Annotated in this window: 75 protein-coding genes, 2 tRNA genes and 1 rRNA gene (1 of these 78 running past the window's edge); 43 read left to right on the top strand and 35 right to left on the bottom strand. The window is 39.9% G+C overall.

Annotated features, from left to right (window positions below; all coding sequences use genetic code 11):
* The first annotated feature begins 12 nt into the window (after positions 1–12).
* Positions 13–124 (top strand): 5S ribosomal RNA (rrf, locus tag ACULLG_RS16900).
* A gap of 127 nt (positions 125–251) precedes the next feature.
* On the opposite strand, the gene ACULLG_RS16895 is transcribed toward rrf, so the two are convergent.
* The 3 genes from ACULLG_RS16895 to ACULLG_RS16885 form a co-directional block, all read right to left on the bottom strand.
* Complete coding sequence (locus tag ACULLG_RS16895; protein WP_452127958.1) at positions 252–1,718, bottom strand: glutamate synthase subunit beta; 1,467 nt, start codon at positions 1,716–1,718, stop codon at positions 252–254.
* An 8-nt stretch (positions 1,719–1,726) separates the two neighbouring features.
* Entirely contained in the window at positions 1,727–6,232 is a 4,506-nt protein-coding gene (gene gltB / locus ACULLG_RS16890; protein ID WP_452127988.1) for a glutamate synthase large subunit, read from the bottom strand.
* A 316-nt stretch (positions 6,233–6,548) separates the two neighbouring features.
* Positions 6,549–7,691: an acyl-CoA dehydrogenase gene (locus ACULLG_RS16885; protein WP_452127957.1), complete on the bottom strand. Its 1,143-nt coding sequence runs from the start codon at positions 7,689–7,691 to the stop codon at positions 6,549–6,551.
* 230 nt (positions 7,692–7,921) lie between these two features.
* On the opposite strand from ACULLG_RS16885, the gene nhaD reads away from it, so the two are divergent.
* The 8 genes from nhaD (at position 7,922) to ACULLG_RS16845 (ending at position 18,351) form a co-directional block, all read left to right on the top strand.
* Complete coding sequence (gene nhaD, locus ACULLG_RS16880; RefSeq protein ID WP_452127956.1) at positions 7,922–9,307, top strand: sodium:proton antiporter NhaD; 1,386 nt, start codon at positions 7,922–7,924, stop codon at positions 9,305–9,307.
* 57 nt (positions 9,308–9,364) lie between these two features.
* On the top strand, positions 9,365–10,057 hold the full coding sequence (locus ACULLG_RS16875; RefSeq protein WP_452127955.1) for a MotA/TolQ/ExbB proton channel family protein: 693 nt from the start codon (positions 9,365–9,367) through the stop codon (positions 10,055–10,057).
* A gap of 9 nt (positions 10,058–10,066) precedes the next feature.
* Positions 10,067–10,453, top strand: a complete 387-nt coding sequence (locus tag ACULLG_RS16870) for an ExbD/TolR family protein (protein WP_190809701.1) — start codon at positions 10,067–10,069, stop codon at positions 10,451–10,453.
* A complete protein-coding gene (locus ACULLG_RS16865) occupies positions 10,453–11,331 on the top strand; it encodes an energy transducer TonB (RefSeq protein WP_452127954.1) in 879 nt (292 codons plus the stop codon). The genes ACULLG_RS16870 and ACULLG_RS16865 overlap by 1 nt, the downstream gene beginning before the upstream one ends.
* Before the next feature lie 4 nt (positions 11,332–11,335).
* The gene (locus ACULLG_RS16860) at positions 11,336–12,547 is read left to right on the top strand and encodes a bifunctional folylpolyglutamate synthase/dihydrofolate synthase (RefSeq protein ID WP_452127953.1); all 1,212 of its coding nucleotides are present in this window, start codon (positions 11,336–11,338) and stop codon (positions 12,545–12,547) included.
* 74 nt (positions 12,548–12,621) lie between these two features.
* Positions 12,622–12,696, top strand: a tRNA-Val gene (locus ACULLG_RS16855).
* 142 nt (positions 12,697–12,838) lie between these two features.
* Entirely contained in the window at positions 12,839–17,647 is a 4,809-nt protein-coding gene (locus ACULLG_RS16850; protein ID WP_452127952.1) for a BspA family leucine-rich repeat surface protein, read from the top strand.
* Complete coding sequence (locus tag ACULLG_RS16845; protein WP_452127951.1) at positions 17,644–18,351, top strand: hypothetical protein; 708 nt, start codon at positions 17,644–17,646, stop codon at positions 18,349–18,351. The genes ACULLG_RS16850 and ACULLG_RS16845 overlap by 4 nt, the downstream gene beginning before the upstream one ends.
* Positions 18,352–18,395: 44 nt before the next feature.
* On the opposite strand, the gene ACULLG_RS16840 is transcribed toward ACULLG_RS16845, so the two are convergent.
* On the bottom strand, positions 18,396–19,784 hold the full coding sequence (locus tag ACULLG_RS16840; RefSeq protein ID WP_452127950.1) for an amidohydrolase family protein: 1,389 nt from the start codon (positions 19,782–19,784) through the stop codon (positions 18,396–18,398).
* A gap of 323 nt (positions 19,785–20,107) precedes the next feature.
* Between ACULLG_RS16840 and ACULLG_RS16835 the strand changes: the two genes are divergently transcribed.
* The 6 genes from ACULLG_RS16835 to ACULLG_RS16810 all read left to right on the top strand — a co-directional run bounded on the left by ACULLG_RS16835 (position 20,108) and on the right by ACULLG_RS16810 (position 27,677).
* Complete coding sequence (locus tag ACULLG_RS16835; RefSeq protein WP_452127949.1) at positions 20,108–20,563, top strand: helix-turn-helix domain-containing protein; 456 nt, start codon at positions 20,108–20,110, stop codon at positions 20,561–20,563.
* Between the two features lie 532 nt (positions 20,564–21,095).
* Entirely contained in the window at positions 21,096–24,329 is a 3,234-nt protein-coding gene (locus tag ACULLG_RS16830) for a SusC/RagA family TonB-linked outer membrane protein (protein WP_452127948.1), read from the top strand.
* Positions 24,330–24,356: 27 nt separating this feature from the next.
* On the top strand, positions 24,357–25,970 hold the full coding sequence (locus ACULLG_RS16825; protein WP_452127947.1) for a SusD/RagB family nutrient-binding outer membrane lipoprotein: 1,614 nt from the start codon (positions 24,357–24,359) through the stop codon (positions 25,968–25,970).
* A 17-nt stretch (positions 25,971–25,987) separates the two neighbouring features.
* The gene (locus tag ACULLG_RS16820) at positions 25,988–27,022 is read left to right on the top strand and encodes a hypothetical protein (RefSeq protein ID WP_452127946.1); all 1,035 of its coding nucleotides are present in this window, start codon (positions 25,988–25,990) and stop codon (positions 27,020–27,022) included.
* 145 nt (positions 27,023–27,167) lie between these two features.
* Positions 27,168–27,572: a 6-pyruvoyl trahydropterin synthase family protein gene (locus ACULLG_RS16815; RefSeq protein WP_452127945.1), complete on the top strand. Its 405-nt coding sequence runs from the start codon at positions 27,168–27,170 to the stop codon at positions 27,570–27,572.
* A 30-nt stretch (positions 27,573–27,602) separates the two neighbouring features.
* Positions 27,603–27,677 (top strand) — tRNA-Val (locus tag ACULLG_RS16810).
* Between the two features lie 7 nt (positions 27,678–27,684).
* Here ACULLG_RS16810 and ACULLG_RS16805 read toward each other — a convergent pair.
* The 3 genes from ACULLG_RS16805 to gldJ all read right to left on the bottom strand — a co-directional run bounded on the left by ACULLG_RS16805 (position 27,685) and on the right by gldJ (position 31,138).
* Positions 27,685–28,056 carry a thiol-disulfide oxidoreductase DCC family protein gene (locus ACULLG_RS16805; protein ID WP_452127944.1) on the bottom strand — a complete coding sequence of 124 codons (372 nt, stop codon included), beginning with the start codon at positions 28,054–28,056 and terminating at the stop codon, positions 27,685–27,687.
* Between the two features lie 82 nt (positions 28,057–28,138).
* A complete protein-coding gene (locus ACULLG_RS16800; RefSeq protein WP_452127943.1) occupies positions 28,139–29,413 on the bottom strand; it encodes a UDP-N-acetylmuramoyl-tripeptide--D-alanyl-D-alanine ligase in 1,275 nt (424 codons plus the stop codon).
* A gap of 63 nt (positions 29,414–29,476) precedes the next feature.
* Entirely contained in the window at positions 29,477–31,138 is a 1,662-nt protein-coding gene (gldJ, locus tag ACULLG_RS16795; protein ID WP_452127942.1) for a gliding motility lipoprotein GldJ, read from the bottom strand.
* Positions 31,139–31,514: 376 nt separating this feature from the next.
* Here gldJ and porV point away from each other — a divergent pair, with 376 nt between their 5' ends.
* From porV to ACULLG_RS16750, 9 genes are all read left to right on the top strand, one after another.
* Positions 31,515–32,663 carry a type IX secretion system outer membrane channel protein PorV gene (gene porV / locus ACULLG_RS16790; protein ID WP_452127941.1) on the top strand — a complete coding sequence of 383 codons (1,149 nt, stop codon included), beginning with the start codon at positions 31,515–31,517 and terminating at the stop codon, positions 32,661–32,663.
* 79 nt (positions 32,664–32,742) lie between these two features.
* The gene (locus ACULLG_RS16785) at positions 32,743–33,234 is read left to right on the top strand and encodes a cytidine deaminase (RefSeq protein ID WP_452127940.1); all 492 of its coding nucleotides are present in this window, start codon (positions 32,743–32,745) and stop codon (positions 33,232–33,234) included.
* 81 nt (positions 33,235–33,315) lie between these two features.
* The gene (pdhA, locus tag ACULLG_RS16780) at positions 33,316–34,314 is read left to right on the top strand and encodes a pyruvate dehydrogenase (acetyl-transferring) E1 component subunit alpha (RefSeq protein WP_452127939.1); all 999 of its coding nucleotides are present in this window, start codon (positions 33,316–33,318) and stop codon (positions 34,312–34,314) included.
* A 4-nt stretch (positions 34,315–34,318) separates the two neighbouring features.
* Positions 34,319–35,947: a 2-oxo acid dehydrogenase subunit E2 gene (locus ACULLG_RS16775; protein ID WP_452127938.1), complete on the top strand. Its 1,629-nt coding sequence runs from the start codon at positions 34,319–34,321 to the stop codon at positions 35,945–35,947.
* A gap of 120 nt (positions 35,948–36,067) precedes the next feature.
* Positions 36,068–37,102 (top strand): M28 family metallopeptidase, encoded by a 1,035-nt coding sequence (locus ACULLG_RS16770; RefSeq protein ID WP_452127937.1) that lies wholly within the window; start codon positions 36,068–36,070, stop codon positions 37,100–37,102.
* Positions 37,103–37,268: 166 nt separating this feature from the next.
* Positions 37,269–37,946: an SDR family NAD(P)-dependent oxidoreductase gene (locus ACULLG_RS16765; protein ID WP_452127936.1), complete on the top strand. Its 678-nt coding sequence runs from the start codon at positions 37,269–37,271 to the stop codon at positions 37,944–37,946.
* Positions 37,947–38,002: 56 nt separating this feature from the next.
* Positions 38,003–38,602, top strand: a complete 600-nt coding sequence (locus ACULLG_RS16760; protein WP_452127935.1) for a SprT-like domain-containing protein — start codon at positions 38,003–38,005, stop codon at positions 38,600–38,602.
* 96 nt (positions 38,603–38,698) lie between these two features.
* Positions 38,699–39,778 (top strand): mannose-1-phosphate guanylyltransferase, encoded by a 1,080-nt coding sequence (locus tag ACULLG_RS16755; RefSeq protein ID WP_452127934.1) that lies wholly within the window; start codon positions 38,699–38,701, stop codon positions 39,776–39,778.
* A gap of 3 nt (positions 39,779–39,781) precedes the next feature.
* The gene (locus tag ACULLG_RS16750; RefSeq protein WP_452127933.1) at positions 39,782–41,239 is read left to right on the top strand and encodes a DUF389 domain-containing protein; all 1,458 of its coding nucleotides are present in this window, start codon (positions 39,782–39,784) and stop codon (positions 41,237–41,239) included.
* A gap of 14 nt (positions 41,240–41,253) precedes the next feature.
* Here the strand turns inward: ACULLG_RS16750 and ACULLG_RS16745 are convergent, their stop codons facing one another.
* Together ACULLG_RS16745 and ACULLG_RS16740 are read right to left on the bottom strand one after the other, a co-directional pair.
* Positions 41,254–42,021 carry an ABC transporter ATP-binding protein gene (locus tag ACULLG_RS16745; RefSeq protein ID WP_452127932.1) on the bottom strand — a complete coding sequence of 256 codons (768 nt, stop codon included), beginning with the start codon at positions 42,019–42,021 and terminating at the stop codon, positions 41,254–41,256.
* Positions 42,021–42,758, bottom strand: a complete 738-nt coding sequence (locus ACULLG_RS16740) for an MlaE family ABC transporter permease (protein ID WP_452127931.1) — start codon at positions 42,756–42,758, stop codon at positions 42,021–42,023. The genes ACULLG_RS16745 and ACULLG_RS16740 overlap by 1 nt, the downstream gene beginning before the upstream one ends.
* A 119-nt stretch (positions 42,759–42,877) precedes the next feature.
* On the opposite strand from ACULLG_RS16740, the gene pafA reads away from it, so the two are divergent.
* Positions 42,878–44,554: an alkaline phosphatase PafA gene (pafA, locus tag ACULLG_RS16735; protein ID WP_452127930.1), complete on the top strand. Its 1,677-nt coding sequence runs from the start codon at positions 42,878–42,880 to the stop codon at positions 44,552–44,554.
* Positions 44,555–44,564: 10 nt separating this feature from the next.
* Here pafA and ACULLG_RS16730 read toward each other — a convergent pair whose 3' ends face one another.
* The 6 genes from ACULLG_RS16730 to gcvP form a co-directional block, all read right to left on the bottom strand.
* Positions 44,565–45,020 carry a DUF6252 family protein gene (locus ACULLG_RS16730; RefSeq protein WP_452127929.1) on the bottom strand — a complete coding sequence of 152 codons (456 nt, stop codon included), beginning with the start codon at positions 45,018–45,020 and terminating at the stop codon, positions 44,565–44,567.
* A gap of 203 nt (positions 45,021–45,223) precedes the next feature.
* On the bottom strand, positions 45,224–46,207 hold the full coding sequence (locus ACULLG_RS16725) for a 2-hydroxyacid dehydrogenase (RefSeq protein ID WP_452127928.1): 984 nt from the start codon (positions 46,205–46,207) through the stop codon (positions 45,224–45,226).
* 38 nt (positions 46,208–46,245) lie between these two features.
* Positions 46,246–47,088 carry a glycosyltransferase gene (locus tag ACULLG_RS16720; RefSeq protein WP_452127927.1) on the bottom strand — a complete coding sequence of 281 codons (843 nt, stop codon included), beginning with the start codon at positions 47,086–47,088 and terminating at the stop codon, positions 46,246–46,248.
* A gap of 67 nt (positions 47,089–47,155) precedes the next feature.
* Positions 47,156–47,686, bottom strand: a complete 531-nt coding sequence (locus ACULLG_RS16715; RefSeq protein ID WP_452127926.1) for a methyltransferase — start codon at positions 47,684–47,686, stop codon at positions 47,156–47,158.
* 77 nt (positions 47,687–47,763) lie between these two features.
* The gene (locus ACULLG_RS16710) at positions 47,764–48,822 is read right to left on the bottom strand and encodes a 3-oxoacyl-ACP synthase III family protein (RefSeq protein WP_452127925.1); all 1,059 of its coding nucleotides are present in this window, start codon (positions 48,820–48,822) and stop codon (positions 47,764–47,766) included.
* A 164-nt stretch (positions 48,823–48,986) separates the two neighbouring features.
* Positions 48,987–51,839 carry an aminomethyl-transferring glycine dehydrogenase gene (gcvP, locus tag ACULLG_RS16705; RefSeq protein ID WP_452127924.1) on the bottom strand — a complete coding sequence of 951 codons (2,853 nt, stop codon included), beginning with the start codon at positions 51,837–51,839 and terminating at the stop codon, positions 48,987–48,989.
* 126 nt (positions 51,840–51,965) lie between these two features.
* Between gcvP and ACULLG_RS16700 the strand changes: the two genes are divergently transcribed.
* Positions 51,966–52,790: a hypothetical protein gene (locus ACULLG_RS16700; protein ID WP_452127923.1), complete on the top strand. Its 825-nt coding sequence runs from the start codon at positions 51,966–51,968 to the stop codon at positions 52,788–52,790.
* On the opposite strand, the gene ACULLG_RS16695 is transcribed toward ACULLG_RS16700, so the two are convergent.
* From ACULLG_RS16695 to ACULLG_RS16670, 6 genes are all read right to left on the bottom strand, one after another.
* Entirely contained in the window at positions 52,787–53,017 is a 231-nt protein-coding gene (locus tag ACULLG_RS16695) for a hypothetical protein (protein ID WP_452127922.1), read from the bottom strand. The genes ACULLG_RS16700 and ACULLG_RS16695 overlap by 4 nt on opposite strands.
* 2 nt (positions 53,018–53,019) lie before the next feature.
* Positions 53,020–53,574: a sigma-70 family RNA polymerase sigma factor gene (locus tag ACULLG_RS16690; protein WP_452127987.1), complete on the bottom strand. Its 555-nt coding sequence runs from the start codon at positions 53,572–53,574 to the stop codon at positions 53,020–53,022.
* Between the two features lie 154 nt (positions 53,575–53,728).
* Positions 53,729–54,577, bottom strand: a complete 849-nt coding sequence (locus tag ACULLG_RS16685; RefSeq protein WP_452127921.1) for a hypothetical protein — start codon at positions 54,575–54,577, stop codon at positions 53,729–53,731.
* Positions 54,578–54,589: 12 nt separating this feature from the next.
* Entirely contained in the window at positions 54,590–56,635 is a 2,046-nt protein-coding gene (locus tag ACULLG_RS16680) for a M3 family metallopeptidase (protein WP_452127920.1), read from the bottom strand.
* Positions 56,636–56,735: 100 nt separating this feature from the next.
* Entirely contained in the window at positions 56,736–57,227 is a 492-nt protein-coding gene (gene purE, locus ACULLG_RS16675; RefSeq protein WP_452127919.1) for a 5-(carboxyamino)imidazole ribonucleotide mutase, read from the bottom strand.
* On the bottom strand, positions 57,224–58,384 hold the full coding sequence (locus ACULLG_RS16670) for a 5-(carboxyamino)imidazole ribonucleotide synthase (RefSeq protein WP_452127918.1): 1,161 nt from the start codon (positions 58,382–58,384) through the stop codon (positions 57,224–57,226). Before ACULLG_RS16670 ends, purE begins: the two co-directional genes overlap by 4 nt.
* Before the next feature lie 118 nt (positions 58,385–58,502).
* On the opposite strand from ACULLG_RS16670, the gene ACULLG_RS16665 reads away from it, so the two are divergent.
* From ACULLG_RS16665 to ACULLG_RS16630, 8 genes are all read left to right on the top strand, one after another.
* The gene (locus ACULLG_RS16665; RefSeq protein ID WP_452127986.1) at positions 58,503–59,618 is read left to right on the top strand and encodes an adenylate kinase; all 1,116 of its coding nucleotides are present in this window, start codon (positions 58,503–58,505) and stop codon (positions 59,616–59,618) included.
* Positions 59,619–59,633: 15 nt separating this feature from the next.
* The gene (locus ACULLG_RS16660; RefSeq protein WP_452127917.1) at positions 59,634–60,161 is read left to right on the top strand and encodes a GNAT family N-acetyltransferase; all 528 of its coding nucleotides are present in this window, start codon (positions 59,634–59,636) and stop codon (positions 60,159–60,161) included.
* Between the two features lie 5 nt (positions 60,162–60,166).
* Entirely contained in the window at positions 60,167–61,168 is a 1,002-nt protein-coding gene (obgE, locus tag ACULLG_RS16655) for a GTPase ObgE (protein ID WP_452127916.1), read from the top strand.
* A 62-nt stretch (positions 61,169–61,230) separates the two neighbouring features.
* Positions 61,231–61,755 carry a DUF4136 domain-containing protein gene (locus ACULLG_RS16650; RefSeq protein ID WP_452127915.1) on the top strand — a complete coding sequence of 175 codons (525 nt, stop codon included), beginning with the start codon at positions 61,231–61,233 and terminating at the stop codon, positions 61,753–61,755.
* A gap of 165 nt (positions 61,756–61,920) precedes the next feature.
* The gene (locus ACULLG_RS16645; RefSeq protein ID WP_452127914.1) at positions 61,921–63,978 is read left to right on the top strand and encodes a S9 family peptidase; all 2,058 of its coding nucleotides are present in this window, start codon (positions 61,921–61,923) and stop codon (positions 63,976–63,978) included.
* Between the two features lie 236 nt (positions 63,979–64,214).
* A complete protein-coding gene (locus tag ACULLG_RS16640; RefSeq protein ID WP_452127913.1) occupies positions 64,215–64,424 on the top strand; it encodes a hypothetical protein in 210 nt (69 codons plus the stop codon).
* Between the two features lie 142 nt (positions 64,425–64,566).
* Entirely contained in the window at positions 64,567–65,535 is a 969-nt protein-coding gene (locus tag ACULLG_RS16635; protein WP_452127912.1) for a sensor histidine kinase, read from the top strand.
* Positions 65,532–66,257 (top strand): LytR/AlgR family response regulator transcription factor, encoded by a 726-nt coding sequence (locus tag ACULLG_RS16630; RefSeq protein ID WP_452127911.1) that lies wholly within the window; start codon positions 65,532–65,534, stop codon positions 66,255–66,257. The genes ACULLG_RS16635 and ACULLG_RS16630 overlap by 4 nt, the downstream gene beginning before the upstream one ends.
* 68 nt (positions 66,258–66,325) lie before the next feature.
* Here the strand turns inward: ACULLG_RS16630 and ACULLG_RS16625 are convergent, their stop codons facing one another.
* From ACULLG_RS16625 to ACULLG_RS16610, 4 genes are all read right to left on the bottom strand, one after another.
* Positions 66,326–66,700 carry a DoxX family membrane protein gene (locus ACULLG_RS16625; protein WP_452127910.1) on the bottom strand — a complete coding sequence of 125 codons (375 nt, stop codon included), beginning with the start codon at positions 66,698–66,700 and terminating at the stop codon, positions 66,326–66,328.
* Between the two features lie 92 nt (positions 66,701–66,792).
* Complete coding sequence (locus tag ACULLG_RS16620) at positions 66,793–67,578, bottom strand: SDR family oxidoreductase (RefSeq protein WP_452127909.1); 786 nt, start codon at positions 67,576–67,578, stop codon at positions 66,793–66,795.
* 1 nt (position 67,579) lies between these two features.
* Positions 67,580–67,891 (bottom strand): cupin domain-containing protein, encoded by a 312-nt coding sequence (locus ACULLG_RS16615; protein ID WP_452127908.1) that lies wholly within the window; start codon positions 67,889–67,891, stop codon positions 67,580–67,582.
* 21 nt (positions 67,892–67,912) lie between these two features.
* Entirely contained in the window at positions 67,913–68,386 is a 474-nt protein-coding gene (locus tag ACULLG_RS16610) for a cupin domain-containing protein (protein ID WP_452127907.1), read from the bottom strand.
* Between the two features lie 96 nt (positions 68,387–68,482).
* Here ACULLG_RS16610 and ACULLG_RS16605 point away from each other — a divergent pair, with 96 nt between their 5' ends.
* The gene (locus tag ACULLG_RS16605) at positions 68,483–69,838 is read left to right on the top strand and encodes a UDP-N-acetylmuramate--L-alanine ligase (RefSeq protein WP_452127906.1); all 1,356 of its coding nucleotides are present in this window, start codon (positions 68,483–68,485) and stop codon (positions 69,836–69,838) included.
* A gap of 78 nt (positions 69,839–69,916) precedes the next feature.
* On the top strand, positions 69,917–70,081 hold the full coding sequence (locus tag ACULLG_RS16600) for a hypothetical protein (RefSeq protein ID WP_452127905.1): 165 nt from the start codon (positions 69,917–69,919) through the stop codon (positions 70,079–70,081).
* 22 nt (positions 70,082–70,103) lie between these two features.
* Here the strand turns inward: ACULLG_RS16600 and ACULLG_RS16595 are convergent, their stop codons facing one another.
* From ACULLG_RS16595 to ACULLG_RS16580, 4 genes are all read right to left on the bottom strand, one after another.
* Positions 70,104–70,997, bottom strand: a complete 894-nt coding sequence (locus tag ACULLG_RS16595; protein WP_452127904.1) for a tetratricopeptide repeat protein — start codon at positions 70,995–70,997, stop codon at positions 70,104–70,106.
* A gap of 42 nt (positions 70,998–71,039) precedes the next feature.
* Entirely contained in the window at positions 71,040–71,879 is an 840-nt protein-coding gene (locus tag ACULLG_RS16590) for an SMI1/KNR4 family protein (RefSeq protein ID WP_452127903.1), read from the bottom strand.
* Positions 71,880–71,895: 16 nt separating this feature from the next.
* Positions 71,896–72,735: a hypothetical protein gene (locus ACULLG_RS16585; protein ID WP_452127902.1), complete on the bottom strand. Its 840-nt coding sequence runs from the start codon at positions 72,733–72,735 to the stop codon at positions 71,896–71,898.
* 166 nt (positions 72,736–72,901) lie between these two features.
* Positions 72,902–73,351: a DUF1569 domain-containing protein gene (locus ACULLG_RS16580; protein WP_452127901.1), complete on the bottom strand. Its 450-nt coding sequence runs from the start codon at positions 73,349–73,351 to the stop codon at positions 72,902–72,904.
* A 54-nt stretch (positions 73,352–73,405) separates the two neighbouring features.
* On the opposite strand from ACULLG_RS16580, the gene radC reads away from it, so the two are divergent.
* From radC to ACULLG_RS16550, 6 genes are read left to right on the top strand one after another with little or no spacing between them, the layout of a single operon-like run.
* Complete coding sequence (gene radC, locus ACULLG_RS16575) at positions 73,406–74,104, top strand: RadC family protein (RefSeq protein ID WP_452127900.1); 699 nt, start codon at positions 73,406–73,408, stop codon at positions 74,102–74,104.
* Positions 74,105–74,109: 5 nt separating this feature from the next.
* Positions 74,110–75,405 (top strand): polysaccharide deacetylase family protein, encoded by a 1,296-nt coding sequence (locus ACULLG_RS16570; RefSeq protein ID WP_452127899.1) that lies wholly within the window; start codon positions 74,110–74,112, stop codon positions 75,403–75,405.
* Positions 75,398–76,084 carry a YjjG family noncanonical pyrimidine nucleotidase gene (locus tag ACULLG_RS16565; protein ID WP_452127898.1) on the top strand — a complete coding sequence of 229 codons (687 nt, stop codon included), beginning with the start codon at positions 75,398–75,400 and terminating at the stop codon, positions 76,082–76,084. The genes ACULLG_RS16570 and ACULLG_RS16565 overlap by 8 nt, the downstream gene beginning before the upstream one ends.
* 57 nt (positions 76,085–76,141) lie before the next feature.
* Positions 76,142–76,693 carry a hypothetical protein gene (locus ACULLG_RS16560; RefSeq protein ID WP_452127897.1) on the top strand — a complete coding sequence of 184 codons (552 nt, stop codon included), beginning with the start codon at positions 76,142–76,144 and terminating at the stop codon, positions 76,691–76,693.
* The gene (locus ACULLG_RS16555; protein ID WP_452127896.1) at positions 76,690–78,144 is read left to right on the top strand and encodes a DUF5723 family protein; all 1,455 of its coding nucleotides are present in this window, start codon (positions 76,690–76,692) and stop codon (positions 78,142–78,144) included. The genes ACULLG_RS16560 and ACULLG_RS16555 overlap by 4 nt, the downstream gene beginning before the upstream one ends.
* A 13-nt stretch (positions 78,145–78,157) precedes the next feature.
* Positions 78,158–79,003 (top strand): hypothetical protein, encoded by an 846-nt coding sequence (locus ACULLG_RS16550; protein ID WP_452127895.1) that lies wholly within the window; start codon positions 78,158–78,160, stop codon positions 79,001–79,003.
* Here ACULLG_RS16550 and ACULLG_RS16545 read toward each other — a convergent pair.
* On the bottom strand, positions 79,000–80,277 hold the full coding sequence (locus tag ACULLG_RS16545) for a replication-associated recombination protein A (RefSeq protein ID WP_452127894.1): 1,278 nt from the start codon (positions 80,275–80,277) through the stop codon (positions 79,000–79,002). The genes ACULLG_RS16550 and ACULLG_RS16545 overlap by 4 nt on opposite strands.
* A gap of 119 nt (positions 80,278–80,396) precedes the next feature.
* Here ACULLG_RS16545 and ACULLG_RS16540 point away from each other — a divergent pair, with 119 nt between their 5' ends.
* Positions 80,397–81,122 (top strand): rhomboid family intramembrane serine protease, encoded by a 726-nt coding sequence (locus tag ACULLG_RS16540; RefSeq protein WP_452127893.1) that lies wholly within the window; start codon positions 80,397–80,399, stop codon positions 81,120–81,122.
* Between the two features lie 4 nt (positions 81,123–81,126).
* On the opposite strand, the gene rlmB is transcribed toward ACULLG_RS16540, so the two are convergent.
* The 5 genes from rlmB to ACULLG_RS16515 all read right to left on the bottom strand — a co-directional run.
* The gene (gene rlmB / locus ACULLG_RS16535) at positions 81,127–81,858 is read right to left on the bottom strand and encodes a 23S rRNA (guanosine(2251)-2'-O)-methyltransferase RlmB (protein ID WP_452127892.1); all 732 of its coding nucleotides are present in this window, start codon (positions 81,856–81,858) and stop codon (positions 81,127–81,129) included.
* Between the two features lie 42 nt (positions 81,859–81,900).
* Entirely contained in the window at positions 81,901–85,257 is a 3,357-nt protein-coding gene (locus tag ACULLG_RS16530) for a VCBS repeat-containing protein (RefSeq protein ID WP_452127891.1), read from the bottom strand.
* A gap of 79 nt (positions 85,258–85,336) precedes the next feature.
* Complete coding sequence (locus tag ACULLG_RS16525) at positions 85,337–86,659, bottom strand: aryl-sulfate sulfotransferase (RefSeq protein WP_452127890.1); 1,323 nt, start codon at positions 86,657–86,659, stop codon at positions 85,337–85,339.
* Positions 86,660–86,833: 174 nt separating this feature from the next.
* Positions 86,834–87,706, bottom strand: coding sequence for a hypothetical protein (locus ACULLG_RS16520; RefSeq protein ID WP_452127889.1), 873 nt, complete (start codon positions 87,704–87,706; stop codon positions 86,834–86,836).
* A 32-nt stretch (positions 87,707–87,738) separates the two neighbouring features.
* Positions 87,739–89,011, bottom strand: partial view of a SusD/RagB family nutrient-binding outer membrane lipoprotein gene (locus ACULLG_RS16515; protein WP_452127888.1) — the 3' portion only. It continues 437 nt past the right edge of the window; 1,273 of the gene's 1,710 nt are visible here — the last part of the coding sequence; its start codon lies off the right edge, out of view; its stop codon occupies positions 87,739–87,741.

Raw genomic sequence — 89,011 nt, 5'->3', positions numbered from 1 at the left:
AATATTGAAGATCTAGGTGGCCATGGCGACGGGGCCCACCCCTTTCCATTCCGAACAGGGAAGTTAAGCCCGTTTGCGCCGATGGTACTGCTATACCAAGTGGGAGAGTAGGTCGCCGCCTTCTTTGACCCTCCTTAGTCATCAGACTTTGGAGGGTTTTTTTGTACCTAATACTTACTTAAAACATAAAAAAACTCCCAAAAGAAAAGTTTCTCAAGGGAGTCATTATTGGTAGGTTGGTTGTTGCAAAATTATACTCTAGGTAGATCTCCTTCCCCTTTTAATGGTAAATCTGATTTTCCCATTAAAAAATCATCAACGTGGTGAGCGGCTTGCCGTCCTTCAGAAATTGCCCAAACAATTAGGGATTGCCCTCTTCTCTGGTCTCCAGCTACAAAGACACCTGGAACATTGGTTTTGTAATCTGAAGCTGATGCTTTGATATTGGTCCGTGGATCCATTTCCAGTCCCAATTGGTCAGCGATTGTAGTTTCTGAACCCGTGAACCCTAAGGCTAACAATGCTAAATCGCATTCCCACTCTTTTTCTGTTCCCTCAACTTCCTTTAAAATTGGTCGTTGTCCGGGTACTTTTTCCCAAACAACCTCTGACGTGACCAGGCCTTTCAGATTACCATTGTCATCTCCCACAAATTTTTTGGTGGCGATGCTAAACACACGTTCAGCACCTTCCTTATGAGATGTGCTAGTACGCAATCGCATGGGCCAAAAGGGCCAAGGTTGGTCTTTGGGTCGGTTAGGGGTTGCTTTTGGCATGATTTCAAAATTCGTTACCGAAACGGCACCGTGTCTTATTGAGGTGCCAATACAATCCGAACCTGTATCTCCTCCACCGATAACAATCACGTTTTTGTCTTTTGCGGTCAGTTCCTCCCCTTGGTAAGGCAAACCATCTACTTTTCTGTTGTTTTGTGGAAGGAAGTCCATAGCTTGAACCACGCCATTTAAGTCGGCCCCAGGTATTGGAAGTTGCCTTTTTACCGTTGCTCCTCCGCAAAGCACAATGGCATCATATTCTTCCTGAAGCTTATCCGCTTTTATGTCTACACCCGCATGAATTCCGGTTTTGAAAATAATTCCTTCGCGCTCCATAATGTCCAGGCGTCTGTCAATAATGTGTTTTTCCATTTTAAAATCTGGAATTCCATATCGTAACAGTCCGCCTATTTTCTCATCACGCTCTAAAACAGTAACGGTATGACCGGCTCTATTCAACTGTTGTGCAGCTGCTAGGCCTGCAGGTCCAGAGCCTATAACGGCAACTTTTTTTTCTGTTCTCTTTAAAGGAGGTTCTGGTTGTATCCAATCATTTTTAAAAGCAGTTTCAACAATATTCTTTTCAATGTTTTCTATGGAAACAGGGTCTTCGTTGATGCCAAGAACGCATGCTTCTTCACAAGGAGCAGGGCATAATCTTCCCGTAAACTCCGGAAAATTATTGGTAGAATGCAATATTTTAGTTGCTTTCTCCCATTTACCTTGATACACAGCATCATTGAAATCAGGAATTAAATTCCCCAAAGGACAGCCACTATGGCAAAACGGAATGCCGCAATCCATGCAACGCGCGCCCTGATTCTTCAATTCATTTTCCTTTAAAGGAAGTGTAAATTCTTTATAGTTTTTGATTCGTTCCTTAACAGGTGCATAGGCTTCATCCTTCCTGTCAAATTCCATAAATCCAGTCGTCTTTCCCATGGCTCAGATTATAAGGTTTGTAATTTTTCTTTTTCTAATCGAATCAATGCTTGTCTATATTCTTCAGGGAAAACTTTGATAAATTGTGGTAAACATGCTTCCCAATTTTCTAAAATTTCCTGTGCCAACGGACTTAATGTGGCATTGTAATGGTTTTCAACAAGTTCTTTGAGTTGGGCAATATCATTATCTTCTTCTACTGCCAACAGATTTAAGGTTTCACCATTACATCTTTTCTCGAAGGTTTTATCCTTGTCATATACATAGGCAATTCCACCGCTCATGCCAGCTCCAAAATTTCTGCCAACAGACCCCAAGATTACGGCAACTCCTCCTGTCATGTATTCGCATCCGTGATCTCCGATACCTTCCACAACGGCGTGTGCACCAGAATTTCGAACACAAAACCGTTCTCCTGCTTTACCGTTGATATATGCCTCACCCGAGGTAGCTCCATAAAGGGTTACATTTCCTGTGATGATGTTTTCTTCTGGTTTAATGGTAGACCTGTCTGGTACTTTTATGATTAATTTGGCGCCTGAAAGACCTTTGCCCAGATAATCATTGGTGTTACCATTGACTACCATTGTAAGTCCTTTGGTGGCAAAAGCCCCAAAACTTTGACCTGCCGACCCTGTAAAGTTCAATTTAAGTGTGTTTTCGGGAAGGCCATCCGCTCCATAGATTTTCGAGATTTCATTGCTGATAATGGCTCCCACAGCTCTGTCCGTGTTATAAATTGGGAAATCCAAAGAGGTCTTTTCCTTTCGAAAAAGGGCAGGATGCGCCTTGGCAATAATATCGAACTCGATAGAGTCTTCAATATGATGCTTTTGTTCTTCGGTATTGTAGAACTTGGTTCCTTTGGGAACATCCACCTGATGAAGAATCGGGCTTAGGTCTATTCCGGCAGCTTTATAATGTTCAATGGCCTTTTTTCTATCCAATTTTTGAACTTGCCCAACCATTTCATTGACGGTTCTAAAACCCAATTTGGCCATGATTTCTCTTAGTTCCTGAGCTACGAAATACATATAATTGACCACATGTTCGGGTTTTCCCTTAAATTTCTTGCGAAGTTCTGGGTTTTGCGTTGCTATGCCCACTGGACAGGTGTTCAAGTGGCAAACACGCATCATAATGCACCCCGATGCTACCAACGGTGCTGTGGCAAAGCCAAACTCCTCAGCTCCCAAAAGACAAGCAATGGCAACATCGCGCCCTGTTTTTAGTTGGCCATCACATTCTAGTGTGATTCTATTTCTTAAATCGTTTAGCACCAAGGTTTGCTGTGCTTCTGCTATTCCAAGTTCCCAGGGAAGACCAGCATGTTTTAAAGACGTTAAAGGTGAGGCTCCTGTACCTCCGTCGAATCCTGATATAAGGATTACATCTGCTTTGGCTTTTGAAACACCAGCAGCAACCGTTCCCACTCCAACTTCTGAGACGAGTTTTACATTTATCCTTGCTTCTCTATTGGCTGATTTTAAATCGTAAATCAACTGCGATAAATCCTCGATAGAATAGATATCATGATGTGGAGGAGGAGAAATCAATCCAACATAAGGCGTTGAGTTTCTAGTTTTTGCAATGGCGGGATTGACCTTCGGTCCTGGAAGTTGTCCTCCTTCACCAGGTTTGGCCCCTTGAGCCATTTTAATCTGAATTTCCTGTGCATTGGTAAGATAGTTTGAAGTAACTCCAAACCTACCCGAGGCGACTTGCTTGATGGCACTGTTTTTCCAGTCACCAGTTTGATTTTTATAGAAACGAGCCGAATCCTCACCACCTTCTCCCGAATTGCTTTTTCCTCCGATTCGGTTCATGGCAATCGCTAGATTTTCATGGGCTTCCTTACTGATGCTTCCGTAAGACATGGCTCCTGTTTTGAATCGTTTTACGATTTCAGTCCAAGGTTCCACTTCCTCAATCGGAATAGGGTCATAGTTCGAAAACTCAAACAATCCCCTAATGGTCATTAAGTTTTTGGATTGCTTATTTACCAAATCGGAATACTCTTTATAAGTATCCGGCTCGTTATTGCGTACCGATTTTTGAAGCTTGGCAATGGTCAATGGATTGAACATATGTTTTTCTCCATCTCTTCGCCAACGGTACTCTCCGCCAATCTCAATATCGAGGTTGGCTGCTAATTCCTGGGCTTTAAATGCTTTCTTGTGGCGTTTTGCTACTTCTTTTTCAATCTCATACAAACCTATTCCTTGAATACGTGTTGGTGTATTCGGGAAATATTTGTCTACCACTTTGGTATTAATACCAATGCATTCGAATAATTGGGAACCTCTGTAAGAATTCAAGGTAGAGATTCCAATTTTGTTCATCACCTTTAAAATGCCTTTACCAATGGCTTTGTTGTAGTTTTTGATGGCTTCATCAAAGGTGTATTCTGTAATATCGTTTTCTTCAATCTGTTCTCCAATAATCTCGTTTACGAGATATGGGTTGATGGCACTTGCTCCAAAACCGAACAAAAGTGCAAAATGATGTACTTCTCGTGGTTCTGCGGATTCAACAATGATGCTCAACTTTGAGCGTTTTCCCATTTTTCGGAGTCCACTGTTGACAAAGGAACAGGCCAATAGTGCTGGAATAGCTGCCATTTCGGTGCTCACCATTCTGTCTGAAAGAATAATGATATTGGCGCCTTCGTCAATAGCGTCTGAAGCTTGTTGTAAAATGGAATCAAGCGCTTCTTCCAGTCCATTGTGTCCTTTTCCGATTTCATACAAAATTGAAATGGAAACGACCTTATAGTCGGGACTGGCATCGTGATTTTTAATTTTGTCCAAATCCTCTTTAGATATGACAGGATTTTGGATTTTTAGCTTTCTACAATGTTGTTCTGTAGTTTCAAATAGGTTTTGGTCACTGCCCAACGTTAGGCTAATATCTGTAATCAATTCCTCTCTGATCCCATCCAATGGTGGATTGGTAACCTGTGCAAACAATTGTTTAAAGTAATTGTAGATCAGTTGTGGCCTTTCAGATAAAACAGCAATTGGTGTATCCGATCCCATTGACCCAATGGGTTCTTTGCCATTTTTGGCCATAGGCAAGATAATGGTATTGATATCCTCCAGAGTGTAACCGAATGCTGAACGCCTAGTTTCTAGGGGGAATTCGCCATAAAAAACGGGACAATCGTTATAAGGAATGTCCTTAAGATGAACCAAATTGTTCTTTAACCACTTTTTATAGGGATGTTTTTTAGCAATGGATTCCTTGATTTCCTCGTCATTTACAATGCGACCTTCTTCCATATTTACCAAAAACATCTTTCCTGGCTCTAAACGACCATGGAATTCTATGTCTTCAGGTTCTAAATCCACTACTCCGGTTTCGGAGGACATGATCACGTATCCTTTTTTGGTAACTGAGTATCGGGATGGCCTAAGACCATTCCTGTCCAATACAGCCCCAATATAGTTTCCGTCGGTAAACGGAATTGAAGCAGGTCCGTCCCAAGGCTCCATGACGCAGGAATTGTACTCGTAAAACGCTCTTTTTGCTTCGGACATTTCAGTGTTTTTTTCCCAAGCTTCGGGCACGAGCATCATCATGACTTCAGGGAGCGAACGTCCGGTCATTAACAAGAGTTCCACGACCATATCCATGCTTGCCGAATCTGATTTTCCGGGCAAAACTACAGGTAAGATTTCTTTTATTTCCTCTCCAAACCAATCACTTTCCAAAAGCTCTTCTCTAGACCTCATTCTGGAAACATTTCCTCTGAGTGTATTGATTTCACCGTTATGGCACATATGTCTAAATGGTTGTGCCAAATCCCATGTGGGAAACGTGTTGGTTGAGAATCTTTGGTGCACTAAAGACAAACGTGTGACCACCCGCGGATCCAATAGATCTTGATAATATCTACTTATATCCTGTGGAACCAATAGGCCTTTAAAGATTATAATTTTGGTTGATAGGCTTGGTAAATAGAAGAATTGACTTTGGGAAAGCTTACTTTTTATAATGGCGTGCTCAGTGATTTTTCGAGCAATAAATAATTTTAAATTAAATTGAAAATCATCTAGTTTGTCAGTTTTTCCAACAAAAATCTGTTTTACAAAAGGTTCGGTTTCAGCCGCAATTCTTCCAGGTACAGATCTATTTACAGGGACATCACGCCAGCCTAATAGCGCTAACCCCTGGTTTTTTATATTTTCTTCGAGTTTTGCAATGCAAAACTCCCGCTGATTTTCTTTTTGTGGCAAAAACACATTGCTAACGGCATATTCTCCGGCTTCAGGTAAATCAAATTCACATACATCGGTGAAGAAATCATGGGGTATATCAATCAATATTCCAGCACCATCTCCAGTTTTCCCATCGGCACTGACAGCTCCCCTGTGTTCCAACTTGTCAAGGATTTCAAGGGCTTTATGAATTATATCATTGGATTTGATTCCTTTTAGGCTACAAATAAAGCCCGCACCACAGTTGTCATGTTCAAATTCGGGTAGGTATAAACCTTGTTTTTCTAGCTTCATCATTGTGATATTTACTCAAAAATATCGTTTTAAATGAACTAATTTCAAGGTTTTCAATCAATTGCAATTAATTCATCAACGTTTTGGTTGAAAGGTTAAAAAATATGCAAAATGAAAATTTGAATGACTCTTAATTGTCATAATCTCAAAATCTGGCAGTTCATGTCATGAATTTAGACCAACTTACAGGGGGCTGCTCTATTTTTGGTAAAATAAGCTACTTACGAATCAAATGGAAGGGGGTGTGCTGGGTAAAAATTGAAATTTTGAGCAAATACCCCTTAAATTATGGGGGTGATTTTGATATAACCAAAAACTAATCTTTTAGAATACTTCTTGAGATTACAATTCTTTGAATTTCCGAAGTACCCTCATAGATCTGTGTGATTTTGGCGTCACGCATAAATCGCTCCACATGATAGTCTTTTACGAAACCGTTACCGCCGTGAATTTGTACTGCTTCTACAGCAGTTTCCATAGCAACTTCAGAAGCATATAATTTGGCCATTGCTCCCGATAGGGTATAATCTTCACCGGCATCTTTGTCGCAAGCAGCTTTATAAACTAAATGCCGAGCGGCTTGAATTTTGGTGTGCATATCAGCCAATTTAAAGGCAATGGCTTGATGATTTCCAATTTCTGTTCCGAAAGCCTTACGTTCTTTGGAGTATTTTTTTGAGAGCTCATAGGCTCCTGCAGCAATCCCTAAAGCTTGGGCCGCGATTCCTATTCGACCTCCAGCCAAAGTTTTCATTGCAAATTTGAATCCAAACCCATCTTCGCCAATGCGGTTTTCTTTAGGAACTTTTACATCGGTAAACATCAAAGAGTGGGTATCACTTCCCCGAATACCCAGCTTGTTCTCTTTCGGTCCAATTTCGAAACCGTCCATGTCTTTTTCCACAATTAGAGCATTAATGCCTCTATGACCTTTTTCCACATCAGTTTGGGCAATGACCAGATATACCTCTGCAATTCCTCCATTGGTGATCCAATTTTTGGTGCCATTTAAAAGATAATGGTCGCCTTTGTCGATTGCGGTTGTTTTTTGAGAGGTTGCATCACTTCCGGCTTCCGGTTCCGATAGACAGAAAGCTCCGATGATTTCCCCGGAAGCCAATGGGGTCAAATACTTTTTCTTTTGCTCTTCGTTTCCAAAAGTTTCTAGCCCCCAACAAACCAAAGAATTATTCACGGACACCATTACAGAGGCAGAAGCATCTACTTTGGATAGTTCTTCCATGGCCAAAACATAGGCAAGGGTACCCAATCCGCTACCGCCATATTTTTCATTGACCATCATACCCATAAAGCCAAGTTCCCCCATTTTTTTCCGCAACTCTTCTGGGAATTTTTGGGCATCGTCCCGCTCAATGACTCCGGGTAAAAGTTCGTTTTGAGCAAAATCTTTCGCTGATTCTTGAATCAATAATTGTTCTTCGGTAAGTGTAAAGTCCATATAACTGAGAAATAGATAAAAATGGAGTACAAATATAGCCTTATGATACGATATTTTTAAAGAATATAAACAAAAAATGAGAATGACTTAATATTGATTGGGCTAAGTATAATCATATAAACGATTTTAGTTTTTTTGAAAAAGAAGATTATGTTTAAAAACTCATTTTGAATATCTTTAGCACAGACTGCTACTGAACAAAATATTTTTCAACTAAATAACCAACTACCATGGAAACTCTCCTCATTGCCATTTTTGTAATTGGATACCTTGCGATTACCTTAGAGCATAACCTGAAAATTGATAAGCTTATCCCAGCCCTGGCCATGATGGCCGTACTTTGGGCATTGATGGCTTTTGGTATTGATGGTTTCACCACCTGGTTTGATTCTGGAAAGCATGCATTGATGGAAGGTTTTGGTGCATTGGGGCATGAGGACAAAATGCATATGTTAGAAGAAACCTTGTTGCACCATTTGGGTAAGACATCCGAGATTCTGGTTTTCTTGTTGGGTGCGATGACCATTGTTGAAATCATTGATTATTTTGATGGCTTTGCCACCATCAAGACTTTTGTTAAGACTAAAAGCAAAAAGAAAATACTATGGATTTTTGCCTTTCTGGCTTTCATTCTTTCAGCTATTATAGACAACCTTACCGCAACGATTGTGTTAATATCAATCTTACAAAAAATTGTAAAGGAGAGAAATGTAAGAATCTGGTATGCCGGTCTTATAATTGTTGCTGCGAATGCCGGTGGAGCTTGGTCTCCAATTGGTGATGTAACCACCACAATGTTATGGATCGGAAACAAGGTAACCACGGCAAAACTTATTGGATATTTACTTGTTCCATCCTTGGTGTGTATGCTAGTGCCCACTTTTATAGCTTCGTTTTTACCTGCTTTTAGGGGAGAAATTGAAACTAGTGATGATGGTGGCTCAAAGTCTAAGTTCGGAGCCAGAATGCTCTATTTAGGGCTGAGTGCCATTGTATTTGTACCCATTTTTAAAACAGTTACCCATTTACCTCCCTATGTAGGAATGATGTTATCCTTGGCGGTAGTGGCCACTTTCGCTGAGATATATAGTAGTTCAAAAATCGCAATTTCTTCGGTAGATCCTGAAAGCGATGCTGAATCACACCACAGTCCAGTGCACAGTGCATTAACAAAGATCGAATTGCCCAGTATCTTATTTTTCTTGGGTATTTTGATGGCCGTAGCGGCTCTAGAATCCCTTGGATTACTATTCAATTTTGCAGAGGGATTGAAACAAGGTACACCACTAATTGGCACCGAGATCGAGGGCACCCAAATTTCTGATTTGGTGGTGATACTGCTTGGTGTAGGATCAGCCATAATCGACAATGTTCCCTTGGTTGCAGCTAGTTTGGGAATGTTCTCAGAACCCATTGACAACCCATTATGGCATTTTATTGCATATTCTGCAGGAACAGGTGGCAGTATGCTAATTATCGGCTCAGCTGCAGGTGTGGTGGCCATGGGCATGGAAAAAATTGACTTTTTCTGGTATCTCAGAAAAATAGCATGGTTGGCATTCCTAGGGTTTATTACAGGAGCCATTTGCTTTGTCCTTATGCGATATTTCTTCTAAAAAATACTTTAGCTCAAAAATCTCCGTTATTATTGCAACTTAAATTGGGGATTTTATATGACTATTTTTCAAGATTTAGAAGAAGGGGCTGAATTGGGTGCATCCATTTCAGAAGAAAAAACCCTTTCGGTTGTTGATTTAATTGTAAACGGGGGTACCGGTAGTGTTGTAATCATTACGGTGCTTTTTGTACTTCTTTTTGTTGCACTTTATATCTACTTTGAACGCATTTTTGCGATTAAAGCTGCATCAAAAATTGACAAGAACTTCATGAACCAAATTCGTGATCATGTCATGAACGGTAAGTTGGATGCGGCTAAAATACTTTGTGCCCAGACTGACTCTCCGGTCGCACGTTTAACCGAAAAAGGAGTCTCAAGAATTGGAAAACCTTTAGATGACATCAACACAGCAATTGAGAATGCCGGTACACTTGAAGTTTATAAATTAGAAAAGAATGTGAGTGTTTTGGCAACAGTTGCGGGGGCGGCACCCATGATTGGGTTCTTAGGAACCGTAATTGGTATGATTTTGGCGTTCCATGAAATGGCCAGTAGTGGAGGTCAAGCCGAAATGGGGTCATTGGCATCAGGAATATATACTGCAATGACAACAACGGTGGCAGGATTGGTTGTGGGAATTATCGCTTACATCGGGTATAATCATTTAGTGAACAGAACCGACAAAGTGGTGCATAAAATGGAAGCCAATGCCGTGGAATTTTTGGATTTGTTGAATGAGCCTATTTAGAATTTCCATATGAAATTGAAAGGAAGAAATAAGGTAAGTCCTGAGTTTAGCATGTCATCCATGACAGACATTGTGTTCTTGTTGTTGGTGTTTTTTATGCTTACTTCGAATGCTCCAAATGCCTTGGATTTGCTATTGCCAAAGGCAAAAGGGAAATCGACCAATACACAAAACGTTTCAGTGACCATTAATAAGGACTTGAAGTATTTTGTGAACAACGAACAAATAAGTAAGGAATACATTGAAATTGAATTAAAAAAGGCACTTGAAGGACAAGAAAAGCCTACAATAATCCTTAGGGCGGAGGAAAATGTGGCCATAAAAGAAGCGGTCAATGTGATGGACATCGCCAATAGGAACAGTTATAAGGTTATCTTGGCCGTGCGGCCAAAATAATGTCATTTTTAGATACGAGACACAAGAAAAAATCTTTCACGCTTACTACACTTCTTTTAAGCGCGATTCTTCTATTGCTTTTTTATATTGGACTGACCTATTTGGATCCTCCAATAGAAAATGGAATAGCCATTAACTTTGGAACCATGGATTTCGGAAGTGGAAAGGTACAACCAAAGGAAAAAGTACGTTCCGAGCCCAAAGAAGTTGAACCTAAACCGGTAGAGCAGGTTCAAGAAAAGGTGGTGCCCAAGCAAACCGCTCCAGAAGAACCTGTGGAAAAAGTTTTGACTTCAGACAACGAGGAGACTATCAAAATCAACCAACAAAAGGAGGCAAAACGAAAAGCCGATGAAGCTGAGAAAAAGGCCAAAGCCGAAGCGGAGCGCATAGCTAGAGAAAAAAGAGAGGTTGAAGAACGAAAAAGACAGGAACAAGAGTCGAAAAAGAAGAGTTTGGATGCTTTAATAGGTGGAATTGGAAAATCTGACGGCACAACAACTGGTAGTGAGGGTGATGACAATAGGGCAGGCGACAAAGGAAACCCAGATGGTGACCCCTATGCGACCAGTTATTATGGAAGCCCTGGAAGTGGTAGCGGAACTGGCGGATATGGACTTAATGGACGCTCTTTGGTCAGTAAAGGAAAGGTGCAGCAAGAATGTAATGAGGATGGACGTGTTGTGGTGCGAATTGTTGTGGATAGAAATGGAAGGGTGATTCAGGCGACACCAGGTGTTAAGGGAACAACCAACACTGCTCCTTGTCTTCTGGAGCCGGCTAGAAAAACGGCTTTTTTACATAAGTGGAACCTTGATTCCAAAGCACCGTCCCAACAAATTGGCTTTGTGGTTGTCAACTTTAAGCTAGGCCAGTAATCAGATGACTTATCAAGAAACTTTAGATTGGATGTTTCAGCAACTTCCAATGTATCAGCAAAAAGGAATTGATGCCCTTGAAAACAAGCTGGACAATATTCTGGCCTTTTCAGAACATTTGGGCAATCCCCATAAAAAATTCAAAAGCATTCATGTAGCAGGAACCAATGGAAAAGGTTCTAGCAGTCATATGTTGGCTTCAATTCTTCAAGAAGCTGGTTATAAGGTAGGGCTTTACACCTCCCCACACCTTAAAGATTTTAGGGAGCGCATAAAAATAAACGGCATTCCGGTGTCTGAGACATTTGTAACAAAGTTTATCAAGACCCATAAGATTTTTTTGGAATGGAATGCACTTTCCTTTTTTGAAATGACAGTGGGAATGGCTTTTTCCTATTTCGCTGAGGAGAGTGTAGATATCGCTATCATTGAGGTGGGTTTGGGCGGAAGATTGGATTCTACCAACATTATTGCACCCGAAGTTTCACTTATTACCAATATTGGACTAGATCATACCCAAATTTTAGGGGATACGCTGGAAAAAATAGCTTTGGAAAAAGCTGGAATCATCAAAAAAGGAATTCCTGTCGTTGTTAGTGAAACACAACCAGAAACCGAAGGAATCTTTAAGATTATAGCCGCTCAAAAAGGCAGTAAAATTGTTTTTGCAGACCAATTACCCCACAAAGACTATGAAACCGACTTACTGGGGTCTTATCAGAAAAAAAACATGAGGGGGGTGGTTGCTACAATTGATGAACTGAAGAATTTTGAGGTAAGCGAGGATGCCATGGTCCAGGGGCTTCGAAATTGTGTAAAAAACACTGGAATTTTAGGTAGATACCAGATTCTGGGCGAAACCCCAAAAATTGTTTGTGATACCGCACACAATAAGGAAGGATTGCAAATTGTATTGAAACAGATAGCTGACCTCAAGCCTAAAAAAGTACATTTCGTAATTGGTTTTGTAAATGATAAGAATTTAGACGAAGTTTTGGGTCTTTTTCCAAAACAAGCAGAGTATTACTTTGTAAAACCAAACATACCAAGAGGTTTGGAGGCAGAAGAATTGTGGAACAAAGCTTTAAAGTTTGGACTAAATGGAGAGGTTTTTAATTCGGTAATGAACGGTTACAAAGCAGCTTTGGCGCAGGCGGCCTCTGAAGATGTTATTTATGTTGGCGGAAGCACTTTTGTAGTGGCCGAAGTAGTTTAGATATTTTGTGTTTTTTCTTTTTGGTAAACAAAAAATGATGCTATATTTGCACTCCCATTTAGCAAAGTGGAATGGGGCGCGTAGCTCAGTTGGTTCAGAGCACCTGGTTTACACCCAGGGGGTCAGGGGTTCGAATCCCTTCGCGCCCACAGAAAAAACCTCAGCAGTTGCTGAGGTTTTTTGTTTGGGAATTTTCCACTAAGATTTTATAGGAAAAATTAAACAAAACATCGAGATTTTCTTTGAAAATCTGCCGTTTAGTTGTAGGTTGCTTTCAATATATCGACCTACATGAAAAAAATCTACCTCTCGGCCCTATTGGGCTTCATTCATTTCTTCTTATCAGCTCAAACAGAATTTATAACTACATGGAAAACGGATAATTCCGGTACTTCAGCAGATAATCAAATTACCATTCCAACTTTTCCAGGGGAAGTTTATGATTATTTTGTTGATTGGGGAGATGGTTCTTCGGACAGCAATGTGACAGGAGATATTACGCACACCTATGCAGGTCCAGGAACATATACGGTTTCGATAACCGGTGATTTTCCACGGATATATTTTAATTATGATGGTTTTCCGGAGAACATAAAAGATAAGGATAAAATTTTATTGGTCAATCAGTGGGGAACTGGTCAATGGAATTCTATGGAAAATGCCTTTAACGGATGTACAAATATTGATGTTGTAGCTACAGATACACCCAATTTATCTAATGTGACTTCAGTGGCTGGAATGTTTTATTTATGCTCCTCTTTAGTTGGGAATGCACAATTTAATAATTGGAATACGGAGAATGTCAGCAACTTTTTAGCCATGTTCAGAGGTGCTTCCCAATTTAATCAATTTATTGGTAGTTGGAACATGTCAAGCGCTCAAACGCTGGTTTCCATGTTTCAAGAGGCAATTGTTTTCAATCAAGATATCGGTGCGTGGAATATTGGTAAAGTGTCAAATTTAGGAGCTATGTTCCAAGAGGCCCATGCGTTTAACCAAAATATTAATGGGTGGAATACTGCGAATGTAACCAATATGTCTGTTCTTTTCAATGGCGCTTTAAGTTTTAATCAGCCTTTAAATAATTGGGATGTTGGCAAGGTTCTCAATATGCAGGGAATGTTTGCCAATTCTTCATTCAACCAGGATATCGGAAGTTGGAATGTTGGCAACGTTACCAACATGTCCGAAATGTTCGCAAACATCTTTGCTTTTAACCAAGATATTAGTGGATGGGATGTTTCCAACGTTACTGAAATGTTCTCTATGTTTGAGGGTGTAATGGATTTTGATCAAAATTTGGGTGGTTGGGACGTATCCAAAGTAACCAATATGGAAAGGATGTTCGCTGGTGGGGCGATTTCACCCGATAATTATGATAGTACTTTGATTGGATGGTACCAGTTACCAGGATTACAAGAAAATGTGGTTTTTGATGGTGGAGAAAGCCATTATTGTAATAGTGTTGTTGAAAGATTAAAGTTGATGTATGAAAAAAATTGGACAATCACCGATCAGGGGAGATCTTCAAGTTTTTGTACGGACAGACCTTTCATTACTACTTGGAAAACGGACAACCCGGGACTATCGGAAGATAATGCCATCACAATCCCTATTTCTGGTGGGCCGTATACTATTGATTGGGGTGATGGAAACATAGAAACCGATATGTTTGGCTCCATTTCACATACGTATTCAGCATCTGGTGAGTATATGGTGTCAATTGCCGCAGATGCTATTTCTGTCCAATTCAATAGTTACCCAGGAAATGAGGCAAATAGTGACGCATCCAAGCTTTTGGAGATAAATCAATGGGGAGATGTTCGGTGGACCAATATGGGGTCGGCATACGCAGGATGTGTTAATATGGATGTGGTGGCAGAGGATGTCCCCCATCTGTCAGGGGTTACTTCACTTTTTTCAATGTTCGTTTTCTGTAGTGGCCTCAAAGGGAATCAAGCTTTTAATGCTTGGGATGTTAGCGGTTTCGACAACTTGACCCAGGTGTTTTCTGGATGCACTCAATTCAAAGCCGATGTATCGAAATGGGATGTGGTCAATGTAACTGAGATGTCCAATCTTTTTAATAATTGCATAAACTTTAATCAAGATATTTCAGCATGGAACGTTGGTAATGTTACCAACATGGCCGGTATTTTTAGTGGGGCCACAAATTTTAATCAAGATATTGGAGGTTGGGATGTTTCTAGTGTGACCAACATGTCGATTATGTTTCAATCTTCAGGTTTTAACAGGGATATTTCCAACTGGAATGTTGGTAACGTGACAAATATGAGGTTCATGTTCAACCAAGCTCCAAACTTTAATCAAAATATAGGAGGATGGAACGTTTCCAAGGTTACTGATATGACCAACATGCTGTCAGGTACAGGTGCATTTGATCAGGATATCGGAAATTGGGATGTTTCCAGTGTGGTGACCATGAAAAGAATGTTTACTGGGGCGATGACATTTAATCAAGATATTTCTGGTTGGAACGTTTCTAACGTCACTGAAATGGACTTGATATTCAGTTATACCAATCTTTTTAATCAAAACCTTAGCACTTGGGATGTTACAAAAGTAACCAATATGGCAGGCATGTTTGAAAAGGCCAATGCATTTAATGGGAATATTTCCAATTGGAATGTTTTGAACGTGGAAAACATGGAAAATATGTTTAACGGGGCATCTTCCTTTGATCAAGATTTGGGTGATTGGAATGTTTCCAATGTAAGGGATATGGCTAATATGTTTTTTGATGCAGGATTGTCGATTGCTAATTACGATAGCCTTTTAAAAGGATGGAGCAATTTGCCAAGTCTTCAGAACAATGTGGTTTTTGATGCAGGAAATAGTGAATATTGTGCTTCTGGGGTAGAACGTCAATCCATTATAGATACTTATGGGTGGACAATTACCGATGCTGGACCAAATACGAGTTGTCATTTCATTACCACCTGGAAAACTGACAATCTAGGTATTACCGAAGACAATCAAATTAGTATCCCGACCTACCCTGGGCTGGTCTATGATTATGAAGTTATTTGGGGAGATGGGACATCAGATTCAAATGTAACTGGAGACATAACACATACATATCCTGAAAAAGGAACGTATCAAGTTTCAATAGTAGGAGAGTTCCCTAGGATTTATTTTAATGCCCAATATTCCAGCACAGATAATGATAGCGATAAAATAATTATGGTTAATCAATGGGGAGATATTCGATGGAAGGATTTTTCCAGGGCATTTAAGGGATGTGAAGAATTGGATGTAATAGCCCTTGATTCGCCTAATATGGAGGATGTTTCCAGAGCTGAGGAAATGTTTGCTTTTTGTTCTAATATGGTTGGCAATACAAGTTTTGGAAATTGGGACGTTTCTGGTCTAATTTATGCGACATCCATGTTCTCGGGGTGTCTTTTATTTAATCAAGACATTGGAGAATGGAATGTTTCAAACATGCTTAGAATGAATAACTTTTTCTCTTCTGCAGAAACTTTTAACCAAGATATAAGTGGTTGGGATTTAAGCAATGTTGAGAGTTTACAAGGGATGTTTAATGGCGCTAGGGCTTTTAATCAAGACCTAAGTGGATGGGATTTCCCGAAGGTTACCAATCTTAGTACTATGTTCCAACAAGCATCTGCCTTCAATAAAGATATCTCTGGATGGGACGTCTCAAGAATAACGGACTTCACAGCAATGTTTAATGGAGCAGAAAGTTTTAACCAACCTATAGGTGTTTGGGATATGTCCAGCGCAGTTGAATTGGCTGCAATGTTTCAAGGCGCAAATTCATTTACTTATGATATTACTGCCTGGAACCTGTCCAATGCAAAAAATATGGCGATAATGTTTGCGTATAACAATATGTTTAATCAAAATATAAGTAACTGGAATGTTAGCAATGTAACTAATATGGGAGGCTTGTTTTGGAACAACACAGTTTTTAATAGAGATTTAAGTGGTTGGAACACTTCGAATGTTATGACCATGGAGAGAATGTTCGAAGGAGCTATATCATTTGATATGAATCTTGGAGGTTGGGATGTTAGCAAGGTGGAGAGCATGACAAATATGTTTGAAAACTCAGGAATGTCTACTGAGAATTATGATAAAACATTAATTGGATGGAACAGTTTGTCAAGCCTACAAAACAATGTTGATTTTGAAGCCGGGAGCAGCCAATACTGCGAATCCGCTGAAGCCCGGCAATTAATTATCGATACGTACGGTTGGATTATTACCGATGCCGGTGAACATCCATTATGCAATCAAGATAATGATGCCGACGGTGTTCCAGATCATGAGGATAATTGTTTAGAAAGTCAACCTGGTGTAGAGGTTGACGCCAATGGATGTGATATCATACCCAATGATGCTATAAAAGTGTTCGTTTTGACGCCTAGCTGTATCGGAAGTTCGGATGGAGCAATAGAAATCAGTATGAATCTGTCAGGGTATTTACTGGACATTTCAATTTCAGGCGAAGGATTGTCCAATCAATTTGATGACATTTCATCTGAAATTGGTTTGAAAATTAATGACTTATCCGCGGGAAATTATACTATTACGGTGTCAATACCTGAAATCTTCTTTGAACAAACGTACGGTGTCACTGTCAACGAACTAGATTCGGTAACTGGGAAGAGAACCGTGCTCAATGCTTCGGAAGGTACAGTTACATATACAGTGGAAGGCAGCAAGCTTTATGAGGTTTTGGTAAATGGTAAAATAAGAAGCTATACGTTCGAAGATTCCGGCCCGCAAACAATCTCGATTAATAACCTGAAAGGTCAAACCGAAGTCTCAATTTCTGGAGAAAGTGATTGCCAAGGAAAAATATCGGACAACTTTTTTATCGGAAATGGGATTCAAGTATACCCTACCATAACTACTTCACAAGTTGGATTTTTTACCGAAGATACTCAGTTGAAAGTTAAGGTTTTCAGTCTTGATGGAAGGTTGGTCAAGGAACTAAATTATAATCAATATGAGAAGAATATGGATGTGTCGTATTTAGAATCAGGCATATATGTTCTTCAAATGGAGAGAGGTGTACATACAGAAACCATAAAGATTATTAAAAAATGAAAGAGTGGAAATCAATAATGTTTAAGTCGATAATTGGAATTTTCACAATTGCCCTGTTTTCTTGTGGAGGAGGAGATGGAGGTGGTGAAGAGCCGCCAGAAGAGCAAAAAAACCCACCAGCAAAGGCAGTTGGCACTTTACCTGTTAACGGAGAACCTTGCTCTGATTATGAGGAAGTGTCAAATGATGACTCCAAGGTTTTGGTGGCATTTAAATGGAATGCCGCCCAGCTAGCGCAAAACTATGTTCTAAGAATAGTGGAAGGCTCTACCGAAGTTTTTAGAAATTCTCTCAGCGTTCTGGAGACCAAGGTTGAATTGGAAAGAGGTAAGACATATTCTTGGTCATTGACATCTGCGAACAGCGATGGAGAAACTGTCGGTGACACCTATTCGTTTACAACTCCTGGGATTCCACAAGGTAATTTTGCACCTTATGCGGCTGGTATTTCAATCGAGTTCAATACCCAAAACACTGAGCTTTCAATTTCTTGGGTTGGAAGCGATGAAGATGGCGACCAGTTGACTTATGATGTATCTGTTTGGGAAAATGATATAATCCTTGTTGAAGAAAATGATTATGATCAAATAACAATTGCCCCAATTATCTATCAAAGTGGGGAGGATTACTCTGTCGAAGTTGTTTCAAAAGATACCTCTGGTAATTTTTCAATTTCCAAGGTAACGGATACGGCGCCAAATTAATTATCCTCCATTGGTATAATAATCGTAAAGTGACCTAAAAAGTATCAATACTCGTTTTTTATCAGCTCAAGAACTCTTGTTATTTCACTTGCAGAAATATCTTTTCCCTTTATAAAAACATAATCAATCAATTCCAGGTTTTTTAGACTCAATAAAGGATTTTTTTGCAGAAGTATTAAATCGGCCCTATTTCCTTCTTTGATTGTTCCGTATGAGCTATCCTTTAGATATTCGCCAACGTTAAGGGTGGTGGTCTTTAAAACCTGTGGTATGGACATTCCACTTTTGGACAGATGAATCAACTCTTCATGTAATGATACGCCAGGGATAACGTATCGAATTCCGGTGTCGGTACCCGATAGAATTTTTAAACCTCGACTTTGAAAGTCTTCGGTAACCTGTAATGTAGATTGATAATAATTATTATTTGAAGGAATTGATGCCTCTGTTTGATCAAAAAAATTGATGGCTTGTGGGGATAAATAGCTGATCCATGGATGGTTTTTAAATAGATCAAGGTTGGACGTGCTTCGATACAAAACGGATAGCGTAGGGCAATTAAATGTACTATTGTTTTGAACTGCACTGAAAATTTCTTCTTGTGAATGGCTGGAAGAACTAAATCGCGACATGTGTTCGATGGAGTATTGCCCATTGGACACGGCATCAAAATAATCAACAGTAGACGGAACATGGCCGACAACCTTGATTTTTTTAAGTTGGGAATACTCTAGCAATTTCAAATATTGACTATTTGGAAGACCATTGTATACTTTGATGTAATCAAAACCTTCGGCTTTAAATGCATCCACAAAGGTTTCAATATCTTCATTGGTGCTGGTATTTATGGCACCGGGCCAAGTAGAATTGGACCCATCAAACCCGGCACTTGCAACATATAAGTTTGGCCCCAATGTTTTATTTGTATTGATGGAGTTCCTCATGTCCACATGTGATTTGAAACCCCACATAATTCTGACATTGGTAACCCCCTTGGCGAGAAATAGGAACAAATCGTATTTCAAATTTGAACTGGTCACTAAATGGGTGTGCATATCCGATAAACCTGGCATGAGGAACTTGTCGGTGCCCGTAATTTCTTTAAATCCCGTTCTGTCCGAAGGCGAAGAGCTTATTTTGTAAATTTTCTGATCTTGTAAAAACACATCATAGGTTGAAGGTAGTATTATGCCATTTTCTACATCCAATACATTTACATCCGTAATAACAATTTTGTCGGTAACAGGGTTCAATAAAAAATCATCCAAGGTGTCTGTTGTTGGATTTGGGTTTTCGATGGTATCGTCGACATCGGATTGGTCTGTGTTTCCATTTTTGGGAATGTCTACCTCACCGGTATTCGAGCTCTTGCTGCATCCATTTACACCAAGGAACAACACTAACATTATACTTATAAAGATGTTTTTTTTCATACCGAAATTTTACTCCACCAAAGACTTGTAGTGCCAATTTTGATTTTAAATGGTAAGCTCCGTGCGCCCATCTTTTAAACTCAAAATAAGCACTGACAATTTCTTAATCATTTACTATATAACTATTAGACCTTATAAAGGTTTATTGATTTAAACCCTATGTGTAGCAGGTTTTGGTATTGGATTACATTATACAAGCTATAAATCAGCGATTTAAGCTGTAAGGTAAACTTGCCCGATAATAGTTTACGTTAATCCTTATCGGCTAGAACCAGACTTTACAGCTTTTGGATTAACTATGGTAGTGATTAAACATAGCTGCTATGAAAAGACTTATTCAATATCTTTTTTCTTCTGGACATGTTTCTGTAGACCATAATAGTTATGATAGTGCGAGTCCTGTCAAATATGAAAAATCTGGATTAACACTTCAAGAAGCCGTGGAAATTACCAACGAGATCAAAATCGCCTTTGAACAGGAGAAGCTGTATAAGAATAATGCGGTTGGATTGGCTGATCTTTCAAAATGCATTGGCAGGGATAGGTATAAGGTTTCCCAAGTGCTTAATGAGTATATGTCCTGTAATTTTTATGCCTTGCTAAATCAGTATAGGATTGGGGAGGCAAAAGATTTGTTGTTGTCACAACCATTTTTAAGTGTTAAGGCCATCATGTACGAAGTGGGCTTTAACAGCAAAACCAGTTTCTATAGTGCATTTAAAAAAGAAACAGGTTTAAGTCCAAATGATTATAGAGGCTTTGCTTTGCACGCTTCTTAAGGCAGTTCCTTTTTTACCCCAATTAATAAATTACAAGTACCTCCTTTTTCTTCTTTAGCCCCAGCATTTACCCACAAATTCGTATTTCGGGGTTTAAGATTGGTCAAATTGGAAATTCAATCTGTGATTTCCATCTTTCTTGGCTGCTATTTAATTGACAATAGCAAAATGTGCTAATCGGGAGTTGACCTCATTTTTCTGATAATCAAATGTTAAAATTTAAGAAACCTTTTAAGTGGTCGTGCCTTGCTAAGAAAAAGTTAAAAAGGGTTCGTCCCGTTTGGGATTATTGTTTTTGGGGTGCTTCCCGTTTTAAAAGTACCTGTAGTAGGTAAACATGCAATTCTTTTGTTCTTGCAATTGTAAAGGTAAGGCGGTGAGAGGCCTTACTACCTTAAATAAATAGAGACTTTCCATTAAGTTTTGTTTTCGTACTAGGGAGTATTATTTGAATTAGCTATCAAAACAACTTCTCCCGTCTGCCTTTCTCAGTTGCGCTAACTCTTTAATTACTAACAAAACTTTTAATTCTATGAAAGTATTGAAACTGTTTGGGATTCTTGCCCTACTGTTGTGTACAACAACGGTACTGTCCCAAGAAAAAACAATTACGGGTACGGTTATTGACCATACGGGTGTACCATTGCCCGGGGTCAACATTATTGTTGAGGGCACGTCTAACGGAACCCAAACCGATTTTGATGGAAATTATTCCATTTCAGCAAGTGAAGGACAAGCATTACTCTACACCTACATCGGCCAAAGAACGGCAAGAAGGGTAGTTGGTGCTGTAAATGTCATCAATGTTCAAATGGAGGAAGACACGCAAGCTCTTGAGGAGGTTGTAGTAACTGCCCAAGGCATCCGAAGGGAAAAGAAAGCATTGGGTTATGCGGTGACCAACTTGGGTTCCGACAAAGTTGAAAACCGGCCAGAAGCCGATATCGCCAGGGTATTGAGTGGTAAGGCAGCAGGTGTTAACGTTGTAGGGACAGGAGGTTTGGCCGGTAGTGGTACCAACATCAGGATTCGTGGTAATGTTTCCATTACAGGTAACAACCAACCTTTGTTCGTTGTAAACGGCGTTCCGTTTAATACGGACACAAATGCTGAAAGTAACGTAACCACAGGAAATGGTTCTGTATCTGCTTCAAGTAGATTCTTGGACCTTGACCCAAACAACATTGAGGATATAAGTATTCTTAAAGGTTTGAGTGCAACTGTACTTTACGGTAACCAAGGTAGAAACGGGGTTATTTTAATAACCACCAAAACAGGAACTTCTGAATTGGTCGACAAAGGTTTCGAAGTTAGTGTCAATCAATCCGTGTTTGTTAACGAAATTGCCAGTTTGCCGGATTACCAGAATATCTACGGTCAAGGAGGTGATAACTCCATAAATGTTGGATTCGTAGGTAACTGGGGAGGAAGATTTGATAGTGGGGCGACAGTAAGACACCATTACAACCAAGCTCAGTTCGCAGAACCTTTCCCCGAATTCCAAGGCGTCAATGTGCCGTATAGAGCATTTAAAAACAATGTGCGCAACTTTTTTAGAAAAGGGTTGGGTAGAACAACTTCTATTAATGCATCCAAAAGCTCTGAAGATATAGCGTATAACGTGAACTTTGGACATACTGATGAAGATGGATTTGTTGTTGGTAACAACATTAATAGAACCAACTTTGGATTAGGTGGTTCTGTAAAACTCAGCAATAAGTTCAGGATTAATGGATCATTCAATTACTCCACCAGCAACTTTACAACACCTCCAGTTTCTGCCAGTAATGGTACAGGGAATTTTTCAATTTTCTTTAGAACAATGTTTATCCCGAGAAACTTGGATTTAAATGGACTTCCATTTCAAAATCCGATTGATGGATCTAATGTATACTATCGTGCGGATCAAGAAAACCCAAGATGGTTGGCTGCCAACTCGCAAGAGCAGATCAAGACCAATCGTTTTTATAATTCCATAAGTTCAAGTTATGACTTCAGCGACAAGGTTGCCCTTACGTATAGGGTAGGTTTGGATACGTTCACTGAAAATCAGCAATTTTATGTGAACAAAGGTGGTGTTTCAAGTTTATTGTCTCAACAAGGTTTCTTAAAAACAACCTCCGGTGTCAATACCATCTGGGATCATAGTTTGATTTTGAACATTAATAGTGTTCAGCTAACCGAAAAACTTGGATTTACCGGAACAGTTGGTTTTAATTCCAACTCTGAAACTTTTGAAAAGTTCGGTCAGGTTAGTACAGGTCAAGTAGTATTTGACTTTATTGATCATACCAACTTTGCTACACAAAGTAATGCTGATCCTTTAGGTTCAAACCTTGACTTTAAGCAAACGGTTAATACACTCGGTCTATATGGATCCATAGGTTTTGACTATTCTAACTTTGTTTATCTTACTCTGGCAGGAAGAAACGACTGGTCTTCTACTGTTGAACGAGAAAATAGATCGTTGTTCTATCCTAGTGCCTCGGTATCTTTGGTACCAACTTCTGCAATTCCTGAGTTAAAGGGTAATTTCTTGAACTTCCTTAAATTCAGATTTGGATACGGAACTTCCGCTGGTTTCCCTGGACCGTATAACACTAGGCCAACATTGGCTTTAGGTACGGCGCAGTTCACCACACGAACGGGAACTTTGATCAATGTAAACTCAAGCGGTGGTTTGGGTACTGGCTTGGATGTATTTCCAAATCCAGATTTGAAGCCTGAATTACACCGGGAGTTTGAAGCAGGTGTTGAAGCAAACCTTTGGGATAGCAGAATTAATCTGGAAGTCAGTGTATATAAAAGGGATTCCAAAGATCAAATTCTTGGAAAAATCTTAGATCCGTCAACTGGATTTGATAGAACTACAATTAATGCCGGTCAAATTGATACCAAAGGTATTGAGGTGGATTTAGGCTTCAACCCATTCAAAAATAGTGATGGGTTCCAATGGAGCTCCAATATAAACTTTACAGCGGATCAGAATGAGGTTATAGATTTACCTGGTGGAGATGATGTGTTTATTGCTGGATTCTCGAATCTGGGGAACTATGCCATAGAGGGCCAGCCACTGGGTGTTATCCGCGGTAGCTTTGCCGTTAGGGATGACCAAGGTAATTTATTGATAAACCCACAAGATGGTAATATCATTGATAGTGATGCCCTAGGTTTGGATAATGAAGTTATCGGCGACCCTAATCCAGATTGGAGACTGGTGACGAGCAACACATTCTCATATAAAGGATTGAGCCTGTCTGCTCAGGTAGAATATACTCATGGAGGAGACTTCAGTTCCAACACCATCGGAAACCTTATACGTAGAGGTGTAACTACAGATACCCAGGATAGGGAAGGTTCTATTATAATTCCTGGTGTTCTTGCTGATCCAAATACTGGCCAGGTATTACTTGATGGTTCTGGAAACCCGATTCCGAATACCATTCAGCAAGGTGCCAACGAAATCTACTTCCTGAATTTTGTTGATCCCAGCGGACAGGGTATCTACGATGGATCTGTGGTAAGACTAAGAGAAGTATCATTGAGCTATGCTTTACCTAGAAAATTATTGGAAAAAACGCCATTTGGCTCACTTTCTTTCACTTTACTGGGCCAGAATATGTGGTACTGGGCTCCTAATGTACCTTCAGGAACCAATTTTGACCCTGAAGTAATTAGTACAGGTGTTGGTAATGGTTTGGGACTTGATCTTCAGACAACCCCTACATCCAAGAAATATGGATTTAGCATCAAAGCAACATTCTAATAAATGGAAAAGAAAAAATATAGGACAATGAAAAACTATCATAAAATAAGTATCATTGGCATATTAGTGCTGATGCTCGGTATAAGCTGTGAAACGGTAGATTTGAATCAGCTTAATGACCCAAGTGAATTAACACCTTCCAGTGCTGACCCGGAGTTGTTATTGAACAATGTGCAGTTACGATTTGTAAATGCGATTGCGTACAATGAGGACAACGAGGATGGGATTAACGTTCGAGCCGCTGAGTTTGTAAGAATGCAGCACTTATTTGGAGCCTATGTAGGCCCATTTTCTCTGAGCTCTGGTAATCTTGACGATCTTTGGACTGACTTGTACAGAGAATCATTACAAGACATCAACGTTCTTATTCCGTTGGCTGAAGAAAGAGATTTGGAAGGATTTATAGGTGTGGCCAAATTGATTCAGGCATACATTTATGTAACCTTAGTAGATGTATTTGGAGATGTTCCTTTTACCGAAGCTCTGCAAGGAAATGAAAATCCTAATCCAAATGTTGATGATGGACAGTCTATTTACAACGCAATGTTTGCTGTTATCGATGAAGGAATTGCGGCAATTAACGCTCCAGGATCTGTAATGCCAAATGATCTCTTTTACGGTGGAAATAAGGCACAATGGACTAGGTTGGCGAATACCCTAAAGTTTAAGATGTATTTGCAAATGCGTTTGGTGGGAGACTTTAGCAGTGAGATGAATAGTTTGATTAATGCTGGATTGATTACCTCCGCTGCTGATGATTTTGAGTTTCAATACTCCACAACTGCTAGTACAACAGGTGAAAGTAGACATCCTTATTATGCACTTATTTATGATGCTGATGGTGCCGACGATTACTTGGTTAGCTACTATGTGAACTTGCTTAAAGCTGATAAAGGCTTTGAAGATCCAAGGTTAAGATACTATTTCTATAGACAGGTGGCAGAAACACCTTCAGGGGACGATTTACCATGTGAGGATAACACCGTTGTAAATTTCTGTCATTTAGGTGATTTCTATTGGACCCGTGATCATGGCGATGATGATGGTGTTCCGCCAGACGGATTAAAAAGATCAACCTACGGTTTGTATCCCATTGGAGGAGCTTTTGATGCTGATAACTTTGCCTCGGTAGCTGTTAATGCTGGAGGAGGAGGAGCAGGTATTTTTCCTTTCTTGCTTTCCTCTTATGTTAAATTTATGCAAGCAGAATCCGCCTTAATGTCGGGTACTACCGGAAACCCAAGAACTTTGTTGGAAGAAGGTATTCGGGAATCCATGGACAAAGTATTGAACTTTATCCCAGGACAGGTTGCGCCGGCATTTGCTGCAACAAGTACAGATGTAGATGACTATGTCACATTTGTATTAGGACAATATGATGCTGCTGCAGATGACACGGCAAGGTTGGACGTTATAATGAAAGAATATTACATCGCTCTTTGGGGTAATGGTCTTGAAGCATATAATAACTACCGAAGAACTGGATTGCCAAGTGACCTTTCCGACCATGTTGGGACACCAGGGGCGTTTCCTAGAACATTCCTTTATCCAGCTACTGTGGTGAATACCAACTCCAGCATTGATCAAAAGGAGATTTCAGTTAAAACATTCTGGGATACAAATCCTGCAGTATTGGATTAATTCTAAAAGCAATTAAAATGAAAATATACAATAATATCTTTTCGAAAATAAATGTCGGCTTAATAGCTGTGCTGCTTATAACGGGAGCTACCTTTACATCATGTGAGGATGACGACAAGAACCAACTTAATGATTTTCTTGTGACAGGTGGCTTTGTAAGGTTTGCGGGCCAAAATCCCCCAGGAGCAGTTGGTGTCAACGCAATTAGTGAACTATCATACTCTTTTTCAGTTGAAGATGCAAATAACACCGCTGCTATGTATGATCTTAGGTTATATGCTGATTTGGGTGGAGTTAGGACTGATACAGTTCAAGTAGAGCAAGTTACCAGCTTTCCAGCAAGCTTCTCTTTTAATGCTGAGGAAATTGCAAGCTTGCTCGGTGTTACCGTCGCTGATATCGGTTTTGGAGATAATTTCTTCTTCACGGCAACTGTTACTACTACTGATGGAACGGTTTACGGAGGAGCTGATAGGCTAAACGGAGTACAAGTTTTCCCCCAGCCTGATGGGACTTTCTTAGATGAAGATGATGATCCAGTAACTGTAGGTCCAAATGATGTTGTTTACACAAGTTCTGATGGAAGTTCTTTCCTTGTCAGCGGGCAAGGGTCAACAGATGATCTACTTGATGAGGCAGGATACAGACAAGCATTTGAGTTTAGTTTTGTAATACTTTGCCCTAGTGTTGATTTCAGTGCCCTTCCTGGAACTTATGACGTTACCAATCTTGGATTCGCTGGTTTCTTTGGAGAAACCGATTTCGTTAGAGAAGTAGTAGCTGGTCCAGGTGCCAATCAAATCACAATTATTGGTGGGGAATGGCCTTCTGCGGGCTCACGTGATCTGGTTTTGGACATTAATCCAACAACTGGAGCAGTTTCGCTTGGGGAAGTCGCAATAGCTTTTGATGCTGCTTTCGGAGCTTTTGCAACGGACAATTGGGGATCCGCAACTGGATTTGTATTCACCTGTACAGGCAATATAGTGCTCGTAATGGATTTTGATACGTTTTCCGGAAACGCACACCCTTTTGAACTTTCTAAACAATAACCGTCAAGTTCAAAAAGTGAGGTCTTTATGACCAGAAAGCCATCCTTTTAGGATGGCTTTTTTTATGAAGTTTTATCCAGAGATATCCACCTATGTTTTGGAAAGATTCTTGCTTAAGAAGTATCTTTGCACAAATTAGTGCTCAATGATAGCCACAATTTGTCGAAAAGCCCATTTTAACGCCGCGCACCGTCTGCATAATCCCAATTGGAGCAATGAGAAGAATATTGAAACCTTTGGTAAGTGTAACAATGTGCACGGACATAACTTTGATTTGGAAGTAAGGGTAAGGGGCGAGGTAGATCCAGATACTGGATTTGTAATGGATTTGGCAGTTTTGGGAAATCTTGTAAAAGATGAGGTTGAAGAACGGTTTGACCACAAAAACCTGAACATGGACTGTCCCGAATTTGAAGACTTATATCCAACAACTGAGTATTTTGTAAAGATTATTTACGATATTTTGAAGCCACACCTCAAAAAAGGCCATCTACTGCATATAACACTTCACGAAACACAAAAGAACGCCGCAGAATATGGAGATTGGTAACAATTTTACGATATTGCACTTCATTTTTATGGGATATTAGCTCAGTTGGTTTAGAGCGCTGCCTTGACAGGGCAGAGGTCACTGGTTCGAATCCAGTATATCCCACTTTCTTTTAGAAATTTACCGCACAAGTTTGGGATTTTCCAAACCATCTTACCCGATTTTTTGCAGCTAATGTATATATCTTGTCCCGTATGATTTTAGGTATATATGACAGAATGGACCCTAATAATTGCCATTTGGGTACTTTAGAAAGAATACGAAGGAATCCATCAGAGTGCATATGTTTGCCCGTTTCATCAAATAAAATAACAGATTCCAATTGCTTTATGGAAAGGTTATTTTCCTTTAAAAGCTCTTGTCCTATAGGAGACTGAAAAGCCACCATCTGAAATAATCCTTTTGGGGCAAACCTGATCAACTGGCCTATTACTCCGTTGCATAAGTTACAATTTCCATCAAAGACAATTATATTTTTTTTCATGGCTAGAAATAGTTTTGTCCATTTTGTCGGACAAAACCATCTCCCATTTAGACATTATACTTTCTTTAAGAGTATAACTAAATTACAGAAGTTCCAAAACCCTTTCCAAGGCCATTCCCCTAGAGCCTTTAATGAGAAGTGAACCACCATTAAGGGGATTTGTGTTAAGGTATTCCTGGAAATCGGTAAAATTTTTGAACTTTTCGAAATCGGTTTGGGTTTGAAAAAAGTTTTCTCCTACCAGAAACACTTTTGAGAAACCGTGGTCACGAGCTAAATCTACTATAAACTGGTGTTCGGTAGCCGCTTCCGGCCCCATTTCAAACATATCGCCCAAAATCAAGGTCTTGACATCCTCTTGAAGATTTTTGAAATTATCCAAAGCAGCTTTCATACTCGATGGATTGGCATTATAGGCATCGAGAATAATACTGAATCCGTTTTTTTTAATGATTTGAGAACGATTGTTCACAGGTACGTACAATTCAAGTGCAATTTTGATGTCTTCCATGGGAACATTGAAGTATTTGCCAATGGTGATGGCAGCGCAACAATTTGGAAAATTGTAACCACCAATGAGCTGTGTGGTAATTTTAGCGCTTTCCACATTTATAACCACAAAAGGGTTGGTTTCAACCAGCGTAATGTTGAAGAATTCATGGTTGTAGGAACTAAAACCAATTTTTTTGATATACGAAGCCAATTTTTCAAGCTGAACAGGATCATCGGCATTTAAAAAAATTGATTTGTTGTTCGAAGCAAGATATTTATACAGCTCACTTTTCCCTTCAATAACGCCTTCTATCCCACCAAAACCCTCTAAATGTGCTTTGCCAAAGTTGGTGATATATCCAAAATCAGGTTGGGCAATGTCGCACAAAAATTCAATTTCACCCTTGTGATTGGCTCCCATTTCAACAATGGCAAGCTCCGTATCAGGCTCAATCGACAATAAAGTGAGGGGAACCCCAATATGGTTATTTAGATTACCGATGGTGGCCACTGTTTTGTACTTTTTGGAAAGGACCGCATTGATTAACTCTTTCGTTGTGGTTTTGCCGTTACTTCCGGTTAGTGAAATGACTCTGGCATTGCTATAATTTCGGTGGAAAGTTGCCAGTTTTTGAAGCGTTTCCAAAACATCGTCCACAAGCAAACAATTATCGGATATTTTGTGCGAAGCTTCATCAATAATGGCATAAGCGGCTCCTTTCTCCAAGGCTTGTTGTGCAAACTCATTTCCATTAAAATTAGGTCCTTTTAAAGCAAAGAAAATACAATCTTTGGTAATTTTTCGGGTATCTGTGCAAGCAGTGGGATGTGCTAAAAAAATCCCATGAAGTTCTTCCAATGTCATAAATCGAAGATATAAAAAAGCCCCGATGTTGGTCGGAGCTTTTTTTAAATAAAAAGGTATTTCTTATTTGGCTTTTTTATGCCGTATGGTTTTGTTCTTCGATTTGGACTTAGATCCAACCCTAGACATTGCACATCGGAATCCGATATCATCAGTAGCCATATATTGCGGCTGGTACCTACGCTGTGCGGGATCTAACCAAAATGCTCTGTCTCTCCAAGAACCACCTTTATATACTCTAACTTCATCGTTTATAAGTGAAGTACGGTAGTTGGATGTGTCATACTGTCTAATAAGTTTGCCTGTAGAATCACGTTCCACATTATGTTTCGGTGAATCGTACATTAATCTGTTATTGGACTCATCGCTAAATCTTTCAAAGAATCTTGATGAACCTGGATCTCCATCGCGATAACCTCGGTTATCACTGGAATCAAAATTGGTTCTTAAATAAGTCTCTTCATCAGTTACCGCAACCATTTCAATTTCACCAGGTAAATTCATGGCTACAATTTTTCCATTCGGTAAGGTATCATAGACTATCTCTTGTTCACCTAAAACTTTTACTTTGCCATCATCACCAATGGCTTTTTTCAAGAAGATATTTCCTCTATAGTAATTAAAGTCACTGATTTCATCATCAACAATAGGACGATATACATCTGCAACCCATTCAGAAACGTTACCAGCCATATCATAAAGACCAAAATCGTTTGGTTTGTATGATTTTACCTCGGCGGTAATATCAGCACCATCATCGGACCATCCTGCAATTCCACCGTAGTCACCTTTGGCTTGCTTAAAGTTGGCCAATTGATCTCCACGACCAACACGTTGTCCGTTTCGGGTGTAATCACCTTCCCATGGATATTTCTTTCTACCTCGGTAGTTGTTATATTCTCTGGAACCAATCAAAGCCTGGGCCGCGTATTCCCACTCGGTTTCAGTGGGGAGACGGTATTCAGGCATGATAACGCCACTACTTCTTTTTGCAAAGGTGTTGATAGAGTCTCTTTTCTGCTTTCCTTGTAGGGAATCTATTTGACCGCCATAAACGGATTCTGGATTGTTCAAATAGGCTTCGGTACTAAAAGTCCCGCTCATGTCACCGTTCAATACTTTGTATTTTGCATCCTGAGCTATATAGCCTTCCCTTTCCAACATGGCTTCATTCACCCTATCAGTTCTCCATTCGGCATACTGTGTAGCCTGTACCCAGTTTACACCTACAACGGGATATTCTGCATATGCTGGATGTCTTAGGTAATTATTGGTCATGGTCTCATTGAAGCCCAATCGGTTTCTCCATACCAGTGTATCAGGTAGCGCACCATTATAAATGTTCGTATAGTTTGGATTCTCTGGAGGGTAAACTGACTTTAAATAATCCAGATACTCCAAGTACATTACATTGGTTACCTCAGTTTCATCCATATAAAATGATTGTACGTGCTGTTGCGTTGGAGTGTTGTTCCAATCATGCATGATATCATCTTGAACTTTACCTTTTGTAAAGGTTCCACCCTCAATAAACACGGTTCCCGGAGGAGTTTCTTGCTCTTTAAAATCAGAATTGTGTTGAAAGCCTCCTTCCTTGGCATTGATTTTCCAACCTGTGGCTCTGGAAACATTCTTTGACGAAGAGGATGAGGAATTTTTACAGCTTGAAAAACTTCCTACCACGATAGCGCAAGAAAGTACAACTTTGATAAAGTGTTTTTTCATAATTTGGGCTTGAGTACTTTATAACTAAGGGTTTTCCTTAGCAACTTTAACTTGATTTGATTTTACTTAAAAATCCATTGATGGCATTAAAACGATGTTTTGGCCATTATATTTTGCGCCTGAAAAATTAATATACAGGCTTGATCTTCTTTTTAAACGATAATGAACTGAAAATAGTATGAAACGCAGAAGTTTTAACGGTTTTAATTTGTGGCTGGGTTAAGGGTAATCGGAGCATTACTTCTTTTTTCTAAAATTTTGGTTAAAAAAACACGTACTGATTATAAGAATTAATGGAAAAGTTCGTTTACATGTAATACGTCATATTTATATGCTATACCATGGACGTTATTTAACTAAACGCTAAACGCTTAAAATGAAAAAGTTACTAGTACTGGTAGTGCTGCTTGTTCTTGCCCCAAAGATGAGCGCACAGCAAGAAAGAGTAATTACAACAGCAGTTCCATTTTTGACCATTGCTTCCGACGCCAGGGCTTCGGGAATGGGAGATATGGGGGTGGCAACATCTTTTGATGCTTACTCGCAGCAATGGAACCCTGCTAAATTTGCCTTTGCAAACCAGAAATCTGGAATTGGGGTCAGTTATACACCCTATTTGGAGAGCATTGTTAACGATGTTTCCCTTTTAAACGCTAATTACTATAACAAAATAAATGACCGAAGTGCTTTTGCCTTTAGCTTAAGATATTTCGGATTGGGTGAGATAGAGCTGCGCCAGACGTTCGACCAATTGGATCCCACTTTGGTAAAACCCAATGAGTTTGCCATTGACGGTTCTTATTCACTAAAACTCAGCCAAACATTTTCCATGGCTGTTGGAGGAAGATTTATAAGTTCAAATCTTAGATTTCAGGAAGGTTCACAAGACTCACAGGCCGCCAATGCATTTGCCGTTGACATTGCTGGTTTTTTCCGTTCCAGGGAAATAGCCTATAACAGTTTTGATGGTAGATGGAGGGCAGGATTCAACATTTCCAACCTCGGAGGTAAGATTCAATATGACGCAGGTGGTCAGGAAAACTTTTTGCCAACCAATTTAAAGTTTGGAGCAGGTTTTGATTTCATTTTTGACCAAGACAATGTATTAGGGCTTCATTCTGAATTCAATAAATTATTGGTGCCCACTCCAAGGGATTTTACGGGAGATGGTCAGATTACCGCCGAAGACAATGATGAATACCAACAAATTGGATTTTTCAGCGGTGCTTTTGAATCACTGGGAGATGCTCCCGATGGTTTTGGAGAAGAATTAAAAGAAGTTACTTGGGCTCTGGGTGCCGAATATAAATATATGGACGCCTTTATGCTGAGAACAGGATATTTTAATGAAAGCGAAGACAAAGGTTCAAGAAAATTCTTCACTTTGGGAGCTGGATTTCAATTTAAATCAGCACAAATAGATCTTTCATATCTGTTCTCTACCTCGCAAGTGAGAAACCCATTGGAAAATACACTGCGTTTTTCCCTTACCTTTAATTTTGGGGAGGAATTTGTGAACGATTAGTCCAAAAAACAATAAAGAATAATGGAAAACCTGTCGATTGGCAGGTTTTCTTATTTTTGGACAATACCTAAAAGATATCATGCAGAAAAAACAAGTTGGTTTTGAACTTACCATTTATGATGATGCCCATGAGCTTTCACAAACAGAACAAAAATTGTTAAGTGAGGCTGAACAAGCCAGGGAAAATGCATATTCCCCATATTCCAACTTTAAAGTAGGTGCAGCCGTTTTACTCGCAAATGGAGAGGTTGTGATTGGTAATAATCAGGAGAATTCGTCATACCCTTCCGGACTTTGTGCGGAGCGTGTAGCGGTTTTTCAGGCAGGGGCAAAATATCCGGGAGTAGCCATCAAATCAATAGCTATCAGTGCAACTTCCAATGGTTATGTGGTGGATAAGCCGGCCGGTCCATGCGGCAATTGCCGACAATCGATCATTGAATACGAACAGAAACAGAAATCTCCCATTTCAGTATTGCTAAGAGGCGAGGTAGGCCCTATATTCAAATGTGATTCTATAAACGATATATTGCCCTTGGCATTTAGCAGCTCATTTTTAGGTGATTCTTAAACCAAATCTTTTCCCAAAAGAGATATATATGTATTTTTGCTTTTCTCTAAAGTTGGGGAATTTCAAATAATACAATCGTTGATGAAAAAAATCACCAAAGAAGTTTACCTGAAATGGTATGAGGATATGTTGTTCTGGAGGAAATTCGAGGACAAGCTTGCGGCAGTCTATATTCAACAAAAAGTAAGAGGATTTCTTCATTTATATAATGGTCAAGAAGCTGTTTTGGCAGGTTCATTGCATGCAATGGATTTGACCAAGGACAGAATGATAACAGCCTATCGTAACCACGTTCAGCCCATTGGAATGGGTGTTGACCCCAGAAAGGTTATGGCAGAACTTTTTGGTAAGGTGACAGGTACTTCCAAAGGAAACGGAGGTTCCATGCACATCTTCTCAAAAGAGCACCGTTTTTATGGTGGGCATGGTATTGTTGGAGGACAAATCCCATTAGGTGCTGGATTGGCCTTTGCCGATAAATATTTTAAAAGAGACGCTGTTACCCTTTGCTATATGGGTGATGGTGCAGTTCGTCAAGGATCTTTGCACGAAGCGTTCAATTTGGCAATGCTTTGGCAATTACCTGTAGTGTTCATTTGTGAGAATAATGGTTACGCCATGGGAACATCGGTTGCCCGAACAGCTTATACTACGGAAATATGGAAATTGGGATTAGGTTATGAAATGCCTTGTACCGATGTTGATGGTATGGATCCTGCAACTGTTGCCAAAGAAGTGGACAAAGCTATCGAACGTGCCCGTACTGGAGGTGGACCAACTTTCTTGGAAATGAAAACCTACCGTTATAGAGGTCATTCCATGTCAGATGCACAGCACTATAGAACCAAGGAAGAAGTAGAAGAATACAAAAAGATAGATCCAATCACCCAAGTGAAAGACATCATCTTTGAAAAAGGATGGGCCACTGAGGATCAAATCAAGGAGATTGATAAAGGTGTAAAGGAATTGGTGGCTGAATGTGAGAAATTTGCGGAGGAATCTGATTTTCCACCATTGGAACAGATGTACGATACCGTATACGAACAAGAGGACTATCCATTTTTACAACATAAACTATAAGTAGATGGCAGAAGTAATCAACATGCCTAGGTTGAGTGATACCATGGAAGAAGGAACCGTGGCAAAATGGCTCAAAAAAGTAGGGGATAAAGTAGAGGAAGGCGATATTTTGGCCGAAATCGAAACGGATAAGGCCACTATGGAATTCGAATCCTTTCATGAAGGTACATTGCTCCATATTGGCATAGATGAAGGAGATGGTGCACCAGTTGATTCACTTTTGGCCATTATTGGTGAAGAGGGTGAGGATATTTCTGCTCTATTGAATGGAGGTGGTGTAGCACCTGCTGCTGAGGCTCCGGTTCAAGAAGAGAGCGAGCCTGAAACTCCGGCTGCCCCAGTTACAGCAAGTGCCGAAATTCCTGAAGGAGTGGAGGTTATTAAAATGCCAAGATTAAGTGATACCATGGAAGAAGGTACCGTTGCCTCTTGGTTAAAAAAAGTAGGAGATGAAGTAGAAGAAGGTGATATTCTGGCCGAGATTGAAACGGACAAAGCCACCATGGAATTTGAGTCATTTTACTCAGGTACACTTTTGCATATTGGAATTCAAGAAGGCGAATCAGCACCTGTTGATGATGTGTTGGCCGTTATTGGCCCAGCTGGAACTGATGTTAGTGCGGTTTTAACTGCTCCAGCCACTTCTGTTGCTGAAAGCGCACCAAAAGCCGAAGCGGCTGCAGAAGCTCCTAAAGTGAATGAAGCAGCTTCTGAAGTTGTTGTTTCGCAAAACGGACAACGTATTTTGGCTTCTCCATTAGCAAAAAAGATTGCTGGGGACAAAGGAATCAACTTGGCTGATGTACAAGGCTCTGGAGATCATGGTAGAATTGTTAAAAGAGATGTAGAAAACTTCCAGCCAGCACAAGCACCGGCTTCAACACCAGCTGCTACTCCTGTGGAGACTGCTGCCCCTGTTGCTGCCACCCCTATAAACTTGCCAGTAGGCGAAGAAGGAATGGAAGAAGTGAAAAACTCCACCATGCGTAAGGTGATTGCCAAACGTTTGGGTGAATCTAAATTTTCTGCGCCTCATTACTATTTGACCATTGAGGTGGATATGGACAATGCCAAGGCATCCCGTGCACAGATCAATAGCTTACCTGATACTAAAGTATCATTTAATGATATGGTGTTAAAAGCCTGTGCCATGGCTTTGAAAAAGCATCCGCAAGTTAACACTACTTGGAGTGCGGATACCACCATTTACAAACATCATGTACATATGGGCGTTGCTGTAGCTGTTGATGAAGGTCTTGTTGTTCCGGTAATCAAATTTGCAGATCAGTTGAGTTTGACTCAACTTGGAGCTTCTGTAAAAGATTTGGCCGGTAGAGCCCGCACCAAAAAGATAAAACCGGACGAAATGGAAGGGAGCACCTTTACCGTTTCCAATTTGGGAATGTTCGGAATTTTGGAATTTACTTCCATTATCAATCAACCCAACTCTGCCATTTTATCCGTAGGAGCCATTGTGGAAAAACCTGTGGTTAAAAATGGCGAAATAGTTGCAGGGAGCACTATGAAGGTAACTTTAGCTTGTGATCATAGAACGGTTGACGGGGCCACCGGAGCGCAGTTCTTACAAACCTTAAGAGCCTATTTGGAAAATCCTGTCACGATGTTGGCATAACTGAATTGTCCCCTTGAGGGGACTTTAGGGGTGTTTTTGACCAGCGATAACACTATAAAATTTAAGAGCATCCTTTTAGGATGCTTTTTTTATCTTTAAAAAATTCAAAAAACGAATACAATGAGAAAATTATATTATGCATTAGGTACGGTTTTGTTGCTAAGCTGTGGTTCAACACAAATGGTGGAGACAAATACAGCTCCTGCAGCAGGTCCGGAAGGTGTAAAAGGTAGTGTTGTTGAAGTTGCTCCAGAGGTCAAAACCTCAAATGCCGCCAAAAAAGGGTTCACCGATGCCGAACGAGTGGGGGACATCATGAATTATTTGGCTTCCGATGATCTCAAAGGACGTGATTCAGGTAGCGAAGGAATAGAAATGGCAGCGAAATACATCGAAAACTACTTCAAGAGCTACCATGTGAAGCCTTATTTTGAATCGTACCGAGACACCCTTACCAATTTTAAGGATACTTCGTATAATATCGTTGGAATTGTCGAAGGCACTGATTCAAATTTGAAAAATGAATATATTCTGGTAGGCGCACATTATGACCATATTGGCACAATTGCTCCAGAAAATGGAGATTATATTGCCAATGGAGCCAACGACAATGCGTCAGGGACCACCACGGTAATGGAACTGGCCCGCTATTTTGGAACAAAAAAGAACAATAAACGCAGTTTAATTTTTGCCCTGTTCAGCGCGGAGGAAAAAGGACTGCTGGGGTCGGAGCATTTGGCAAAAAAGATGAAGAGCCAAGACCTGAATTTGTATGCCATGCTCAATTTTGAAATGACCGGGGTTCCATTGCAAGGGAAAGATTATTTTGTGTATATCACAGGTTACGACAACTCCAATTTGGCCGAAGTAAGCAACACCTACGCAAAGGAGAATATGGTGGGCTTTCTGCCTACTGCAAAAGAGTATAACTTGTTCCAGCGCTCGGATAATTATCCCTTCCATAAAGAATTTGGTGTTCCTTCACATACCTATTGCACTTTCGATTTTACCAATTTTGGGCACTACCACAAAGTGGGCGATGAAAACGAGTTGATGGATTTTCCCCATATGGCCACCTTTGTGAATAAAATGATTCCGGTTGTGGAAGGAATTGCAAATGCAGCAACGCAAGAAATTAAAATAACAACGAAATAAAATGCCCCTCAAACTGTCACACTGAGCTTGTCGAAGTGGGGCTTTAAGGGTGGATTAGATTAATTAAACTAAATGTCACCTCGAGCTATTACCCTGAGCGCAGTCGAAGGGGCAGTCGAGAGGTCTTGGATTCCCATTTTCATGGGAATGACAAATAGGAATACTTATGGCAAACATCATCATTACCGGTACAAGTAGAGGAATTGGCTATGAATTGGTTCAACTTTTTGCAAAAGAAGGGCACCAAGTTTTAGCACTCTCCAGAAACGAAAGACCCATAGCCGATTTAGACTTGCCCAATGTTGATACTTTTCCTTTCGATTTGGCAAATGCACAAGATTTTGGAATAGTAACCGACTTCCTAAAACAATGGGAAGGGGTTGATGTGTTGATAAACAATGCAGGAAATCTATTGAACAAACCTTTTTTAGAAACTTCCCAAGATGAATTTGAGACCGTTTACAAAGTAAACGTATTTGGAGTTGCTGAATTGACAAGAACAGTTTTGCCCAAAATGGGAAAGGATGGACATGTAATAACCATCAGTTCTATGGGGGGAGTGCAGGGGAGTGTGAAATTTCCAGGACTTTCTGCCTATAGTTCCAGTAAAGGAGCGGTGATTACCTTGACTGAACTTTGGGCTGAAGAATTTAAGGAAACCGGGCCCAGCTTTAATGTTTTGGCATTAGGTGCCGTGCAAACCGAAATGTTGGCAGAGGCCTTTCCAGGATATCAAGCACCGGTAACTGCAATTGAAATGGCTGCTTATATAAAGGATTTTGCCTTGGCTGGGCAAAAACTTTATAATGGAAAGTTATTGCAGGTAAGTAATAGTACACCTTAATGGTACAAATTGAGCGAATTAATTAGTAATACCTATTTTTCGTTTGACGAAAGCTGATGAACACCACGCTACAAAAATATTTACCAGAACGCGCTGTTGAACCCTGTTTTGAACTCATCAAAACCCATGGGGTGCACTTAAAAATTGTAAACCACCGGGTCACCCGTCATGGTGACTATCGAAGATTGCCCAACGGTCTGCACCAGATAACGGTGAATGCCTCTTTGAATAAATATCGATTTTTGATTACCCTGGTCCATGAAATTGCGCATTTAGTGGCCTTTGAAAAATATGGGCGACGTATTAAGCCCCATGGATTGGAATGGAAGCGAACTTTCCAACATTTAATGGTTCCATTTATACGTCCAGAAGTTTTTCCTTCACAATTGCTGCCCGTCATTGCACATCACTTTAAAAATCCCAAGGCGAGTAGCAGCACAGATGCAAGGCTGTCCATTGCCTTAAAAACCTTTGATGATGAAGTACGAAAGAACAGTTATGTGTATGAATTGCCAGAGGGTTGCACCTTTCGTTTATATAATGGCAAACTTTTTAAAAAAGGAAAAAAAAGGGTAAAACGATATGAATGTGTGGAATTAAATTCAGGCAGGTTATATTTGTTCCAGCCGAATGCCGAAGTGGAATTGATACAATAAATGTCACTTCGAGATGTCATCCTGAGCGCAGTCGAAGGAGCATCGAGAAGTAAATATGGTCTCGACTGCGCTCGACCTGACAAACAAAATAAACCAATGAACAAAAACTATTACGCTATACTGATGGCCGGAGGAGTGGGATCACGATTTTGGCCTGTAAGTACCTCTTCAAATCCCAAACAGTTCCATGATATGTTGGGCGCTGGAAAAACCTTGATTCAAAAAACATTTGACAGATTGAATCGGTTCATTCCCACAGAAAACATTCTGATTCTGACCAATGAACGATACAACGACTTGGTGTTGGAGCAATTACCAAAGGTAAAACAGGAGCAAGTGGTGCTGGAGCCGGCAATGCGCAATACCGCTCCCTGTATTTTATATGCGGCGTTGAAAATTCAAAAAATGAACCCCAATGCGGTCATGATTGTGGCGCCAAGTGATCATTGGATTGAGGATGAACAAGCGTTTGAGAATGACGTAAAAGTTTGTTTTAATAAATGTGAAAAAGAAGAAGTGCTTTGCACCTTGGGAATTCAACCCTCATTTCCCAATACTGGATTTGGCTATATCGAATTTGAAAAAAAGGGTGACGAAAGCCTAAAAAAAGTGTCCCAATTTAGGGAAAAACCCGATTATGAAACAGCCAAGGAGTTTTTGGCACAGGGCAATTTTCTTTGGAATGCCGGAATTTTTATGTGGGGAGTGAATACCATAGTAAATGCGTTTAAAAACTATCAGCCCGACCAATACAAGCTGTTCGAAGAGGGCATTTCCTGTTATAACACGGCTGGTGAATCAGATTTCATTAAGGAAAACTATCCCAAGGCCGAGAACATCTCCATAGATTATGCTATCTTGGAGAAATCCACATCCATTTTTACACTACCAGCCACCTTTGATTGGAACGACTTGGGAACTTGGGGTGCCTTATATGAAAAGCTGGAAAAGGATGAAGCTGATAATGCAATTGTAAACAGTCGTGTGCTGTTGGAAGGAGCAAAAGGAAATATGATTCGTTCCCCAAAGGGGAAAATTGTAGTAGTTGACGGATTGGAGGATTATATAATTGTGGATAAAGAAGAAGTGCTTTTGATCTATCCAAAATCGAAACAGCAGAACATCAAAGAAGTGCTTAACCAAGTAAAGGATAAATTTGGTGATCAGTATGCCTAAATTATGAGTGAACATTTATTTGCAGGAGGTGAAAACAGTCCCAACCCGGATAGTGGGGACGAAGTAAAAAAAGATTTTAAGGGACTTTTGGGCAGTGTGCGAAAGTTTCTTTCCGAGCTTTTGGAGATTCGGACCAACACCGATGCCGCAGCCACAAAAGAATCCATAATTGCCGACATTCCATTTAAAGGGCATACCTCTTGGATTTTGGTCTGTTCCATTTTTATAGCCTCCGTTGGATTAAACGCAAACTCTACCGCGGTAGTAATTGGAGCAATGTTGATTTCTCCTTTGATGGGCCCAATTTTAGGTATGGGTCTTTCTTTGGCGATCAACGATATTGATACCCTTAGACGATCCCTCAAAAATTTTACCGTGATGGTGGTTTTGAGTGTGATCACCGCCTTTTTGTTCTTTTACCTATTTCCCCTTCGCGACGAATCTTCTGAGCTATTGGCGCGAACCAAACCGGATATTCGTGATGTATTGATTGCATTTTTTGGAGGGTTGGCGCTAGTAATAGCGCGTGCTAAAAAAGGAACTATTGCCAGTGTAATTTTCGGTGTTGCAATTGCTACCGCACTCATGCCACCTCTTTGTACCGTTGGTTTCGGTTTGGCAATTGGAAAATTGGAGTACGCTTGGGGGGCAATGTATTTGTTTATCATTAACACCATGTTTATTGGCTTGGCAACTTTTTTGGTCATCAAGTTCTTACGATTTCCCATGGTTCGGTATGCCAATTCGCAACGGAGGCGCTTTATAGCGAGGGTGGCTTCGGTAGCAGGTATCGCTGTAATGATTCCTGCTGGAATTACTTTTTATCAAGTATTTCAAGAATCACTCTTTAAAAAACAGGCACAGCAGTTTTTAAGTGAAACTATAGAGGTGTACCAGTTCAACAACTCTGGTAGATATGTGGACAATCTTACAAAAATTGATTTCAATGAAGGTGAAACTCCACTTATTGAATTGGTTTGTATGGGGGATGAGTTAATTCCTGAAAATGTTATCAATACCTGGCGTGTTCAGAAAAATGAGAAGTCCAGATTGAAAGATGCCGAGTTTCGCATTTTGCAAGGAGGAAAAGATGATTCCGAAGAAAAGTTCAATTACGTAAGTGAACTTTATGAAAAAAATAAGGCGGAATTATTAAACAAGGATGAGCAAATTAGACTTTTGGAGGAAGAAGTGGCTACCCTGACCAAAAATGCAGGAAAGCAAATCCCTTTTAGTACAATCAGTGCGGAAGCAAAAGCAAATTATGCAAATATTGAAGCCCTTGGCTTTTCGTATCAAATACAGACCGATTTTAAAAAACAGGATACCATTCCGGTTTTTGAAATAAAGTGGAAAGAGGGCATACGTCAAAATCAAAAAGACAGTGATGCCAAGAAAATGTTGGATTGGTTAAAAATCAGGATTCAGGATTCAACGCTTGTGGTAAAGGAGGCGGATTAATTTTCAGACATCAGTTAATTTCTTTCTTCAATATACATCTGTCTCACCTTTTTGAAAAGCTCCGAGGAATACACAAAATTGGTAACCGCTTCATTGTCGGTTTTAAAAATTTCCTTGTTGGTGCCTTCCCATTCTTTAAAACCATCTTTTAAGAAGATGATTTTTTCCCCAATTTCCATCACCGAATTCATGTCGTGGGTATTGATTACAGTAGTAATGTTGTATTCCTTCGTAATTTCCTGAATCAGGTTATCAATTAAAATTGCCGTTTTTGGATCTAAACCTGAATTGGGCTCATCACAAAACAGATATTTTGGGTTCATCACAATGGCACGTGCAATGGCCACCCTTTTCTGCATTCCACCTGAAATTTCAGAAGGAAATTTTTTATGGGCATCGATAAGGTTCACCCGTTCCAGAACAAAATCTACCCGATCTTGCATTTCAACTTTCGACTGATTGGTGAACATGCCCAGGGGAAACATTACATTACCCTCAACCGTCATGGAATCGAATAAGGCACTTCCTTGAAAAACCATGCCCATTTCTTGTCGTAAATCGCGCCTTTCGCCTCTTGACAGTTCGGAGTAAAATTTACCATTATAACAAATTTGACCTTCTTCAGGTTCAAAAAGGCCCAATAAACATTTTAGAAAAACGGTTTTTCCCGAACCACTCTGGCCAATGACCAAATTGGTTTTTCCATCCTCAAAAGTGGTACTGATACCCTTAAGAACATGGGCATCGCCAAACGATTTGTGAATATTTTCAACTTCGATCATCAGCCTAGCATTAATTGAGTTAGGATATAGTTTGTAATAATGATCACCACACTGGTCCAGACGAATGCTGTGGTACTGGCCTTACCAACTTCTAGGGCGCCGCCTTGCATATAGAGACCGTGGAACGAGGGAATTGTGGCTATAATGAAGGCGAAAACAACGGTTTTGATGAAGGAATAGGTAATATGAAATGGGATAAAATCCAACTGTAGCCCTTTTATAAATTCCCCACTTGGGGCATATCCGCCGAAGGCGCCAGCAATCCATCCACCCAAAATACCTACATACATTGCTATGGCAACGGCAAAAGGGTAGGCAAGCATGGCTATAATTTTTGGAAACACCAGATAGTTGACAGAGTTTACACCCATTACTTCCAAGGCATCTATCTGTTCTGTCACCTTCATGGTTCCGATACTGGAGGTAATGTAAGAACCTACCTTTCCGGCCATAATTATTGAAGTGAATGTTGGAGCAAACTCCAAGATTACCGATTGCCGCGTGGCAAAACCAATAAGACTTTTGGGAATTAACGGATTGTTGAGGTTCAATGCAGTTTGAATAGTAACAACTCCCCCGATAAAAAAGGAAATAAATATGATGATACCTAAAGAGCCAAAAATCAATTCATCGATTTCCTTTAAAATAAGGGATCTCATGATTGGCCATTTGGTCGGTTTTTTAAATACTTCCCATATCATGATGAAGTATTTTCCGATCGCTTCAAGGTATTTCATTTACTACAAATAGACTTGCGGCCATAAAAATAACAATATTGATGTGCATTTAACCATCATTTAAATTATTTAAAAAGGATAATTGAATAGTTTTGTCGTCGCTAATCCATTAAAGATTCATGAAAAAAATCAATCTCGTCCTTATTTTGTCCTTGATTTTGGCCGTTCACATGACTTTTGGTCAACGTAAGGGAAGAAAAACTACCGAACCGCAACAAAAATCCAAAGAAATAGCGCAATCTCCGAAATTGGTTGTTGGAATTATCGTTGATCAGATGCGATATGATTATCTAACCCGTTTTTGGAACCATTATGGTGATGGTGGATTTAAAAAGTTGATCAATGACGGGTTTAATTGCAAAAACCACCATTTCAACTATGCACCAACCAAAACAGGCCCAGGACATGCTTCTGTATATACCGGGACCACACCTGAAAGCCATGGTATCATTTCCAATGATTGGTATGACAAGATTCTGGATAAAGAGGTGTATTGCGCTGCAGATGATAATTACGCATCTGTTGGATCTAATTCCGAAGCTGGAAAAATGTCGCCACACCGTATGTTGACCACTACCATAACGGATCAGTTACGATTGCATACCCAACAGCGGGGCAAGGTAATTGCCGTCGCACTAAAAGACCGTGGGGCAATTTTACCAGGTGGCCATTCTGCAAATGCTGCTTATTGGTTTGAAGGTGGAGATTCTGGTCAGTGGATTAGCAGTACCTATTATATGCAGAGTTTACCGCAGTGGGTGGTGGATTTTAATGCATCGGATAGAGTGGAAGCTTATAAAAAACCATGGACAACATTAAAAGATATCAACTTATACCAAGAAAGCGGGTCGGATAACAATGCGTATGAAAGTTTGTTTGAAGATGAAGTTACGCCAACTTTTCCGCACAGTACGCCCAACCTATTGGCCAAGGATAGAGATTTTGAAATATTGAAGTATACCCCATATGGTAACAGCATTACTGTTGACTTCGCTTTAGAAGCTTTACAAAATGAAAATTTGGGAACGGATACCATAACCGACTTTTTGGCCATTAGCTTTTCCAGTACAGATTATATTGGACATAAATTTGGGGTAAACTCCAAAGAAGTACAAGATGCTTATTTAAGATTGGATGTTGATTTGGAACGATTGCTAAATGAATTGGACCGAAAAGTTGGAATTGGACAATATACCGTATTCCTTACCGCCGACCATGGCGCTGTAAATGTACCAGCCTATTTAAAAGACCAAAAAATTCCAGCGGGATATTTAGATGTAGAAGGTATGCAAAGCAAATTTTTGGAATATGTGAAGTATCAGTACGGTACCACCGATGTGATCAAACACTTTTCCGCTTCTCAAATCTTTTTGAATCATAAGATCATTGCCAATTTGGATATGGATTTAAAAAAAGTACAAGAGGAAATTGCCTTGGAACTTTTGGATTATGATGGAATACATGAAACCTATACGGCCTATCAGCTTTGGCAAAATGAATATACTGAAGGTGTACCTCATTTACTTCAAAATGGATGGAACCAAAAACGCTCTGGAGACGTGCTACTGGTTCCAAAACCCGGATTTATTGATTACCCGATAACAGGCTCTACCCATGGATCACCCATGATCTATGATACCCATGTGCCCCTTTTACTCTATGGCAAGGGAATTAAAAAAGGTAGCACCTATAATAGAACAGAAATCCCTGATATTGCCCCAACTATAGCCACTTTATTGGGGATTGGTTTTCCAAACGGGACAACCGGAAAGCCTATTGTTGAGGTGTTGAAATAACTTGCAAGTACTACTTTGTTATATCTATTATGCCCTTTGTGAGAGCTACGGTTGCATCATTGGAAATGTCTTTTAAACAACTGGCCTCAAAGGTGGCTTTAACTCTGGAATCGGAGATTTCTGAAATATTTATGCTTCCAGATATGGATGAATATCCCGTAGTGAAATTTAGGTATTTTACCCTAGTTGAGGATATTTCTGAAAGAACATAAGTTCCTGGTTTTAAATCATAGATGTAAATGAAAAAGCTATCAGTGTCATCATATGCTGTAACGAGTATATAGGGTTCACCAGCTGAGGGAACAACTTTTTCCATGGTACTTTGAAGTGGAGAGAAAGCTATTCCATCTAAGACTACTTCAAAGGTGCCCTTTTTAGTTTTAGTGTCTTCGCCAGAATCATCACTTTTGGAACAGGAGTACAAGGTAGCCATGAGCCATAATGTTAACAGGACAGTTTTTTTCATGGAATGGAGATTTAGGGTTTCAAGCGTATGAATTCTAAAGAAAATTTCGAATTACTAAATCTAATCTTTTGGCTGTGAATGAAAATAACTGAATTGACGAATAGGCTTTTTGAAATGACGAAAGGGAGAATTAGCACATCATTTTTACCTAAACCATTTCTTCTAATCGTTTTAAAGTGAAGTTGTGTTAAAAGTTAATCTATTTAGTGAAGTGCTTCTGGATTAACAATATAAGGCACTTCCTTTTCCTTATAAAAGCTGATAATATTCGCAGCGCCCATCCGGGCCATTTCGTTTCGGGCTGTGATGGTCGCAGAGCCAATATGGGGAAGTACGCATACGTTTTCCATGTTTAAAAGAGGATTATCCGGTTTCATGGGTTCGGGATTGGTCACATCCAATCCAGCGCCCCAAATGCTGCCATTTTGTATGGCATCGATTAAATCTTCTTCATTGTGAATACCGCCACGAGCCGTATTGATAAATAAAGCCGTTGATTTCATTTTATCAAAAACCGATTTGTTGAAAATACCTTTGGTATCCGGTGTAAGCGCACAATGCACCGAAATCACATCACTTTGGGTTACCAATGTTTCAAAATCCACACGTTGGGCATCCAGTGCTTCTTCCGCTTTTTTGTTGTGACTTCTGTTGTGGTAAAGGATATTTATGTTGTAAGCTCCTTTGCAGCGCTGTGCCATGGCCATGCCTATTCGTCCCAGTCCCAAAATACCCAGTGTTTTTCCCTTTAGTTCCAGACCCAAATGTCCCACAGGATCAAAGGAACCCCATTGGCCATTTTTAATTTTTTGGTTCATAAAGAACATTTTTCGGGCGGTGGCGATCATCAACCCAAAGGCAATGTCGGCTGTTGCTTCGTTCATGGCATTTGGTGCATATCCGATTGGAATTCCAAGTTTAGTGGCTTCATCAATATTAATATTGTCATAGCCGACGGCAAATTGGGTGATAATGTCCAAATGGGAACATGCATTTAAGAAATTGGTGTCGATTTTGTCGGTAAGGGTGCAAAAAAGGGCATCACATTCTTTGGCCACCGTTATCATCTCATTATAGGGCATGGGATGTTCTTTGTCCCAAGCAATTACTTCAAAACCGGCTTCTTGCAAAAGTTGTGTGGCGAGGTTTGGAAAAATTCTGGTGAGCAATACTTTTTTTTGGGCCATATCTTTTTTTGGTTGGATTCTAGTTTAAAGGTATTAAACTACAATTTCTTCAAGATTCCATTCCAACGATATTTTCGGATAAAGGCCCCTTCCTTTTTTGTCACAAATCTGGGAACACCATGAATCATAGCTCTTAAATAACCCAAAATGGTAAAGAGGTACATGCTCGGGCTTTTAGCCTGCCAAGCCATTTTAAGGGCAGCAATTTTTGTAATAACAATGCCATATCTCATTTTATAGAGGGCTTCACCTTTGGAACGATAGTTTTTTTGACTATAGCCATGTCCGGTTGGGCGCAAGTGCTTTACCTGTAATATCGGGTCTGTCCGCGTTTCAAAATCATGGTATTTGGCCAATAAGGTATCCACCGTGTCCCATCCCACACCGGGGCGAAGCCCATCAATTTTATTGAAACAGGCTTTGTGGTACAATTTGATGGGGCCGCGAATATGATTTTTATCCGCGATATTTTCATAAATCCAATCTTCTCCTTTTTTAATATAAAGCAAGCCCGAACACATACCCAATTTCCAATTGGATTGAAAGTGGTTCACCATAACTTCAAAATAGTTGGAAGGTAGAATGATATCGGCATCAAACTTTCCTATTAAATCAAAAGCAGATGCCTTTTTGAGTCCAAAATTGAAGGTGTCCACTACTTTTTTTCCAGGGACATGCTCGTTTGCTGACTTTCTTTGGGCAACTTTTATCCAATCGTATTTTTGGGCATAGTTAGATGCAATTTTAAAAGTGGCATCGCTGGAATTATCATCCACAACAATGAGTTCGTTTGGAAGATAGGTTTGGGAAACAAAAGAATCGAGACATTCTTTTATGAAAGCCCCTTCGTTGTGTGCTGGAATGATGATACTGATGCGCATGGCCTAAAATTCCAAACTGCAAATTACAAATTCCAACTGGTGGTTATGACTATTTGGAATTTGGTGTTTAAAATTTGGAACTTCTTTCTGCATAAATTATGTAGTACCGATTGGTAAAAAGACGAAGTAATGGACGAAAACCTATCTTTTTTGTGGGATTGGTCCATTTTGCTGAATCTACAATCTTCCATCCCGCTTTTTTCAAAACCCAATCGAACTGCCAGTCCTCAAACTCATGATAATGTCTGTCCCAAGGATCCGTTTTACTGCGATAGGCCGAAGAAAACCACAATCGCATTGGAATGCTGGCCACCAATTTGTCGGCTTTTATTTCTCGTAACACATTGAAAGGTGCAACTAAATGTTCAAAAATCTCAAAAGCGGTCACCACATGGGCTTTCGAATCGGCCACAGAGTTGAAATTAACATCCAAATCTTCACCCCCGGTGTTCGTTACCTGATAACCATTGGATTTCATGATTTCTGAAAACGGATTTTCCACCCCTAAATCTAGGATTGATTCCGAGGGCGAAATATGCTTCTGTAAAAACTCTAGGGTAAGCCTGTATCGTTTATTGGGAAAGTTGTTTTCGTACATCGGTTAAAATTCCAAAAATCAAATTACAAATCCTAATGGCTAAGACTTCTTGGATTAATTTTATTGGAATTTGGGATTTATATTTTGTAAGTGATGGCATTTATATTCATGCCCGCACCAACGCTTGCAAAGATGACAACATCTCCCTTTTTTACTTCGTGATCTTCCAACTCTCCTTTTCGAACCAAATCAAATAGGGTTGGAATGGTAGCCACGGAACTATTACCCAGTTTATGGATGCTCATGGGCATAATATCTGTAGGTGGTTGTTCTCCATACAGGCGATAAAACCTTTTGATAATGGCTTCATCCATTTTTTCATTGGCTTGATGAATGAATATTTTTTTTACATCCTTGATTTTCATTCCACTATCGTCAAGGCAATCTTTCATGGCCTGTGGTACATGGGTACAGGCAAATTCATAGATTTTTCTACCGTGCATTTTTATGTAACGTGTATTGGGGCATCCATCATTTTTATAAGTTTTGTCAAAAAACAGATAGTACGCCTCTCCATTTGCATGGGTAACGGATGCATGGCTCAATATTTCTCCAGATGCACCATCACCTTCAATAATAGCCGCACCAGCTCCATCTGAATAGATCATGCTATCCCTGTCATGTTCATCAACTACCCTTGAAAGGGTTTCGCCTCCAATAACCAAACATTTTTTGGCCAAGCCACTTTTAATAAATGCAGAAGCTTGAATAACTCCTTCTATCCAACCAGGGCAGCCAAATAGCATATCGTAGGCTACGCATTTGGTGTTTTTAATTTTTAGAAGGTGCTTTACCCTTGTGGCAAGACTGGGTAGTGTATCTCCTTGAATTTTTCCAGAGGTTACATCTCCAAAATTGTGCGCGAAAATGATATAATCCAGTTCTTCTTTATCAATTCCTGCATCTTCTATAGCTTTTTCCGCAGCAAGATGCCCAAGATCGGAAGTATTTAAATCAGGGGACGCATATCTTCGTTCCAATATTCCAGTAATGGCCTTGAATTTTTCTATGATCACGGCATTTTCATAATCAAAACCAGAACCATTGGTCTCCAAAAATTCATGTTCAAGAAAATCCTCATTTTTTGTTATAATGGATGGAATGTAACTTCCGGTGCCCGCAATACCGATATTCATAGTTGAGATTTTATAGAATTAAGATAATTTACGTATGTGGATTGTTTTTTAAACCATTAAAACACATACGATGTTCAAATAAGGGTTTAGAGTGTTTTTAATAAAAAAAGACCTTGGATTTATAACAAACCCAAGGCTCTTTGTCAGTATTTATCGTCGATTCCCTATGCCTCGGCATATGCTTCGATAGGGGTACAGGTACAAATCAAATTACGATCCCCAAAGGCTTCGTCTGTCCTACGAATTGTGGGCCAAAACTTGTTTTCTCCTACAAAAGATAATGGGAACGCAGCTTTTTGTCTGCTATAGGGGTAGTTCCAATCATCAGTTGTGAGCATTTCCAAGGTATGGGGAGCGTTCTTTAAAACATTATTTGAATCCTCTGAACTCGCCTCGTCTATTTCTTCTCGAATGGCCAACATGGCTTCACAAAACCTATCCAGTTCGGCTAAACTTTCACTCTCTGTGGGCTCGATCATAATGGTTCCGGCCACCGGAAACGAAACGGTTGGAGCATGAAAACCATAGTCCATAAGTCGTTTGGCGATATCGGTTACCTCAATTCCATGTGCTTTGAACGGTCTGCAATCGATGATCATTTCATGCGCTGCGCGCCCTCTTTCGCCTGTATAGAGAACATCGTATTTTCCTTTGAGCCGGTCTTTGATATAGTTTGCATTTAAAATGGCAATTCTGGTGGATTCTGTCAAACCTTCAGCACCTAACATTTTTATGTAACCATAAGAAATTAAACAAGCCAAAGCACTTCCCCAAGGTGCTGCTGAAATCGCAGTGATGGCTTTTTCGCCTCCTGTGCTAACCACAGGATTTGATGGTAAAAAAGGTTTCAGTTGCTCTGCAACACAGATTGGACCCACACCTGGCCCTCCGCCGCCATGTGGGATGGCAAAGGTTTTGTGAAGATTCAAATGACATACATCGGCCCCAATGGTAGCAGGATTGGTAAGTCCAACTTGGGCATTCATATTTGCACCATCCATATACACCTGCCCTCCATGTTCATGAATCAATTTGGTAACCTCAACAATGGAAGATTCAAATACCCCATGTGTTGATGGGTAGGTTACCATTAAAGCAGCTAAATTCTCTGAATGTAGCACTACTTTATCTGTCAAATCGGCTACATCGATGTTTCCTTTTTCATCTGTTTTGGTAACAACGACCTTCATTCCGGCCATTACGGCCGAAGCAGGATTGGTACCATGTGCTGAAGCAGGAATAATACAAATATTACGGTGTCCTTCTCCACGGGATTCATGATAGGCTCTGATGGTCATTAGTCCAGCATATTCACCTTGCGCTCCAGAGTTGGGCTGTAACGAGGTTGCAGCAAAACCGGTAATTGTTGTAAGTTGTGATTCAAGTTCTTTTAAGGCTATTTGATAACCTTCAGCTTGATCTAATGGTACAAAGGGGTGGATATTGCCCCAATTGGCCCAGCTCAAAGGCAACATTTCAGAAGCGGCATTCAATTTCATGGTACAGGAGCCCAATGAAATCATGGAATGGTTCAACGCCAGGTCTTTTCGTTCCAACTTTTTGATATAACGCATCAATTCGGTCTCGGAATGATAAGAATTGAACACTTCGTGCTCCAAGTAGGGTGCTTTGCGCTGTAATGTTTTTGGAATAATTTCTTCAACAGGAGAAGTTGTTGAAGCATCTTTTTGAATCTGTTGGGATTCCACAAAACAGGAAATCAGAAGTTTCAGTTCATTTTCTGAGAAGGCTTCATTCAATGAAACTGAAACTGAATGCTCATCAATATAATTTAGGTTAATACCTTTACTTTCTGCAACCTCTTTAAGTCGAACGGAATCATTAACTCGAACTTTAATGGTATCAAAAAAGGAGGAGTTCAATTGTTCAAATCCCAAGGAAGTCAAACTTTGAGCTAGTAACTTGGTATAGTCATGAACTTTATCTGCAATGTATTTTAGACCTTTTGGTCCGTGATATACGGCATACATTCCGGCCATGACGGCCAACAACACCTGAGCTGTACAAATATTGGATGTAGCTTTATCTCTTTTTATGTGTTGTTCCCGAGTCTGCAATGCCATTCGTAATGCCCTGTTGCCATCGGTGTCTTTGGTCACACCTATGATTCTACCTGGAATGCTTCGTTTGTAGTCCTCTTTTGTAGCAAAAAAACCGGCATGCGGACCTCCGTAACCCAATGGAATTCCAAAACGTTGTGTGGTTCCGACGACAACGTCAACACCCCATTCTCCTGGTGGGGTAAGTAAAACCAAACTTAAAATATCGGCTGCAACGGCAACTTTTATCTCATTGGCCTTTGCATTTTCCACAAACCCAGCGTAGTCATTTACTTGCCCATGTTTGCCTGGATATTGCAGTAAAGCACCATAAAAATCGGACGAAAAATCAAACTCTTCATGATTTCCAATGACCAATTCAATGCCCAAAGGTGTTGATCTGGTTTGAAGTAGGCTTAAGGTTTGGGGCAATACTTCTTCGGAGACAAAAAACTTGTTTGTCCCGTCCTTTTTTTGCTGTCTGGAACGCACATCGAACAACATGGTCATTGCTTCAGCAGCTGCCGTACTCTCATCTAACAGTGAGGCATTGGCCAATTCCATTCCGGTAAGGTCACTCACCGTGGTTTGAAAATTCAATAATGCTTCCAATCTTCCTTGGGCAATTTCTGCCTGATATGGAGTATACGCCGTATACCATCCTGGATTTTCAAGAATGTTCCTTTTAATCACGGAAGGAGTCAAACTTTCGTGATAACCCAACCCGATATAGGTTTTAAAAACCTTGTTTTTGTCCGCCAGTTGTTGAATGTGGGTAAGGAATTCGTGTTCACTTATCCCTTTTGGAAGATTCAAAGGTTGTTTTAATCGAATGTCATTTGGAATGGTTTCATAAATCAACTGTTCCATATTGTCCACTCCAACGATTTCGAACATCGATTGAAGGTCTTTTTCGGTAATACCGATATGCCGTAAGGCAAACACATCTGTATTCATAGTTAAATCCAATAAAGTGCACAAAATTAGGGATTAATTCGGTGAAAATGGGCAATTTTGAAAACAGCCGTTCCAAAGTTGTTAACCACAAATCAACGTTTTGGTTTGAAAGGTAATTTTTGCAAGATGAAATTGTTGAAACTTTTTTTTGATTTCTATCTAAATGCCAGTATTCATGTGGGTTTAGCTGTGATTTCCTTACTGTGGACCACTACACTTCTTTTAAATGTTCCAATAAATTTTTCACTTTTGGGATTTACCTTTTTTAGCACAATTGTGTGCTATAATTTTGTAAAATATGGCGTTGAGGCGGAAAAGTACTTGATAGTCTCCAATACCTACCATAGAAGCATTCAGATTTTTAGTTTTATCTGCTTCATACCTGCGCTATATTTCTTTATACATCTCGACCAACAAATTTGGATGACCGTATTGGTTTTGGCTGTGATTTCAACCCTGTATGCGATTCCGCTTTTACCTAAAACCACAAATCTGAGAAGTTTGGGAGGGTTCAAAATTTACATTGTGGCCTTGGTTTGGGTCGGATTTACCGTTTTTTTGCCAGTTTTGGACAGGGATATTGCCATTTCATGGGATATATGGATATTATTTGTACAAAGATTTATTTTGGTTCTTGTGCTACTTTTCCCCTTCGAGATCCGTGATTTAAAATGGGATAATGCGCAATTGAAAACCTTGCCTCAAGTACTGGGCATTGAGCCAACAAAAAAACTGGGTATAGTTTTGACCATTGGTGGTTTCCTTCTTACATTTTTGAAAGATGAACTATATCCGGCCGAGATATGGTCCCGATTTGTAATGAGTATTACTTTGGTAAGTGTGTTTCTTTATGGGAAGAAAATGCAAAGAAAGTACTTGGTGTCGTTTTGGGTAGAAGGAATCCCTATTTTATGGTGTGGACTGTTATGGCTGTTGATGGCCTTAGATTAAAGGTGTTTTTCCAAATCTTTTTTCATGGTCTCCTTTTCACTTTCCGACAGTACATTGAGACCAGCTCTATCACATAAGGAAGTCAAAGTAGTATTCTGCTTTGTGAACCTTGCACAAGTTTTACACATAAGAATATGCAATTTAAGCTTAACTATTTGCCAAAGGCTCGCTTCCTTGTATTGCGATTTGTTACATATATCTGAGGCCTCCTCGCATGTAATCTTCATAACTAAAACCAATTTTGATTTAAACAACCCATAAGGGCCGTTCTTGCCCTATGGATCATTACCCACAGGTTGGACGGATTAATTCCAAGTTCATTACAAATATCTTCAGTGCTCATTCCTTGAATGGTTTTCATATTAAAAACCAAGGATTGCTTTTTTGGCAATTTTGAAATGCATTCTTGAATTGCCAATCCGAGTTCTTCATTTTCAATGGTGCTATCGCCATCCCTGCTAAAAGGATCTGCAACTTGTTCCTCGAGCCAATCGCCTTCTGAGTCTGAACTTGCATTATAATTGACCCTAACTTCTGCTTTTCCTTTTTTTGAGTTTATCTTTCGATAATGATCAATTACCTTTCTTTTTAGAATAGCTATCAACCAAGTACGTTCGGCGGCATCGCCCTTGTAATTTTTTGCTGAATTAAGTCCTGCAAAAAAAGTTTCTTGCACTAAATCTTTTGCAATCTCTGCATCACTTACACGAGCCACCGCATAGTTGAAGAGGTAATCTGCATATTGATCTACCCAAGTTTCAGGTTGAAGTTTGTAAGCCACAATTTTTTTTTCAAGAAGTACCAAATGTAATGGATTTTAGTTAATGATTCTATATTTTGTCCATTACAAACAACATAAAAAAGTATCACGAAAAGTTCATGGAACCAGAAATTGGCAAATTGTTAAGAATTGGTTGTCAATCATTTAAGATTTACGGCTATTCCACGGAAATGGTCAATACGGTGTGGGTGTCCATTTGCATATCCATTTGCATGGTTTCTCCCATCAGCATATTCATTTTCATTGGAAGTTTGGTTTCATATCTGGACATGTAATTGTTTTTAATATCATGCTCTAGTTTACCGGAACCTGAGCCCTCAGCTCGAATGATCATGTTTTCCTGGTTGCTATCCAAGGAAAGCGATTGGTCAATATCAAAATAAGCGATACCGTTTTCAATGTTTTTTAAATTATACCTGGTCTTTACATTCATTTCAAGCGGGACCATATTGGCAATGGGAACATTCATTGGTATTTCATTGTCAAAAGTATCACCAATTTTTATAGGGTGTTCGGGGAATAGAATCTGGAGCTGTACCTGTTCAATTGCAGTGGCCAGTATCTCTTTGATGTTAGGAAGTGCATTATTACCTGAAATGGAATCTACCTGCAATTTGTTTCCAGAAGAATATTTACCAAATATTTTAGTGTTTTCAAAAACATTTGGTATTGGAACAGGTTCGTCGTTCATGGACATTTCCATTTCCATTTTATCATAGGAAAGGGTTACCGGAATTTCACCAGCCGAATTTCTAGCACCTGTTATGCTTGTTAGGTTTGCACTGGTTTTTTGTTTCATCCTTATAGGAAGTTCCATCCCATTTTCAGCCATTTTTTGCAAAGTAGCCTCGTCCGCCTGCATATCCATCAAACCACTCATATTTGTTTCCATTTGGGTGGTGTACTTTTTGTTTGGAACAAACTCATATTTAAATACGAAGCTTTCCTGGGCATTCAAACACACCGACAGTATAAGAAATGCGATTAAAAGTGATTGCCTTTTCATGTTTTTACGAATTTATTTGGTTAATAATCCCGCCCTTTCCAAAAGCGCCTCAATTTTGGGTTCTGCACCCCTAAACCGCTTATAGAGCACCATTGGATTTTCGGTACCGCCTTTAGACAGAACATGCTCCTTGAACTTATCCGCTATTTCCTTGTTAAAAATCCCTTTTTCTTTGAAATAGGCAAACGCATCCGCATCCAAAACCTCTGCCCATTTGTAGCTATAGTATCCGGAAGAATAACCCCCTTGGAATATATGTGCGAAGGCTGTGCTCATGCAAGCTTCTGGAGTTTCTGGAAACAAATCAGTGCCGTGAAACGCTTTGGTTTCATATTGTTTAACATCCTTGATATCGGTGGGATTTGTTCCATGCCATGCCATATCCAAGAATCCAAAACTTAGTTGCCGTAAAGTGGCCAAGCCTTCTTGGAAGGTTGCTGAATCTTTAATTTTTTTGACCAAATCCATCGGAATCAATTCACCGGTTTGGTAATGAAAGGCAAAAAGTTCAAGTGCCTCTTTTTCGTAACACCAATTTTCCATTATTTGGCTGGGCAGTTCCACAAAATCCCAATAAACGGATGTTCCCGATAAACTTGGGTAGGTGGTATTGGCCAACATTCCATGTAACCCATGCCCAAACTCATGAAATAGTGTTGTCACCTCGTTAAAAGTGAGTAAGGAGGGTTTGGTTTCCGTAGGTTTGGTGAAATTACAGACATTGGAGATGTGTGGGCGGCTGTTTTTTCCATCCAACTGATATTGTGATTTGTACGAGGTCATCCAGGCACCACCACGCTTACCCGGTCTGGGATGAAAATCAGCATAAAAAAGGGAGATAAAATTATTTGATTCGTCATACACCTCAAAAGTTTTGACTTCCTCATGATATTTTTCAATATCAAAAACTTCTTTGAATGTCAGTCCAAACAATTTTTCAGCAACTTTGAAGACCCCATCAATAACATTTTCAAGCTTAAAATATGGCTTTAGTTTTTCATCATCCAAATTGAACAACTTTTGCTTCAATTTTTCAGAATAGTAAGAACTGTCCCATTTTTGCAATTGGTCAATGCCATCCAAATTTTTAGCATATGCTTCCAAATCAGCAAATTCTTTTTCCGCTGCTGGCTTGGCCTTTTCCAATAATTCGTTCAAAAAGTCAAGAACTTTTTCCGGCTTTTCTGCCATTCGTTCTTCCAAAACAAAATTTGCATGGGTATTGTACCCTAAAAGATTGGCCCGCTCGTGCCGAAGAGAAACAATCTGTAATACATTTTCTTGATTATCTAGCTCATCGCCATGAAAACCTTTACTTCCAAATGCCAGCGATAATTGCTTGCGCAATCCCCTGTTTTTAGCATATTTCATAAAAGGGATATAGCTCGGATAATCCAATGTGATCAACCAGCCTTCATAATCTTTTGATTTCGCCATTTGGGCAGCGGCTTCCTTGGCTCCTTCGGGCAATCCATCCAAATCGGATTCATTGGTCAATAACAGCTCATATTTGTTGGTCTCAGCCAATACGTTTTCTCCGAATTTCAACTTTAATTTGGAAAGTTCGGCATCAATTTCTCGAAGTCTTTTTTTATCCACTTCGTTTAAGTTGGCCCCATTTCGACTAAAACTTTTGTATTTCTTGTCGAGGAGGGTTTGCTGTTCAGGAGAAAGATCTAAGCTTTCTCTTTGGTCATACACTGTTTTTATACGCTGAAAGAGTTCTTGGTTTAAGGTGACATCATTGCTGAATGCGGACAACAATGGGGAGACCTCCTGGGCTATTTGTTGAATTTCGGCATTGGTCTCGGCAGAATTCAGATTGAAAAAAATGCTTGAGATACGATCCAATTGCTTTCCTGAAAAATCCAGGGCTTCCAGTGTATTTTCAAATGTGGGCTCGTTTGAATTGTTTGCAATAACATCGATTTCCTCTCTGGCGGTTTCGATGGCTTCCAAAAAAGCAGGCTTAAAATGCTCGTTTTTGATTTGCTCAAAAGGGGCTTTGTCAAATGATTGGAGAAGAGGATTGTCACGTTTTATAGAAGGCAGGGACATTATATGGTTTTGTTTCTTTTTTGATTAAAAGGTTAAAGGTGTTTGTTTTCGACTTTATCGAGATGTAAATAAAAATCAAAAATTTGGAATTTGTTTTTTGTTATTTGGATTTTCTTACGTCTTCAGCACCTTTGATGACCTTTTCTTTGAGTCCTTGTTTGTAGACTTCGACCTTGTCCAGAACGCATTTATCTGAACTGCCAATGATTTGCGCAGCCAAAATTCCAGCATTTTTAGCACCATTAAGGGCCACAGTGGCCACAGGTACGCCTCCTGGCATTTGTAGAATGGAAAGTACGGAATCCCATCCATCAATGGAATTACTGCTTTTTACCGGAACTCCAATCACCGGCAATGGGGAAAGGGATGCTACCATTCCGGGAAGGTGGGCGGCGCCTCCGGCTCCAGCAATAATCACCGAATAGCCATTTTTGTGGGCATTCTTTCCAAAATCAAACAGTTTTTCAGGGGTTCTGTGTGCAGATACAATGTCCACATCGACCTCAATATCAAATCCTTTTAAAATATCCACTGCATCTTGCATAACTGGGAGGTCGCTGGTACTTCCCATAATAACTGCTACTTTGCTCATGATTTATCTGCTATTACTTTGATGGTTTCCTTAACTTCTTGTGCAATTTCCCGTGCTCTTGCCATATCCTTGTCCACAATGGTCACATGGCCCATTTTACGGAACGGACGGGTTTGTTTTTTACCATAAATGTGGGGAGTTACCCCTTCCATTTCCAAAATGGATTCTATATTTTCATAAACTACATTACCAGTATATCCTTCAGCACCTACCAAATTTACCATAACTCCGGCCACTTTGCTCTCTGTTTTTCCCAATGGCAATCCTAAAATGGCACGGATATGCTGTTCAAATTGATTGGTATAACTGGCCTCAATACTATAATGGCCACTATTGTGCGGTCTTGGGGCCACTTCGTTGACCAAGATTTCGTCCTCTTGGGTCTGAAACATTTCAACGGCAAGCAATCCTACATGCTGTATAGATTCTGATACCTTAAGTGCCACATCTTGTGCCTTCTGGGAAATATGATTCTCAATTCTTGCTGGGCATATAACATACTCAACCTGGTTGGCCTCAGGATGAAATTCCATTTCCACAACGGGATATGTTTTTACCTCTCCTTTTTCGTTTCGAGCAACGATTACTGCCAATTCATTCTTAAAATGAACCATTTCCTCCGCAATGCATTCCACATTGGGCAATCCTTCCAAATCTTCCAACTGTCGTACAACTTTTACACCTTGCCCATCATATCCGAATTGGGCACTTTTCCAAACAAAGGGAAACTGCAGTCCACCATTGGAAATACTGTCTTCTATTTCCGAGGTATAGGCAAACCGGGAAAAGGGAGAGGTTGGAATGCCGTTATCGGTATAAAAAAGCTTCTGTGTGGCTTTGTTTTGAATAATACGAAGCGCTTTTGTTGGAGGAAATACCTTTTTTCCTTCATCTTCCAATTTTTCAAGGGCATCTATGTTTACATTTTCAATTTCTATGGTAAGCACATCCACATCCTTTCCAAAGGCATAAACCGTATCAAAATCGAGCAAACTTCCCTTAATAAATTCATCACAGGCTATTTTGCACGGAGCTTCATTGGAGGAATCCATAACCTTTGTGCGGATGTCCCATTTTCGTGTCTCATAAAGCAACATTTTGCCCAATTGACCACCTCCTAAAATTCCAAGTTTAAAGTTGGAAGAGAAAAAATGCATTGGCTCTTGATTTGGAATGAAAGCAAAAATACATGAATTCCGTGAAGGGATGAAAAACCAAAGGGATTAGAGACCCTAAAAATGTTATCTTTGCCAACCTATTTAAATGAACAACAAGTTGATAAAGCTTCATAACAAGGTGTTCAAGCCCTATTTAAGGGAGAGTCAGATTCTGGAGGCCATTGATAAAATGGCATCCCAAATTGCTGATGACTATAAAGATGAGGTCCCAGTTTTTGTTGGGGTTCTCAATGGAGCTTTTATGTTCGTATCAGACTTTTTAAAGGCATATCAGTATCCTTGCGAAGTTTCGTTTGTAAAGTTGAGCTCTTATCAGGGGTTGACTTCGACCGGTATCGTGGAAACTTTATTGGATGTGCCTGGGAATATTGAAGGTAAAAGCATCATTATTTTAGAAGATGTGATTGATACAGGAAGAACACTGAAGCAACTTGTGCATTTGTTCTCCATGACCAATGCAAAGGAATTTAAAATAGCATCCTTGTTCTATAAATCTGACGTATACAACGGCGAATATGCAATAGACTATGTGGGATTGGAAATTCCCGATACTTTTATTGTAGGATATGGACTGGATTATAAGGAGTTGGGAAGAAATTTAAGAGAAGTGTACCAATTAAACCAAGTAAATATGATCAACCTAGTGCTTTTTGGAAAGCCAGGAGCAGGCAAAGGAACCCAAGCAGGATTTTTGAAGGAAAAATACAATTTAAAACATATTTCGACTGGAGATGTGTTTCGATATAACATTAAAAATGGAACGGAGCTTGGCAAATTGGCCAAATCGTACATGGACAAAGGTGATTTGGTGCCTGATGAGGTTACCATAAATATGTTGAAGGACGAAGTGGAGAAGAACCCTGAAGCTTCGGGATTTATTTTTGATGGTTTTCCACGAACAGCAGCGCAAGCAGAAGCATTGGACAATTTCTTGGCTTCAAAGGACATGAAAGTTGATGCCACAATTGCCTTGGAGGCCGATGATGATGTTTTGGTAAGTCGTTTATTGGAGCGAGGAAAGGAAAGTGGTCGTGCCGACGATCAGGATGAAACCAAAATCCGTAACCGTTTCGATGAGTATAAGCAAAAAACAGCCCCTGTTAGAGCCTATTACGAGAAACAAGACAAATTCCATTCGGTAAACGGTATAGGAGAAATAGTGGAAATTACGGAGCGCTTGAGTCAAGTGATTGATGCTTTCCTGATTTATTGATTTTACCATGTAAAAATGGGTTTTGACCTACAGCCAAACTTGGAAAGTGATTTGGTCAAATTAAGACCCTTAAAGACCGAGGATTTTGATCCACTTTTTAAGATTGCTTCGGACCAAAATATTTGGGAACAACATCCAGATAAAAAAAGATACACCTTGCAAGGGTTTACTAGTTTTTTTGAAGACTCAATAAACTCAAAGGGATGCTTGATTATCATGGACGCGGAATCCAATGATGTTATTGGGAGTTCCCGATTTAAAATACGACCAAATTATAAGGATGCAGTGGAGATAGGATGGACTTTTTTGGCAAGAACGTATTGGGGCGGACATTATAACGGCAAGGTAAAGCAGTTGATGATGGAGTATGCTTTCGGATACGTGAACCAGATTTTGTTTTTTGTTGACAGGAATAATTTTCGTTCCCAAAAAGCAGTCGAAAAGTTAACCGATATAACTGGATTCCCAATATCCATGGATAAAAAGGTCAAACCCGAAGAAGAAAATATAACCTACATAATGCGAAAAAGTTTAACAGCGTAGGACTAATGACCGAAGGTAATTTTGTTGATTATGTAAAAGTGAATCTAGCTTCTGGAAATGGAGGTAAGGGTTCTGTGCACCTACACCGAGAAAAATACATCACCAAAGGTGGACCTGATGGCGGTGATGGCGGTCGTGGCGGGCATGTCATAGTAAGGGGCAATAAAAATCTCTGGACATTGGTGCATTATAGGTTCAAAAAACATTTTAAAGCGGGTCACGGAGAGCATGGAAGCAAAAACCGAAGTACGGGAGCGGATGGCGCGGATGTGTATATGGAGGTGCCTCTTGGAACGGTGATTCGCGATAGTGATACTAACAAAATTCTTTTTGAAATAACCGAGGATGCGGAAGAAAAGATTGTTCTGGAAGGTGGAAAAGGAGGCAGGGGCAACTGGCATTTTAAAAGTCCAACCAACCAAACACCGCGATACGCCCAGCCCGGAATTCCGGGGCAAGAATCCCAAGTGATCTTGGAATTAAAAGTGTTGGCAGATGTTGGTCTGGTCGGGTTCCCAAATGCTGGAAAATCTACCTTACTTTCTGTAATGACCTCGGCCAAACCCAAGATTGCCGATTATGAATTTACTACCTTAAAACCCAACTTGGGTATCGTAGAGTATCGGGATTTTAAAAGTTTTGTAATGGCCGATATTCCAGGAATTATTGAAGGTGCAGCAGAGGGTAAGGGATTGGGCCATTATTTTCTTCGACATATTGAACGTAATGCAACCTTACTTTTTTTAATTCCCGCCGATAGCAATGATATTTCAAAGGAATATGAAATCCTGTTGGACGAATTAAGGCGTTACAATCCGGAGCTTTTGGACAAGGAAAGAATAGTGGCCATCTCCAAAAGCGATATGCTCGACGATGAGCTTATGGGAGAGATGAAAGTTGAACTGGACAAGGACTTTGAAAATGTACCCTACATTTTTATTTCATCGGTTGCCCAACAAGGAATTCAAGAGCTCAAGGATATGCTTTGGAAGCTATTGAACGAATAACCAACCTCTATTCCGTTCAGAACCCAAATATTGATTAATTTTAAAGGTATTCGAAATTGATCATGCGATACCTCGTCCTTATAGTGGTTTATAGCTTGGTCCTCTCATGCGCAGGGGTAAGGGTAAGCTATGATTATGATAAAACCACCAATTTTTCAAACTATACCAGTTACAATTATTTTTCAGACATCAACTCAGGATTGGGGGAGCTTGATGAAAGACGTTTGACCCGTATTTTGGATTCGACCTTACAATCAAAGGGGTATCTTTTGGCCGAAGAACCTGATTTCTTTATCAATATTCTCAGCAGTGAATATAGAAGCTTGTCCAATAATGCAGTTGGAGTAGGTATCGGTGGCGGTGGACGTAATGTAGGTGGAGGTGTGTCGGTAGGCTTGCCCTTGGGCAATTCGGGCATACAGCGCCAAATACAGTTTGATTTTGTAGATGCGCAAAAAGACGCCTTGTTTTGGCAGGCTACAAGTGAAAGTGGATATCGCGATAATGCTTCACCAAGTGTTCGAGAGGACCGATTAGGGGCAGTCGTTAAAAAAGTGTTTTCCAAATTTCCTCCTGAAAAAAAATAATTCCACTTACCCAAGTTAATTTACCGCTTACCATAATCCAATTTTCTGGCAATAGAAGGTGCTTTACTTTTATATTCCGCTTAAGTGTGTAACAAAAGCCAAAAAAAGCGGTCTTATTTCAGATTAACTTCAATTTTCAATCAGAAAACAATTAATGCAACACTTATGAAAGCAACACTAAATTTTAAACTATTATGTAGCACTTTACTGTTTTTCTTAGCTGGGTTTACCATAAATGCCCAAGAAACAGCAGATGCATCGGGTGAACAAGAACAAAAACTACCCGGAAAGCCCGAATTGGTGAGTTCCCAAGACCAACTTGTTTCACTTGCGTCTTTAGATGAAGGGGATTACCGCTACACGGTGGAGGATTACTTTGCCAATCCCAAAGCGTTTACCTTTCGCTTTTCTCCGGATGGTGAATATCTTTCCTATCGCGAAAGTGATGAAAATGGAAAGCAACATATTTATGTGAAGAATATTGCCACGGGTGAAGCTAAAAGAGCCATTGAAGAAAAAGATGAACTAGTACGAGGATATGGATGGCTGAACAATGGAAGATTGTATTATTCCATGGACAAAGGGGGTGATGAAAATTATCACATTTATGCGGTCGATTTGGATGGCGGCAATCTAAAGGATCTTACGCCTTACGATGGGGTGCAGGGCCAGTTTACCGAACTATTACGGGAGGATAAGGAACATATTATTGTTTCCATGAATAAAAACAATCCCCAAGTATTTGAGCCCTACAAAGTAAATTTAAACACGGGGAAATTGACACAGTTATTCAGCAATGATGATCCTAACAACCCCATTTTTGGTTACAATTTTGACAAAGACGGAAATTTAAAAGGCTACGTGAGAATAAGGGATGGTGTTGAGCAAGATGTGTATTACGAAGATGGAAATGGTGGGTACAAATTACTGAAAAGCCTTAACTGGAAGGATAGTTTCAATATTTTGGACTTCAACTACGCTACCGAAAACCCTCATGACGCCTATGTGCTTTCCAATTTGGAGAGTGATAAGGCCGAAATAGTACTTTATGACCTTATGGCGGACAAGTTGATTGAAAAAGTGTTCACCAATGATCATTATGATGTTCAAAATATCGGATTGTCCCGCACAAGAAATTATTCCATTGACTACTTTGGGTATGAAGGAGAGAAAAGTATTGTGGTTCCAGTTAGCGATGCTTATAAAAAATTGGACAAGAAAGTTGCAGAACAACTCCCAGGGAAACAATACAGTATTTTGGATACCACAGAAGATGAAAACCTACTGATGGTTTATGTTGACAGTGATAAATTGTATGGGGTTTATTATGCCTACGATGTGGCAAAAAATGAGTTGAAAGAGTTATACAATACCATGCCCCAGTTAAAAGAAGGCGACATGTCGGAGATGCGCCCCATTACCTTTAAAAGTAGAGATGGGATTACCTTGCATGGCTATATTACATTACCGAAAGCCGCTTTGGCCGGGCAAAAAGTACCGGTTATTGTAAATCCGCATGGTGGACCACAGGGTATCCGTGATTCCTGGGGATTCAACCCAGAGGCTCAATTGTTTGCGAGTAGGGGCTATGCCACTTTGCAGGTCAATTTCCGAATTTCAGGAGGATATGGAAGAGAGTTTTTGGAGTCCGGTTTCAAACAAATTGGACGAAAAGCCATGGATGATGTGGAGGATGGATTGCAATATGTAATAGATCAAGGCTGGGTAGATGGAAACAAGGCGGCCATTTATGGAGGAAGCCATGGAGGCTATGCCGTTTTAAGAGGATTGACCAAAACACCTGACCTGTATGCCTGTGGGGTCGACTATGTGGGTGTTTCCAACCTTTTCACCTTTATGAAGACCATTCCTCCGTATTGGAAACCTTATTTAAAGATCATTAAGGAGATTTGGTACGATGAGGACAATCCAGAAGAAAGAAAGGTTATGGAAGAAGTGTCTCCTGTTTATCAAATCGACAAAATAAAGAAACCATTGTTTGTGGTACAGGGGGCCAATGATCCTCGTGTGAACATTGACGAATCTGACCAAATTGTTAGCGCGCTTAGGGGAAAAGGATATGATGTGCCCTATATGGTAAAGTATGATGAAGGACACGGATTTGGCAAAGAAGAAAATAGAGTTGAGCTCTATAAGGCCATGATGGGCTTTTATGCAAAGCATCTTGGTAAGCAAGAAATACCAACACCGCTAAAAGACTGATGGGTAAGACCAGTTGATAAAAGGAGCCTTTTAGGCTCCTTTTTTTTATGCCTACCGTTCGCAATGTGAAATATACCATTGGTCATAATCTCCTTTCCCTTGGAATATTGACAACGTATTTTTGGAGTATAAACATCAAAAGACGGTTACGATGATAACAATTGCCAAACTATTGATCTCACTACTCATTGACATTCTTGTTTAACAAACTAGGAAATAATATAAAAATCATACCTATGAAAAGATTAAATAAATCACAGAAGTTCATTTTTATTTCGGGGGTCCTGCTAACCGCCTTTGCCATTTTGGGCAAATGGAACAATTGGGATATTGACTTTTTCCCATTTTTCTACACAGGTTCAACTTTTATGTGGATAGCCTTTTTAAAAACAGAAAAAGGCTGCTGCTTTAGCTTAAGAAAGAAAAGAATCGATACAAAAGCATAAATCCACCTCATTTACCAAAAGATTATATTTGGATCATTATTGATTTAGACCAATGGTTTTTAACATCAAAAAAAGCAATAGCACCTTCTGGATACTCCAATTTTTGGGATGGGGGTTTATCAATTGCATTTCCATTTTTGCAATGCAAAAAATTAGTTGGGAGCTTATTGTTTACTCCATAATAGTTGGCATTTTTATTGGCATTTTTTCTACTTCCATATTAAGATGGTATATCAAAAGAAATGTAGGGTTTGAGTCCTTTGGAATCAAGGATTTTATAAAGCTTCTAATATCGTTTTTGATTACCTGTGTCATTTTTGGAGGGATGAATTACTTATTTGGATATTTGTACGCCAAATATGGACCAGGGCTCACAGAAGAAGAACTCCAAATATTCAAGATTTATGACGGCGTTTTCATCCACATTCTTAACTCACTTTTTCTGATTGGGGCATGGACGGTCACTTATTTGGTCATTAAATTACTTCTAAAATTAAATCGAGATCGAATTGAACGACTTGAATTGAACACTAGCTTAAAACAAGCACAATTGAATACCCTCAAAGGACAGATAAACCCACATTTTATGTTCAATAGTTTAAATAACATAAGGGGATTGATGTTGGAGGATGTTGAAAAGTCGAGGGAAATGTTGACCAAGCTTTCAGAAATTTTAAGGTATTCGCTCACCAAAAACAATATTAACTCCATTCCATTACAGGAAGAATTGGAAATTGTGGATAATTACATTGACCTCTCCAAAATACAGTTTGAAAATCGATTGGAGTTTGTCAAGGAGGTGGACGAAAGGATGCTGCAACACCAAATACCTCCAATGATCATACAGTTATTGGTGGAAAACGCTGCCAAACATGGTATTTCCAACTTGAAAAAAGGTGGCAGAATAGTTTTGGTCGTAAAACAAGATATGGACGTAATGATGATTCAGGTAAAGAACACTGGAAAATTAAAACTTCAAAAAAGCACAACCCAATTAGGGTTGAAAAATATAAGACAACGGTTGAAACTACTTTATGCAGATAAAGCATCCTTTAGTTTACATGAAATTGATGGAGAGGTTGTAGCGGATATTAAAATACCAATGGAATGAAAATCAAGGCGGTTATTGTTGAAGATTCCAGATTGGCCCGTAATGAGCTCAAAGAACTCATAAAAAAGCATGATGAAATCGAGCTTGTGGGTGAGGCTGAGAATGTGGATATGGGGTTTGAACTTATTCAAGCGCAATCTCCGGACCTACTGTTTTTGGATATAAATATGCCAGAAAAGGATGGTTTTGAACTTCTTGAAATGTTGGATGAGGTGCCCATAACAGTGTTCACCACCGCATTTGATGAATATGCCATAAAATCTTTTGAGTACAATGCTTTGGATTATTTGTTAAAGCCAATCAACGAAAAGCGCTTTGCAATGGCCTTGGAAAAAGTAAGGACTAGGTTGGATGAAAAGCATCAAGAAGAGGAAAAATCGGCAAAATTATCCGAAACAAGCCAAATCTTTATAAAAGATGGGGAATCGTGCTGGCTGGTCAGAATAGGTGAGATTTCGCATTTTGAAATTGTGGGGAACTACACCAGAGTGTTTTTTCAGGATAAAAAACCACTATTGTACAAATCACTTAATCAAATCGAGGAGAAATTACCTAATCAATCGTTTTTCAGGGCGAACAGACAACAAATAGTCAACACCAATTATATCAACAATGTAGTGCCGTGGTTTAATGGTAAACTAAAGTTGCAAATGAAAAACGGAGAAGAAATCGAAGTGTCCAGAAGACAATCCTATATATTCAAGGATAAAATGAGTTTATAATCAAAAAACGAAAGTTGTAGAAACAAAAAAAGGCCCTCTTTTAAGAGGGCCTTTTTTATTAAAAGTATTTAGGCTCGTAAGATGTCTTTATACCGGTCTTTATATCCTATAAGTACAACAACGTTTAAGATAATAAGTATCAAAGCCCCCATTATTCCTTCAGGAGCAAGGACAGCATGGAATAGTACAGCGTTTACCGAAATACTCATCAGAATTACGGCCATTAAAGCCCCATACTTGTTTAAAATAAGGGCAAGACCTGTCAAAACCTCAATGACTGCTACAATGGTCATTGTATGATTTGAGGATAGTGCACCAAAATAGGCCATCGCACTTTCTGACATTTCCCCAAATGGAATAAAGTGGAAAAATTTGTTCAAACCAAAGGTAAGTACGAACAATCCTAAAAGAATCCGCGCTACCATAAAAACTTTTGAATTCATAAATTGAATTTTTAGTGGTTAAGCAATAAAATTAACCAAAATTTATGAATTCAATAATTTGAAGCTTTCATAGTTCCGATTTTGGAAATAAATCATAATGATTTCAACAATCCACCATCAATTGGAATATTGGTTCCGGTGATGTAGGCAGCCTGTTCTGAGGCCAAAAAAGTGACCAGATATCCATATTCTTCCGGTTTTCCAATGCGATGCATGGGCACTTGGGTTTCCATTGCAGAACGAACCTCAGCTGATGGAATGCCCAATTTTTCAGCCTTTTTTGCGTTCAACTGGGCTATTCGGTCCGTATCAAAATATCCCGTAAGCGCATTGTTGATGGTAATGCCGTCTTTGGCCACTTCAATAGCTAAACTTTTGGCCCAAGTGACCACCGCCGCCCTTATGGAATTGGACAATGCCAAATAATTCAGCGGCTCTTTTACCGAAATGGATGCGACGTTTATGATCCTGCCCCATTGTTTTTCTTGCATATGCTTTAAGGCCAACTCTGTGGTCAGCACTACGGATTTGAAGAGCAGGTCAAAAGCATTTTGGTAGTCATCTACCTTCTTTTCCAAAGCATTCCCCGCTTGGGGCCCTTGAGTATTATTTATGAGAATATCTACGGAATTCTGGATAAAAAATGAGGTGATTTTGGAGGTAAAACCCTCAAAATCGGAGAAATCAACAATCAAATAACCATGTTTTTGTCCTTGTGCTGTAGCCAATTCCGATACAATTTGCTGTAAACGTTCTTCATTTCTGGCCATAAGGGTAACGTTGGCACCACTTTCCGCCAACTGTCGGGCGATAGCTTCGCCAATACCTTTGCTACTACCCCCAACCAGGGCATTTTTTCCTAAAAGTGATATGTTCATTTTATTTGTATTCTTCCCTTGCCGGGCTAAAAATATCCATCAATTTGCAAGGTGTCAATGCTTTTCCACCATGTGGAACGTTGGATGGAATTACAACAACATCTCCCGGGTGGTGAATTGCTGTTTCTCCTCCAACTGTAAATTCAAAAGTGCCTTCTAGCACATGCATGATCTGTTCGTGAACATGATGGTGTTCTGGTACTTCTGCACCTTTTTCCACATCCCAAAAAGCCCAGGTCATGGTTTCGCTGTGAACCATTTTGCCATGATAACCAGGCATAATTTCTTTGCTGGGAACATCTTTTAAATTCATAGTAATTGTTATGATTTGATTCTAGTTCTGATCTAATTTTTCTGATACACTATTGTAGTATTCTCTTGTGACCTTCTCGGTCCAAACCGTTGGAGAGTTTCCGTAAATGGCAATATAGGATACTTTACTGTCCTTGGAAGATGTATGCCAATGCTCCGTGTTTTTTTCGCACTTGATAACATCTCCCACGTTAATAATTATTGGATCTTTTCCTCTTTCTTGATAATATCCCCTTCCTTCCAACACGATCAATACTTGGGGGGTGCTATGCTTATGCCAATCCAGCGTTGAGTTTGCACTGAAGGTCGCTTTAGTAACATTGTAGCCAAGACTATCTTCTTCCTGAAGCAAAAAGTTTAGCCAAGCATCTCCCAAATGATGTGTATTTGGTGCTTTGATCCCTTCATCCAAGAGTGATTTAATAGGATAATCCAAATTCTGAGCCAATGCAATAGTGGGTAGAGAAAAGAATAGGAAGAATACTAAATTTCTCATAGGTAGCAATTTTAAACCAAGGTAACAATTAATAAGATCATATCTAAGTTTGTATTGGTTTGGTCAATGTCTATTTTTGGTCGATAAATTGAAGTGATGAAAATCCATTTTATAGCCATTGGGGGAAGTGCCATGCATAACCTGGCCTTGGCGTTGGAACATAAGGGATACGAAGTTACAGGTAGTGACGATGTAATTTTTGAACCTTCAAAAAGCAGATTGGATGCCAAAGGCTTACTTCCAAAAAAGTTTGGTTGGTTTCCTGAAAGGATTCACGATAATCTGGATGCCGTAATCTTGGGAATGCATGCCAAACCGGATAATCCCGAATTGCTGAGAGCTCAAGCATTGGGATTGAAGATCTATTCGTATCCAGAGTTTTTATACGAGCAATCCAAATACAAAACAAGGGTTGTCATTGGGGGTAGCCATGGTAAAACAACCATTACCTCAATGATTCTTCATGTTTTAAACTATCATGATATCCCTGTGGATTATATGGTTGGGGCGCAACTAGAGGGTTTTGAACGAATGGTACACCTAACTGAAAACAACGATTTTATTGTGCTTGAAGGGGATGAGTATTTATCATCTCCAATTGATAGAAGGCCAAAATTTCATTTATATCAACCCAATATTGCGCTTTTAAGTGGGATTGCCTGGGATCATATCAACGTATTTCCAACTTTTGAAAACTACGTGGAACAGTTCCAGATTTTTGTGGATGGAATAGTTCGAGGTGGATCTATTACCTACAATGAGGAAGATCCAGAGGTGAAAAAAGTTGTGGAAGCTTCGGAAAATGCCATCCGAAAATTTCCATACAGCACCCCGGCCTATAGGGTTGAAAATGGAGTCACCTTATTGGATACTCCGGAGGGGGAAATGCCCATTGAAATATTTGGACAGCACAACCTGAACAATTTGGCTGGCGCCAAATGGATCTGTCAGAACATGGGTGTGGATGAAGCTGATTTTTACGAAGCTATTGCCTCCTTCAAAGGAGCCTCAAAACGATTGGAAAAGATAGCTGAAGGCCAAAATAAGGTTGCGTTTAAAGATTTTGCCCATTCTCCGAGTAAAGTAAAGGCAACTACAAGAGCTGTTAAAGAGCAATTTCCCAACAGAAACTTGATAGCATGTTTAGAACTGCATACCTACAGCAGCTTGAATGCCGAATTTCTCACGGAATATGACGGTGCTTTGGATGCCGCTGATGAGGCTGTCGTTTTTTATTCGCCCGATGCTGTAAAAATCAAACAACTGGAAGAGGTAACCGAAAAACAGATTTCAGAAGCATTGCAAAGGGAAGATGTTCGAATTTTCACTGACCCGAAAGCTTTCCAAGAATATCTTTTTGGGCAAAATTTTGAGGACTCCACTTTATTGCTGATGAGTTCTGGGAATTATGGGGGATTGGATTTTAACAATGTCAAGAAGCTTTTTGATTAAAAAAGGCAAATTTGTCAGTCCTCCATTCCATGGAACGGTAATTGTTTCGAGTATTGGGTGAAATCGCCGTTTCTTATCTTGATTGAGACCTTACCGAAAAAAGTTCGCCGGCTCACATCCATTTTATTGGCCGCATTTATGCTGGGAATTTCCAATGTTATTTTGGAAGAAGACCGAATGATCAACGATTCCCGACCGAATATTGAATATCAAGAGGTACAAGATAAGGATGAGAACGAGTAAGATTTGGTTCTATTTACGATGACTAATTCAATTTTTCGGCAAGATGATGATAGTCTGGATCATTCAAAATTTCATTTTTAGCAAATCCCAACGATATCGACTTTTTAAGAAGTTCCACTGCCCTGTCCTCGTCTTTCATTTTGATATAATACAGCGCAGACTGGTAATAAGTCCATGAATAATAAGGGTCAAAAGTGATGATTTCGTCAAATATTTGCTGTGCTTTCCCGTATTTTCCCAATTGGATATAACATCTAATCATATTGGTATATGGAACGATCCAGTGATGGACATTAAAACTTTTTTGAAAGCATGTAGCGGCTTTATCATAAGAACGCAGCCCAACGTAACAACACCCCATAAGGTTTTGTAATCCATGAAGGTTTGATTTGGCCCTGGAAAATGAGGCATAAGTTTCAAGAAATCGAAGTGCAATTGAGTAGCATTTGACCTGAATCAATTCCTCGGCCATGATTTCATATGGAACCATTTCTTCGCTTGACTTTGTCTGAACGAGTTTGTTTATATATACCTGAATCTGGTCTTCATTTTTTTGTCTTGCGTTCGAATAGATCATGATGAGGTAAATATCTGGGAGATACTCCTCATGTTCTTCATCTTCCTGAAACAGGTTCCAATCGAGGATCAATTGTCCCCATTCCAAAGCTTGTTGATAATCTTTGTGAATGCGGTAGCAGTCGTCCAAAAGTGACACAAGGGTGTCGATATCATAAATTTCCCCTTCGGACACCATTGTCAGCAGCGCCTGATCAGATTGTCCAAGTTTAAGGTGGCAAAAGCTCAATAACTTCATGGATTCATCGTCCAGTTCCCCTTGGCTGTAATTTTCATCCTCAAGATTTAAGGCTTCGTCAAGGCAAGCTCTGGCTTCTTGAAATTGATTTGATTTTACCAAACCCGCGCCTTCAAGGCATAACCACTTCTTTTTTAGGTTTTTTTAGGGATGGTGACCGGCCTTTTTAATCAGCTGTAGGGCCAACTCATGATTCTCGAATTCTTGATGATGAAGCAAATATTCCGCTATGCCCTGTAGAATATCGGATGATGGATTCTCTGTTGTTGCAAGTCTTAAAAACAAATCCTTGACTGGTTGCTTATCCTTTACTTCATTTAAACGTTCCACAAAAGCATGCAAATCGTATAAATCCATAGGTGTGAACGTAGAAATGGCCTTTGGTGAGAACTTTTTTTCCAGCATTGCATTGGTTGAGGTAAGCTGCTCTGTTTTTTTGCCCAACCAGTCTTCGTACCACACCCTAAAATTGTTTGCCCGCCACACAAAACCCCCATCGCTTACCATCGCATTGATCCATACCTGACCCTTGTAAGGTCCGTTCATCACTAGATTATAATAGGTTCCGCCCCCTGCATCTGCAATACAAAGCAATCCATTATCGGCAGCTTGGTACATTTTTGAGGCATCGGACGTTGTATCCTTAAAAACCTGATCCATTCGATTGCTGAAAACATCAAAATTTTCCTGGCCATTATATTGGAACATGCGGTTGAATTCTTTCGGGTCTATCCATGGCAAAGCAAGATTGGAATAGGTCTTATGGATTTTAAGCGGTAGGATGCCTGTTCCAGGCCCAGGGCCACCATTACCTATTTGTGTTAAAAAATCCTGGAAGTCCTCCGGCAAGGAAACCTCATGCCTTTCTTCAAATTCAATGATGTGTTCTTCCTTTAAAGGTAGATATTGAAAATTTGGGTCTGCAGGGGAGAATTGGGAATTTTTAAAAATCAGTTCTTTTAACTTTGTAATCTTAGCTTTCATTTATTCTCGTCAAAATTTAATTCTTATGGAGTAGCTGTGCTTTACCATCGCCATTTAATAGGTAAGTCCTGTTTTTTCGCTTTGCCACAAATGCATTTTTTGAAATAAGGTCGTATCCTTTTTTAGAAATGCTACCGTCCTTATATAGTATTTTATAACGCATCTTTTTGCGGAAAATACCAATAGCTTTGGGCAGTTCAACGTCAAAGCGCTCGCAGGCATAAGGACTTTCCAGAAACTTCTTCCCATTTTGGAAATAATACCAGTTCTTTCCTTTCTTTAGCCCTATGGTTGAATGAATGCCGTGAGGGTATCTTTCGGTGAACCGCACTTCTTCATAATATTGTTCAGATATAAGACTTCCGGCTAAATTTGTAATCCCAATTTTTCCTTTGTTTGAGACAATTATGAAATGAATTCCAACTGCTAGGATTTGATCGTATTTTTGTGTGATAAATTTGAGGTCTGAAGCGTTTTGAATTTTGGAAGGTGAAGGTTCTTCATCCCTAAGGTAGTTGGTTGTTTTCTTTCCGGTTTTTAAATCAAAAGCTTCGTTTTTAAAGATTACGATATTCGCTTCGTGAGGAAACGGGGCCAATTCAAAAGTTTCATGCACCGGCTCAACCAAAAACTCTCCAGTTCTATCAATTATTCCATATTTGCCTTCTTTTTGAACCAAAGCGGCCTTGTCAAAAAATGGATATGCGATGTGGAAACCTTTTGAAAAGAGCAGTAGGTTTTTTTGCAGGTCCCAGTAGAATAATTGCTTTTTATGCCGAACCAGGACAATGTTCTTATCCGATAAGAAAAGTTGCCTGTCCAAACATGGAATGTTTATGGTTTGCGATTTCAACATTTGAATTGCCAGAAAACAAGGAAGTATGGTTAAAACTCGAAAACCATATTTTTTGACCATCTTTTTAGCAGGAAATTAAAGAAAAGGTCAAAAGGAGCCTTTGGCATTTGACGGCTGCCTTTTTTGGATTGACGGAGATAGGAAAAAGACTTGACGGATCAGGACATTAAACCCCAAATTGCCTTAAATGATGATCCAAATGCTTGTACTGCATCTTGCCCCATTGTTCAGGAGAAAATTCCCCAAAACCAGGATGTGGTTCCCAATGCGTTTTGCTTTTTTCGTTATGGAAATCATTGATTGCAGTGATCAGCTTTTCTTTTTCAGCTTTAAAATCTTTTTTGTCCACAACTTTAAAGGGTTTGGACGTAGGTAAATTTGGCTTCCATAATTTATCGTCGTACATACCTTTCTTAAAACTTTTAAAAAGCAATTTCATAATTGGATTAGGTTTTTTCATTTCATATCTTCCCAGAGCCAAATTCAGTGGAAATTGACAATGGGACAGCATTTGGCCAACCTCCATTTTACCCCATAACCCCTTTGAAGATTCGTTCAACTTGTTGATACGGCCTAAAACTTCCGAATGTGATTCATTTTCAAAAAGTGATTTCATATTTGGATACCTTAACATTGAAAATTACATAAATTAATCTTCTATATTTAAAGTATGCTAGAAAAAGTGGTTTCCTTTTCTATTAAAAATTGGGCAGATGATGATAAACCCAGAGAAAAATTGGTGCAAAAAGGACGTTCTGTACTTTCCGATGCAGAATTGATCGCAATTTTGATTGGTTCAGGTAATAAAACCGAGAGTGCCGTTGAATTGTCCAAACGCATTCTTGCATCGGTGAACCATAATTTGAATGAACTCGGAAAACTCTCCATAAATCAGTTGAAACAATTTAAAGGTATTGGTGAAGCGAAAGCTGTAAGTATTGCTGCGGCTTTGGAGGTGGGAAGAAGAAGAAGGGGCGATGATGCAGAAAAAATCTATCGTATTTCGAGCAGCAAAGATGCCTTTGAGCTTCTTTATCCGTTGATGGGAGAGTTGGAACATGAAGAATTTTGGATTGTATATTTGAACAATTCCAACAAGATTATCCATAAGTCGCAATTAAGCAAAGGAGGTATTACCGGAACACTGGTGGATGTAAGATTGGTGATGAAACAAGCTTTGGAATTGGGGGCGGTAGGCATTGTATTGGCCCATAACCATCCTTCGGGAACTATTAAACCAAGTTCTGCAGATAAACAAATAACAAAAAAATTACAAAAAGCCGGCGAAGCTTTGGACATAAAAGTGCTAGATCATTTAATATTGACCCAGCATAATTATATGAGTTTTGCAGATAAGGGAATACTTTAGTTGCTATGTTATTAATCTACACCCATAAAATTACGAATCGGCTGACTTACACCACTAGGCAACTGTTTGAGCGAATTTTGGGAATTGAGGTGTCTTTTACCAACAAGGTAGAGGATTTTATAAAACATTCGGGGCCAAAACTCACGTATTCCAAACAACCTTTACAAAACGAATTTTTTATCCGGAGCAATGATTTACTGTTCGAGCAGGGAATCAACGACCTTGATATTAAAGTTTCTGATTGGGACGGGGTTCCTTGCTTTTTTTCATGTGGTGAAAGAAGTGCGATACCTTACGATATATTTTCGGCCAGTTTTTTTCTTTTAAGCAGATATGAAGAATACCTGCCACATGTAAAAGATAGTGTAGGTCGATTTCCTGCTAAAGAAAGTATAGCCCATCAAAACGGATTTTTGAAGTTACCTGTCGTTGATATTTGGACCCACAAGCTATTAATGGCCCTAAAAGAACGTTTTCCCGATATTGAAACCAAACAAAGAAAGTATTCTTTTGTCCCAATAGTTAATGTAACCACCTCCCATTGTTATGCACTAAGGGGATTTACAAGAAGCTTGGGAGGATTTTTGCTTGATTTTGGCAAGTTTAGATTTAAGTCAATGATAAGGCGATTTTCAGTGCTTTTAGGTATTAAAAAGGATCCTTATGACAATTTTTACGAGTTGATCGACATCCATAAAAAATTCCCGATAAAGACCATGTTCTTTTTTCAACTGGCAAAGTATTCCGCCCATGATAAAAATGTCTCCGCAAACAATAATAAGTTTCGTTACCTGATAAAGTCGGTGGCGGATTACAGTGCTGTTTCATTGAGTACTTCCTTTCTTTCTTCCACGGATAAAGCGGTGCTGAAGGAAGAAAAACGAACTTTGGCCGATTTAATCAATAGACCTGTCAACTTTTCCCGCTTACGCTATAATCGTGTAAATGTACCTAGCACCTATAGGAACCTTATTGAAACAGAGTTTACCGATGATTTTTCAATGGGCTATACCCATGAGATTGGATTCAGGGCTGGAACGTGCACGCCTTTTTATTTTTATGACATCAATATGGAGGTGAGGCAGCCCTTGAAAGTACATCCATTTGCCGTTCATGATTATGCACTTATTAATTATGAAAGAAAAGATGAGGTTTTTGAAATTATGGATCAAGTGTACAGGCAGGTTAAACAAGTGAATGGGGATTTGATAACCGTGTTTTCCAACGAATTACTGGGAAGTGATCATAAAATAGATTGGTTTGAACTATACCAATCCTTTTTAAAGCGCTACTATGTTTAAAGCGATTACCGATATATTTTTTGACCTTGACCATACCCTGTGGGATTTTGAAAAGAATTCGGCTCTTACATTTCAAAAAATCCTAAATGAGAAACAATTACATGTAAATTTGGAGAATTTCTTAAATTCCTACGTACCCATTAACCTAAATTACTGGAAATTATATCGGGAGGACAGAATCAGTAAGTCGGACCTGAGATACCAGAGACTTAAAAAAACCTTTGATCAGATCAATGTAGAAGTTTCGGACGAGTTGATCAATAGTTTGGCCGATGACTATATTGAACATTTATCTTCCTTTACCAACCTGTTTCCACATACACTAGACGTTTTGGACTACTTGTCACCAAAATATCGGTTGCACATTATTACCAATGGGTTTCAGGAAATTCAGGAAAAGAAGTTAAAAGGAGCCAACATCCATCACTATTTTGACCAAATAATAAATTCCGAGACGGCCGGGGTAAAAAAACCACATCCCTATATATTTGAACTGGCATTGGAAAAGGCAAAGGTTCGCCCAAAAAACTCCATAATGATTGGGGATAGCCTTGAAGCAGACATTATGGGAGCCCAGTCCGTGGGATTACACGCTTTACACTTTAACGCCCACAAAGAACCACAACACGATTTATGCAAAATGATTGATAGTCTTATTGAAATAAAAAACATTTTATAAAGTTATAATAGGGTATTGCCAGCCTCAAATGTTGTACTAGAAAATGCTTTTTAACCTATGAGAAGACTATTTATTCCACCGAAGCTGGCGGTAATGGCCTTTTTTCTGGCTTTTTCATGCGCTGATAAACAAGATTTCAACCAGTTCGATGATCTGGAAATCACTCCTACGGTAGCTTCAAGCCTATTTTACCTTGAATCTGAAGAGCAGCACATAAATGCCGTTGGAAGTCTGGCCAATTTTTACACCCAACTCGTCAATTTTGAAGCCTTTAACGAAGAATTTGTGGCTGAGCGCTTGATAGATGGCACAATACGCTATGAAATCGAGAACACAACCAGCAAGGAATTGAATATCACTATTGAATTTTTGGATGAAGGCGGAAATGTGCTCGACACGCAAGTGTTCGATGTGGACCCAGCCCCATCACCCTTATTTTCACTTGAAGTATTTTATGGTTCCGGAGGGAAAAGCATCGATATTTTAACTGCTACAACAGGCCTTCGGATAAATGCGACCAATTTGGGAGATGCAACCAGTGTTTCGGCCTTGCCAGAACCCAAACTAATCCTAAGGTCAGCAGCTGAATTTAGATTTAGGCTAAAATGAGAGTTCGTCTAGGTTTGCTTTGGGCCGTTTTGTTTATGGGTATGTATCTGCATGGCCAAAACAAACAATTGCTTTACGATTTTTACGAGATACCACAATCATTGTTGGTCAATCCAGGAGTAAAAACCCTGGAAAAATGGCATGTTGGAGTTCCAGTACTTTCCGGATTGGCATTTCAAGGAGGAAGCAGTGGAGTTACGGTAAACGACCTTTTTGCCAATGATGGTATCGATTTTACCACTAAGGTCAGGGAGCGTTTGATAGAGGGAATGAGCAAGCGGGATGACTTTAGTACTACCAGTCAAATAGATGGATTCAATATCGGTTTTAGAGGGAGGAACAGACCAGACGATTATTATAGTTTTGGAATGTATGGAGAAACCGATATTATAGTATATTGGCCCAAGGACCTTACTGCTTTGGCCTTTGAAGGTAACGGCGGAAATAATATAGGCCGAAGTTTTGACCTAGGCGATCTCAGTCTTCGTGGCGAAATGATAAATGTTGCTCATTTTGGGGTCAACCGCAGAATAAGCAATACCCTGACCATCGGCGCACGCGCCAAGGTGTATTCAAGCATCTTTCAATTTCAATCCATTCAAAATTCCGGGTCTTTTAGGACCACACAGGGTCAAGACAATATATATTCCACTAGCATAACCGCCGATATGCAATTACAAACTTCGGGGGTTGAAGGTATTGTGGATATTTTGGAAGAGGATACAGGAACCACACAAAGAGACTTAGCAAAACTATTTATGAAAAGAGTCCTTTTTGGAGGTAATCTGGGATTGGGATTTGATGCCGGATTTACATATCAATTGAATCCTCAAACAACAATAACAGGTAGTATATTGGATGTTGGGTTTATATACAATTCCAAGGATGTCAAAAATTATACCGTGAGGGGTAATGCTGTCAACGAGGGTATAACAGTCTTTTTGCCAGAAGACATCCCCGATTTAAACAACAATCTTTGGGAGGATTTGGTCGACGAGTTGGAAGAAGCCATTCCATATGAGGAGAATGAGGAAGGTTATATTTCATTTAGACCGGTAAAAGTTTATGGATCTATCCGATACAATTTTGGGGAAGGAGGCATTTTTGATGAAAACTGCGGTTGCGGAATCAACGCCCAAAGTGGTCAGAATGATGCATTTTATCGAAATAGTTTGGGTGGGCAACTGTTCCTGATGAAACGTCCGCGAGGCGTTCAAGCTGCGGTAACAGGTTTTTTTCAAAAGCGGTTGGGTAGTGGATTTTCCTTTAAAACCACATATACGGCCGATAAATATTCTTTGACCAACATAGGACTGGGTCTGAACTTTCAAATGGGACCAGTAAATTTTTATGTATTGGGAGATAACCTTTTAGGTTATCGGAATATTCCCGATAGCCATTATGCCTCTTTACAGTTTGGATTTAATATTATATCTTGGAACGATAATTGATTAGTCACAATATATGAAACTGAGATTACTACTATTAACTGTGTTTACAGCAGGGTTAAGCATGCAGATGAGTGCACAATTGAACAAGTACAAATATATTATTGTACCCAAACACTTTGATGCCTACAAAATTCCAAATAGACATCAAACCAGTACCATAATCAAGCATCTTTTTACGAAAAATGGCTTTAATGCAGTATACGAAGATGCCTTGCCTGAAGATTTGGCAGATAACAGATGCTTGGGATTGCTTGTGGATTTGGAGGATAATTCTTCACTTTTTTCTACCAAGACCGCTATTGTGTTAAAAGACTGTCAACTAAACGAAGTCTTTCGGTCAATTGAGGGACGCAGTAAGATAAAGGAATATAAAAAGGCCTATAGGGAAGCCCTCAACGAAAGTTTTATCTCATTCCAAGGAATGGATTATGCATATACCCCTCAAAAAAAGGAGGAAAATAAAAAAACAGTCCAGGAACCGGTTACGGTTAGCTTTAAAAATGATGTAAAACAGTTGGAAGAAAAACCAACAGAAAAAGTGATTGTTCAGGAAGCTACTCCTGAAAATCAAACCTATAAAAGTGTTGCGCCAAAAGAATCATCTTATATAAAGGCACCGAGCACTGGAGAGCCTTTGAAAGAAGGTCTTTTGTACGCCCAACCTATTGAAAACGGCTATCAACTTGTGGACAGCACGCCTAAAGTGGTCATGAAGTTGATGAAAACTTCCGTGGACGAGATTTTTCTAGTGAATCACGATGGAAAAAGTGGTATGCTAACAAAACAAGATGGAAAATGGATTTTGGAATATGCAGATGGCGGGGGCAAAAAGACAAAAGAGCTGAAAATCAAGTTCTAAAATTCGTATTTATCCTTCCAACGTTTCTTTAGGAATTCTTTCATTGCATTTTCCCTGGGATTTTTTCCAGGCTTGTAGAATGTTGTTCCTGCTATTTCATTGGGCAAAAACTCAAAATCTACAAAATTGTTTTCATGGTCATGGGCATAATCATACCCCTTTCCGTAACCAATATCCTTCATCAGTTTTGTAGGTGCATTTCTAATTGCCAAAGGAACCGATAAGTCTCCGGTTTCCTGTACCCGTTGTTGCGCATGTTTTATGGCCATATAACTGGCATTGCTTTTTGGTGAGCTGGCCAAGTAAGTGGCACACTGACTTAATATGATCCGGGCTTCCGGATAGCCAATGGTATTTACCGCCTGAAAGGCCGAATTTGCCAGCACCAAAGCCGTAGGATTGGCATTGCCAATATCTTCCGATGCCAATATCACCAATCTTCGGGCAATAAATTTAACATCTTCACCTCCTTCGATCATTCGTGCCAACCAGTACACCGCTGCGTTGGGATCACTACCCCTGATGGATTTGATAAAAGCAGAAATAATATCATAATGTTGTTCACCAGTTTTGTCATAGAGCACGGTGTTTTTCTGTACTTTTTGAAGTACAAGTTCATTGGTGATAGTTACCGTTTCTCCTGTTTCGGAGTTGACAATGAGTTCAAAAATGTTCAGGAGTTTTCGACCATCCCCTCCAGAAAGTCGCAATAAGGCCTCGGATTCTTGTAAATCTATCTTTTTTGATTTTAGAACGGAATCCGTTTCCATGGCCCTTTTCAAAAGAGATTCGAGGTCTTCCTTTTCAAATGGATTTAAAATATATACCTGGCAACGGGACAACAGAGCTGGAATTACCTCGAAACTTGGATTTTCCGTTGTGGCCCCGATGAGGGTGACCCATCCTTTTTCCACAGCTCCCAATAAAGAATCTTGCTGGGATTTACTGAAGCGGTGGATTTCATCAATAAACAAAATAGGATTTTTGGCCGTAAAGAGGCCTCCGGCCTGTTTGGCCTTGTTGATTACTTCCCTAACATCCTTAACCCCACTGCTGATGGCACTTAGTGTGTAAAAAGGTCGCTGGCTTTCATTGGCGATAATATTGGCCAGGGTAGTTTTTCCCGTACCCGGAGGTCCCCAAAGAATCAAAGAAGGTATGATCCCATTCTTTATTTGATGGGTCAACGAGCCATTTTCACCTACAAGGTGGTTCTGACTGATATAATCTTCTAAAGTTTTAGGACGTATCCGCTCCGCCAAGGGTTCATTCATAACGATAAAAATAAGATAATTTTATAGTAGCCAAGAGGATGTATGCGTATGGTTTTTGGTCAAAACATGACAAAATGTGTAATTTCATGATATGGCCGGATAATTGATTGAGCAATAGCATGTCCAATACAGAACATTTTAGGTTTTCCAATGCCGTATTGATGGCCCCGCTTTTGGCCATACTCTCTATATGGACCGTTTTTTGGCTGGAACTTCAACTGGGGATCAACTTCAATAAATATGGGATCAACCCTCGGGAAATTGTGGGATTGCGAGGGGTGGCCTTTAGCCCATTTATACATGGTTCGGTAGAGCATTTGTACAACAATACTATTCCGTTAGCGATTTTGACCGCCTTCCTATTTTATTTTTACAGACCTGTGGCCTTAAAAGCCTTGGTCTGGGGCACCTTGATTTCGGGGATTTTAACCTGGATGATAGGTAGACCCTCATATCATATTGGCGCTAGTGGAATTATTTATGTTTTGGCAAGCTTTATTTTCTTTAAAGGGGTATTCGCCAAACATTTTAGACTTATAGCACTTTCTTTGGTGGTGGTTTTCATCTATGGGAGTATGATATGGTATATTTTTCCCATTGAAGAGGGTATTTCTTGGGAAGGGCACTTATCAGGATTCATGACTGGCTTGATTTTGGCGCTTCTGTTAAAAGTGAAAGTACCCAAGGAAAAAAAATACCATTGGGAAAGGGAAGATTATGACGAGGACAAGGATCCTTTTTTAAAGCATTTTGATGAAAATGGGAATTTTATTGAAACCCATCCAGAAGAAGGAGATAACAAGATAGAAATAACCTATCACTATAAAAGAGACAAGGACACATAAAATGTTAGAGCATTCGCTGCCGAACCGCTTCGTACAAAAACACCCCGCAGGCCACCGAAACATTTAACGAGCCTATATCGCCCAAAAGTGGAAGTTTGGCGTTATGATCTGCTAGATTAAGGATTGAAGCTGAAATACCTTTGTCCTCCGCTCCCATAATCACTGCACAAGGTTTGTTGAAATCTACGGAATAAATACTGTTTTCGCCTTTTTCGGTTGCGGCTATGATGGCTACACCCGAAGATTGCAAATAGAAAATGGCATCTTTTAAATGGTCAACCTTTGAAATAGGGACTCTGAAAGCCGCTCCAGCAGAAGTTTTTACCGTATCGTCGGTTATGGGAGCAGCACCATTTTTGGGAATAATAATGCCATCTACTCCGCAGCACTCGGCCGTTCTTATTATTGCGCCAAAATTTCGAACATCTGAAACCTGGTCCAGCAGTAAAAAAAGTGGAGTGCCATCTGCTTCCATCACCTTTTCTACCAAATCTTCAAAATTGTGAAATTGAACAGGGGAGATGTTGGCCACCGCTCCTTGATGGTTGTTCTTTGTCAACCTGTTTAATTTCTCAACAGGTACGTACGAACTGCTGAGACCATTTTTTCTGATTGCAGTTTCCAGTTCTTTGAACAAATCCCCACCGAGTCCTTTTTGAAGGAAGATTTTATTTATGGGTTGTTCTGCCTCAATAGCCTCAAGAATGGCCCTAATTCCATAGATTTGGTTGCTCATAGTGTGTACGCTTATTCAGTGCGCAAGGTAAGTTACTTCTACTTAAGAAGAAATTTTATGTACCACTAAAGGTCCATTGTTGGTTGTGCTGATCAGATACTTTGCGTTATTTGGCCCTTCAATGAGTTCAATACTCTTTACATTTCCGTCCAATATAAGCCCTGAATTTTGGTATGGAACACTTTGGTAGCCATCTTTTCCATTGGACAATAAAATAACACCGGAAATGGCATCCAAACGAGGCGTTTCCACCTCTGTTTCATAGATGTTCCCTGCAGTGATCACATCTTCAAACCCATCTTTGTTCAGGTCTACAAAAGCACAATCAAGCAAAGGATAGGACTGGGTGTCCACTGGGAGCAGTTTTTTTTCAAAATTGAGATTCCCCTTATTGATCAATAGCACAGACTCAAACTGGGTGATACTATTTTCGTATGAGTTTTTCAATTTTTCCCCATAAATATCCGTTAAACTGGCATTGGCGAACTCGGAATAGGTTTCAAATTTTTCTTTAATGAAAGGCATCTGTTGGCTGGAACATTCCCTGCCGCGAACTGGCACATAAGTTCCATTGTATTTTTTGCTCAGTACAATATCATTGGTGCCATTGTCATCAAAATCCGTTGCGTAGATTTTAAAAGGTTTTTCTGCGGAAGCCTTAAACTTTATATTGAGTCCAGCATTGCCAATAATATAATCTTTAAGTCCGTCATTGTTTACATCAGTCTCATGTATGGAAAACCACCATCCTTTTTCCTTCAGGACTTCGTTATTTAGGCCAATATTTTTGAAAGTACCCTGTTCGTTGATAAAAACACCGACTCCGGTCCACTCACCGACCGCGATAAAATCTTCCCATCCATCATTATTGATGTCGGTGACCTGAATATCGTTTACGATGCCAAAATCTAAAAAGTCGGGGGAAATCTCTTTTGTCACCTCGATAAGTTCTCCATTAACATTTTCGTAAAGTGCAGATGGTTGATGATTAGGGTACATTTTTGGGGTTACCCGATTCCCGACCAAAATATCGTTGTCCCCATCCTTGTCATAGTCAATAAAACATACAGATTTCCCATTTTTAGGGTATTTGCCCAAAGCATCACTTTCCAGTCGAGTGAAATGGCCCATACCGTCATTTAGATAGATTCGGTCCATATGATAGGAAGAGTGCTCAGCAAATTCATTGCCACCACTTGCAACAAACAGATCGAGGTCGTTATCCCCATCAAAATCAAAAAATAGGGATTCCATATCCTCGAACTGGGCATCACTTTGAAGGGCAGCGGAGCTTGTTTTAGTGAAACCAAAGTTGGTCTGAACGTAAATTTGACCCGCTTGCCCTGAGGCGCCTCCTACGTGAAAATCAACCAAACCGTCCTGGTTAATATCGCCTTTTGAGATAAAGGGCCCTAAGTTGGATTGTTTATAGGGCAGTAATATTTCGTCTTCAAAATCATCATATGCATTTTCTCTGTGTACAAAGTCCAATCCGATGTTTGAAGCATCTATTTTTTCAAAATAACTATCATTCGAATCTCGTTTTTGATATGACTTTGTTGCCTCGTTTTTTTGAAATGTAAGTGTTGTGTTGGCAGCAACATTGAACTTTTGCTCCATTTTTCCATTTGGCCAATAGATAGTGACGGTATCTATCACGGTACTTGGGCCAATACCAAAATGAGCGTTATTTTCTTGTGCGGACCTATAGCCCCTCACGCGCTTTATTTCAATCAATTGGGAGTTGCCATCAATGTTTATTTTGACCTTTGCAAATTCTTCCGAACTATCCCCTTTGGCAATGACCTTAAGGAAGTTACCCTTTTTTTCTTCCACAGATAGGTTTTGATAGACGAATGCACTGTCATCCATATTGTTGATGACAAGGTCCAAATCCCCATCGTTGTCCAAGTCGGCCGAAACGGCTCCATTGCTAAAGGAAAAATCGGCCAAGCCCCATTCTGAAGACACATCGGTAAAGCTCAACTCTGATTTTTGCTTGTACATGATGTTGGGCAATTTTTCAGAGGGCATGGATTCGTATAGCTGATGCTTTACCTCAAGGGGAACGTTGCCACCATATTTTTGACGGGCTTCAAAAACTTGTCTTTGTAAATCGTTGTCAAGGGCATAACGGCGATATCCGTTGGTTACATGGATTTCTTTACGGCCGTCCAGGTCATAATCGTTCATTAAAACCGACCAACTCCAATCTGTATTTGCCACTCCCGACATTTGGGAAATATTGTTGTACTTAAGGCCTCCAATGTTTTTTTGGAGCGAATTGTACATGTACTGGTATTGGAAATCCGCCTTGTTCACCAAATAATCAAATCGGCCTGTGCTCATGGAAGCCATTAATGTTTTAGATCTAACATGGTCATTTGCCGCCATATCAAGGACAAAAATGTCTTGAAGATTGTCGTTGTCCAAATCCGCAACGTCAATTCCCATACCATAAAACGAAATTTGATTGGTGGTTTTCTTTATTTGGTCCGAAAATGTGCCATTTTTATTGTTGATATACATAACATCGGGTAAATAATAATCGCTGGCCATATAAATGTCCATCCAACCATCCTCGTTAAGGTCGGAGACCATAAGCCCTAGTCCAAAAATGGGTTTTTCAAGTCCGGCAGTTTTTGTGACATCCACAAACTTTCCATTATCATTTCGATACAAGTGTGAGGAATTGAAATATTCATTTTCTTCATTGGAACCAACATACCTATTTAAGCTAATGGGGTCCAATCCATAAAGCTCATTTTCATTCATGACAATACAATCAAGGTCGCCGTCCTTGTCAAAATCAAAAAAGGCCGATTGGGTACTAATGCCCATATCCGCCAGACCATATTCCTCAGCCTGTTCTGTAAATGAACCGTCTTTTTGATTGATAAACAATAGATTTTTGCGATTGTCCCTTTGATTGGGGCCGCCTTGGGAGATGTAAATATCCATCCAATTGTCATTGTTGATATCCACAAAGGTGATACCGTTGGACCAATGCCTGCCAGTATTGATTCCGGCGGCTTCGGTGACATCTTTGAATGTCATTCCTCCTTGGTTGAGGTATATTCGATTTGAAACCTGATTGCCACAAAAAACAACATCTAAAAGCCCATCATTGTTTAAATCTTCAACGCCCACACCAGCTCCATTATAGAAGTAGTCATAATCAAAGAGATTATGCATGGTGGCAACATCATGCTTTAGGGTATTGGAGAAATTGATTCCGCTTACCGAGGCATCCAGTTTTTTAAATAATGGCAGCTTTTGGATAGCAATTCCCGTGGATTCGGAATGGGATGAATCTTTATTGGTGGAATTGCATCCAATAATCAGGAGAAATAGCAATAAAACTGGAAAAAACCAGCTCTTTTTAATCAGCATAATCATGGACGAAATATACTATAAATAATTGCTATCTATTTAAATGATACTGCCTATGGCGCTCTTTTTAACATTGGTGTTAAATCTAAAGTCCTAAAGCTACAACACCGGAATGATCTTTATCATAGTGGTAGGCTCTCCAGAAAAATCCTTCACCTTCAAATTTCCAAACAACCTCACCGGCATCAGAAACTTCCCAAACTCCGAAGTTGCCCTCCGTTATCATTCTGTTGCCATTGGGTAAAGGAACCATGCCTGAAACTTTTGGCGAATACAAATCTGGGTCTTCAAAGCTCCATGAGACCTCAGGCTCATTATCCGTGTTTGATGCTAGACCGAATGGGTCGGGCAATAGCAATTCGTAGGCGGTTGATTTATTCAAATCGCCACCGTTCGTAAAGATTGAAATCTTTCCTAGATTGGCACCATCCAGTAGTAATGGGTGATGATTGTTGCGGAAGAGTTGTTCTCCCATGGCATTGCCATAGGCTTCTGGATTACCAAAACGATATACCAAATCTCCACCGAAACCATAGCTGCCACCTGCATTTGAGGCTGCCTGTTCGGTGGTAGTACTGTGGTCAATAACCCAAACTTCGTGATAGAAGTTTACACTTAGGTAAATAAGGTCATTAATTTCGTCATATTCTATACCGTTGGCATGCATGATATCCCCTTCTTTGTCTGTTACATAATTGAGATTAATAAGTCGCGGGTTTTCAGCCACCACACCGAAATTTTCTTTGGTATCGTCATGATCTTGTATGAGATGGTCCCAGGCATGCCATTCCCAAACAATTTGATCAGTTGATGGATTGACTTCTATAATGGCCTCTGGGAATACATCTATTTCCATTGAGGACCCCGCAGCTTCTGCTTGTTCAATGGTTCTTTTTTCCCAAACAATTGTGATGAGATTTCCGGTGGGAAGTAATTCCACATCATGATGTGTAATATAATCTTCGGATGAATAGTCAAAATTCCATTCAATCGTACTATCTGGCTTGACATATTGTAGTTTGCCACCTTGTCCACCGTATTTTATTTGGGGATCATCGGCTTTCATTATGCCAAGTAATCTACCATCTGGGAGTAATTCGACATCATTGCCAATTCCGCTAGGTATGTCCCATTCATGAAGAATATTTGCTTCTTTGTCCATGAGATAAACCCTATCATTGCCGGCATCGTTTATAAGGACATAACCATCGTAAACCAAACTTTCGTTCAAAAATTCAACTTGACCTGCTTTGTCCGGTGGAACAACTGGGTCATCATCTGTTACAATGTCATCATCCGTGATGATACTATCGTCTGTTGGGGGGTCTGGGGTATTGTCATCGTTATTGCATGAGAATAGTGATAGGCCTATACACAATGCCAATGAAATAAGGGTAATACGTTTCATAAGATTTTTATAGCAATTTTTAGAAGGATACCTTATTCAATCTGTCGTTGACAGAGGTGAAAACTAAACTTGTATGTTATGACTAAATGAGATAGGTTGGAAGTAAAAGGGACATCATATAGATGCCCCCTTTTACTTTAATAGCTTGTTTGAAGCTATATATTTCCGAACTGTTTAGTTACAGATGTTCAACACAATCTCACCAGGAGTAGGGCCAGGGCCATCGGCCGCAGCAGTCTCACCAGTAGGAGCTTCCAACTCGTAAGTGTGCTCACCCTCAAAGTTACCTGGAGTGTATGTCCATACCAATTCTGTAGTACCGTCAGGAACGTTGATCACCTCGGTGTTTGTTGTTGCCTGGGCGGTAGAAACGGTATAGTCCGTACTTGTTCCATCGATTGTAACAGTGATAAAGGCACCATCCCATCCATCACCATAGCTATCATCCATGGTCAATGTGTAATCCCCAGTTACAGGAGCGGTAGGTATACAATTGATACCCGCTCTGTAAGCATAAGGTGATGAGAAGAAGGAACCACCGGATACGTTACCGGTTGCATCAACATCGGTAAACGACCTTCCATCTGTTAGGTTGACCACCAAACGAATGTTAATCTGGTCCCCACCAGTTACATTGGCCGGAGTGTTGGCAACACCCAAAGCTGAGAGTGCATCACCCAAGGAAACCGAAAAACTGGTCCTTGGCAGGCCATTTGGTCCAGAAGAAAATTCTGAAGCCTGTACGGTGCTCACAAGAGTCTCCGTAGCTGAAGTGGTACCGTTGGATGTGGTGTTGTCCACAAATCCAACATAAATCTCAACATTCGACAATAAATTTCCATCCTGATGATCTTGCTCCTCGATGGTCACACCAAAAATAGATGCTGGATCAAAAACATTGAAGGTGGTGCTTTCAAAGGATACCGTTCTTAGAACAGCTCCCCTGGCAACAGTTTCCTGGACGTCTACGGTCACCTTGTCATCCTCGCTACATGAAGCTACAAGGGCAACAAGCGCTAGCGCCATATATAATCTTAAATTTTTCATGTATTCAAATTTTGTTTTCATTGCACTTTTTATTAATTGGCCGCAGGAACCCCAGCTGTATCCCAGAAGACAGGCTGTTGCTGGTCTGGTTTTTGGCTAATGTTCGAGTTGTTGTTCACCGAGTTTGTCGGGTAATACATAGATCGAATGAAAACATCCGGGTTCGGCTCCAAGTTCGGCTGAAGCGTCGTTGGGAATCCTGTTCTTCTGTAGAAGTTGTAAGGATCCACCCCGTTACCAAAGCTAGCAATCCAAAATTGCTCAGCAAGAATATTCCACTGTCCAGCAGTATCGGCCGCATCCCAAGCAGCGTCAACAGCATCTCTGTAATCGGAGATATCCGTGGCACTTGGCTCGAAAGAAGCATCTGCACCGGCCAATCTTGTGGAAGCGAATGCTTGTACCTTTGCAACGGACTTGTCAAGACCTGCAAGCATTGCAGCTTTTGCTCCTGGTGCATCTCCAGATGCCATTGCCGCCTCTGCGATCATGAAATCGGAACCAAATGCGGTCAACAGGTTGGAAATACCAAGACCAGCGGCCCCAGCAACCAATCCAATTGCGGAAAAGCTGTCATCATCGAACTTGCCCCCTACCGGGTAGGTTCCATAAACCGTTCTAAGAAGACCATCCGGTGGGATACCATCGGCATCACCGTGGTCACGTCCCCAATATCCATTTGGAAGGTTACAGAAGGTAAATCCTCCGTCGATATAGTGCTGTGGTGGAGCTTCCAAAGAGCAGTTCAAGGTCTCCTCATCTGGTGCTGTACCATCCTCACCGGGAACCGTAGCGTTCTGTCTGTAGAAATAGTAACGGGTCCTTGGGTCGTCTGTGGTATCCATCAGGTTCATCAACCAGTTGGACATATAATCACCACCACCAGAAACGGTATAGTTGATACCATATCGTGGATGTCTGTTATCAGGTTGTGAAGCACTTGTTGCACCCCATGCGAAAAGAAGATCGTCGGCGGTAGCGTCGATGTAGTTTCCTCCAGCTACGATAGCGTTGAAACTTGCCAGTGCACTTCCGTCCACCAACCTTCTCTGAAGATAGATCTTCATCTTCAAGGTATTACACGCTTTGATCCATTGATCCTCATCACCTGCGTAATAAAAATCCGTTGGTGGCTTGGCCGAAGGGTCACTGTTGAAGTTGGCGATTGCCTGGTCCAACAATGCCAATGCGGCATCGTAGATGGATGCCCCTGGATCTGCTGCAGGGTTGAAGTTGTCATCAGCGATGGCAGCCTCAGAATAGGGAACGTCCCCAAAGAAATCCACCATGGTCACAAATAGATAA

The organism is Flagellimonas sp. 2504JD1-5, from assembly GCF_053618295.1.
This window is presented reverse-complemented; position numbering and strand designations above follow the sequence as displayed.

Bases quoted from the DNA above. Each gene is read 5' to 3' on its own strand.
- ACULLG_RS16895 (WP_452127958.1), bottom strand. From the start codon at position 1,718: ATGGGAAAGACGACTGGATTTATGGAATTTGACAGGAAGGATGAAGCC.
- gltB (WP_452127988.1), bottom strand. From the start codon at position 6,232: ATGAAGCTAGAAAAACAAGGTTTATACCTACCCGAATTTGAACATGAC.
- ACULLG_RS16885 (WP_452127957.1), bottom strand. From the start codon at position 7,691: ATGGACTTTACACTTACCGAAGAACAATTATTGATTCAAGAATCAGCG.
- nhaD (WP_452127956.1), top strand. From the start codon at position 7,922: ATGGAAACTCTCCTCATTGCCATTTTTGTAATTGGATACCTTGCGATT.
- ACULLG_RS16875 (WP_452127955.1), top strand. From the start codon at position 9,365: ATGACTATTTTTCAAGATTTAGAAGAAGGGGCTGAATTGGGTGCATCC.
- ACULLG_RS16870 (WP_190809701.1), top strand. From the start codon at position 10,067: ATGAAATTGAAAGGAAGAAATAAGGTAAGTCCTGAGTTTAGCATGTCA.
- ACULLG_RS16865 (WP_452127954.1), top strand. From the start codon at position 10,453: ATGTCATTTTTAGATACGAGACACAAGAAAAAATCTTTCACGCTTACT.
- ACULLG_RS16860 (WP_452127953.1), top strand. From the start codon at position 11,336: ATGACTTATCAAGAAACTTTAGATTGGATGTTTCAGCAACTTCCAATG.
- ACULLG_RS16850 (WP_452127952.1), top strand. From the start codon at position 12,839: ATGAAAAAAATCTACCTCTCGGCCCTATTGGGCTTCATTCATTTCTTC.
- ACULLG_RS16845 (WP_452127951.1), top strand. From the start codon at position 17,644: ATGAAAGAGTGGAAATCAATAATGTTTAAGTCGATAATTGGAATTTTC.
- ACULLG_RS16840 (WP_452127950.1), bottom strand. From the start codon at position 19,784: ATGAAAAAAAACATCTTTATAAGTATAATGTTAGTGTTGTTCCTTGGT.
- ACULLG_RS16835 (WP_452127949.1), top strand. From the start codon at position 20,108: ATGAAAAGACTTATTCAATATCTTTTTTCTTCTGGACATGTTTCTGTA.
- ACULLG_RS16830 (WP_452127948.1), top strand. From the start codon at position 21,096: ATGAAAGTATTGAAACTGTTTGGGATTCTTGCCCTACTGTTGTGTACA.
- ACULLG_RS16825 (WP_452127947.1), top strand. From the start codon at position 24,357: ATGAAAAACTATCATAAAATAAGTATCATTGGCATATTAGTGCTGATG.
- ACULLG_RS16820 (WP_452127946.1), top strand. From the start codon at position 25,988: ATGAAAATATACAATAATATCTTTTCGAAAATAAATGTCGGCTTAATA.
- ACULLG_RS16815 (WP_452127945.1), top strand. From the start codon at position 27,168: ATGATAGCCACAATTTGTCGAAAAGCCCATTTTAACGCCGCGCACCGT.
- ACULLG_RS16805 (WP_452127944.1), bottom strand. From the start codon at position 28,056: ATGAAAAAAAATATAATTGTCTTTGATGGAAATTGTAACTTATGCAAC.
- ACULLG_RS16800 (WP_452127943.1), bottom strand. From the start codon at position 29,413: ATGACATTGGAAGAACTTCATGGGATTTTTTTAGCACATCCCACTGCT.
- gldJ (WP_452127942.1), bottom strand. From the start codon at position 31,138: ATGAAAAAACACTTTATCAAAGTTGTACTTTCTTGCGCTATCGTGGTA.
- porV (WP_452127941.1), top strand. From the start codon at position 31,515: ATGAAAAAGTTACTAGTACTGGTAGTGCTGCTTGTTCTTGCCCCAAAG.
- ACULLG_RS16785 (WP_452127940.1), top strand. From the start codon at position 32,743: ATGCAGAAAAAACAAGTTGGTTTTGAACTTACCATTTATGATGATGCC.
- pdhA (WP_452127939.1), top strand. From the start codon at position 33,316: ATGAAAAAAATCACCAAAGAAGTTTACCTGAAATGGTATGAGGATATG.
- ACULLG_RS16775 (WP_452127938.1), top strand. From the start codon at position 34,319: ATGGCAGAAGTAATCAACATGCCTAGGTTGAGTGATACCATGGAAGAA.
- ACULLG_RS16770 (WP_452127937.1), top strand. From the start codon at position 36,068: ATGAGAAAATTATATTATGCATTAGGTACGGTTTTGTTGCTAAGCTGT.
- ACULLG_RS16765 (WP_452127936.1), top strand. From the start codon at position 37,269: ATGGCAAACATCATCATTACCGGTACAAGTAGAGGAATTGGCTATGAA.
- ACULLG_RS16760 (WP_452127935.1), top strand. From the start codon at position 38,003: ATGAACACCACGCTACAAAAATATTTACCAGAACGCGCTGTTGAACCC.
- ACULLG_RS16755 (WP_452127934.1), top strand. From the start codon at position 38,699: ATGAACAAAAACTATTACGCTATACTGATGGCCGGAGGAGTGGGATCA.
- ACULLG_RS16750 (WP_452127933.1), top strand. From the start codon at position 39,782: ATGAGTGAACATTTATTTGCAGGAGGTGAAAACAGTCCCAACCCGGAT.
- ACULLG_RS16745 (WP_452127932.1), bottom strand. From the start codon at position 42,021: ATGATCGAAGTTGAAAATATTCACAAATCGTTTGGCGATGCCCATGTT.
- ACULLG_RS16740 (WP_452127931.1), bottom strand. From the start codon at position 42,758: ATGAAATACCTTGAAGCGATCGGAAAATACTTCATCATGATATGGGAA.
- pafA (WP_452127930.1), top strand. From the start codon at position 42,878: ATGAAAAAAATCAATCTCGTCCTTATTTTGTCCTTGATTTTGGCCGTT.
- ACULLG_RS16730 (WP_452127929.1), bottom strand. From the start codon at position 45,020: ATGAAAAAAACTGTCCTGTTAACATTATGGCTCATGGCTACCTTGTAC.
- ACULLG_RS16725 (WP_452127928.1), bottom strand. From the start codon at position 46,207: ATGGCCCAAAAAAAAGTATTGCTCACCAGAATTTTTCCAAACCTCGCC.
- ACULLG_RS16720 (WP_452127927.1), bottom strand. From the start codon at position 47,088: ATGCGCATCAGTATCATCATTCCAGCACACAACGAAGGGGCTTTCATA.
- ACULLG_RS16715 (WP_452127926.1), bottom strand. From the start codon at position 47,686: ATGTACGAAAACAACTTTCCCAATAAACGATACAGGCTTACCCTAGAG.
- ACULLG_RS16710 (WP_452127925.1), bottom strand. From the start codon at position 48,822: ATGAATATCGGTATTGCGGGCACCGGAAGTTACATTCCATCCATTATA.
- gcvP (WP_452127924.1), bottom strand. From the start codon at position 51,839: ATGAATACAGATGTGTTTGCCTTACGGCATATCGGTATTACCGAAAAA.
- ACULLG_RS16700 (WP_452127923.1), top strand. From the start codon at position 51,966: ATGAAATTGTTGAAACTTTTTTTTGATTTCTATCTAAATGCCAGTATT.
- ACULLG_RS16695 (WP_452127922.1), bottom strand. From the start codon at position 53,017: ATGAAGATTACATGCGAGGAGGCCTCAGATATATGTAACAAATCGCAA.
- ACULLG_RS16685 (WP_452127921.1), bottom strand. From the start codon at position 54,577: ATGAAAAGGCAATCACTTTTAATCGCATTTCTTATACTGTCGGTGTGT.
- ACULLG_RS16680 (WP_452127920.1), bottom strand. From the start codon at position 56,635: ATGTCCCTGCCTTCTATAAAACGTGACAATCCTCTTCTCCAATCATTT.
- purE (WP_452127919.1), bottom strand. From the start codon at position 57,227: ATGAGCAAAGTAGCAGTTATTATGGGAAGTACCAGCGACCTCCCAGTT.
- ACULLG_RS16670 (WP_452127918.1), bottom strand. From the start codon at position 58,384: ATGCATTTTTTCTCTTCCAACTTTAAACTTGGAATTTTAGGAGGTGGT.
- ACULLG_RS16660 (WP_452127917.1), top strand. From the start codon at position 59,634: ATGGGTTTTGACCTACAGCCAAACTTGGAAAGTGATTTGGTCAAATTA.
- obgE (WP_452127916.1), top strand. From the start codon at position 60,167: ATGACCGAAGGTAATTTTGTTGATTATGTAAAAGTGAATCTAGCTTCT.
- ACULLG_RS16650 (WP_452127915.1), top strand. From the start codon at position 61,231: ATGCGATACCTCGTCCTTATAGTGGTTTATAGCTTGGTCCTCTCATGC.
- ACULLG_RS16645 (WP_452127914.1), top strand. From the start codon at position 61,921: ATGAAAGCAACACTAAATTTTAAACTATTATGTAGCACTTTACTGTTT.
- ACULLG_RS16640 (WP_452127913.1), top strand. From the start codon at position 64,215: ATGAAAAGATTAAATAAATCACAGAAGTTCATTTTTATTTCGGGGGTC.
- ACULLG_RS16635 (WP_452127912.1), top strand. From the start codon at position 64,567: ATGCAAAAAATTAGTTGGGAGCTTATTGTTTACTCCATAATAGTTGGC.
- ACULLG_RS16630 (WP_452127911.1), top strand. From the start codon at position 65,532: ATGAAAATCAAGGCGGTTATTGTTGAAGATTCCAGATTGGCCCGTAAT.
- ACULLG_RS16625 (WP_452127910.1), bottom strand. From the start codon at position 66,700: ATGAATTCAAAAGTTTTTATGGTAGCGCGGATTCTTTTAGGATTGTTC.
- ACULLG_RS16620 (WP_452127909.1), bottom strand. From the start codon at position 67,578: ATGAACATATCACTTTTAGGAAAAAATGCCCTGGTTGGGGGTAGTAGC.
- ACULLG_RS16615 (WP_452127908.1), bottom strand. From the start codon at position 67,891: ATGAATTTAAAAGATGTTCCCAGCAAAGAAATTATGCCTGGTTATCAT.
- ACULLG_RS16610 (WP_452127907.1), bottom strand. From the start codon at position 68,386: ATGAGAAATTTAGTATTCTTCCTATTCTTTTCTCTACCCACTATTGCA.
- ACULLG_RS16605 (WP_452127906.1), top strand. From the start codon at position 68,483: ATGAAAATCCATTTTATAGCCATTGGGGGAAGTGCCATGCATAACCTG.
- ACULLG_RS16590 (WP_452127903.1), bottom strand. From the start codon at position 71,879: ATGAAAGCTAAGATTACAAAGTTAAAAGAACTGATTTTTAAAAATTCC.
- ACULLG_RS16585 (WP_452127902.1), bottom strand. From the start codon at position 72,735: ATGTTGAAATCGCAAACCATAAACATTCCATGTTTGGACAGGCAACTT.
- ACULLG_RS16580 (WP_452127901.1), bottom strand. From the start codon at position 73,351: ATGAAATCACTTTTTGAAAATGAATCACATTCGGAAGTTTTAGGCCGT.
- radC (WP_452127900.1), top strand. From the start codon at position 73,406: ATGCTAGAAAAAGTGGTTTCCTTTTCTATTAAAAATTGGGCAGATGAT.
- ACULLG_RS16570 (WP_452127899.1), top strand. From the start codon at position 74,110: ATGTTATTAATCTACACCCATAAAATTACGAATCGGCTGACTTACACC.
- ACULLG_RS16565 (WP_452127898.1), top strand. From the start codon at position 75,398: ATGTTTAAAGCGATTACCGATATATTTTTTGACCTTGACCATACCCTG.
- ACULLG_RS16560 (WP_452127897.1), top strand. From the start codon at position 76,142: ATGAGAAGACTATTTATTCCACCGAAGCTGGCGGTAATGGCCTTTTTT.
- ACULLG_RS16555 (WP_452127896.1), top strand. From the start codon at position 76,690: ATGAGAGTTCGTCTAGGTTTGCTTTGGGCCGTTTTGTTTATGGGTATG.
- ACULLG_RS16550 (WP_452127895.1), top strand. From the start codon at position 78,158: ATGAAACTGAGATTACTACTATTAACTGTGTTTACAGCAGGGTTAAGC.
- ACULLG_RS16545 (WP_452127894.1), bottom strand. From the start codon at position 80,277: ATGAATGAACCCTTGGCGGAGCGGATACGTCCTAAAACTTTAGAAGAT.
- ACULLG_RS16540 (WP_452127893.1), top strand. From the start codon at position 80,397: ATGTCCAATACAGAACATTTTAGGTTTTCCAATGCCGTATTGATGGCC.
- rlmB (WP_452127892.1), bottom strand. From the start codon at position 81,858: ATGAGCAACCAAATCTATGGAATTAGGGCCATTCTTGAGGCTATTGAG.
- ACULLG_RS16530 (WP_452127891.1), bottom strand. From the start codon at position 85,257: ATGATTATGCTGATTAAAAAGAGCTGGTTTTTTCCAGTTTTATTGCTA.
- ACULLG_RS16525 (WP_452127890.1), bottom strand. From the start codon at position 86,659: ATGAAACGTATTACCCTTATTTCATTGGCATTGTGTATAGGCCTATCA.
- ACULLG_RS16520 (WP_452127889.1), bottom strand. From the start codon at position 87,706: ATGAAAAATTTAAGATTATATATGGCGCTAGCGCTTGTTGCCCTTGTA.